The 115,343-nt window shown below is 28.4% G+C and carries 105 protein-coding genes, 1 tRNA gene and 2 pseudogenes (2 of these 108 cut by a window edge); 48 read left to right on the forward strand and 60 right to left on the reverse strand.

Features of this window, described 5'->3' with window-relative positions:
- Positions 1 to 1,207, reverse strand: partial view of an amidohydrolase family protein gene (locus GOY08_RS06970; RefSeq protein WP_158998176.1) — the 5' portion only. The gene continues 236 nt to the left of window position 1, outside the view; 1,207 of the gene's 1,443 nt are visible here — the first part of the coding sequence; it begins with the start codon at positions 1,205 to 1,207; the stop codon falls past the left edge of the window.
- Positions 1,208 to 1,429: 222 nt separating this feature from the next.
- Here GOY08_RS06970 and GOY08_RS06975 point away from each other — a divergent pair, with 222 nt between their 5' ends.
- Complete coding sequence (locus GOY08_RS06975) at positions 1,430 to 1,843, forward strand: GFA family protein (protein ID WP_158998177.1); 414 nt, start codon at positions 1,430 to 1,432, stop codon at positions 1,841 to 1,843.
- 48 nt (positions 1,844 to 1,891) lie between these two features.
- On the opposite strand, the gene GOY08_RS06980 is transcribed toward GOY08_RS06975, so the two are convergent.
- The gene (locus tag GOY08_RS06980; protein WP_158998178.1) at positions 1,892 to 3,358 is read right to left on the reverse strand and encodes an SAM-dependent methyltransferase; all 1,467 of its coding nucleotides are present in this window, start codon (positions 3,356 to 3,358) and stop codon (positions 1,892 to 1,894) included.
- 215 nt (positions 3,359 to 3,573) lie between these two features.
- On the opposite strand from GOY08_RS06980, the gene GOY08_RS06985 reads away from it, so the two are divergent.
- A complete protein-coding gene (locus tag GOY08_RS06985) occupies positions 3,574 to 4,368 on the forward strand; it encodes an SDR family NAD(P)-dependent oxidoreductase (protein ID WP_158998179.1) in 795 nt (264 codons plus the stop codon).
- Between the two features lie 475 nt (positions 4,369 to 4,843).
- On the opposite strand, the gene GOY08_RS06995 is transcribed toward GOY08_RS06985, so the two are convergent.
- Together GOY08_RS06995 and GOY08_RS07000 are read right to left on the reverse strand one after the other, a co-directional pair.
- Positions 4,844 to 5,740: a bestrophin family protein gene (locus tag GOY08_RS06995; protein WP_158998180.1), complete on the reverse strand. Its 897-nt coding sequence runs from the start codon at positions 5,738 to 5,740 to the stop codon at positions 4,844 to 4,846.
- Positions 5,715 to 6,368, reverse strand: a complete 654-nt coding sequence (locus tag GOY08_RS07000) for a carbonic anhydrase (RefSeq protein ID WP_158998181.1) — start codon at positions 6,366 to 6,368, stop codon at positions 5,715 to 5,717. Before GOY08_RS07000 ends, GOY08_RS06995 begins: the two co-directional genes overlap by 26 nt.
- Before the next feature lie 209 nt (positions 6,369 to 6,577).
- Between GOY08_RS07000 and GOY08_RS07005 the strand changes: the two genes are divergently transcribed.
- From GOY08_RS07005 to GOY08_RS07025, 5 genes are read left to right on the forward strand one after another with little or no spacing between them, the layout of a single operon-like run.
- Positions 6,578 to 7,000: a hypothetical protein gene (locus GOY08_RS07005; protein ID WP_158998182.1), complete on the forward strand. Its 423-nt coding sequence runs from the start codon at positions 6,578 to 6,580 to the stop codon at positions 6,998 to 7,000.
- A 40-nt stretch (positions 7,001 to 7,040) separates the two neighbouring features.
- Positions 7,041 to 9,098: a SulP family inorganic anion transporter gene (locus GOY08_RS07010; RefSeq protein WP_158998183.1), complete on the forward strand. Its 2,058-nt coding sequence runs from the start codon at positions 7,041 to 7,043 to the stop codon at positions 9,096 to 9,098.
- 12 nt (positions 9,099 to 9,110) lie between these two features.
- Positions 9,111 to 9,989, forward strand: a complete 879-nt coding sequence (locus tag GOY08_RS07015) for an SPFH domain-containing protein (protein ID WP_158998184.1) — start codon at positions 9,111 to 9,113, stop codon at positions 9,987 to 9,989.
- Positions 9,990 to 9,991: 2 nt separating this feature from the next.
- Positions 9,992 to 10,936 (forward strand): SPFH domain-containing protein, encoded by a 945-nt coding sequence (locus tag GOY08_RS07020; RefSeq protein ID WP_158998185.1) that lies wholly within the window; start codon positions 9,992 to 9,994, stop codon positions 10,934 to 10,936.
- Between the two features lie 43 nt (positions 10,937 to 10,979).
- Entirely contained in the window at positions 10,980 to 11,405 is a 426-nt protein-coding gene (locus GOY08_RS07025; protein ID WP_158998186.1) for a hypothetical protein, read from the forward strand.
- 4 nt (positions 11,406 to 11,409) lie between these two features.
- Here the strand turns inward: GOY08_RS07025 and GOY08_RS07030 are convergent, their stop codons facing one another.
- The 3 genes from GOY08_RS07030 to GOY08_RS07040 all read right to left on the reverse strand — a co-directional run bounded on the left by GOY08_RS07030 (position 11,410) and on the right by GOY08_RS07040 (position 21,033).
- The gene (locus GOY08_RS07030) at positions 11,410 to 12,513 is read right to left on the reverse strand and encodes a hypothetical protein (protein WP_158998187.1); all 1,104 of its coding nucleotides are present in this window, start codon (positions 12,511 to 12,513) and stop codon (positions 11,410 to 11,412) included.
- Positions 12,514 to 12,542: 29 nt separating this feature from the next.
- The gene (locus GOY08_RS07035; protein ID WP_158998188.1) at positions 12,543 to 14,018 is read right to left on the reverse strand and encodes a hypothetical protein; all 1,476 of its coding nucleotides are present in this window, start codon (positions 14,016 to 14,018) and stop codon (positions 12,543 to 12,545) included.
- A gap of 1,117 nt (positions 14,019 to 15,135) precedes the next feature.
- Positions 15,136 to 21,033: a calcium-binding protein gene (locus tag GOY08_RS07040; protein ID WP_158998189.1), complete on the reverse strand. Its 5,898-nt coding sequence runs from the start codon at positions 21,031 to 21,033 to the stop codon at positions 15,136 to 15,138.
- 531 nt (positions 21,034 to 21,564) lie between these two features.
- Between GOY08_RS07040 and GOY08_RS07045 the strand changes: the two genes are divergently transcribed.
- The 4 genes from GOY08_RS07045 (at position 21,565) to GOY08_RS07060 (ending at position 24,328) form a co-directional block, all read left to right on the forward strand.
- The gene (locus GOY08_RS07045; RefSeq protein ID WP_158998190.1) at positions 21,565 to 21,801 is read left to right on the forward strand and encodes a hypothetical protein; all 237 of its coding nucleotides are present in this window, start codon (positions 21,565 to 21,567) and stop codon (positions 21,799 to 21,801) included.
- Positions 21,802 to 22,351: 550 nt separating this feature from the next.
- Positions 22,352 to 22,531, forward strand: coding sequence for a hypothetical protein (locus GOY08_RS07050; protein ID WP_158998191.1), 180 nt, complete (start codon positions 22,352 to 22,354; stop codon positions 22,529 to 22,531).
- 134 nt (positions 22,532 to 22,665) lie between these two features.
- Positions 22,666 to 23,085, forward strand: a complete 420-nt coding sequence (locus tag GOY08_RS07055) for a dTDP-4-dehydrorhamnose 3,5-epimerase family protein (protein WP_268892496.1) — start codon at positions 22,666 to 22,668, stop codon at positions 23,083 to 23,085.
- Between the two features lies 1 nt (position 23,086).
- Positions 23,087 to 24,328: an MFS transporter gene (locus GOY08_RS07060; protein WP_158998193.1), complete on the forward strand. Its 1,242-nt coding sequence runs from the start codon at positions 23,087 to 23,089 to the stop codon at positions 24,326 to 24,328.
- A gap of 8 nt (positions 24,329 to 24,336) precedes the next feature.
- On the opposite strand, the gene GOY08_RS07065 is transcribed toward GOY08_RS07060, so the two are convergent.
- Together GOY08_RS07065 and GOY08_RS07070 are read right to left on the reverse strand one after the other, a co-directional pair.
- Entirely contained in the window at positions 24,337 to 27,909 is a 3,573-nt protein-coding gene (locus GOY08_RS07065; protein WP_158998194.1) for an FAD-binding and (Fe-S)-binding domain-containing protein, read from the reverse strand.
- Positions 27,910 to 27,925: 16 nt separating this feature from the next.
- On the reverse strand, positions 27,926 to 29,209 hold the full coding sequence (locus GOY08_RS07070) for a TIGR04552 family protein (RefSeq protein ID WP_158998195.1): 1,284 nt from the start codon (positions 29,207 to 29,209) through the stop codon (positions 27,926 to 27,928).
- A gap of 102 nt (positions 29,210 to 29,311) precedes the next feature.
- Here GOY08_RS07070 and GOY08_RS07075 point away from each other — a divergent pair, with 102 nt between their 5' ends.
- From GOY08_RS07075 to GOY08_RS07100, 6 genes are all read left to right on the forward strand, one after another.
- Positions 29,312 to 29,923: a hypothetical protein gene (locus GOY08_RS07075; RefSeq protein WP_158998196.1), complete on the forward strand. Its 612-nt coding sequence runs from the start codon at positions 29,312 to 29,314 to the stop codon at positions 29,921 to 29,923.
- Positions 29,924 to 30,039: 116 nt separating this feature from the next.
- A complete protein-coding gene (locus GOY08_RS07080) occupies positions 30,040 to 30,933 on the forward strand; it encodes a M23 family metallopeptidase (protein WP_158998197.1) in 894 nt (297 codons plus the stop codon).
- A gap of 137 nt (positions 30,934 to 31,070) precedes the next feature.
- Positions 31,071 to 32,777, forward strand: coding sequence for an ABC transporter substrate-binding protein (locus tag GOY08_RS07085; protein WP_158998198.1), 1,707 nt, complete (start codon positions 31,071 to 31,073; stop codon positions 32,775 to 32,777).
- A gap of 9 nt (positions 32,778 to 32,786) precedes the next feature.
- Positions 32,787 to 33,821 carry an ABC transporter permease gene (locus GOY08_RS07090; RefSeq protein ID WP_158998199.1) on the forward strand — a complete coding sequence of 345 codons (1,035 nt, stop codon included), beginning with the start codon at positions 32,787 to 32,789 and terminating at the stop codon, positions 33,819 to 33,821.
- A 13-nt stretch (positions 33,822 to 33,834) separates the two neighbouring features.
- Complete coding sequence (locus tag GOY08_RS07095) at positions 33,835 to 34,866, forward strand: ABC transporter permease subunit (RefSeq protein ID WP_158998200.1); 1,032 nt, start codon at positions 33,835 to 33,837, stop codon at positions 34,864 to 34,866.
- Between the two features lie 18 nt (positions 34,867 to 34,884).
- Complete coding sequence (locus GOY08_RS07100; protein ID WP_158998201.1) at positions 34,885 to 35,652, forward strand: MnmC family methyltransferase; 768 nt, start codon at positions 34,885 to 34,887, stop codon at positions 35,650 to 35,652.
- Here GOY08_RS07100 and GOY08_RS07105 read toward each other — a convergent pair whose 3' ends face one another.
- Together GOY08_RS07105 and GOY08_RS07110 are read right to left on the reverse strand one after the other, a co-directional pair.
- Positions 35,653 to 36,396, reverse strand: coding sequence for a substrate-binding periplasmic protein (locus GOY08_RS07105; protein ID WP_158998202.1), 744 nt, complete (start codon positions 36,394 to 36,396; stop codon positions 35,653 to 35,655).
- 67 nt (positions 36,397 to 36,463) lie between these two features.
- Positions 36,464 to 37,102 carry an SOS response-associated peptidase family protein gene (locus tag GOY08_RS07110; protein WP_158998203.1) on the reverse strand — a complete coding sequence of 213 codons (639 nt, stop codon included), beginning with the start codon at positions 37,100 to 37,102 and terminating at the stop codon, positions 36,464 to 36,466.
- Positions 37,103 to 37,181: 79 nt separating this feature from the next.
- Between GOY08_RS07110 and GOY08_RS07115 the strand changes: the two genes are divergently transcribed.
- Together GOY08_RS07115 and GOY08_RS07120 are read left to right on the forward strand one after the other, a co-directional pair.
- A complete protein-coding gene (locus tag GOY08_RS07115) occupies positions 37,182 to 37,724 on the forward strand; it encodes a GNAT family N-acetyltransferase (protein ID WP_158998204.1) in 543 nt (180 codons plus the stop codon).
- A gap of 91 nt (positions 37,725 to 37,815) precedes the next feature.
- The gene (locus tag GOY08_RS07120) at positions 37,816 to 38,559 is read left to right on the forward strand and encodes a Clp protease/crotonase-like domain-containing protein (protein ID WP_158998205.1); all 744 of its coding nucleotides are present in this window, start codon (positions 37,816 to 37,818) and stop codon (positions 38,557 to 38,559) included.
- Between the two features lie 6 nt (positions 38,560 to 38,565).
- Here the strand turns inward: GOY08_RS07120 and GOY08_RS07125 are convergent, their stop codons facing one another.
- The 8 genes from GOY08_RS07125 to GOY08_RS07160 form a co-directional block, all read right to left on the reverse strand.
- A complete protein-coding gene (locus tag GOY08_RS07125) occupies positions 38,566 to 39,993 on the reverse strand; it encodes a FecR family protein (RefSeq protein WP_158998206.1) in 1,428 nt (475 codons plus the stop codon).
- Positions 39,986 to 41,470, reverse strand: coding sequence for a methyl-accepting chemotaxis protein (locus GOY08_RS07130; protein WP_158998207.1), 1,485 nt, complete (start codon positions 41,468 to 41,470; stop codon positions 39,986 to 39,988). The genes GOY08_RS07125 and GOY08_RS07130 overlap by 8 nt, the downstream gene beginning before the upstream one ends.
- 154 nt (positions 41,471 to 41,624) lie before the next feature.
- Positions 41,625 to 43,448 carry a bifunctional 2',3'-cyclic-nucleotide 2'-phosphodiesterase/3'-nucleotidase gene (locus tag GOY08_RS07135; RefSeq protein ID WP_158998208.1) on the reverse strand — a complete coding sequence of 608 codons (1,824 nt, stop codon included), beginning with the start codon at positions 43,446 to 43,448 and terminating at the stop codon, positions 41,625 to 41,627.
- Positions 43,445 to 44,071, reverse strand: a complete 627-nt coding sequence (gene infC / locus GOY08_RS07140; protein ID WP_202914040.1) for a translation initiation factor IF-3 — start codon at positions 44,069 to 44,071, stop codon at positions 43,445 to 43,447. The genes GOY08_RS07135 and infC overlap by 4 nt, the downstream gene beginning before the upstream one ends.
- 137 nt (positions 44,072 to 44,208) lie before the next feature.
- Complete coding sequence (locus GOY08_RS07145; RefSeq protein ID WP_158998209.1) at positions 44,209 to 44,355, reverse strand: hypothetical protein; 147 nt, start codon at positions 44,353 to 44,355, stop codon at positions 44,209 to 44,211.
- A gap of 149 nt (positions 44,356 to 44,504) precedes the next feature.
- Entirely contained in the window at positions 44,505 to 45,464 is a 960-nt protein-coding gene (locus tag GOY08_RS07150; protein WP_158998210.1) for an L-tyrosine/L-tryptophan isonitrile synthase family protein, read from the reverse strand.
- Between the two features lie 92 nt (positions 45,465 to 45,556).
- Positions 45,557 to 46,414: a LysR family transcriptional regulator gene (locus tag GOY08_RS07155; RefSeq protein ID WP_158998211.1), complete on the reverse strand. Its 858-nt coding sequence runs from the start codon at positions 46,412 to 46,414 to the stop codon at positions 45,557 to 45,559.
- Positions 46,415 to 47,162: 748 nt separating this feature from the next.
- A tRNA-Leu gene (locus tag GOY08_RS07160) sits at positions 47,163 to 47,248 on the reverse strand.
- Positions 47,249 to 47,373: 125 nt separating this feature from the next.
- Here GOY08_RS07160 and GOY08_RS07165 point away from each other — a divergent pair.
- From GOY08_RS07165 to GOY08_RS07175, 3 genes are all read left to right on the forward strand, one after another.
- Positions 47,374 to 47,841 (forward strand): STAS domain-containing protein, encoded by a 468-nt coding sequence (locus tag GOY08_RS07165; RefSeq protein WP_158998212.1) that lies wholly within the window; start codon positions 47,374 to 47,376, stop codon positions 47,839 to 47,841.
- Between the two features lie 6 nt (positions 47,842 to 47,847).
- A complete protein-coding gene (locus tag GOY08_RS07170; RefSeq protein ID WP_158998213.1) occupies positions 47,848 to 48,837 on the forward strand; it encodes a sensor domain-containing diguanylate cyclase in 990 nt (329 codons plus the stop codon).
- 170 nt (positions 48,838 to 49,007) lie between these two features.
- Positions 49,008 to 50,522 carry a DUF2079 domain-containing protein gene (locus tag GOY08_RS07175; RefSeq protein WP_158998214.1) on the forward strand — a complete coding sequence of 505 codons (1,515 nt, stop codon included), beginning with the start codon at positions 49,008 to 49,010 and terminating at the stop codon, positions 50,520 to 50,522.
- A 31-nt stretch (positions 50,523 to 50,553) separates the two neighbouring features.
- Here the strand turns inward: GOY08_RS07175 and GOY08_RS07180 are convergent, their stop codons facing one another.
- The 6 genes from GOY08_RS07180 to GOY08_RS07205 all read right to left on the reverse strand — a co-directional run bounded on the left by GOY08_RS07180 (position 50,554) and on the right by GOY08_RS07205 (position 55,015).
- On the reverse strand, positions 50,554 to 51,810 hold the full coding sequence (locus GOY08_RS07180; protein WP_158998215.1) for a tetratricopeptide repeat protein: 1,257 nt from the start codon (positions 51,808 to 51,810) through the stop codon (positions 50,554 to 50,556).
- Positions 51,811 to 51,901: 91 nt separating this feature from the next.
- Positions 51,902 to 52,669: a hypothetical protein gene (locus GOY08_RS07185; protein WP_158998216.1), complete on the reverse strand. Its 768-nt coding sequence runs from the start codon at positions 52,667 to 52,669 to the stop codon at positions 51,902 to 51,904.
- 61 nt (positions 52,670 to 52,730) lie between these two features.
- Positions 52,731 to 53,381 carry an RNA polymerase sigma factor gene (locus GOY08_RS07190; protein WP_158998217.1) on the reverse strand — a complete coding sequence of 217 codons (651 nt, stop codon included), beginning with the start codon at positions 53,379 to 53,381 and terminating at the stop codon, positions 52,731 to 52,733.
- The gene (locus GOY08_RS07195) at positions 53,374 to 54,438 is read right to left on the reverse strand and encodes an AI-2E family transporter (RefSeq protein ID WP_158998218.1); all 1,065 of its coding nucleotides are present in this window, start codon (positions 54,436 to 54,438) and stop codon (positions 53,374 to 53,376) included. Before GOY08_RS07195 ends, GOY08_RS07190 begins: the two co-directional genes overlap by 8 nt.
- Entirely contained in the window at positions 54,438 to 54,752 is a 315-nt protein-coding gene (locus tag GOY08_RS07200) for a hypothetical protein (RefSeq protein ID WP_158998219.1), read from the reverse strand. The genes GOY08_RS07195 and GOY08_RS07200 overlap by 1 nt, the downstream gene beginning before the upstream one ends.
- 8 nt (positions 54,753 to 54,760) lie before the next feature.
- Positions 54,761 to 55,015, reverse strand: coding sequence for a hypothetical protein (locus GOY08_RS07205; RefSeq protein WP_158998220.1), 255 nt, complete (start codon positions 55,013 to 55,015; stop codon positions 54,761 to 54,763).
- Positions 55,016 to 55,213: 198 nt separating this feature from the next.
- On the opposite strand from GOY08_RS07205, the gene GOY08_RS07210 reads away from it, so the two are divergent.
- Positions 55,214 to 56,047, forward strand: a complete 834-nt coding sequence (locus GOY08_RS07210; RefSeq protein WP_158998221.1) for a hypothetical protein — start codon at positions 55,214 to 55,216, stop codon at positions 56,045 to 56,047.
- Between the two features lie 32 nt (positions 56,048 to 56,079).
- On the opposite strand, the gene greA is transcribed toward GOY08_RS07210, so the two are convergent.
- The 13 genes from greA to GOY08_RS07275 form a co-directional block, all read right to left on the reverse strand.
- Entirely contained in the window at positions 56,080 to 56,580 is a 501-nt protein-coding gene (gene greA / locus GOY08_RS07215; RefSeq protein WP_158998222.1) for a transcription elongation factor GreA, read from the reverse strand.
- A 278-nt stretch (positions 56,581 to 56,858) separates the two neighbouring features.
- Positions 56,859 to 57,107: a DUF1844 domain-containing protein gene (locus GOY08_RS07220; protein WP_158998223.1), complete on the reverse strand. Its 249-nt coding sequence runs from the start codon at positions 57,105 to 57,107 to the stop codon at positions 56,859 to 56,861.
- Positions 57,108 to 57,249: 142 nt separating this feature from the next.
- Positions 57,250 to 58,125 carry an N-acetylmuramic acid 6-phosphate etherase gene (locus GOY08_RS07225; protein WP_158998224.1) on the reverse strand — a complete coding sequence of 292 codons (876 nt, stop codon included), beginning with the start codon at positions 58,123 to 58,125 and terminating at the stop codon, positions 57,250 to 57,252.
- Between the two features lie 6 nt (positions 58,126 to 58,131).
- Positions 58,132 to 58,611: a hypothetical protein gene (locus GOY08_RS07230; protein ID WP_158998225.1), complete on the reverse strand. Its 480-nt coding sequence runs from the start codon at positions 58,609 to 58,611 to the stop codon at positions 58,132 to 58,134.
- Positions 58,583 to 58,942 (reverse strand): hypothetical protein, encoded by a 360-nt coding sequence (locus GOY08_RS07235; RefSeq protein WP_158998226.1) that lies wholly within the window; start codon positions 58,940 to 58,942, stop codon positions 58,583 to 58,585. The genes GOY08_RS07230 and GOY08_RS07235 overlap by 29 nt, the downstream gene beginning before the upstream one ends.
- Positions 58,943 to 59,052: 110 nt before the next feature.
- Positions 59,053 to 59,901: a ribonuclease HII gene (locus tag GOY08_RS07240; RefSeq protein ID WP_158998227.1), complete on the reverse strand. Its 849-nt coding sequence runs from the start codon at positions 59,899 to 59,901 to the stop codon at positions 59,053 to 59,055.
- A gap of 47 nt (positions 59,902 to 59,948) precedes the next feature.
- Entirely contained in the window at positions 59,949 to 60,275 is a 327-nt protein-coding gene (trxA, locus tag GOY08_RS07245) for a thioredoxin (protein WP_158998228.1), read from the reverse strand.
- 102 nt (positions 60,276 to 60,377) lie between these two features.
- Positions 60,378 to 61,280 carry an RNase adapter RapZ gene (rapZ, locus tag GOY08_RS07250; protein ID WP_158998229.1) on the reverse strand — a complete coding sequence of 301 codons (903 nt, stop codon included), beginning with the start codon at positions 61,278 to 61,280 and terminating at the stop codon, positions 60,378 to 60,380.
- A complete protein-coding gene (locus GOY08_RS07255) occupies positions 61,277 to 61,744 on the reverse strand; it encodes a PTS sugar transporter subunit IIA (protein WP_158998230.1) in 468 nt (155 codons plus the stop codon). Before GOY08_RS07255 ends, rapZ begins: the two co-directional genes overlap by 4 nt.
- Positions 61,745 to 61,939: 195 nt before the next feature.
- Positions 61,940 to 62,449: an HPF/RaiA family ribosome-associated protein gene (locus GOY08_RS07260; protein WP_158998231.1), complete on the reverse strand. Its 510-nt coding sequence runs from the start codon at positions 62,447 to 62,449 to the stop codon at positions 61,940 to 61,942.
- Positions 62,450 to 62,601: 152 nt separating this feature from the next.
- Positions 62,602 to 64,017 (reverse strand): RNA polymerase factor sigma-54, encoded by a 1,416-nt coding sequence (gene rpoN, locus GOY08_RS07265; RefSeq protein ID WP_158998232.1) that lies wholly within the window; start codon positions 64,015 to 64,017, stop codon positions 62,602 to 62,604.
- A gap of 14 nt (positions 64,018 to 64,031) precedes the next feature.
- Complete coding sequence (locus tag GOY08_RS07270; protein ID WP_158998233.1) at positions 64,032 to 64,913, reverse strand: flagellin N-terminal helical domain-containing protein; 882 nt, start codon at positions 64,911 to 64,913, stop codon at positions 64,032 to 64,034.
- A 19-nt stretch (positions 64,914 to 64,932) separates the two neighbouring features.
- Positions 64,933 to 65,874 (reverse strand): flagellin N-terminal helical domain-containing protein, encoded by a 942-nt coding sequence (locus tag GOY08_RS07275; protein ID WP_202914041.1) that lies wholly within the window; start codon positions 65,872 to 65,874, stop codon positions 64,933 to 64,935.
- A 324-nt stretch (positions 65,875 to 66,198) separates the two neighbouring features.
- Here GOY08_RS07275 and GOY08_RS07280 point away from each other — a divergent pair, with 324 nt between their 5' ends.
- From GOY08_RS07280 to GOY08_RS07295, 4 genes are all read left to right on the forward strand, one after another.
- Positions 66,199 to 67,371 (forward strand): pyridoxal phosphate-dependent aminotransferase, encoded by a 1,173-nt coding sequence (locus GOY08_RS07280; RefSeq protein WP_158998234.1) that lies wholly within the window; start codon positions 66,199 to 66,201, stop codon positions 67,369 to 67,371.
- Positions 67,372 to 67,672: 301 nt separating this feature from the next.
- Positions 67,673 to 69,379, forward strand: a complete 1,707-nt coding sequence (locus tag GOY08_RS07285; protein ID WP_158998235.1) for a hypothetical protein — start codon at positions 67,673 to 67,675, stop codon at positions 69,377 to 69,379.
- A gap of 55 nt (positions 69,380 to 69,434) precedes the next feature.
- Positions 69,435 to 70,394 carry a hypothetical protein gene (locus GOY08_RS07290; protein ID WP_158998236.1) on the forward strand — a complete coding sequence of 320 codons (960 nt, stop codon included), beginning with the start codon at positions 69,435 to 69,437 and terminating at the stop codon, positions 70,392 to 70,394.
- Positions 70,391 to 70,792, forward strand: a complete 402-nt coding sequence (locus tag GOY08_RS07295) for a hypothetical protein (RefSeq protein WP_158998237.1) — start codon at positions 70,391 to 70,393, stop codon at positions 70,790 to 70,792. The genes GOY08_RS07290 and GOY08_RS07295 overlap by 4 nt, the downstream gene beginning before the upstream one ends.
- Positions 70,793 to 70,844: 52 nt before the next feature.
- On the opposite strand, the gene GOY08_RS07300 is transcribed toward GOY08_RS07295, so the two are convergent.
- On the reverse strand, positions 70,845 to 71,042 hold the full coding sequence (locus GOY08_RS07300) for a hypothetical protein (protein ID WP_158998238.1): 198 nt from the start codon (positions 71,040 to 71,042) through the stop codon (positions 70,845 to 70,847).
- 90 nt (positions 71,043 to 71,132) lie between these two features.
- On the reverse strand, positions 71,133 to 71,597 hold the full coding sequence (locus tag GOY08_RS07305) for a hypothetical protein (protein WP_158998239.1): 465 nt from the start codon (positions 71,595 to 71,597) through the stop codon (positions 71,133 to 71,135).
- A gap of 217 nt (positions 71,598 to 71,814) precedes the next feature.
- On the opposite strand from GOY08_RS07305, the gene GOY08_RS07310 reads away from it, so the two are divergent.
- On the forward strand, positions 71,815 to 72,606 hold the full coding sequence (locus tag GOY08_RS07310; protein ID WP_158998240.1) for a nucleoside phosphorylase: 792 nt from the start codon (positions 71,815 to 71,817) through the stop codon (positions 72,604 to 72,606).
- A gap of 26 nt (positions 72,607 to 72,632) precedes the next feature.
- Here the strand turns inward: GOY08_RS07310 and GOY08_RS15740 are convergent.
- A pseudogene (locus GOY08_RS15740) lies at positions 72,633 to 72,758 on the reverse strand (glyoxalase); the annotation flags it as partial.
- Between the two features lie 48 nt (positions 72,759 to 72,806).
- Positions 72,807 to 73,514 carry a hypothetical protein gene (locus GOY08_RS07320; protein WP_158998241.1) on the reverse strand — a complete coding sequence of 236 codons (708 nt, stop codon included), beginning with the start codon at positions 73,512 to 73,514 and terminating at the stop codon, positions 72,807 to 72,809.
- 241 nt (positions 73,515 to 73,755) lie between these two features.
- Here GOY08_RS07320 and GOY08_RS07325 point away from each other — a divergent pair, with 241 nt between their 5' ends.
- A complete protein-coding gene (locus GOY08_RS07325) occupies positions 73,756 to 75,273 on the forward strand; it encodes an alpha/beta fold hydrolase (protein WP_158998242.1) in 1,518 nt (505 codons plus the stop codon).
- Positions 75,274 to 75,762: 489 nt separating this feature from the next.
- Here the strand turns inward: GOY08_RS07325 and GOY08_RS07330 are convergent, their stop codons facing one another.
- Positions 75,763 to 76,023 carry a hypothetical protein gene (locus GOY08_RS07330; RefSeq protein ID WP_158998243.1) on the reverse strand — a complete coding sequence of 87 codons (261 nt, stop codon included), beginning with the start codon at positions 76,021 to 76,023 and terminating at the stop codon, positions 75,763 to 75,765.
- 428 nt (positions 76,024 to 76,451) lie between these two features.
- On the opposite strand from GOY08_RS07330, the gene GOY08_RS07335 reads away from it, so the two are divergent.
- The 3 genes and pseudogenes from GOY08_RS07335 to GOY08_RS07345 all read left to right on the forward strand — a co-directional run.
- The gene (locus GOY08_RS07335; RefSeq protein ID WP_158998244.1) at positions 76,452 to 76,982 is read left to right on the forward strand and encodes a DUF29 family protein; all 531 of its coding nucleotides are present in this window, start codon (positions 76,452 to 76,454) and stop codon (positions 76,980 to 76,982) included.
- A 33-nt stretch (positions 76,983 to 77,015) separates the two neighbouring features.
- Positions 77,016 to 77,309, forward strand: coding sequence for a hypothetical protein (locus GOY08_RS07340; protein ID WP_158998245.1), 294 nt, complete (start codon positions 77,016 to 77,018; stop codon positions 77,307 to 77,309).
- Between the two features lie 18 nt (positions 77,310 to 77,327).
- Positions 77,328 to 77,585 (forward strand): annotated as a pseudogene (locus GOY08_RS07345) (hypothetical protein); the annotation flags it as partial.
- Between the two features lie 405 nt (positions 77,586 to 77,990).
- On the opposite strand, the gene GOY08_RS07350 reads toward GOY08_RS07345, so the two are convergent.
- On the reverse strand, positions 77,991 to 78,140 hold the full coding sequence (locus GOY08_RS07350) for a hypothetical protein (protein WP_158998246.1): 150 nt from the start codon (positions 78,138 to 78,140) through the stop codon (positions 77,991 to 77,993).
- 229 nt (positions 78,141 to 78,369) lie between these two features.
- Between GOY08_RS07350 and GOY08_RS07355 the strand changes: the two genes are divergently transcribed.
- Complete coding sequence (locus tag GOY08_RS07355; RefSeq protein WP_158998247.1) at positions 78,370 to 78,702, forward strand: hypothetical protein; 333 nt, start codon at positions 78,370 to 78,372, stop codon at positions 78,700 to 78,702.
- A 504-nt stretch (positions 78,703 to 79,206) separates the two neighbouring features.
- On the opposite strand, the gene GOY08_RS07360 is transcribed toward GOY08_RS07355, so the two are convergent.
- Together GOY08_RS07360 and GOY08_RS07365 are read right to left on the reverse strand one after the other, a co-directional pair.
- Positions 79,207 to 79,713, reverse strand: a complete 507-nt coding sequence (locus GOY08_RS07360) for a hypothetical protein (RefSeq protein ID WP_158998248.1) — start codon at positions 79,711 to 79,713, stop codon at positions 79,207 to 79,209.
- 391 nt (positions 79,714 to 80,104) lie between these two features.
- A complete protein-coding gene (locus tag GOY08_RS07365) occupies positions 80,105 to 80,455 on the reverse strand; it encodes a hypothetical protein (protein WP_158998249.1) in 351 nt (116 codons plus the stop codon).
- A gap of 281 nt (positions 80,456 to 80,736) precedes the next feature.
- Here GOY08_RS07365 and GOY08_RS07370 point away from each other — a divergent pair, with 281 nt between their 5' ends.
- Together GOY08_RS07370 and GOY08_RS07375 are read left to right on the forward strand one after the other, a co-directional pair.
- Positions 80,737 to 80,958: a hypothetical protein gene (locus GOY08_RS07370; RefSeq protein WP_158998250.1), complete on the forward strand. Its 222-nt coding sequence runs from the start codon at positions 80,737 to 80,739 to the stop codon at positions 80,956 to 80,958.
- A gap of 993 nt (positions 80,959 to 81,951) precedes the next feature.
- A complete protein-coding gene (locus GOY08_RS07375) occupies positions 81,952 to 82,515 on the forward strand; it encodes a helix-turn-helix domain-containing protein (protein ID WP_158998251.1) in 564 nt (187 codons plus the stop codon).
- Positions 82,516 to 82,656: 141 nt separating this feature from the next.
- Here GOY08_RS07375 and GOY08_RS07380 read toward each other — a convergent pair whose 3' ends face one another.
- From GOY08_RS07380 to GOY08_RS07390, 3 genes are all read right to left on the reverse strand, one after another.
- Positions 82,657 to 83,505, reverse strand: coding sequence for an Abi family protein (locus GOY08_RS07380; protein ID WP_158998252.1), 849 nt, complete (start codon positions 83,503 to 83,505; stop codon positions 82,657 to 82,659).
- A gap of 400 nt (positions 83,506 to 83,905) precedes the next feature.
- Entirely contained in the window at positions 83,906 to 84,334 is a 429-nt protein-coding gene (locus GOY08_RS07385; protein WP_158998253.1) for a DUF29 family protein, read from the reverse strand.
- A gap of 70 nt (positions 84,335 to 84,404) precedes the next feature.
- Entirely contained in the window at positions 84,405 to 84,827 is a 423-nt protein-coding gene (locus GOY08_RS07390) for a DUF2513 domain-containing protein (protein WP_158998254.1), read from the reverse strand.
- A 167-nt stretch (positions 84,828 to 84,994) separates the two neighbouring features.
- On the opposite strand from GOY08_RS07390, the gene GOY08_RS07395 reads away from it, so the two are divergent.
- From GOY08_RS07395 to GOY08_RS07420, 6 genes are all read left to right on the forward strand, one after another.
- Complete coding sequence (locus GOY08_RS07395) at positions 84,995 to 85,495, forward strand: hypothetical protein (RefSeq protein ID WP_158998255.1); 501 nt, start codon at positions 84,995 to 84,997, stop codon at positions 85,493 to 85,495.
- Between the two features lie 1,131 nt (positions 85,496 to 86,626).
- Positions 86,627 to 86,944, forward strand: a complete 318-nt coding sequence (locus GOY08_RS07400; RefSeq protein ID WP_158998256.1) for a type II toxin-antitoxin system RelE/ParE family toxin — start codon at positions 86,627 to 86,629, stop codon at positions 86,942 to 86,944.
- Positions 86,945 to 86,957: 13 nt separating this feature from the next.
- Positions 86,958 to 87,266 carry a helix-turn-helix domain-containing protein gene (locus tag GOY08_RS07405; protein WP_158998257.1) on the forward strand — a complete coding sequence of 103 codons (309 nt, stop codon included), beginning with the start codon at positions 86,958 to 86,960 and terminating at the stop codon, positions 87,264 to 87,266.
- Positions 87,267 to 87,549: 283 nt separating this feature from the next.
- Positions 87,550 to 87,963 carry a LexA family protein gene (locus GOY08_RS07410; RefSeq protein ID WP_158998258.1) on the forward strand — a complete coding sequence of 138 codons (414 nt, stop codon included), beginning with the start codon at positions 87,550 to 87,552 and terminating at the stop codon, positions 87,961 to 87,963.
- A 121-nt stretch (positions 87,964 to 88,084) separates the two neighbouring features.
- A complete protein-coding gene (locus GOY08_RS07415; RefSeq protein WP_158998259.1) occupies positions 88,085 to 89,335 on the forward strand; it encodes a Y-family DNA polymerase in 1,251 nt (416 codons plus the stop codon).
- A gap of 261 nt (positions 89,336 to 89,596) precedes the next feature.
- Positions 89,597 to 90,799 (forward strand): hypothetical protein, encoded by a 1,203-nt coding sequence (locus GOY08_RS07420; protein ID WP_158998260.1) that lies wholly within the window; start codon positions 89,597 to 89,599, stop codon positions 90,797 to 90,799.
- 135 nt (positions 90,800 to 90,934) lie between these two features.
- Here GOY08_RS07420 and GOY08_RS07425 read toward each other — a convergent pair whose 3' ends face one another.
- Complete coding sequence (locus tag GOY08_RS07425) at positions 90,935 to 91,387, reverse strand: hypothetical protein (protein ID WP_158998261.1); 453 nt, start codon at positions 91,385 to 91,387, stop codon at positions 90,935 to 90,937.
- Positions 91,388 to 91,909: 522 nt separating this feature from the next.
- Between GOY08_RS07425 and GOY08_RS07430 the strand changes: the two genes are divergently transcribed.
- Positions 91,910 to 92,677, forward strand: coding sequence for a class I SAM-dependent methyltransferase (locus GOY08_RS07430; protein ID WP_158998262.1), 768 nt, complete (start codon positions 91,910 to 91,912; stop codon positions 92,675 to 92,677).
- Between the two features lie 75 nt (positions 92,678 to 92,752).
- Here GOY08_RS07430 and GOY08_RS07435 read toward each other — a convergent pair whose 3' ends face one another.
- A complete protein-coding gene (locus GOY08_RS07435; RefSeq protein WP_158998263.1) occupies positions 92,753 to 98,584 on the reverse strand; it encodes a calcium-binding protein in 5,832 nt (1,943 codons plus the stop codon).
- Positions 98,585 to 99,044: 460 nt separating this feature from the next.
- On the opposite strand from GOY08_RS07435, the gene GOY08_RS07440 reads away from it, so the two are divergent.
- From GOY08_RS07440 to cheB, 5 genes are all read left to right on the forward strand, one after another.
- The gene (locus GOY08_RS07440; protein ID WP_158998264.1) at positions 99,045 to 99,377 is read left to right on the forward strand and encodes a hypothetical protein; all 333 of its coding nucleotides are present in this window, start codon (positions 99,045 to 99,047) and stop codon (positions 99,375 to 99,377) included.
- A gap of 215 nt (positions 99,378 to 99,592) precedes the next feature.
- On the forward strand, positions 99,593 to 101,272 hold the full coding sequence (locus GOY08_RS07445) for a chemotaxis protein CheA (RefSeq protein WP_158998265.1): 1,680 nt from the start codon (positions 99,593 to 99,595) through the stop codon (positions 101,270 to 101,272).
- Positions 101,262 to 101,750, forward strand: a complete 489-nt coding sequence (locus GOY08_RS07450) for a chemotaxis protein CheW (RefSeq protein WP_158998266.1) — start codon at positions 101,262 to 101,264, stop codon at positions 101,748 to 101,750. The genes GOY08_RS07445 and GOY08_RS07450 overlap by 11 nt, the downstream gene beginning before the upstream one ends.
- Before the next feature lie 10 nt (positions 101,751 to 101,760).
- Entirely contained in the window at positions 101,761 to 103,443 is a 1,683-nt protein-coding gene (locus GOY08_RS07455) for a methyl-accepting chemotaxis protein (protein ID WP_158998267.1), read from the forward strand.
- A gap of 6 nt (positions 103,444 to 103,449) precedes the next feature.
- The gene (gene cheB / locus GOY08_RS07460) at positions 103,450 to 105,327 is read left to right on the forward strand and encodes a chemotaxis-specific protein-glutamate methyltransferase CheB (protein ID WP_158998268.1); all 1,878 of its coding nucleotides are present in this window, start codon (positions 103,450 to 103,452) and stop codon (positions 105,325 to 105,327) included.
- 14 nt (positions 105,328 to 105,341) lie between these two features.
- Here cheB and GOY08_RS07465 read toward each other — a convergent pair whose 3' ends face one another.
- The 9 genes from GOY08_RS07465 to GOY08_RS07505 are packed head-to-tail and all read right to left on the reverse strand — an operon-like array spanning position 105,342 to position 113,790.
- Positions 105,342 to 106,340 carry an NAD-dependent epimerase/dehydratase family protein gene (locus tag GOY08_RS07465; RefSeq protein WP_158998269.1) on the reverse strand — a complete coding sequence of 333 codons (999 nt, stop codon included), beginning with the start codon at positions 106,338 to 106,340 and terminating at the stop codon, positions 105,342 to 105,344.
- A gap of 17 nt (positions 106,341 to 106,357) precedes the next feature.
- Complete coding sequence (locus tag GOY08_RS07470) at positions 106,358 to 107,143, reverse strand: class I SAM-dependent methyltransferase (protein WP_158998270.1); 786 nt, start codon at positions 107,141 to 107,143, stop codon at positions 106,358 to 106,360.
- Positions 107,144 to 107,145: 2 nt separating this feature from the next.
- Positions 107,146 to 108,270 carry a hypothetical protein gene (locus GOY08_RS07475; protein WP_158998271.1) on the reverse strand — a complete coding sequence of 375 codons (1,125 nt, stop codon included), beginning with the start codon at positions 108,268 to 108,270 and terminating at the stop codon, positions 107,146 to 107,148.
- A complete protein-coding gene (locus tag GOY08_RS07480) occupies positions 108,270 to 109,586 on the reverse strand; it encodes an aminotransferase class I/II-fold pyridoxal phosphate-dependent enzyme (RefSeq protein WP_158998272.1) in 1,317 nt (438 codons plus the stop codon). Before GOY08_RS07480 ends, GOY08_RS07475 begins: the two co-directional genes overlap by 1 nt.
- Complete coding sequence (locus GOY08_RS07485) at positions 109,579 to 110,382, reverse strand: hypothetical protein (protein WP_158998273.1); 804 nt, start codon at positions 110,380 to 110,382, stop codon at positions 109,579 to 109,581. Before GOY08_RS07485 ends, GOY08_RS07480 begins: the two co-directional genes overlap by 8 nt.
- 11 nt (positions 110,383 to 110,393) lie before the next feature.
- On the reverse strand, positions 110,394 to 111,470 hold the full coding sequence (locus GOY08_RS07490) for an AIR synthase related protein (RefSeq protein ID WP_158998274.1): 1,077 nt from the start codon (positions 111,468 to 111,470) through the stop codon (positions 110,394 to 110,396).
- Positions 111,461 to 112,447 carry a diacylglycerol/lipid kinase family protein gene (locus tag GOY08_RS07495; RefSeq protein ID WP_158998275.1) on the reverse strand — a complete coding sequence of 329 codons (987 nt, stop codon included), beginning with the start codon at positions 112,445 to 112,447 and terminating at the stop codon, positions 111,461 to 111,463. The genes GOY08_RS07490 and GOY08_RS07495 overlap by 10 nt, the downstream gene beginning before the upstream one ends.
- A complete protein-coding gene (locus GOY08_RS07500; RefSeq protein WP_158998276.1) occupies positions 112,448 to 113,059 on the reverse strand; it encodes a nucleoside/nucleotide kinase family protein in 612 nt (203 codons plus the stop codon).
- Positions 113,059 to 113,790 (reverse strand): HAD family hydrolase, encoded by a 732-nt coding sequence (locus GOY08_RS07505; protein ID WP_158998277.1) that lies wholly within the window; start codon positions 113,788 to 113,790, stop codon positions 113,059 to 113,061. Before GOY08_RS07505 ends, GOY08_RS07500 begins: the two co-directional genes overlap by 1 nt.
- A gap of 299 nt (positions 113,791 to 114,089) precedes the next feature.
- Between GOY08_RS07505 and GOY08_RS07510 the strand changes: the two genes are divergently transcribed.
- On the forward strand, positions 114,090 to 115,343 hold the 5' portion of the coding sequence (locus GOY08_RS07510) for a nucleotidyltransferase family protein (RefSeq protein ID WP_158998278.1). The gene runs 93 nt beyond the window's last position; only the first 1,254 of its 1,347 coding nucleotides appear in the window; the start codon lies at positions 114,090 to 114,092; its stop codon lies off the right edge, out of view.

Raw genomic sequence — 115,343 nt, forward strand, 5'->3', positions numbered from 1 at the left:
GCATTTCTAAATATCCATTGTATCCTGGTAAATTTGTATGAATTGCGGCAGATGGAGTATCGCTTCCAAAAAGTAAAAATGCATTACGTTTTGCTAAATAATTTAATGCTTGCTGCCCCTTATTAAAAACTTCAAGAGCCTGTTCTTTAGATATACCTGATTTTATTTCGTTTGCGACAATCTGATTTTTTTCATTTTTTAGCCAGTCCACTAATTTTTTTGGAATTATTTTCCGCACATCTTCTTGTTCTAAAAAATTATGATCATAAAGTGACAATATTCCGTGCATAACTTGTGTAGTTGGTTGATAAGCTATTTTGTAAGTAATAATTTTATTTAGAATATTTTTAACTTCAGGAGGGAGTTCTTTCGGATTGTAATTAAGATGTCCCCATCTCCATAAACCATGAGCATAACCATCATGATTTAATTCTATTGTTTCATGATATGCTTCAAGTGAATTCGCATGAATAATAACTGGAATTTTATTCTTATGAGCTTGATCTATGCTATAAATGAAACTCTTTTCTGAAAGGTTAGGTAACGATTCATTTTTTTCAAAACCTTTTTCATGGTACAGCTTCAAAATAACTCCATTATTATTAATAATATTGTTAATAGCAGTATTTATTTGAGTTTTGTAATTTTTTGCATTGCTGTCAATAGAATGAAATGAATGATCACTTTTTAAAAAGTGTAAAGGATATCCTCCTTTTTCTGCTATAGGCCCACCACTTATTAATAACTGTGGATGCAAAATATTTGAATTAAATTCTTCAATTCCTTTTTTATTTCCAAGTGATAAATCAAGAATTGTGGTATATCCAAAATACAAATAACTTTTTGGAAGTTGAGCATAATAATTTTTTACAATATCTTTATTTAATTTATTTAGTTTTTGTTGAGATGTCATTCCAGGAATACTTTCAGTATGAGTATGTGAATCTATAAACCCAGGAACAATATATTTTTGGTTACAATTTATAATATTAATATTTTGAGTTTCATTTTTATATAGTCCTTGTTGGACATTTTCAATAATGTCATTATTAATTTCAATGTAACCCAGAAAAGGAATAAAATTGTTTTCACTAGTTATTATTAAGGCATTATTTAATATATATCTATTATGTGGAAAGATTGGAAAAATAAAAATTAATGAAATAATTAAGTAACAGAATTTGCTAATAATTTTTGTTGCCTGCATTTGTTTAGTACTCCTATTTGCAAAAAGAAAAAATGATTTATAATTATAGTTGAGTCAAGTGAAAGTATTTTTTTATTTTTTTAAAATATTGAATACAAATATAAATTTTTTAGATATAAAGGAGAAATTCATAAAATATGAAAAATAATTAATTGAAGTCTTATTATTTTTATAGTAACTTACCTTGATTTATTGGTATTTTGTTTTGAAAGGATTACGGAAATGAGTTCAATACATCAAAGGCGCGGACAATGTCATTGTGGAGCAATTTCTTATATTGTTGAGGGCAAAGAAGTTTATCACTCCTTGTGTCACTGCACTGATTGTCGGTGTTGGTCAGGTGCCCCTATGGTGGGATGGATCGCTTTTAAAAATGAACAAATTAAAATTACTGGAAATCCTATTGCGTATGCTTCTTCTAAGAATGCACAACGTTACTTTTGTGGAGCCTGTGGCACAGGGTTATTTTATCGAAATGAAACTATGCTTCCAGGTTTAATTGATATTCACTCTGGAACGTTAGATGATTTAGACGCAAATCCTCCTGATTCTCAAGTTATGGTAAAAGAAAGAGTTTCTTGGCTGGATCACTTTGAAAAATTACCTAAATTTCAAACTTACCCAGGCAAAGATTAATCAGAATCCTACGTGAAGCTTTTCTCTAATTTCAGTGAGTAGAGAGTTTCATGTACAAGCTATAATATATTCTTCTCCGCTGCTGGGAAGAAAATCATCTTTTCGATCTTTAAAATATAAATTTATGATTTCTTTTTTTCCCACGTGCGTTACTTTTTTAAATCCCGCATTTTTAGCATAAATTAACAGTTCATGCGGTGAGAAGAAACTGAGAAAAGGTGTACCTGCTTGTTTAGCACGTAATATTACTTGTTTAAAGTTATTTTTTTCTTTTTCTTCGAGTAGTTCAATTGGCAAAATAAAACTCAAAATAACAATAGATCCTTTAGGAAATTTTGCGAATTGAGCCAGCAATTGTAAATTTGCTTTTTTGGAAAGATATAATGAAACTCCAGCAATTGCTGTTATTGATGGAGATTTTAAATCAAATTTAGAATTTATTAATTTTTCATACCAAGAAATTTTTCCCGATAAATCAACAGAAATATAATTCAAATTTTTAGCTTTATTGTATCCTAATGCCTTAAATCGTGAAATTTTCCATTCTTGAGTTTCTTTTTTATCAATTTCAAAAATTGATACTTTATTTTCCAATTCAGGGTGACGGTGAACAAAAGTATCTATCCCTGCTCCAAAAATGAGATATTGCTTTATTCCAAATTTTATTTTTTCAAGAACAATGTCTTCAATAAAACGGCTTCGAGCAACGATACTTGCTCTAAAACCTTTTGTATTATCTAGATGCATATCAGCTCTTGATTGCCAATCTATCTCAGGATCAATTACTTTTAAAGCAATTTCATCTTTAAAGATATGCGGAGGTAAATCTTTTAAAACATGTAAAGCACGCCATAAAGCCACTCGCACAGCGGTAGGATCTGGAGTTAGATTGTTTTTTTTGTAATTGTCAATTTCTTGCGACTTTATATTTTTTAAATAATTTTCATAAGTTCTTTTTCCTGGCAATAACTTTATTGAATTCCAAGCGGCAATAGCTTCTTTTTTTGATTTATTCTTTTCAAAAGCAAAAAAATCTCGAATAAATGTCATGTATTCAAACTGTGATCCAATTTTGCTTTTATAATTTTTCTGCTTTTTTAATTCTTCACTTTCAATCCAGCCTTTTACTAAATTTCCATAAGTAAGCTCTGTATTATTTTCTAAATTTTTTTTTGCAAATTCTCTTAAATACTCATTAAAATGAAAATTTTTTCCAATTTGTTGGGCGAAAAATTTTCTTGTTTTAGCATCATTTCTAAAATTTTTAACCAAAGTTTTTAATGTGATATTGTTATCACTATCTTTGACTTTTGATTTTTGAGTTGAAATTTTTTTAGGTAATTTTGTGCCAGTTTTTAAAAAATGTTCAATTTGTTTTTGCAATTCTTCTTTTGAACCAGAAGTTGGAAGCTTATATTTTGTACAAAAAGCTCTTAATTCTTCTTTAAGCCAATAATAATTTAAGAAATCTTCCATAGTAATTTTTGTTGTTAATAAAGGTCTCTTAGATATCATAATTTCCTAATTAGCTAATTAATGAGAAAATAGTTAAATTTTATTATTACATTAAAATTTTTATTTTTAAAGTAGTGTATTTCATTTTTATATTCATTAGGACTTTTTATTTTTGAATTGGAATTTAAGAAAATGCTGTTTTTAATTTAGATTTTAAGATATAATCTGTTAATAATAGAGAATGAATATTACATAAATGATAAAGGATTGAGATAATGCAAAATAAATTTTTAACTCAATATGGTCCTTGGGGCGTAATTACAGGTGCTTCCGATGGAATAGGAAAGGCATTAGCATACCAACTAGCACAACAAGGACTAAATTTAATTTTAATAGCACGTCGGGATGAGCTTTTACAGGAAATCTCAGCAGATATTGTTAAACAATATAAAATTGAAGTAAAAATATTATCAATTGATTTAGTAAAACCAAATGCTTTAGAAATCATTAAAATCTTTTGTAAAGAATATAAAATAGGCTTATTTGCTGCGATAGCAGGATTTGGGACATCTGGAGAATTTATTAAAAATGACATAAAAAATGAAATAAATATGTTAGAAGTAAATTGTAAAGCAGTCTTAGAACAAGTACATTATTTTGCAAATATTTTTTTAATGCAAAAAAGGGGTGGAATTTTTTTAATGGGGTCTTTAGTTGGATTTCAAGGAGTCCCTTATAGTGCTAATTATGCTGCATCAAAAGCATATATTCAAAGCTTGGCAGAAGGGTTGTATTTTGAACTTAAGGAATATGGAGTTGATGTTTTATGCTGCGCTCCAGGGCCAGTTCAATCAGGATTTGCTACAAGAGCGAAAATGAAATTAGCTAATACTGCCGATCCAAATGTTATTGCTAAAGGAATGGTTAAAAATTTAGGAAAATCTCTGACTGTAAGGCCAGGATTTATAGCAAAGTTTTTGGGATGGTCTTTAATTACACTGCCAAGATTTTTTCGAATTTTAATAATGAAAAATATTATGCACGATTTTACAAAGCATCAGAGAAATTAAATCAAGTTTATTTTTAATAATGCAATTGTATTCATAAATTTTTTAATAAGGAACTAACTTTTTTGGGTAGTTAAATATTCAAGTACATCATCAGCTGCTTTGGTTGATGGGAATACGGGATAGAAAAATTTAGTAATTATAACGCTTTCAATTATTAGTGTAAGCCTTTTTAACAAAGTCATATTAGCAACATTAAATGTTGGTAAGTGTAAAGCTTTTGTGAACTCTAAAAAAACACAACAACTTTATTTTTTATTGTGCTTAAATTAACTAATTTATTAGATGTTTAAGATAACAATATGTTTGGTAATTTAAAGTTAACTAAATGTGAACAAGCACCATCATCTTGGGGAATTGGTAGATTTTTTGGTATATCAAATAAACTGTCTTTTCGCATATAAAATTCCTACTAACTTTTTTAAATAATTTTATAAAAAAAGTAAGAAATTGAACAATAAGGTATTTTTAGAAAAAGTTAAAAATTATTTTCAGAAATATTTGCATAAATCTTGTCGCAAATGTTTTCTAACGGTAAACAACTTAAACTTTTTAAGGAAAAAGGGTTTTGCAAGTGAACACCAATTTCATCTAGCGATAAAAGAGGATATGATACAAGACCTACGATAATTGCAGAATAGATATTTGTTTTATCATTCATACAAAAGGGTAATAAAATGATAAACATTAAAATAAATCTTCTTATTTTAATTGCTAAGACGAAGGGTATTGGTGTCGATGCAATCCGTTCGCAAGCACCTACTGAATTAAGTAGTAATAAACGTTCATTTTGTAAAAGATGAAACACATATGAATTCATTTCAGGGCAAAGATATTTTTGAAAATATTCATCTAATTTGTAAGCAATATATGATGGTCTGTGTGGATGTTGTGACATTTTTTCTAGATCATCTTGCGATAAAAATTTATTAATTTTTGTTGTACTAGAATCATTTCTTAAACTATTCATGATTACATAAGGCCAAGCTGCAATATATTTTAATATTTTCTTTTTCTCATCTTCATTTTTACAATGAACTTTTACCATTATAGAAAGATTTCTAGATTGATTTACTATATTTCCCCAAAGTTTTCTAGCTTCCCACCAACGATCTAAGCCTGCATTAACCCGTAAGACAAGAAGTATACCTAGTGCAAAGCCTGTATATTGAAAGGGGCTTATAGGAAAAGTCGATATTGGATAAATTTTTTCAATTGAGCTAGTAATATATGCATAGAGCATAAATAATATAACTCTGTGAATAACAACAGGTGTAACTGAACCATTCCAAGTTACTGCTGTTTTAAAAAATGATTTTTTTTCGTGTTGATTTATGAAGTAATATTTTTCATAATTCAAATCGGCTTGGTTCATTGAGAACCTCTTCCTTTACTGCAACAGATTTCACAAAACTCTTTTGCATATGATCATATATCTTTACTTCACCAGTTTCAAATTGATAAACCCAGCCATAAAGTCTAATTTTATTTTGACGTAATGCACATGAAACAGAAGGATGTGTTTTTAAATTATCAGTTTGAGTTAGTATATTTTCTTCAATAACATCCATCAAGTTAAAGTCTTTATTTTTGCTACAAGCTAGAACTCTTTTTTTAGTTGTTTGCGCATGTCTTAACCAGTGCTTAACAGAAGGAAGTGCATCTAAATCAACTTTATCCATAAGCGCAGCCATGGCACCACAATGTGAATGGCCACATATTACAATATTGCTAATTTTCAATCCATCTACTGCAAACTCTATCGAAGCTTCTTCTCCGCCACCAGAAGCTCCATAAGGCGGGATAATATTTCCGGCATTTCGTATAACAAATAGTTCACCTGGCTGTGTTTGTGTTAATAAATTTGGATCAATTCTGGAATCTGAGCATGTAATAAGAAGAGTATGTGGTTTTTGGCCTTGTGATAAAGTTTCAAAAAGATCTTTTTGTTCAGGAAATACGTTTTCAGTAAATTTTCTTAGACCTGGCATTAAATTTTTCATTGTAAGTTCCTTTAAATTTTTGAATATTATTATCTAAAAAAAATAATTTATCAAGAAAATAGATTTTAGAAAATTTAAAGTTACTTTATAAATTTTTGAATAATATTTAAAAATATAAATTAGTTTGCATATAAAAAATGACTTGCAATTTCAGATTTTGAAATTATTATTTCAATAACATATAATATCATAATCAAAAGAGGTAGAAAATGCTTAAAAATATTTTACTCGCTAGTACTCTAGTTTGCTTACAACAAAATTCCTTTTCTTTAAACTCTGTAGCTGACTTATTGGATAATACTGATTGGAGAGGGACAAGTTGCAGTAGCTATGGAGATGGATTATTTCAAGGTACTTATAACTATGTCTTTAAAGAAAACAATCGTGTGGAATCTTATTTAGAATATTATGATGATTATCATTGCACAAAACCTGCAAGTAGAACTGATGCGCAAATAATTGGAAATTATGAAGTCAAATCATTTACAAAAGATTCTCAGGGATATTCAATTAGTTTAGCTGTAAAAATGACTCATTTACGTGAAATTGTAACTTTTAATATAAGATTAAATGATAAAAATATGAAACTTTGTTGGGACAATAGATGGTGTTCAAATTTAATTAAAAGATAAAGAAATTCATTTTTTATATCTTCAAGAAAAAAGGTAGAGAATGAAAGTAACAAATATTTTTGACTTATCTGAAAACAATAAAATAAATTGTTCTAAAAATATTAGTAGCAATAATTTTAAAGAATTCGCTGTTGAGTTAAGTAAAGATTGGCTCAATATTTTGCAAGGAAAATCATTTCTACAAGATTCTCTTTCAGCAATTACAGTAGCATCTGTTGCGTTACCTTTGAATATTGCACTTGCTGTTGCATGTGGGCTGCCTGCAAGCTCCGGCTTATTAGCTGGAGCAATTGGCGGAGGTCTTGCTGCTATTTTTGGTGGAGCGCGATTGCAAGTAACTGGTCCAGCTGCTGCATTAAACGTCATGGTTTTAGCAATTACAAAAGATTATGGGCCAATTGGGGTGTGCTTTGCTTGTTTAGTTATTGGTTGTTTCCAAATCCTGTTAAGTTTTATATCAGCTGGAAAATTTATCAAATATGTCCCAGAAGCTGTCCTTGCTGGTTTTACAACTGGCGTGGGGATTAAATTGTTAGATTCACAAATACCTCAATTATTCGGTTTTGATTATTCTATTTTGCACATTCTTAAAAGTGTAAATGACTATAGATGGCTTCATGAGGTTTCATGGTTTGCAGTTATTTGTGGATTATTTGTTGCTTTTCTTGTTACAGCATGTAAATCCTTTAAAAGGTTACCTGCTTCTTTTATTGCAATAGTTATTGTAACAGCACTTTCAGCGCACTTAAATTGGAATATAGAGAGAGTAGGTGCTATCCCAAATTTTCTTCCTTTTCCAAGTTTTCCTTGGGTAGCTTCAGATAAAATGATTAATTTAATTCTTGTTACAATTCCATTAGCTTTTTTGGCCTCCGTGGAGTCCTTATTATCAGCACAAGCAATAGATAGAATGACTAATTTTAAAAAACCGCACAATTCTAATTTAGAATTGCTAGGACAAGGGATTGGTAATTTAGGCTCTGGTCTTGTTGGTGGCATGCCTGTTTCGGGAGTTATTGTTCGTTCGACTGTGAACGTTCAAAGTGGAGCAAAAACAAGATTATCAGCATTTTTACACTCAATTTTATTAATTTCTTCTATTCTTTATTTTAGTCAAATAATGGAAGCAATTCCGTTGGCCGCATTGTCCGGATTACTTTGCGTTGTAGGGTTTCGACTTGTTGAATTTAAAAGTTTTTATCACCTAATCAAAGAAAATAAATTTCAAGCTTTGTCTTTTTTAGTAACTGCAGTTGGAACAACTAGTGGGCATTTAATGCTTGGATTATTTTTGGGAATATGTATATATTTTTTAAATCGACTTTTTCATAAAAGAAATTTTGATGAAAAGTTATTAGAAAAAAATAGTCATTCAAAGTCAAAAAAAATAAGAGCTTTAATAGATACAATTGATAAGAAAGAAAATCTTTTAAAAAAGAAACATATTAATCTCGAAAAAGAAAAAAATAGTTGGTTCGAACAAATTCGTGACAAAGCTTCTTTTGCTGCTTCATCATTTGTTCATCATAAAGCTTCTATTATTGGTAAAGTAATTTTAGGAGAACAAGTACATATTGCTGCTGAAAGCTCTATTCGAGCAGATGAAGGAACCCCTTTTTATATTGGAAATAATTCTAATATTCAAGATGGTGTAGTAATTCATGCACTAAAAGAAAAATGGGTCACAGTTGGTGAAGATGATTGGGCAGTATACATAGGTGAAAATGTTTCTGTTGCGCATCAAGCGCTTGTGCATGGACCTTGTTACATAGGAAATAATTCATTTATTGGTTTTCAAGCAATTGTGCATGACTCAATAATTGGTTCGCATTGTTACATTGGAATTGGGGCAATCGTTGTTGGAGTTGAAATTCCATCAGGTAAATATGTTCCACATGGAAGTGTTATTGATTCAATAGATAAAGTAGATCTTCTTCCAATAGTAACTGATGCTCATTTACATTTTAATGATGATGTAGTTGAAGTAAATAAAGGTTTAGTTAAAGCTTATAAAAAACATAATAATAATTTATCTGATTCTAAAATAAATCTGTTAAATTTAGGGGCAAAACTAAATTTACAGAGTGATAAATTTTAATTGGAGTAATTAATGATACATCAAATTTTTTTAGGTTTTATTTTTGGATTTACTGTGTATTTAATTTTTACACTAAGGAAGATTTTTTTTCAAGTACAAGAAGGTCAAATAGCTGTTATTATTTCATTTGGAAAAGCAAAATCAATTGATATTTCAAATAATAATTTAAAAATTTATAATTCAGGACTTCATTTGAAGCTTCCGTGGGAAAAGGTAAAGAAAATTTCAATAAAGGAACAAATATTAGACTTAACCATGTCTGAATCTGGTACAATGTTGATGACAACTGATGGTACACTTTTAAAAATAGAAGCTAAGTTAAGATATACACCTATTTTAACTAATATTTATTCACTACTATTTTCAATGGAAAAACCATATGAACATATTAAAAATTTTTTCAATGGTTTAATGCATCAAGAAATTGGTAAATTTAGTAATACAACTGCTTTGTCTTCTGATAAAGATCTACAAATGAGAAAAGGAACATATGCTATATTAAGAACTGAAAGAGGTCATTTAAATTTACAAATTAATGATTTATTTAGTAATAAATTCCGTGAACATTATGGATTTCAATTTGAAGGAATAGATATTATTGATATTATACCACCAGAGGAACTAGCGCAGGCATTAAATGCAGTCATTCATGCCCAAACGGAAGCGGAAAAGAATTTTGCATTAAAAGAAGCTGAATGTGAACAGAAATTACTAGCTGCTAAAAAAGGAATAGAAATAGCAAAATCAAAAGCAAAATCAGTAAAAGCTGAAATTCTTACACAAGCAAAAATTCTTGAAAAATTAAATAATGTTGGAACTCTTCAAGAATATATTCAAAGAAGAGAAACAGAAGTATATTCTGAAGCCAAATTATCTTATATTAAGAGGTAAATATGAATATTAATGCCTTGAATTATGTTATAGGAATCATAGCGGGTTGTTTGCTTATTCCTTTTATTATTTTTATTTTTCGCAATATTTCTCTTCAAGTTGAAAATGAGACGCAAGTTCTATTATGCCGTTTTGGAAAATTTATTAAAGCATTTGATAAACCAGGATTGTATTTTCAATTAGATAAATTATTTCCATGGGTAAAATTTATTACTGTATCTTTAAAAAAAGATTTTAGATGTGTTGAAGAAATACATGTTAATGATCGCAGAGGAACAACAATAATAGTTGATTTATTTTATGAATTTAAAATATTTTCACCTACTATGGCGGCATTTCAAATAGAAAATATCGAAAAATTTATGCACAGTACTGTGATTAGTATGACAACTACAATTTTAGGGACTTTTGAATTCAAATATATTTTGGAGAATAGAGATCTAATTAATAATATGTTGAAAGAAGAAATTAAAAATAGATTAGAAAAATGGGGAATTAATCTTGAAACAGCATTTTTGAGCAGAATAAGTTTACTTTCTGAAGTTTCTCAACAATTATTTGATAAAGTTTCAGCTCAATTAGAAAAAACAAAAGCTGATATTGAAGAAAATGGGAAACTTGCCGTTCAGTTACTTGAAGCTCAAACTGCTGAAAAAATATCTGAATTAGTGGCAGAGGCAAAAGGTCAATATAGCTTGAGTGTAAGCGAGGCCTATCAGAACTTGATTGGAAATAAAGAGATTTTTGAAGGTTATAAAAAATTATATACATTGTCACTGCAAAAGGCGCATAGAAGTATTGTTTTTCAAGGTTTTGACGCTACTGAATTGACTTCTGTAGATTCGGCAATGACAATGGTCACATCGTTTGATGATACTGCATATGTCAATGGTCCCAAAGTTTCTGAACTTACATCCTCAAATTTGCAACATTTATCTAATTGTTAGCTTAGCGAGAGGGTATCTATTCTGAATTTAAAGGAGCTTTTCAATGAAATTCATGTTTACTCTTTCATGTATTGGATTATTAGCTATCCCTTCTATAGCTTTTTCATCAGATTTATCAACGAAATGGAATATTAAAAATAATGCAAAAGAAAGTATTTCATTAAAATGTGGTTTAGCTAATTCTGATGTGCAAGTTTCAATGTCTACTAAAATTATTGCAGCAGGCAAAAGTGAAGTTTTTGATTGGGGTGATAATTATTATAATGATGGATTATGGCTCAATGCAGGTTCATGGAAATGTGAAGCAAAAAATAAAACTAAGCTTCCTGCAGAATTTGAAGCATTTAAAACCGATTGGGGTGAGTCTATAGCTCTTGTTGTTAATGAAATTGATGGAAAATTAAAATTAGAAAAACTTGAAAAATCTGATTCCTCAATTGCTGTTAAAGAAAAAGTGAAACCAAAATAATTTTCTAAATATTTTTTTTGGTTTCATTACTTCCCTCAATACCGAATCTATAATCTGCTTGAATTTTATTACTTAAAATATTTAGTTCTGGAAATATTCCGCAAATTATATTTTGAAGAACAACCGCAACATCACCAAGACGTTCTAAATCTTTGAGCACATAGTATCCACCAGATTTTAAAAGATGAAACGCAATCTCTTTTATTAATTTATCTGAAATATCAATTTCTTTGTGTGTATAAAAATTCTTTCCTTTAATATTAGAATTAATAATTTCTCTTTTAATTGATAAATATGCTTTCATAAAAACTTTTTTCAATTGCAACATGAAAATTTCATCAAACTTAAAATTGCTAAAATAGTTATTTAATTCTTCATAGAATTCATCAAGAAGGAATTTTCCATATTGAATTTCAGTAATATTTTGTTTAGTAAAAGGTTTTGTATTTAGCATAAAATAATTGCTTATCTTAGAAAATTTAGTTGGTAAATCACTACTTAATAATGGAAATTTTAGTCTGCTGTAATTTAAGTAGTATTCGTTAAATGCAACTTGAATATATTCAATTAATTCATTTTCAAAGATATTTTCAATGTAACCCATTGTTTTCAATTTGAATGAAATAATATCAAAATATGAAGTTAAAAATACTGAAATAATTATTTTTTCCTTCAAAAATGAGATCTTTTCAAGATAAGTTCTTATTAAATAAACCTCTTCTTCATCTACTAAATGAGAATCTTTTTCAAGCTTCCTAAATTTATATGAAATGAGTCTAATATTATCTATAAAATTTAAAATTAATTTCATACGATTTTCTATTTCACTATAAATATTAACAGTGTTTTCATTATTTGTCAAACTAGTCAATTTATATTTAGGATCATTATTGAATATAGTCATAAATATTTTATTAAAATCTATGTATTGAGTTAAATCTAAATGTTCTGGAGTTAGTGAAAAATGAAAATAAAAAAGCGGTTTTTCATTCTCAGAAGTATTTTCTATATAAGTGAATAAAAGCTCTCTAAAATCTAAGTTTATTTGTAGTATATGAAAAATATTTTTAAATTTGAATTTAAAATTCATATTTTTTGCATAAATCATTTTTTTTCCTATTTATTTTTTTAAAAGATTTATTTTCCAACAATTTTAAGAAATCCACGAGCACCATCAACAACACCTTTTGTGTCATTTAAATCTTTATTTACTTGATCATAATTTTTACTTAATTTATTCAAATCATTTCCCATTCTTTTTTGTTCATCAGTCACATTATTCAATTTAGCATTTTGATGTTCCTGCTGATCTTTAATTATTGAATTGTCTTTTTCTATCCCCTCTAGCATTTTCGAGAATTTTTCAGAGTCTTGATTTCTTTTTTCTTCGCTATTTTTAATATAATCAAGAATATCCTTTTTATCTTTTCCTGAAATTATTTCATTTATTTTTCTTATACCTTCTCTCACATTTTTACTTAAATACTTTTCGTAATTAATAGGTGATGTGCGAATAAGTGAGACAATTAGATCAATTTGATTGTATGTATTCCATAATTTTAGAGCTTTAGGTAAAATAGTATTTATACTTGCATGAGGAATATAGTTTAGTCTGTAAATATTAGATGTATCATTTTGAATATTAGTCATATATATGCATATATCCCAATTTTTAGATTTTTCATATTTGCTTCCTAGAAGTTGATACAAAGTAAGAATGAAATCGTGACCATAGTCATTCTTTAAGTAATATGTCCTTGAAAAACTTATTATTAAAGCTTTTGAATGTATGAATTCTGTATAAGCTAACATTAAATTTAATATTAGCTTTTTTAAATATTTTAATTTTTCTATATAAAATTCTGAAGATTTTATATTTTCTTTGGCTTCTCTATAATTATCTAGCTTCATTCTTAATTGAAAGTCTAAATCACTTTTTAGTGGTGTTTTATTCATTGAGCCATTCATGTAATATTCTTTGAATGTTTTGTAAATATTATCATCGTTTACTATTAATTCTATTTGATTTATTAATGAAAATAATTTACTATTATCATTTTTAAGATTGAATGTAGTCCCATAAATTACAGTTTCTTCAATAGTATCAATTTGAAAATAATTTAGTATTATAAAATATTTCAGTAATTTATAAAAATCATGGTCTGCACTTGAGGGCATTATTGCCTGTTCAATTTTTCTTACCGCGTGTGATGTATTAGTACAAGTTGAAATCATATTTAGTATTGAAAATAATTCTAATATAAATAAATCAATAAGAATTAAGACTTCAATACTAATTTTGAATTCATTTTTTAGCAATCCATCTTTTATTTTTGAAAAATTTAAATTAGGATTCTTTTTCTTAAATTCAACGAACTTTTTTATATACTTATAAATATAATTTTCAATATGATTATGATAAACTTGAAAAGAAAAAATTATACTATTATTTTCGTAAATTATGAATTTACTTCCATTTGTTGCATCTTTATTGTATTTTATTGTAATTGATCTAATTGTATTACTTGGTGTATATCTAATTGTATCATTAATATTATCTTCTTTTATATTAAGATTTTGCATTTCTAAATCATCATATCTAAAGCTTCGCATTCTTGATTCCTTTACATTTAGTGAAAGATACATCCAGATAAAAAATAGTAATGTAATTAATTCTTCTTTTGAAATTTATTATTTTGGAATTATTATATTTTATTTTCTATTTATAAAAAATAATAGCTGTAATTTGTTATTTAATTTTTTTATAACAAATAATTTTATTTTTTCTAACTTATTTTGTTGTTTAATATATATTTTTTTTGATAATTAAAGTTTTATAATCCAACTTTTTTTAAAAAAAATTATTTAATTATTCAATTATTTATTTTAAGTGTAAGGAATTTTTTATTAAATTCATAACCTATATTTATTCTATCATTTTTTTCTAAAGATATTTGAGGATTATAATTTAATTCAAAAATGCTTAATTTATATGCTAAAATAGATTTTGATGTAACTAGAATTTTTTTAATGTGATTTAAATCAGTTAAAAAAATAATTAAAATTCTGAGTTAGAAGTTATAATAAAGTAACTCGCACTTCAATTTGATACCTATTGAATTAATTTACTAGTTTGCAAGTCACTTAGGCGATTCGGATAGAATGAAAAGTGTGCAACATTTAAGGAACAATTTAATTTGAAGTTTTGGTTATTAATATTTCCCTGCTTACCAGTTTAGCTGGAGAGCTGCTTAAATATGCCTTAGTAAGCAATAATATTAGAGGATATTGTTGAGGAAATTTTAGCTGAAATGTAGCAATTAAGAAAAGATAATATGTATTTTGGCTAGAATGGTCACAGCTTTAACATTGGATAAAGTTTTATCAACTGATATCTATGAAATTATTAAAATCTGCTTATTTTGTTTTAATGCATTTATAAGAAATTTTTTACAATTATAATCACAGCCTCTCATCTGAGACTAGTATTGCTGAGCCTCAAGTAAAGTATCAAAATTTACATTTATCATGTATTAACTAAATTAGGTTTACTGCAATTTACTTTTTTTAATATAAAGAAAATATTCTGATTAATGCAAAAATTTCATATTTTAACGAGAAAATATTGAATAAAATATTAAGTTATATTATAAGGATTTGATTTTATAAATTAAAATTTAAAGTATAATATTTCAACAGTGATAGTATAAAATTCTTTTTATAACTACTATTAATTTGAAATAAAATCAAGTTTCTTAATTGAATTATGATTTAACTTAAGGTTTATATTTTTCTTGTTTAGATAAAAATCCTTAATTAAGACAAATGAATTGTTATTTTCTATATTTAAAAATAAATCATTATTCATTTTAATTTTTTCAAATTTAGAATTACTTAAATCAGAAAAATCAATTTCTTTCTGTTCTATATCCATTCTATTGGAATCAAATACATTGAAAGAATGGTTTAAAATTTTAATAGATTTAAATTCATTATTATAGATATTAAAGACAAAAGAATCTGATAATTTATTTTCATTATCCTCAATATTTGTTCTTATTAAATCTAATAACGTACTATCAATGGTTAAATAATCTCCAACTTGAACTTCTAAATGTCTATATTTAGAAGAGTCAAACCATTTATGAATTAAAACAATAAATTGATTATTTTTATCATCAATAATAGAAATTTTTAAATGATTTTCAATCTTCCTCTGATCTGATTGCTTACTAAACTTAACCGAAGTAATTTTTTTATTGTGATCATTTATGATGATAAAATCATTGTCTTCATTTATATCTTCATTTTCTATTTTTAAAAAATATTTATTTTGTTCAGCATCTTTATCCATATTAATAACATACACGTCGGAATCAGTTCCCCCATTAAGAATGGGATATTTTAAAGAAGTCAGGGTTTCAATTCTTGTATTTAAGTAAACAGATAATAAATCCTTTCCAGAATTTCCATACAAAATATCGTTACCACCATTTCCGGAAATACTATTGTCTTCATGATTACCTATTATTTTTTCTGAAATATTTGAACCTATTATATTATTAAATTTATAATTAATTAACGCTAATTCATTCATATTAATATATTCTTTATTTGTTTTTAAAGTATCAATAGGTACCAAAGAATTTAAATTTACATCATCTGAATAGAGAGAATTTTGATTAGAACTAAAAATATTTCCTTTTAGATCTGAAATATATATATGTTGATAATTTTCACCATTAAAATAGTTTTTAATTATGATTGCTTCAATAAAGGTTTTATTCTCAATATAACCTAAAATTAAATTAGAACCATCTTTTTTTGATTTAATATTTTCTATATCCGTCATTATAGCATCAAAGCTTTCATTGTCAGTTAAACTAAACTTTGAATCGAAATTATCAATAGTTTTAATATTACCATTTTCTATATCATTTTTTAAAATAACATAGATATCTTTTCCTGATCCACCATTTAGATAGTCAAGTCCTTTTCCAGGGTAAATAATATCGTTTTCTTGATGACCATAAATTTTATCATTTCCTGAAATTCCATACAAAATATTTTCATTTTCGTTTCCATGAATAATATCATTTAAAGGTGATCCAATGACATTTTCTATATTTATAAAATTAGGGAAATCTTTTGAAGTATTTTCTTCATTTAAAGATATAGTTAATTCATAATTAGGATCATTTTTAAAGTTAGTAAATGTAATAGTATCTATCCCATCTTTTCCATCTATAAATCCGTTTGTTGTAGAATTAAAACTTTTTCCTTTAACAATATCAAAAAATTCAAAAATATCCTCTTTTTCTCCGCCATATATTTGAAGTAAATATGAAGAAGGATGAATGTTATATAAGTTTATAGAAGATTTATCCCCTATAATAGAACTTATCATATTACCATGTTTTCCTTGATCACCAAAACCAACAAAATATAAGTTTGCTTTGCGTTTTTCTGGAACGTTACTTGAATTTATTTTAGTAAATACTTCTTTCATAGGGAAAAATGTATCAGTTGAAGGACATGGAATTGTGTCATTTCCATATTTTGTAAATATTTCACTTTCTTTTGATTTAATAATCGTATTTTTTAAAGCTAATTTTGAATGATATCTATTTATATTTTCATTATGAATTCGGTTTAAATTCATTTTTTCATTTTCAGAAGCTTCTATTGAAGAATAAATATTATTTGTTAGACATAAATGCATTTGAGATTCCAGTTTTTCACCTGGAGTTATTGTTGGATAATCATAATCATCATCAAAGTATGAAAAGTTACTGGATATTTCGTAATCTGTAAAAGGCAAAAATACTCTAATTTCAGGATAAACAATTTTATTGAAAAAATATAATTCACTTGAAGTTATATTTTTTAAATATTTATTATTATTTTCTTCGAGAATACTAGGAATAATTTTGTTATAAAATGCATACTCCATTTCCCTTACATTATATTTAGGATCAATATCTTTTTTATAGGTACCAAAAAAATCTGATATTGAATTCATTACAACCTCTGCTTCTGTATAACCAAGTTCTCTTAATCTTTGTGAAGTTCGCACAGCATTATATGTTCCTTGTGCAAACATAATTGAAAATGCTATAGATGAACCAATTGGACCAGCCTTCGTTGAAATAGGTAAAAAAATTCCTGTTGCTAGGGAAGTTGCTCCCGTTGCAACTGATAAAGAACCATTTATATATAAATCTTGTTTTATTTTTACATCATCGACTAATTTAGAGTTTTTTATTAGCTCATCTCCTTTATAAATGTCTATTGCTGCAGAAGCAAAGTTTAGGACAGCTTGTAATGAACCTAAATTATGAAACGTTTTAGGATGCTTTGACCAGTAAGATTTCATTCCTATATTTCTTAATAAATCTAAAGCTAAATCTGTCTGATTAAAAATAAAATTTGATGAATCTAGAACAGCATTTTTTACATTCCCGCTCTCGATAGAATCCTTAATTTGATTTAAAGAATTTGGCATTAAAACAAAATTCATAAAAACATTATATTTATTTGCAAAAGAAGAGAATTTTTTAATTCCACTATAAGTATAATTTGAAAATTTAGATAAATTTGATTTCTTCGGATTTAAATTTAAATTATTTAGAGCATTAAATTGATCAACTTGCTCTTTTGCTCCTACCATTAATGGTCTAAAGGATTCTGTTTTAAATATATTTTTTGCAATCCCGTTATAAGCTAAATGAAAAACATCTCTAGTTTCTTTTCCAAAAGCATGTTTGAATTTAACTATTTTATTTAAAAATTGATTATTAATATAGTTTGAAGAGTTAAAGTCAAAAATAAGTCTTGAAAATTCATCAACAATTTTTTTATTAGTGGTATCTAACTCATTATAACTATTTAAATCATTAATAAATTTCTCTCTATCAAATATAAATATTTTTTTTGTTTTTTGAGAGAAAAATAATGGTTTTTTTAACATATCTGACTTTATTAATTTTTTAGGAAAATAATATGATATAAAACCTGGCAATGGATTTGGAATATTCCATGGCTGTTTATTAGTTTTTACTGATATTTCTTTTAAATATCTTTCTGATATTTTCTTTTTAAAATCAATTTCATTCTCACGGGACCAAAAATAACCATTGCGTAATATAATTTTTTTGACTATTCTTCTATCAAATTCTGGAGTTATTTCAAATTGATCAAAAAAGTTGAAAATGTTTCTTAATTTAACTATATCATTTGTATTACTATTTACATCCAACAAAATGGCTTCTGATTTTAAAGAAGAAGGAGTATATTTATTCTTTTGAATTTGCGAATCTATTTCTTTAAAGTGAGTAGAAACAAAAGAAATAAAAGAAAGAGAATCTTTGTTGTTTATTAATAATTGCTTTGATTTATTAATAAATTCTAAATTTCTTGTAAATATCTCTGAATTATTTCTTGGAAATATTTCTTCTAATGAAGGTAAATATATTTCTTTATAATATATTTCTTTAGACTTGTTTATAGATGAATTTTTATTTTTCCAATTATTTTTAAGATTATTGATTATAGTATTAGAATCCATGTTAGGATACTGCAGAATATAATCATATATTTTCTGCCAAACACGAATATGCGTTTTTTTTCTTGAAAGATCAACAAGCTTTTCATATCTATCAATTAATTTTTCTGTATAACTTGCTTCAGAATCATCAAATTCACCATCAGAAATTTTTGCTTCCAACGATTTTTTAGATGGCTCATCAAAGGTGAAATGGTTTTCAATATAATGATCTGCAACTTGCGAAGTTGTTACACCTAAAATTGTTGCACCTGCTCCTAAAATTGCTGTATTTGGTTCATTACCTATTAATGGACTTGAAATAAACATCATTGCTTGACCTGCAGTAATTAAAGTATCTCCAGCAGAGCGGGTTAAAATCCAATTTCTGTTACTTTTATAAAATGTTTCAATTATTTTTTTTGTAGCTAATATTTTTTGTTTTGAAGTTGTATCTAATTTTGAATTTTCTACTTCATTCCAGTATTTGCTATTTTTAAATTCTTCTAACCAAGCATTTAGAGTTTTTACTTCCCTAATATTTTCTTTAAATTGTGAGAGTCCAGCAATAACCATTTGTGCCTGCCCAGAAGCTAGTAGAACATTACCAAATGTTCCTATTGTTCCAGCAAGATCCTTAAACGAGTCTAGCTTAAATATATCGCTACTATAATTCTTAGCTTTCAAAGCAACTAATTCAGTTAATGTTTTTCCTTCTAAAGCAAGCATGCCATAATACATATAAGCCAAACCACTTTTGATATTTGGTAAAATAGTAAATGTTTCAAAGTATTTTGATAGTGAATCATTCAAACTATTTTGTAGTTTATGTAATTCATTAATATTTGTTACAATAAGCTCTCTTTCTGTATTTGGAAGTTTTGAAAGAGAATCTATGGTATTTAATTTTTCAAAAGTTTTTTTAAATTTAGTTAAGCTAAGATTTTTATTATCATTAGCACTCGAAATAGTTGCGTTTTGCTTTTCAATCATTAAAGCCAATTCTTTAATTAAATTATTGACATCACTTGCTTTTAGAATTCTATTTGTCTTGAAAAATTCATTAATTTTATTTAAAAATTTCAATTTAAAATTGGTATTTTCAGAAGATAACTTTGTCAAGTTTTCTATACTAGAATTATTCGATATATCATCTTTAATTGAATCGTTTAAATTTGATTTCATATTTAATTCTAATGAAATGTTTTTAATAATTTCTTTTCTAATCTTTTTTATATCATCTAAACTATCAATATATTCTTGTCTTACATCATGAAATTCTTGATTCGCTCCTTCATATCCTATAAAAACAGCGCCTCCAAATAACATATATATATTTGATTTTAATGTTAATTCTATATATTTTGGCAAACCTGAATTTTCTAAAGCAAAAGCAAGATCATCAGCTCCATCTATCACAAGAGCTCTACTTTTTATATCTGTTTTTAAACTTAAAACATTATTATGTGAATCTTTTCCTCTTATCTTTCTCAGCAAAAATTTTACTGTTTTTGCTTTTTTCATAATAAAAGAATTGCCATTAAAAACAGTTTTTATATCATCAATATTTTTATAGATATCAAATTTTCCAGTGGCATTATCCGTTACTAATATTCTATTACTGCTTCTATAATCAATTTTAATATCAAAATCATTTTCAAGTTGCACAATATCATCTGACTTTTTTGTTATGATCTCTTCATTAAGCCTGCTTTCTAATTCTTCTAAAGATTTTTTTGATAGGTTAATATAGTGAATTTTTTGATCTACATAAATTGTTGCATATAAATCCCAAAAATTGTTTTGTTGATCTTTTTTTAATTCAATATTATATTCATCATATTTAATGTGAAAATCTATTATTTTTTGTTGCTCTAGTTCTGATTGGTCTTGATTTATTAAATTTTCTTCTTCACTTTCAGAGAATATGTCTTCATTAAAACTAATTAAATTTTTTGAAAGTATTGAATTTTTATCTGATACATTCTCTTCTAATATTTGTTTATTTTTATGGCACCCTACATTAAAAAAAATTATAGACAAGAAAGAAACTGAAAAAATATTATTTAACGGAAAAAGTTTCATAATTATTCCTTTTGATATTAGAAATGTCCACCATATTTGCAAAAAATATGATGAGTTCTTCTTTTTAGAAATTTTTAAAAAATTTATATAATTTTGTTTTATTTGATAATGATATTCATTATCAAATATTTTTCTCTACTTAATATTTAAAAAAAAAACAATGAGTATTGTAATTCATAAAAATTTTTTAAAAAAAAACGAATATTATAAAATTTTTAGTAAAAATAGATAACCATTTTATAAAATTTACAAAAATTTGCTAATATTTGCATCTAATTAACCACCCAATAAAATTATTATGATTTTGACAGATACTTTGGGCTATGAACCATTACTTTTCATGTTGCTTTCTTTTAGTAGAAGCTACATCCAATCAAAAAATAGTAATAAATTAATTTTTATTAACTAAATATTTCTGTATTCACAGCTGGATTTTATTCATTTGTTGCTTTTTATGGTTTAATTATTGCTTTTACATTGGTAAATTCTCTATTTGCAAGAATTTTAAGAAAAACTTTAGTAGAAGTTTCTATGCTAGGAAAGATAACTGGCTGTTTACTTGCTATTAATCAAATTTCAGTTCCTTTTTCTGGGCTTTTTATTTCATTTCTGAATGATATAAAAGAAATAAAAAATTTAATGTTTTATAGTACTAATTTGCTTATTTTATTTTTCCTATTAAGTTATTATTTTTCTTTTAAATACAGAAAATTATCTTCAAATGAAAAGGATAAATCTGCAAAAAATAAAATTTCTGTTAGTGCATAATTTATGTTTTTAAGATTTCACTGTCTTCATTATTTCTTGAAAAATTCCTGAAACTTCAAAATTTGTAATTTCATCTTTTTTAGCAGCAAGAATTTCTTTTTGCATTTTCACACCATCTCTGCAACTAGGGCATCCACTAACAACAATTTCAGCAGGTTGTTCTCGTATTTGTTCAAATAATTTTTCAGAAATTTTAGTTCCAATATTAATCGCTTATATAAAAAGCCTCATAATTTTGAGCCCATTGATGGAAGTTTACCGATTGTCTGATAGGCTCTCATGAATGGGTGAATTTCAGTTTCCATTGGACAAGCTAAGTTAATTTTATGCAAATGCAAACCTCTAACATTATAAACTAAAATTGTTTTAGCTGATTTTCTGAGGAGTTAATTATCAATTTTTTTATAATTCATACAGTAATTACATATTTTATAGGATAATAAAAACTAATTGACAAAAAATAAATTAGGGGATAACTTTTCGATGAGATTAATCTTTTTACAGTAGAATATTCTATTTTCATAAGTAATAAAAATATGGAGAAATTACTATGTATGCTGGAATAAAATTGTCAGATTTGTATGAAGGAAATATTGAATCAAATCTTCAATTAGATTTCAGAGTTTTAATTGAAAAATTTGGACCTAAAAGAAATTCTCAAAATGGAAGTACTTTTTTTGCTGGTATAAAAGCTTTATCTACAGAAGTACAGGAAATGAAAGTGGTATAGTTCCTTTATTAGATGAATCACCCTTTTATATAGTTGATCATGGTGAAGTATATTATGCTCATGATTCTTACGGAATTCATTTAGGACAGGAAGATAGATTAACATTTTTAGGGAATAAAGAGCAAACTGTAGAATTGGTTTTAGTTGATTGTAGAGAGGGCTCTCCTACCTTGCATAATAAGGTTGAATTACATTTTAAACCTTCACCAATTAGATATTTAATTATACCACCGGGGGTTGCTCATGCTTTTAAAAATTTGGAAAATATATTTACAGTTAATCGTCCAAGATTACTGTTAAATTCAAAAGGGAATTACATTCCAAAAAATGATGTTATCGATTGGCCTCTTTCTAATTATAATTATCCAATATTAAAACCAAATAAAATATTAGCAGATATTCAATTCTATCAGAAACAAGCTGAAGAGCAGAAAAAATTTATTAATACACTTAAGAGTAGTGATTACTATGCAACACCTATATCAAGACTCTATACAGATCCTGCTTCAGGAAAAAAATATAAAGTAACATTAAACCATAAAAAAGAGGTTTAAGTTGAGAGAAATTAAATTTATATTTAGTATATTTCTAGTTTTTGTAGCTGATCATATTTTGTTATTTGCTTTGCCATTGATTGTGTTTAACACTACAAATAATATTTCTGCAGCAGGGCTGGCCTATTTTATTGAATGGTTGCCGCGTGTTTTGTTTCTTCCTTTTGGTGGATATTTAACCGATAAATTTGGGTCTAAAAAATCATTGATTTTTATTGATTTAGTGAAAATAGTTGCTTGTTTTATTGCTTTTATAATTTTATCCACAACTCATTATAGCATAGCAGTTGTAATCGGTATTTTAGGAGCAATAAGTTCATTGGGAACGTCACAAACAGCAATTGCGGCTGATGTGTTACTTATGAAAAATATTGAATTAAAAAGATATACAAAAGTTGTATCATATTTAAATATGTGTGATCAAGTTTCTATGTTAGTAGGTCCTGCAATAGCAATATTTTTAGTTACATATTTACCAATAAAATATTTTTTATTAATTGTCCCAATTTTTTACTTATACAATTTAATAAATACATTAAATCAGAAATGGCGAGATGACACAGACAGATTAATGATCAATAAAAATCATGAATCGTTCTTAATTAGTTTTAAAAATACGTTACTTATTTTTAAAAAATTTCCAATCCTACTTTTCTTTGCATTGCAAGCAAGTCTTATAAATTTTATTATTAGTATTGTTGAAGCTGCAGGTGCTCCCTTAGTAAAAATTTTATATCTTAAATCTGATGCTGAATTTGGACTGTTAAACATTGTTGCTGGAAGTTTTGGTGCATTATCAATGATAATTACTTCACATTTTATTGATGAAAAAAAAGTATTTTATTTTTCAATAATCGGTGCATTTGGTATAATCTTATCCTCATATATTTGTGTATTCTCAACTGGATTTTTCTCATTTGTAACTTTTTATGGTTTAATTATTGCTTTTACATTGGTAAATTCTCTATTTGCAAGAATTTTAAGAAAAACTTTAGTAGAAGTTTCTATGCTAGGAAAGATAACTGGCTGTTTACTTGCTATTAATCAAATTTCAGTTCCTTTTTCTGGGCTTTTTATTTCATTTCTGAATGATATAAAAGAAATAAAAAATTTAATGTTTTATAGTACTAATTTGCTTATTTTATTTTTCCTATTAAGTTATTATTTTTCTTTTAAATACAGAAAATTATCTTCAAATGAAAAGGATGCATCTGCAAAAAATAAAATTTCTGTTAGTGCATGATATATTTTTTAAGATTTCACTGTCTTCATTATTTCTTGAAAAATTCCTGAAACTTCAAAATTTGCAATTTCATCTTTTTTAGCAGCAAGAATTTCTTTTTGCATTTTCACACCATCTCTGCAGCTAGGGCATCCACTAACAACAATTTCAGCAGGTTGTTCACGTATTTGTTCAAATAATTTTTCAGAAATTTTAGTTCCAATTTTTGGATGCTTTAAGCGTCCTGTACCCGATAATCCGCAGCATCTGTCATAGGCAGCAACACCAGTAAAATATAAGTTAAGCAATTCTAATTGCGCTGCTGTTGCTGATTTGGTGTTATGACATGGTACTTTAAGGCCAACGGTTTTCTTAGCTTTTTTAGCTTCTTGAAATTCTGGTATTTTCTTTATTATTGACATTGCCAATTCAGCAGTGTCCATTGTGTCAAAATCAATTAATCGCATATCAAAATCTTCTGTGATATTTGCTTTTAAACGAACATATTCGGTAGTGGCTTCATTTTTTAATAAATTGCGCATTTCTTTAATGGCTTCGCAACAAGTAGGACAATTAGAAAATAAAATAAATTTTGGAATTTCTTGCATAGCTGAGTGACATTCAAGGACGAGACGAGAAATACATTTGGCAATTTCTATTAGACTCATTATTTGTGCCTGTTTGGCACGTTCATGTAAACCATCTGCTTCAAAAGGAAAACCACAGCACATCTTTTTTTCTAGGTCTACTATTCGAGCATTCAATATATTTTTAAAATATTCATCAACCCCCTCAGTGGCTGCTGGATTGCCAAACGTATCCATACATCCACGATAACGGATGAATACTTTATCAGGTTGATGAGTACTTTGAGCAATAAAATTTTCATTACTTTGATCATTTTTAATGAGAACAAAGTTATCTGTCGGTTGAATTTTAATTCCATGTTCATGGGCATGATAATGCGCTAAAGATAAAGTTGGTGGTACTGTATATGTTTTTATCCAATCCGGAATTATTTTTATTTTTCTTAAAAATGCAAGGAATGGAGCTCCCAATAAAGTAAAAAATGCAATTATACGATATGTAGCTGATTTAAAAATATCTTCACCCATTAAACGTTCATATAAAAAACCCCACAGTTTAGATCCCATCGATGGAAGTTTGCCCATGGTTTGATAGGCTCGCATGAGAGGGTGAATTTCAATATCAACAGGGCAAGCTTTATCGCAGCGCCTGCAGTAAAAACATTTTTTAAGTAACTCTGCACTTTCCTTCATCATTAGTGAAGTTGTTTGAAATATTTTATTGACTAAATGCGGATCGTTACTTTGTTCAGCTGTTCTTCTTATATGAGTTATTTTTTCCATAAACATAAGAATATTACGTTTACTAGGTAAAACAGAATTTTTTGAATTTCTTTTCTTTTCTCTTTCAAGTTCATGCTCGGCATCAATTACTGGACAAACTTTACAACTATTGCAACGAGTACATTTTTGTCCTTCAGCAACAGCAAAATTTTCTGCTATTAATAAGTGTTCTTCAAATTCAAGAGTATCTTTGTTACCTTTTTTTAGTGCATTAGATTTTTCTAATGATTCTTTTATATATTTAGCACTTGTATTTAATAATCTTGCACGAAGAGCTCTGGAATGGCTCGTTCTTAAAAATAATGTATCAGGATTATAAAGACCTTTTGGATCTAATAAATCTTTAACTTTACACATTCTTAAAAAATCGTCTGCTGGGATATAATTTAGCCATAAGAATGGAGCTTTTCCAGCAACACCATGTTCTCCAGTAAAACGTGCACTTCCATTTTTATCACTTTTTGGTGCAAGATTTTGCGCCTTTCCAATCACACTTTCTAAATAATCCCAAGCAATGTCGGCCTGTTCTTCATCATAGAGATCAAATCCACCAATATTCCAGTGAATAATTGCAGTATGATTTGGAGTTAAATGTCCAAATAGAACATCTTGCTTTTTCTCTGACATACTTTTAGGTGAAGTTTTATCAACTATTTTTAATACTTCTCCTAAATATTCTGTTCGAATTTCCATATCAGTTTTACATTTTGTGCGTAGTTTTTTTGGTAATTCCTCTCTAGGTTTTCTTAATATTTCAAATTCTTCAATATTTTTATTTTGATTTAGAATATTAGTTTTTTCTAATTTTATTATTACTTCAGATTTATTGTATTCAAGTTTAGCTAATGTTTGGAATATTGTTTCTTCATTTAAAGAATGTTTTTCTTGGCATTTTCTTTCTGTTTCGCCTTCAACAGCAAGAATGATTACTGCCTCTGTTTCATTAGTAAATACAGAGGGAAAATCTTGAATTAAGTAACGACGAATACTTTGTCCGGAAATAAATTCAAAATATTCGGGTTGATTATCTTTGTTTAATTTTTTGATTTCTCTTGTAGCAGCCATAGCTGCATCAACACTTGTAAAATGCCATCTCGAAGCTTGAAGCCATTCCAAAGGTTTTTCAATTTCAAATGTAACTTCATAGATAAATCCAGTAGTACCTTCAGCCCCAACAAATGCAGATATAGGTAGTGGAGGTAAATCAGCCATAGTATCAACTAATGTTTTATTTTCAGATGCAGCTTGTGCAAGCATATTTGCATTTGCTTTCATCCCTTGTAATGGAACAACAATTCCTTGGGCATTGGGAGTTGGGCAAGCTATTCTTCTTTTCTTTTTTACTTCATCAAGTGTTTTTTCAAATAAAGAAACATCTTCAATACTAAAGAATTTTCTTGCTAATAAAAAAGGCTCATTGTTAATACAATTAGCTTCATATTCACTCGTGGCGAACAACACAGCTAATCCTTCATGTGTAACAGCTCTACCACTTAAAATAACTTCAAATGCTTTTCTCCCGCCATTACTGCCTGTAGCCGCTATTCCACCAGTTGCAGCGCGTGGAGTGTTTGGATCACAGCGCAAAACATAACCGCGTTTCATTAAATATTGCACTAAATCTTTAAATGGCACACCAGCACCAACAGATATTTCATATTTTCCATTATTTTTCCTACTAGGTTTTATCTCAGAAATATGATCAATTCCCCTGACGCTTATCGTAACTGCGGGGGCCATTGGCGTGACTCCCATATTATAGCCACCACCTTCACCATATGGGATCATAGGAATGTCCTGTTTACTAAATAAAGTTACAATTTCTTGTAATGCTTTACTTGAGTAAATATGCACAACTGCTTCTGTCATGAGAGCTCTATGTTCCATACTATCTGCAGAAAAAGCCTCTCTATCTAACCAAAGAGCAGAAAAATTTCCCTCACCTACAATTTCAACTATTCTATTTTTTAACATTTTTAACTTGTTTCTGAGTTCAAATGTTTTTTCAACTCTATTACTTATAAAATCTACCATTTCTTTCGGTAAAGTATAATTTAAGACAGGTAAAACATCTGAATCAAATTCTCTTCTTGTTAATATATTTGGAAGAAATGTATGTGAACTTGATAGATTTATTCCTAATTTATCTTTTAATTTTTTAGCAGCTTCACTTGGTAAAGGAGGCATTAATCCAGCTATATCAAGCCAGTTATCAAGTTCTGCTGAGTTCATGTTCTATCATCCTTTGCTAAATATCCTGTGTCGTTAATTTTTCAGAACTAAAAGTCAATAAGTTACTTAAAACTCTTTCTCTTACAGCTTTTAACTGATTTGCTTTATATTGTTCATGTGAAGCAGGGCCAAATTTTGCCATTTCATAGCTTTCTTGATCCATCATCTGAATTTCAATAGGAAAATAGTGAGCAAAATATTGTGGAATAACACTTTCCATCCAAGGTTCTTGCCGCAAAATTCCAGTATATCTTCTCAGTTGATTTGTCATTGATTCTAGCACAAGATAAGCGGGATTTGGTGTTCTAACAAGGTGTCTTACTGTAAATTGAAGAGAGCGATAATGTTGACTGCTAAACGTATTTGAACGCTTGTTGTTATCATCGTTCGTTTGTGCAGACCAAGACATATTTTTACACATATTTTCAAACTCAAGATCAGTTAAAGTACCACAAGAATTTAAATCTTTTAAAAAACTAAATATTTTTTTAGGATGACGGATATTAAGTAATGAATTACGAGTTCTAATTGAAACTACTTGATGTGGTATAATAATATCAGCTTCAATTAATAACTTTAGTAGCAATGGAATTTCGTTTGAGTTTTGTACGACAAAACGCACTCCTAAATAGTCAAATACATCATCAACGATACTATCTGGCTTGTGTAATAATTTTAAAACTATGCTTGTCCTTGTTTTTGCTTCTTTCCATTCTACTTTATTCAAATGGATTACAGCATTTTTAAATTGGCATATAATTGGTTCAGAGTGCGAAGAGTGATGTGATGGTTGCAGGATGTTCTTGATTCTTTTAAAGATTTGTTCTCGCGCGTCGTCAATAATATGAAGTCTACCGCTAAATTGCAAATTAGAAATGGCATACATTACTTTTAAAATGGAACAACACCAAAGTCTGAGATATCTTTTCCTTGGATCAAATGAACTTGCATTTATTAAAAGTTCACATGGGTTTGTGATATGAATAATTTGTGAGGGTACAACAAATTTTTCACGTTCTTGCTCTGTAAATAAAACGTGTCGGATAAAAAAAATAGATTCCCCAAAAAACTGTTCAAACTGTTTTATATGTAATTGATTTGCCAGATCAAAACCACAATTTTTTAAAAAGACTTCAGCCTGTGCTATGGTTTGAAAATTTAAATTGCGTTGAGAATAGGAATTTTTTATTCCAAGGATCACCTCAAATTCTTGCCAGGGAATGTTCCAAGGAGAATTGATGGAAGATAAATAGTTCTCAGTTAAGCCTTTATTTGCAAGTTGATTTTGGATCTCTTTCAAGCAACATCCTCCAAAACGACAAATTCTAGACGTTACAACTCAATGTCTAGAATGGTTATTCTATATTTGGCAGTATTTTTTGAAAAAAGAAAGGAGGGGGAATTGATTCTTCAAAAAAATTTTAACAATTTATTTCAATATTTTAAATTCATTCTAAAAACATGGTTAATGCAACTGATACTCATTCCACTAAGTATTTTTGCCGCTGATGATAAAAAATCACCGCCTCCTTCAAACAATACTCCTGGAGGTGCTCCGCAAACTCCTGTATATATTCCCCCTCTACCTAGGCATTTGGAATTCCCTACAATTTCTTATGCAAAAGAACCCACTGTTGAAGGAGAATCTGAAGTAAATGTAGCAAAAATGCACTTTTGGTACGTGTTAATACTTGCAACATGGAACCCTAGATCTGCTGAAATTACTGATATTATGAATAAAAATTTTAAAACCTTTTCCCAAAGAAAGGTTGGAGTGATAGGGCTTTTTTCGAATGATTCTGTTGAAGCAGTAAATATTTGGCGAAAAAAATACAATCCTCAATTTTTAAACGAATTTGCTTCCAGAAACTTTCTTGATGCACTAAAAAATCCTAAAATACCAAGTGTTTGGGTTATTGGAAACCAGGGTGAAGTGCTGCAAAGAATAGAAATGCCAACCAAAGAAATGATGCTCGAAAGCGTACAAAAAGTCATGATTTTGACAGGTTATTAATTTTTGCAATTTTAAATACGATAGACTGAATCCTAGTCCCAAATTTTAGGCAGCTTGAAAAAGTGATATATTTAATATACTGTCAAGACCGCTTCTTAAACCTTGGAGAGAGATGAATGTTGAAATTGGAAAGATTAAAGAAAAAATTGTCTTTTGCAGTCTTCATTCCTCTTACTATTGCCTTAACGGGATGTCTTAATTCACGCTCTAATAGTTCCAATCAAAACTTAGTTTTAAAGGGATCTGCTGCTGAATTAAAAGAAACTGTCGTGCTAGATCCTGCTTTCATTCACCGCCAAGAAATGGCTGAACGAAACTTTTTTGGTTTTACCGGAGCACAACAAGAGCATCTTAACAATATAGTAAAGAATGATGAAGATTTTCCAGAGTTGGATGATGAGCATTTAAATGATTCTACGCTCATTTCTATGGATGCTAAGACTGGAAAGTTTGGAGAGCTCATTTGGCCTACTGTAGGAACATTTTCAAGTGCCTTTGGTATGAGAAGTTTAGCTACAAAGGTTAGAAAAGTTCGTAATGCAAAAGTTAAAGCAAAAGTAAAAATAGTAAATCGTACTAGAATGCATTCTGGTATTGATATTAGTGCACCAGTTGGAACTCCAATTCAAGCTTCGGCAGATGGTGTTGTGCTGTTTGCTGGAAGTAAACGTGGGTATGGTGAATCCGTAATAATTGGCCATGATAATGAACATGAAACTCTTTATGCACATATGGTAAAGTATGTTGTTCGTAATGGCCAATTTGTTCGTCGCGAACAAGTTATTGGATATGTAGGGAAATCTGGCTATGTAACTGGTGCTAATTTGCATTATGAAACTAGAGTGGGTGGAGTTGCTTATAATCCTATTACTTATCTTCCACCAAATGCAGATGGTATTAAAAAATTAGGAATGAAAACTCCTGCTCTTACAACACAATTGGCTTATTATCAAAACAAGTCCAATTACGCTCTAAATTCCAATGAGAATAGCAAAGTCAAACGTAACTAAATTCTTATTGATCATTATTTCAAGAGAGACTTAAATTTTAGTTTAAGTCTCTTTTTTTATGTCTAAAATTGAGACAAGATAGTTAAAGAAAATGATTTGAAGATTCATTTTAAGAATTATATTGGGAGGGCTTAGCAATGAGATTTATAACCCTAATTTTATCTTTCCTACTCAATATTTGCTTTTTTTCCTCTGCTCATTCTTCCGCTGAATATTCTTACCAGAAGAAAACAAACTACTATGAAACTATGCCTCCTGCAAAAAAAGGGGGAGTTTTACATTTTCCTATTAGTAGTGATCCAAAGGTAATGAATCCTCTTCTCAGTGATGATACTGCTTCTTCTGCAGTAGAAGGATATCTTTGGCTTTCTTTATTTAGCATTGATCCTGAAACTTTAGAGTTTATTCCTAATCTTGCAAAAGATTTTAAAGTTTCTGCTGATAAGAAAAACTATACTTTTACTCTTTATGAAAGTGCCAAATGGCAAGATGGAAGTTCTGTAACAACTGATGATATTAAATTTTCATTTGATACATTAATGGATACAAAAACTCACGCAGCAGCTTTAAGATCTTTTTTTGAAGGTGTAACTTTAAAAATAATAGATAAACAAAGTTTTGTTTTTTCAATATCAGAACCACGATTCGATACTTTAAATGTTTTAGCTTCCTTTACTCCTATCCAGAAAAAACAATTTGAAAATACAAAAGATTTTAATTTAGATAAAGGAATTATGAATCCAGTTGGCAATGCAGCCTATATATTTGATAAATTTCTCCGTTCGCAAAAAATTATTTTTAAAAGAAATAAAAATTGGTGGGCAAAAGATTTACCGCATTTTAAAAATAGATTTAACCCTGATGAAATTATTTTAGATATTATTCCAGATCCTAATCTTACATATGAAAAATTTTTGAAAGGTGATGTCGATCAAATTTCATTTACTGCAGAGCAATGGCATAATAAAGTTACAAATATCGATAAAAATAAATTTGGAACAAAACAAAATGAAAAACCAATATGGTCTTTGAAAGTAAAAAATAAATTTCCAAAGCCTTATAACTATATTGCTTGGAATTTAAAAAATTCATTATTCAGTGATGTAAAGACTAGAACAGCTCTATCTTATTTAGTCGATTATAACAAAATATTGGAAAAGATTTTTTTTAATCTTTATACACAAAGTACTTCACCATTTGGTTCTTTTACAGAAAATTCTGCTCCCGAACTGAGAAGTAAACAAAATATCATTTCTTTTAATAAAGAGAAAGCAATTTCATTGTTAAAAGAAGCTGGTTGGAAAAATGATGGTTCAGGAATTTTAACAAGAAATATAAATGGAAAAATTGAGAAATTTGAGTTTAATTTAGATATTAATAGTAATAATACAACGCGACAAAAAATTGCAGAAATTGTTAAAGAGAATTTTAAATCAGTAGGAATTAAAGTAAATATCCGATCATATGAGTGGAATACTTTTCTCGATCTTATTAATAAAAGAAAGTTTGAAGCTGTTATTTTAGCTTGGACTGGTTCCTTATTTCCAAATGCAAAACAAATTTGGGATTCTGAGTCCGAATCGAATGAAGGGTCAAATTTTGTAAGTTATAGTAATCCAAAAGTTGACGAATTAATAAAAAAAGCAAATATTGAATTTAATTCTGCAAAAAGACAAAAAATAATGCAAGAAATTAATAGAATTATTTATCATGATCAGCCTTATACTTTTATCGCAGAAGTAAATTATGTCTTAGAAGGTTTAAATAGTAAAATATATTCATCACGCTGGATTGCAAATTATGAATCAGGTGCGGCAAGTGATTTATTTTACTTAGTAAAGTAAAAGGTAGTTATGCGGAAATATTTTATAAGACGTTTTTTAGCTGTCATTCCAATGTTTTTTTTAATGACATTTACATATTTTTGTATTCAAAACTATTTACCAGGTGGTCCGGTTCAAGAGGCATTAGCACGAATAAGAGGTCTTGGTGGAGAAGGTGGTGGTACAAAATCTGGAAATCTGGGACCTGAAGAAATTAAAAAACTTACAAAAGAATTAGAAATACAATACGGGTTAGATAAACCCGTTTTAACGAGGTATGCAATTTGGATAAAAAATATTTTAACTTTAAATTTTGGAGATTCAATTACGACTAGAGAGCCGGCAATGCAACAAATCATTGAACGCTTACCTATTTCTCTTTCTTTTGGAATACCAGGATTTTTTTTAACTTATTTTATAGCCATTCCATTAGGTGTGTTAATGGCGTTAAAAGATGGCAGTAAATTTGATTCTATTTCAACTATTATGTTGTTTATTTCTTATAGTATTCCTACTTTAGTATTTGCTGTAATATTTTTACTTATTTTTTGTACCGATAGATTTTTACCTTTTGGCGCTATTTTTCCATTAGGTGGTTGGCATTCTGATAACTATGATGAATTAAATTTTGTAGGAAAGTTTTTTGATCTAAGTAAACATATGTTTCTTCCTGTATTAGCTTCAGTAATTGGGAATTTTACTATCTTTGCAATATTACAAAAAAATAGCATGTTAGAAGTGATACGTTCAGATTACATTAGAACTGCAAGAGCAAAAGGATTAAGTGAAAATATTGTAATTTTCAAACATGCTCTTCGAAATGCTCTGTTACCTTTACTAGTTGGATTTGGTGCTATTTTAGGGAGTTTTTTGGGAGGTTCCATTATTATCGAACCTATTTTTGGCATCCCTGGTCTTGGTACTTTAAGTCTTCAATCGCTAGCATCCCGCGATTTTAATGTTGTAATGGCTATAGTTGTATTACAGTCTCTTGCAATTTTATTTGGACAAATACTGAATGATGTTGTTTATTTTTTAATTGATCCTAGAATAGAATATTCTTGAAATTAAAGGTGTTATGGAAAAAAATACAAGCCGAAAAATTAAACATTTTCTTTCTCAAAAAAAAGCAAAGTTTGGATTGGTTTTATTTGCTTTTATATTTTTTTCAGCTATTTCGGCAAATTTTATTGCAAATGATCAACCCATATTTTTACTCAGAAAGTTAAATAGTACAAATGAATTAAAGTTTTATTTTCCAGCTTTAATAAATTACACTCCTAGCGATTATACCTTAACTGATGCATTTATTGTTGATTATCAAAAACTTGAAGAAGATGATAGGATAAATAAAAACTTGCATTGGAGCATTAAACCAATCATAAAGTGGCACCCTGAGACACAAACTGATTTAATCTTAGCAAAACCTTCGAAAGAACATTTGCTTGGAACAGATAATTTAGGCAGAGATATTTTTTCAAGGCTTCTTTATGGAAGTAGACTGTCTTTAAGTTTTGGAATAAGTCTATGGCTAATATCATATATTATAGGAGCCTTTATTGGCTCAATGCAAGGGTATTTTTTGGGGATTTTTGATTTTATTTTAGAAAGATTAAAAGAATTATCTTCAATTATACCAATGCTTACCATGGTGATATTAGTAACTGCAGTAACAAAAAGTCAATCATTTTGGATTATTTTATTTCTTGTATTAATTTTTGGTTGGATGGGAATTGCTAGTCAAATTAGAGCTGCAGTTCTAACTATAAAAACAAGGGAATTTTGTGAGGCAGCAAAAGCTTTAGGGGCTTCGAATTTAAAAATACTTGTGAAACATATTTTACCAAATTCATTAACTCCGTTAATAACTTTAAGTCCTTTTGCAATTGAAGGTGGCGTTTCTTTACTTGCAGCACTTGATTATTTAGGCTTCGGTTTACCTCCGCCTACTCCAAGTTTGGGAGAATTAATGGCACAAGGAAAAGATAATATTCAAAATGCTCCTTGGCTTTTAATCTCTCCAGTGCTAACAATTTTATGTATTTTAGTTTCAATTAGTTTAATTGGACAAGCTTTAAGGGAAGCATTTGACCCTAAAATGAATTCATAATAAAAAGTAATATAAGCCATGTCACTATTTGCTCATTTTTCTAATTCAGTAGAGTTTTCTGTAAATTTCTTCAAAACTATAGATCATTCAATAAGTATTTCTTTACAGGAAGCAGAAAATATATCTGAGTTAATGCATAGCTTACAAGGTGCATTTTCTGAAACTCTCTATGTTTATTCTCCTGTAGTATCCTTTCTCCTTGATAAACAGGAAAAAATTTCATTATTATCAATTGGATTAGGTTTGGGTTATATTGAAATTATGGTAGTATCTCAGCTTTTAGCTAGGAAAAAGTCAATTCTTGACAATGAAGATTTTTGCATACAATCTTTTGAGAGTAATAAAAATTTAATTTGTTTTTTTAAAGATTTTTTTCTAGGGAAAGCAGTTCCTGTATTATTTGAAGATACTTATAAGGATATTGTTTCTAAAATGGCAGTTTATTATAATCTGGCTGCAATTGATATAATGAATTATATGAAGAAACTAATTTTTAATAATAAAATTATTTTAAACAGCAAATTTACAAACGAAACTAAATTGGTAAGACCTGTGAGCGGAGTTTTTTTTGATGCATTTAGTATAAAAAGCACGCCAGATTTATGGCAAATAAATGTTATAAAAAATGTTTTACAAGAAAAAAATTTACTAAATTATTGTTGTTTTGCTACATATGCAAGTCGTTCAATATTAAAAAAAGAATTAAAAGAATGCAATTTCAAAATAATTCCAAAAGTAGGTTTTTCGGGAAAAAGAGAATGCATTTTTGCAATAAAAGAGATATAGTTAATTATTTTTTAAATATTTTTCGATTTTTTTATTTACTAAATAATTTAAATCTACTTTTTTAATACCTCTTTCATAAAGAGGAAAAAATTTATTATTTTTTGTAAAGCCAACATGAGTTTCTTTGGTTAATTTAAAATCAAGAATTTTAACTTTGTTTTCTAAATTTAATTTTTTTATGATAATAGGATATATTTGTGCATCGATAATACCGACATCTACTCTCATTGAAGAAACCATATTTAATATTTTCTCATATACAAAATCTGAAGATGTCACACTAATTTTATTAAAATTTGAGGCTTCATCAAACTCTTTAGAAATAGAATATCCAGTTCCAAATAGAACTGATAATTTATCCATATCTTTAAAGCTATTAATTTTTTTTGTAAAATTTTTTGAAGCTACTAGAAAATTACCCCGAGTTCTAATTGATGAACCTAATGAATATTTTTCATCTCTTTCTTTACTATATACCATTGGAATTACAGCATCTACTCTTTGCATATCTAAATCATATATGCAACTGTTCCAAGGTTTCATAACATAATTTACTTCAATATTTTGTGTTTGCATAATCTCAGTTAATATTTCAACATCAATTCCAGCTGGTTTATCATTTATAAAATAAGCAGAAGGTTTAAAATCTTCAAAGCAAACTTTCATAGATTCTGCCTGGATAGGTGTAGCAGCTTTATTGATTATTAAAGATATTAAAAAATATATAATTTTTTTTCTCTTCACAAAAACTCCTTAAATTAGTATTTACTCAGTTCAAATAAATTCATACTAATGCCAATCTAAAATTATTTTAACCTTTTTTCTTTAATTTTCTATCAATACTTATCATCATTGGGGGCTCGACATGCGAATTAAGGAGTTTGATAAAATATTTATTATCACGATTATCAATAGATAACCAATTAGTAAAATACTCAATCTTTTGCGGAAGAAAAATTGGAGAACGATCATGGCCTATTTCTTCAATAAATGAACCTGGAGTGGTGGTTAAAATAGAAAAAGATTCAATCACTTCACCTGTTGTTGGATCAAGCCATTCGTCATATATTGCAGGAACAAAAATACATTCAGAGAAGCTAAATTTTATCATGTTTCCAGCATATTTTCCTTCATAAATTGGTTCAATAAAGTCTGTTATCGGCACAAGGCAGTGATTTAATAAAAATGGTTTTTTCCATGTTGGTTTAGTTAAAACTGTTTCAATCCTAGCATTATGAGTAGAAAATTTTGGTTTTTTTACTTTGGACCAAGAAGGAATGAGGGAAAAATTAAAAAGTTCCAGCGTAAATCTTTTATTCTTACTTATAATGACAGGTGATTTTAAATGTGGTAGTATTCTCTCTCTCCAATGTATGTTACCAAGTTCTAATGAAAATATCGCTAAAGATTTTCTAAACTTTATTTGTTCAACCTGAAATTGAGCGCACATTTTTGGCCTTTATAAACTTAAAATGTTTTATTTATAGACTACTTAAAATTTTAAGCAATGTAAATTGAAAGGATAAATCATGGAACAACCCATAGTATTGTTTCCAATAAAATTAAGTAATGCAGAAATAAGAATTGCTAAAACTGAGGAACTTCCTCAAGTATTTGAAATGGGATTTGATGAATGGGGTGAAGGAAAAACTCTACCAGAACATATTCAAGCCTGTTATGAATCAAAAAAATATCGTAAAGGAATTCGTTACGTTTTGGTAAATCAAAATAAACAAATAGTATCCTCACTCATGTGCTATGAATATCAATTAAATTCAGGCCAAAAAATTATAGGTATTGGAACTGTTTGCACAAAGATGAATGAAAGAAAAAAAGGATATGCCGGTTTATTATTAAATGGGGTTACAGAAACTTATATTGAGTTAAATAATTATTCTTCATTTGTATTATTTTCTGATATAAATCCAGCTTATTATGAAAAATTTGGTTTTCATCCATTACCAATGGAATTACAAAAATATTCTAAATCGGTTTTTATGATAAAATGTACGGCAGAATTTTATAGCAAAATAGTAGAAGATTTATTGCAAACAGAAATTGCTTATTTTTAGGATTAACAATATTTTAAAAAAAATGAAAATAATAATTGTTTCTTTTTAAAATTATATAAAAATATTTAATTTGCTATGGAAGGCATTACAAATGAAGACTAATTTTATATTAGGAGTTTTAGGGTTTTTGGCAAGTATTCCTAGTTTTGCTCTAGCAGGTGAGTGGACAAGGGTAGATAGTCGTTCTATTAAGTTTTCAGGCGAAATAACTTCAGGTGATAAAGTAAATTTACTGCGTGTGTTAAAAAGAACAGATAAAAGACTTTATCTAAATTCAGAAGGAGGTGATGCTGAAGAAGCTTTAAAGATTGCTAAAATCTTGTTATCCTATCGCCTGCACATAATTGTAGATGGTTACTGTGCCTCGTCCTGTGCAAATTATTTATTTACGGCTGGAAATATAAAAGAAATTCGTAATGGTTGGGTTGGATTTCACGGGAATATGGTATCCCTTTATAAGGAAACAAATAATAAAATTAAAACAATGAATGATTTTACTTCTATAAGGTATCCAGATGGTATAGGAAATATGTCAAACCAAGATCTCACGGATTCATATACAATATTTTCAAATTCTCTTTTTAATGCAATGGTTTCAGATCATAATTATTTTAATACTCTTGGTATAAAACAAGAATTTTTTGATTTAAGTTTTCAAAATGATAAAGGATTGAATGATGGAAATTTTTATGAATTCTTATTACCTTCTCCTCAAACATTTGCAAAATACGGCTTTAAAAATGTTAAAGGGCAACAAAAATTTAAACAAGAGTCTGTTTCTTACAGTGATGACTCTAATAATGAAGTTAATGGATTAAGATTTATCTACAAGTAAATTTTTTTAAAAAAGCCAACCGATTTTAATAATATTCCAAAATGGCAAAGTTTTACTTCTAAAATAATCACCTATGTTATCTCTTACTTGCCGTTGAAAATCATAAAAAGCATATGAATTATAAACCGCATTGATTTGATTTTGGTCTGTAGCGAGAACCTGCGCATTAAAGTCTTCAGATCCTGATTGTACTGGAATTTGTACGCCAAGTTCGGTACCTATGCTTAACCCACTTTTACTTACGAATAACCAACCAAACTGTGGCGTAACATAAGTAGTATTAATTTTTAAATAGGCTCTTAAAGGTATACAAGTTCCGCCAAAATTTGAAATGTATTCACATGCATCTATCCTTGCATCAACTTTTCTGTTTCCATATGCTGCACCAATAAAAAATGAACCAAAAAAAGGATAAATAACAGCTCTAACTTCAAAATGGGAAATATCTGCTTGTGTACTTTGAATTGGAGTATTATTGTTATTATTATCTATTCTATCTGAAAGTTGAGGATAATTTTTTAAATTAAAATTTTGTATCCCACCTATGTTTGCGCTTAAACCAAGAAAATGGAATAACCTTGATTCAAGTCCAAATGAAAAGAAATTGAACATACCGGCACTGAAAGTGGGGCCTATTCTAAAATACTCTGTATCATCATCTGCGTCATCATTTTTATTCTTAGCTGCAGCTTCTTTCACTGGTGGCACCACTGGTGGTGGAACGATATTACCTTGTTGTTTACTTTTTTCATCTTTTTGTTCTTGCTGATTCTCATCTTCTAAAGGAGGAGGATTTTCAAATCCTTCTGGAATTTCTACTTTTAATGATTGTATGAGTTCTGGAGTTACAGGTTCTGGTGGAGGTGGAGGTTCATTTCCAACTATTTTTCCCCATTGATTTTCACTTACTTCCTGAATAATATCAGGTTGTGCTGGGTTACTGAGTTCAACTTTCCCAGTAGTAACTACTAATTGTGTTTCTCCCGTTTCTGGCGCAACAATAAACCCACCCGTACCACGCACTCCCATTACTGCATTATTTGTTTTGTATTTTACATCATTTTGGACAGTTTTGTCAGGTTTGACAAAGAAACGTATTTTTCCTTTAATATCTTCAAAAACACCTTTTAAACTTTTTTTCTCACTTTCTAAATTAACAGTATATTCTTTTATTTTTAATTCAGATTTTTCATAGAGAATTATATCTGCACCATCATAAAAAAGAATTTTAACAATCGTATTTTCTCCAGTTTTTATCACATCTGTTGGATGTATAAGATCGCCTCTTTTAACAGGCACCATTTCTTTGCCAACTATAAATTCAGCTTTTCCTACAATATTTTCAATTTTTCCAACTTCATCATCAGTAGCAAAAGCTGCTTTCGGAAAAAGAAAAATACAAAAAAATAAAGTTAAGAATTTTACTTTAAGCAATTTTTTCTCCAAATACGATATTTTTAGTCTTTTTAGTGATATCTTTTAAATCTTCACTTAAGATAAGAATGCTTTTAGAAGCCTCAATAGATTTATCAGCGCTTTCTTGGTTTTTAATTGCGGATTGATCAATTTTAGACATGGCTTCAGAAATATGTTTCACACCAATTTCTTGTTCCTTTGTGGCTTCAGTGATTTGTGTCATTTGAGTCTGAATTTCATTTACATCATGAATTATTTTGTTAAAAATGCTTGATACTACTTGTGTTCTATTTTGCCCTTCTGCAACACGGCTTACAGTTAATTCAAGAATATTTTTTACATTAACTCTGCTTTTGTCTAGGAGTTCCCTTATTTCATTTGATGACTTGCCACTTGTTTTTGCTAAGTTCCCTACTTCTTCAGCAACAACGGCAAAACCTTTTCCGTATTCACCAGCTCTTGCTGATTCTATAGAAGCATTGAGCGATAAAAGTTCAGTTTTTGAAACAATATCATTAATAACCATTGCTTTATTTTCAATTTGAATAATGATCTCTTCAATTTCTGAAAGTTTTTGACTTGCCTCTTGAATGGCGGCCATAGAAGAAACCATATCATTTACAGCTTGGTTGCCTTCTTCTGTTTGTTGACTAATGGTTTTAGATAATTCTTCTGAATTATGTGTAAGTGTTGAAGTTCTAGCAATCATACTTGTTACCTCTTCTATAGCTGCAGCGGTTTCTTGGATAGAATTTGCTTGTGCTTTTGAAGATTTTCCAACATTTTCACTCATTAAAGTTAAATATTGTGATTTTTGTTCCATGTCATTAGACGATTGATTTAACATACTTGTGAGTTTAGTGAGTGGAATAGAGATAAAATTTGCTAAAATTAGTCCTCCCCCTGTTAAAAGAACGGCTAATATAATGCAGATAGATCCTTCAACAATGAAATTCTTTCTTTTTTGCCTATCTACATCGTCTATATATATGCCAGTACCAACATACCAGTTCCATTCAGGTATTGTACGCAAGTAAGTTAATTTAGGAAAATCACCCTCTGAACCAGGTTTAGTTGTAAAGTAACTTAAGAATTCCCCCTGTTTTTTGCTTTGGAGAATTTCAACAAACATTTTATATTGTGTAGAGTTTTGAACGACTCCATCATCTTTGGGACGTTTAGGGTTTATGATTTGTCTTCTTTCTTCGTCTCCAACAAAAAAATAGTTATCTCCATCATATCTTGCAGCATTTAATGCAATTTTTATTGCATTTACAGCTTCTTCTTTCGATATTTTACCTTCTTTTGTTAGGTCTACATATTTGTAAATAAGGTTTGCTGCAGAATCTGTTAGATTTCTAATTTGAGTCCTTTTTTCTTCCATCATTCTTTCTATTGATTCATTGCCTAAATAAACCAGAGTGATGGTAAAAATAATTACAATTAAGATATTCCAAAACACCATTTTTTGCTTAATGCTCAATTTTTTCAGCATAGTAAGATATTCTTTCAGATTTGATATTTGTATTTCACAATCTAATATTAATATCTATACAAAACTTTGGGTATTCAAATTTTTGTCATATGCATAGACAAAAGAACAATTCAATTTTTAAAATAGCTTAGAAGTAAGAGGAAATAATTTTCATTCAAATTTTTGTCATATCGACAAGATATTTCACTCTTTTATTAGTTAAATCTTTAGTATATGGGGTAAGATATTTTGGGTGAAATGGGATAGAGTCTAACGAACTTTCAAATATAATCTTTTGTTTTAAATTAGTGTTTAATTGCTTAATCTTCCAGTTTTTTTCTAACTGAAAATTGATTTCTTTTATATCTTTTACTTTTTTTATTATTATGTCACGGTATAATTCAGTAGTATCATAAATTATTTTGAGTTTTGTAACATTTGGAAAATTACCACCACCAGCCGCACGATAGTTATTTGTTACTATAGCAAACTTTTGTAATTTTTTAATTTCTTTATCTTGATATTTTAAATTTACAATCCTATTTCCAATAGGCTGGGATACATCTATTTCATAAGTTAATCCATAAATGCAATCAAAATTAAAACTTGGAAATAAAGGATTTATAATATTTATTTCATCTGCATCATTATTTTTGATTTGTTGAAAAGATTGACAACTAAATTCTAACCAGTCTTTTAATTGACTTTTATTAATTAATAAAACTTTAACTTCGTTATCATAAGGGTATAAATTGCAGATATCTTTTATAGCTAAATCGCCTTTTGAAATATTAATATAAGCTGAACCATGTGAGCCTGTATTTAAAGGTGCAAAAGAACAAATAACAGGAAGATCCTTCCATTTTGTTTCTGCTAATTTATTTTTTACGTATTCTTGTGCAATTTTTTGAATAAATTGAGATGCATAAGAAGATTCAAGAGTAGAAAACCAGGAATGAAAATGTAGTTGAGTTTTTCCAACTTTAGCACGAATATAATCTAATACTTTTACATGATGATTTGCCACTAAAGAAACAATTTTTGAGTCTTCCTCGACACTTCTTACACTTGGAAGTTCAGTAAAAGTTTCTTTAATTTTCCATCCTTTTTTAAACTTTTCAAGTTTAAAGATGATAACACCTAAATGACTTCCTAAAGCACCAGGCATGACAACAGGTTTGTTATTAATTTTTCCTGTTAGATTATCAATTTTAAATTTTTCTTTTTGATCATAAACCTTTCCTCCAGGAAAAATGTTATGGGCATGTCCAGAAAAAATAGCATCAATTTCTTTAATTTTACTTAATTTATAAACAGCATTTTCAGAATTTTTAATATACTTAACAGGTAATATACCACTATGTGCTAAAGCAATAACAATATCTGCACCGGCTTTTTTTAATTCTTTAGCTGTTTTAGTGGCTGCATCTACTATATCATCTATAACAATTTTATTTTCTAAAATATGCTTATCCCAAATTAATATTTGTGGAGGTGCTGTTCCTAAAAAACCAATATTAATTTTGTCATTTACATTAAAATTTTTTTCAATAATTAAAGATTTTGGATAAAGGGGATCTCCTTTTAAATCTTTATTTTTAGAGTTTTTTAAAAATATATTTGAATTAATATAAGGAAATTTAGCTTGATTTGTTACTTTTTTTAAAAATTCAATTCCATAATTAAAATCATGATTTCCTAAAGTTGCAATGTCATACTCTAGAAAATTCATAACCTCTATGATGGGATGAATTGTTTTTTCATTTATTATCTTAAACTGCTTTAAATAATCTGATAAGGCATTCCCTTGGATGAGATCACCGTTATCAACAAGCAATGAATGCGGGAAAAGTTTACGGTATTTTTTTATCAGGCTTGCAGTTTTAGCAAGACCAAAAAAATCAGACTTTTTGTCACTATAATAATCATATGGAAGAATACTACAGTGTAAGTCTGATGTCTCTAAAATGGCCAATTGATAACAATTGGATGAGGTCATACCTTTTCGCTTTTTGGTAGAAGTGTTACAACAAGTCTACGGCCTTCCAAACGTGGTGCTGATTCCTGTACAACAATATCTTCTAAACCGGCCATAAGTTCTTGAAGAGCTTTATAACCTAGATCTACGTGAGACATTTCACGCCCTCTAAATTTTACCCCAACACGGACACGAGCTTTTTCGGCAATCCATCTCTTAATGTGATTTTGCTTTGTTTCTATATCATGTCTTTCTGTATTAGGAGTCAAATTTATTTCTTTAACTTCTATAACTACTTGTTTTTTCTTTGCTTCTTGAGCTTTCTTGCTCTGCTGATATTTAAACTTACCATAGTCAATTAAGCGGCACACAGGTGGTTTTGCGTCAGGTGAAACTTCAACTAAGTCTAGCCCTAACTCTTCCGCTCTTGAAAGAGCTTCACGGATGGGTAATACGCCTACTTGCTCTCCAGTATCGGAAATAAGGCGAACTTCTGGTGCTTTAATTCTGTCATTGATTCTAGGGCCATCTTGGGTGGGGGTACGAGATTGTTGGTTTCCCATTGGACGCATATAGTGTGCATTCTCCTTAATGAAGGTTGTTTTATTGATTGAAGACAACTGTTCTTGGGTTATAACATCCAAAATCTATCATGTCTGCAAAAAAAAATAAAAAAGAGAAGGTGGTTCTCATTACAAGCATGCAAAATTTCATAACTTATGCATGATAGTAGGATGAAAATTCTTCTCTATGAATGAAAATTGTTTTCCAAAATGAAAGATTACTTAAGCTCATTTGGTGTTGGCTTATTGAGCGCGAACAACTTAGGAGTTGTTCCCGTTCTACGTAATTTATTTTTAGCTTGTTTGCCCATTTTTACTTTTTTAGCTTCGCGGCAACGATTTGTTTTGTCGGTTGGTGAAGTCATAATAACCTCTTGTAATTAATGAATAAATTAAAAAGATAAGGCTCTCTTTTTCTAGATCGTCCTTAGAAACTGCAACCATGCCTCATTTTTTTTCGTTTGACAAGGACTTTTATAATTCTAAGGCTCGGCTTTTAAGATAGTAGAACTCATCACAACTTATAATAAGGGTACTTTTCTTCAGCTTTTTCCAAATGGGCACCAAGAGCCAGAGCATGCTCTTTTGAAGTCAGAAAAAATTGATTATCTTTCCAGCAGCATACAGAGTGCCAAGGCGTCCTCCAAAGATCGTCTGCATCAACTAGGTTGACCCCAATTTTTTTTGCAATTGCAGACTGAGGGTGGATAGAAAGCCTTAAAGCCTGTGGAAAGTTTTTTTCAATTAACTTACTCCAAGTGTTACTTCTTTGAATGATTTGAAAGGTTAAATTTTTTGCCTCATTTCTAATCCAAGGTTTAGACTTATCTTGATAAATATAAACTAAATCCTCATATATAAATTTATTTAATCCACTAAACATTACAAAAAAATCTGGTGAATAAAATCTTTTCCTTTTGAGTGACTCAACATTATCAGGAAATTCTTTGACAAAATTACTTTTCATTTTTGCATAATCAATATGTGAAAATAAATTATCCAATTTAAAAATTGATAAATTATTTAAGTTTTCAGTTTGAATAATTTTAATTATTTCAGATGAATAATTAGAAATATTATCTTCAATAAAGGGAATAATATCGCAAAAAACTCTTGCATCAGAACAAATTGTAATTATTGCACCAGGTGGATATATTTCCTTGATGCTATTGCATAGATGTTGAAGTTTTTTTAAGGCTAGAACTTCAGCATAATCTGGAAAACAAGATATTGTTTTATTAGGGTTTGGAGATTTTACTGGAAATGCTGGTATAATCATTTCTATTGGTAAAGATTTTTGCACAAATTTTTTTATTTTATCTAAATGAAAATCCATGCATTTTTTTAAAAGTAGTTTGTTTTCATATGTATTAGTTAATTTATAAGGTATTTTTCTAATGGAGTAAATCTTTTCTAAAATATTTTCACAAATAAAACAGTCAATTGAAAAATACTTATCATCCTCATTTTTCATATGTCTCTCCAAAATTTTTATTTTAAATGAATGATAAAAAATAAAACCTGTTACGTAAAATAAAATAATTTTATTGGAAAGATAAATGAAATTTATGGATTAGAAATTGCTATATTTTTGCATATTTCAGCTATTAATTTAGCTGAGTTAGATGTTAAAGTTTCTCTCCTATATGCAAGGAAAATTTGGTCTTTATATTGCGGCAAACTTGTGTTAACAAGCGTCAAATTACTACTATTTTGTGATTTGACAACTAACGAAGGTAATATACCGTAACCAGCGCCACTTATAACCATTTTATGAATGATAAATAAATCAGGTGTGGATACAAAATGCTTATATTTAAAATTACTTCTTTTTAATTGTTTAATTATCCAATGTGTTTGTAGTAAGTCTAAGTTTCCAAATAAAATATCACTATATCTGCTATTTTTAGCTTCAAATATACAAACGCTATCATCACAAATTTTTTTTAAAATTAAATTTGGATGCTTAATAGGATTTACAACAAAACCAAAATCAATTTTAAAATTTAAGATCTCTTCAATAATATTTCGTGAACAATCATGGATTAGGTCAATTTCAATATTTGGAGCTTTTGAAAATATTTCTTTGAAAAAAATTGGAAGAGTATAATAACCGACTGCAGGATGAACACCTATTGTATATTTACCATGCAATTCATATAAATCATGCTGAACTTCTCGACGCATTGAATTCCAATATTCATAAATGAAAGCTACTTGATTAGACATTTTTTGCCCAATTTTTGTTAAATGTACTCCTGTTCTAGTTCTGATTAGAAGCTGTGCTCCCAACAAAGACTCCAATTTATGGATAGATTGCGTGATTGTTGGTTGAGCAACACCCATTCGCTCACTTGCTTTTGAAATATTTAAAGTTTTTGTTACTTCAAGAAAGTATTCAAGATCATTAGAATTAGGAAGCATTTTGCACCTTTACTTCTTACTACAAAAAACTTAGGCATTAGGAAAACTAAAATACTTTTAAGCTAATAGAAATTTTTGCAGATTTAAAGGAGTACATAGAAAATTAAGAGATTTATAAAAATTTAAGCGATATTATGCAAAGTGGATTTGATAATTTAGAAAGATCAAGCAAAAAAAATATTAAGGATCTTTTCTTATTTTATCTAATTTCCAAATTTTTCGGATGTGCTGTAAATTAAGCAAAAAATTATAGCTAGTCTAGAAAATTATTTGCAAAATTAGCAAATTTACCTTTAGAATAAAATGCAGAAAATAGATGTAAAATAAGGATTTTTTAAAAATTTCCTAGTAAAATTAAAACTGATATTTTAAATATATGTGTATTTATTTCTAAATTACTCATATTTAGGGGTTAATGAATAATAAAATATTAAATTTTAGGTTTGAATAAACTTGAATATTTCACTTATCTATAACATTAAAATTTTTTTTAAAATTAAGCGCTAATAAAATAATGATTATTTGTTTATAATTTCTGTTCTAAAAAGTTTTAATATTTTATCAATTTCTAATTTATAAAAATATTTTAATTTGATAATATCAATAGCCTGATTTTCTAAACGTAAAGGGTAATTTTTAAATATAACAATATCAGGAATAAGCTTCAAAAATCTCATATAAAATTTAGAAACACCAAAGTAATTACTTAATTTAATATGTAAGTTTTAAAAAAAGAAGAATCTTAGAATGGTGCTCCCGGGGAGAATCGAACTCCCACTTCCGATGGAAACGCGATTTTGAGTCGCGCGCGTCTACCAGTTCCGCCACAAGAGCCTAGTCTCCTTTCCTTAGTAATCGTTGCCTAGAATGTCAAGAAAATCTCTTTAAAATCTTCTGAGCTTAAAAAATTGATAAGATCATACGAGAACTTACTAGCGAACTAAAGCGGAGGAAGAGCTGTGGAATACTCCATCGTACAGAATGATGATGGAAAAAGCGTAAGCCTTGTTGGAGTTATTAATGAAGACTCTGAAATAGCTTTTAAAAATTTAGTTTCCGAATTAAAAGAGGCTAAAAACATCATTTTTAACTTTGCACAGGTAAAAAGTATTAACTCTCTTGGGGTTAGGGCTTGGGTAAGTTTTTTGCGTACCTTAGAAGAGGGAAGAAAAATATCATTTACTGAATGTACTACAGACATCATTATGCAAATTAACATGATTCCTAGTTTTCTTGGGAAAGCTACAGTTTCTAGCTTTTATGTCAATTATATCTGTGAAATATGCAACAAAGAGGACAAAAAACTTTTTGAAACAGCCTCATTGCCGCCAAAAACTTATCCACCAGCTCCAAAGTGTGACAATGATGACTGCGCCATGCAGACTGAAGAATTAGAAGATGAATATTTTGTATTTTTAATGCGTTGAGGTGGCATGGTGGAAAATCAAAGCGTTCTCGACTCAAGATTGATTGAAAAGTTTGAAGCGCATAGAGATTTTACTAGAGTCTTTCTAGATGCTTTTGTTCTTATCAACAAAGAACAAAAAGTATTGAAATTCAATGCTGCGTTTTGTCAAATAATAGAATTGCGGTCGATAGATATTCGTAGAATTGATAATTTAAAAGAAATGCTTTCTACTACTATTCCAGGAAGTGAAAAAAGTGCTATTGAACAAATTTTAGAATCAAATGCCCCAACAAGAATAGATGAAGTTCCAGCAATTAATTTATCAAAAAGAAAAAACTTAACTCTTATTATAAGCAGTTATCCATACTATGAAAATGATGGAAAAATGCTTGGTGCATGTCTCTTGTTACGTGATGTTACTGCTGAAACAAATTTACAATCCAAATATAAAGATAAAACAATTCAATCTATTACAGATCCTTTGACTGGTCTGTATACCAGACGATATTTTGAAGAACAAATTGATAAAGAAATAGAACGCTGCAAAAGCAATAATATTATACCAAAATTAAGCGTTATTATGTTTGACTTAGATAAATTTAAATCCGTCAATGATACCTATGGCCATCAAGCCGGTGATTTTGTTTTGGCTGAAACAGCAAGAATATTAAAGACACAAAGTCGGCGTTCAGATGTTTTGGGACGGTATGGTGGCGAGGAATTACTTGTTTTGATTTTTGATACATCCGAACGCGGAGCTGCGGTGGCAGCGGAAAAATTTAGACAGGCCATTCAAAATAATGAATATGTTTTTAATGGTACAAGAATTCCTGTTACAACAAGCGTTGGTGTGACTCTAATTAAAGGTGTTGACGATACAAAAGAAAATGCTGTTAAACGAGCAGATGAATGCTTGTATCAGGCAAAAGAGAGTGGAAGAAATGTTGTGATAGTAGATTTTGGTCAAGGTCGTATTCCTGCGCAGACATTTTTAGGAACCAATCCTGAAGTTTAAAAATAAATTATAAATATTTCCATTTAAAATTAGAAACTCCTTAAAAATAAAATTAGTTATTTAGGAATATGAAAAAATAGTTTTTTTAATATGGTTTGAATAAATTTTTATTATAGTTTAATGTTTTTTTCGTCTTTTATCCTTATAGAAGAACTTAAAGGGCTTTATTCATGAATGTTTCAAAATTTAATTTCCCCAAATATATTCTGATATTTTTTTTCTGTTTTTTTACTGTAAAATCAATTATTGTTCCTTGGACTTTTTTTGTAAATACAAGCTTTAGAATGGATTTTTATGATCTTGGATTAATTTCTGATTTTCTTGCAAATACAGGAAAAGGAAAAACGTTTTTTATAGATACTTATGGTATTAGTCATTTGTCATTGCATTGGACACCAACTTTATTTCTACTAGTTCCTTTTTATAAGTTTTTTGAATCCCAATTTTTAACAGTTATTTTAGGAAATATATTAGGCTGTTTTTCAATTATCTACTTTTTAACATTCATTTATAGAAAAATATTAAGTAAATTTACTAATAAACTATTTCTAATAAGTTCAACTATTTTTCTATCCCTCTTGTTTTTTTCTAATAAATTTATCAATGCCAATTTTGTTGCTGGGCATTTTGAAATCATATATTTTTCATTTTCTTTGTTAACTTTAACCATGTTACTTGAAAATAGATCTTTTTTAACAATTTCTATCCCTCTTATTCTTGCACTTGGAGTGCGAGAAGATATGGGTTTATTTCTTTCTTTTCAATTACTTTCTCTTTTGTTTATTCCAAAAAATATCATACCGTTAGAAAAAAAGACTAAATTTAATATACTTTATATGATTATTCTTTGTACAGTTGTAGTAATTTTAAATTTAACTGTTTTTATGCCACTCATGAGAGCAGATAAAGCTTATTGGATTAATAGATTTTGGTCGCATTGGGGAAATTCTGGTACTGAAGTTGTATTTAATGTTTTAACTCATCCGTTAGAAGTTCTTATAGCTTTAAAAAGTTCTGGTATAACTGGATTTAATGAAGCATTTTATTATTTAGGAGTATTTAATCCCCTACAATGGATTTGCGTGCATATTCCTGGGATGATCTTATTTCTTTCCAATGCAACTGATAAAAGTCATCTTTTTTGGTATAACTCAGCCATGATGCTTCCAGGATTTTATATCGCATCCCTTGCTGGAATGCTTGTTTTTTATAATTTTATTAGGAATAAAATACCAAAATATGAATATATTTTTTCAGGTTTATTAATATTATTGTCTATTATATTATTAATTAGAATAAATAGAGCATCAAACTCGGAAGATTACAAACTAAAATATAGTAATAAACTAGAACATTTTGATAAAGTTTTAAATAATATAAAGAAGTTTTGCAAAAAAGAACCGCAAATTTTTGCCACAGATCATAAAACTTTTTCTTTTCTGCCAAATTCTAAAACTAAGTATCTTTTGGATAAATCTGAAAAAGCAGAAGTAGTAATCATTGCAACCCCTGAAAATTTTAAATTTGCAAGTGATAGATGTGATAACAATATCGAAAATGTAAATTGTCTTATTAATTATAATAATTCTCTTGAGAAGATAACACAAAATAGTAATTTTAAATCTATATATCAAGATAAATATTATCAAGTATTTTATGATAGTAGTAAGATTGAATGTAAATAAAGGGATTTCTAATATTTAATCAAAGTATAAATTAACCAACTTTTTTTAATTTATATTTTGCTATAAAGTTTACTGCGCCTTCTTCTTTAAAAGCTTTAAGTAACACTTTCTGAGAAATTTGTTGATCATCTAACGTTTTAATAGCATCTTCAAAAAACTCTGCAGCGGCCTCAATATTATGATTGCGATAATAGGCCATACCTAAATTAAAACTTATTAAACCTCTATGTTTTTTAAAGAAATATAAAGCGTTTTTGTAAAATGCCACTGCTTCATTAAAGTTATTTTTCTTAATTAAAAGCACTCCTCGATTATTAAAGTAACTAGCCAATGATTTACTTTCAAACTCTCCTTCGATTTGATCAAAAAAAGATCTTGCAATATCATATTTTCCAGCAATTGAATTTGATTTAACCATACCTGTTAAAGCCTGTTTATCTTTTGGTGATTTTTCAAGTATTTCATGAAATTTAGCTTCAGCTTTGTAAGTTTCTTCTAATCCTAGCAAAGCTTCACCTACCATAATTTTATGGTTTAAGTTTCTAGGGCTTTTGGCTTCTAATTTTTCATATATCATTAATGCTTCATTATTTTTTCCAGCAAGACAGTAAGCTTTACCTAATGCACTCATTGTGCGTAATGTTTCTATTTGATTAATTTTACTTCTATCTTTTAAAATATCCTCAAAAAATTTTATGGCTTCAGTGTATTTTTTTTGTAATATTAATACTTCACCATGTAGGTATAAATATTTGTGATTGTGGAGAATTTTGTGTTGAATTTTTGGATCTTGAATAATTTCTTCACATTTTTCTAAATCTTCAATATGAATACAATGTTTTAATTCATTAATTTTGCGAAGTACAGGATGAAAAAAATGGTAATCGTTTCTTATTTCTTCTAGTTTTTTAAGTAACTGTGCACCATTTACAATTTTAGGAATTGTGTAGTGAATTTCTAGTTCAGAAAAAAGAAATGCATCTTCTTCATTTAAGTTTTGGGCAAAAGCTATTAATTCAATGTGATCGTAGTTAAAATTTCTCCGTATATTTTGAATAAAAACACTTATGGGAATAGATGAAGACTGCCAATTAAATAAAATAAAATGATAATTTTCAAAATCATTACTTAAAATTTGTAAAGCATCCGTATGATTTGCTGCAGATTGTACATCAAAGTACGCACTTTTTTTAATGGCTCCAGAATAAAAAGATCTCAGTTCAATTGAGCTTTCAACAACAAGAATTTTTAACTTTTTTTCTAATTCTTTTGAATGATCTATCTTCATGAAAAGCCCTCATCTTACTGTAGTGGCTTTTCGGTGTTTCTATTCAAAATTTTATTTATGCAGAAGTTTTTTAAGAGTTAAGCTCAAAAATTTAATTTAAAGGATTCCATTCATCATTAACTAGTATGTTGTCTTCAAGAGTATTTTCATTTGCGGCAATAGGCTGAACCATAACGTAACCGTAAGCTCCTTCTCGCCAAGCATAAACTTTTTTAATTTTGGTTGCAGAAGCCTGAATTTTTTTCAACACATTTTTTTTGGGGAAATTTTCATTCTTTTTTGATAATTTAACAATATACAATGTGGCAGGTTTTTTCCGAATCACTTTTTTATTCAACAGGTTTGGTTCCATTTTTATGCTAACACCCTGGAGTCCTTTAAAAAGAAAAAATCTTCCTTCAGCCGCAAAATATGACTGTGCCAATTGTTGTGGAATAACTGGTTCAAAAGATTGATTAGGCAAGGAGTCCATTGAAAGCTGTGGCAAAGCGGATGAATCTCCTACAAGGTCAAAATCTGGAGGCAAAGCATTTGCGTCTTGTAAGGCAGAAACCATTTCCGAGATGAAGTCATGATTAGAATTTTCAAACACATTAAGGAAAAAGAATGTTGTTGAGGCAGCGACAAGAGCTGTGACAACATGCGAAAGATATATTTTTTTACTTGGAAGATAGACTTTTTTTAACTTCTGAGTTAAATTGTTGAAAAATTTAATATTTTTCTGTTTTCCTGAATTTAGAAGTAGCTCTTCGAGATGCCGCTTTCTTTGGGAAGAAACAGAATGCTTTTGGAAATGGTTTTTAACCTGTTCCTTCCAAGATTCATTTTCATTTTGAATATTTGGATTTTTTGGTAACATTTTAAAAACACCTCAAGTTAAGTTCAGTCATTCAATTTTATAAACGTTTGTGGGAGTGTTTTTATTCCCTACCTGTAGGAGTATTTTTTAGTTTATTTAATGCTCTTGACAATGTGCTCATGACTGTTCCTATAGGAATTCCTAAGATTGATGATATTTCTTTATATGAGTAGTCTTCGGCAGCCAGATAGATGACACTTCTTTGCCTGTCATTTAATTCAGAAAAACGTTTTTTCCAATTGTCATCTAAAGCTAATCTATAAAACTCCTTTTCATTTTTTTGCAGATCATCGTTTTTATTTGCACTCAAATCACTGAGTTCTAGGCTCTCTGTGCTAAGGCTTTGAAGTGTTTCTTCAGAGTAATCAAATTTCCATTTTTTATGTAATTGCTGTTCGTCAATATATGTGTTTTTAACAATTCTATAGAGCCAATTTTTAAAGTGGTATTGAATTTCTGCTGATAAGAAAAGAACGGAGATATCTTCTTTAGATATGATAGGATTTTTATAATTTAATAAAAACTTTGGGAAAGCCTTTAATGCTTTCAATAAAGAGGTTTGATGAATGTCTTCTGAAAGTAGCTTGCTGTTACATAAGCTAAAACAAAATCTGTACATCCCATCCCAATGTTTTTTGGAATAAAGAACAAATTCTTCATTCCAATTCAGCTCAACTTCTATGATTGATTCAATGCAATTTATATTATCCATTGCTACCATTTTTATAAAATTGAGATTCCTTATATGATTTAATCATCATTGCAAAGGATACTTTTCCAACGGCTGCAAGAGGCACTGCCAATAAAACACCGTAAAAACCAAACCAGTCTCCAAAGCAAAGAACAGCAAGAATAACAAGAGAAGGATGTAATCCTGAGAATCGTCCCATGATTCTTGGTGTGATGAATAATCCATCTAAGCATTGTACAACTAAAAAAGCTAGAGAGACAGTAAAAATAAGATGAGTTGAAGCTGAATTTGTCACTAAGACAAAAAAACAAAGAAAACTTCCGACTAAGATATCCATGTATGGTACCAGCCTTGCTAATCCTGTTAATATTCCCACTGCAATTGCTGTAGGTAATCCCGCAATAAGCAAAGCGCTTGGATATAACACGCATAATGTTAAGATAACTATGGATTGTCCACGCAAAACAGAACGTAATTTTGCATTTACTTCCTCTTTGAATTCTATAAATGTAGGTTTTAAGTCAATTGGAATAAGATCAAAAATAATATTATGCATTTTTGTAAAATCACGCATAAAGAAATAAGAAAAGAATGGAGTGAAAATAACTAATAATAAAACTGATACTAAAAATCTTGTGCTGTCACCAATTTTTACAAGTAAAGTTTGACTAACCTTGTCAACATTAATAGGGAATAAGTCATAAAGATAAATAACTTTATAAGGCTTTTGTCCAGTAAATTCGGAAATAATTGTTTGTATTTTAGGTAACAAGTTTTCTTCAAGATAAATTTTAAAACCTGGTAATAATTTAATCAAACCTCTTAGCTGCTCAAAAAGAATTGGAAATAATATCCACACAGCAAGTAAAGATAATAATGCAAATACTACTAATGTTGCAAAAGAAATATATGCTCTATTTATACCTTTTTTTTCTAAAAATTCAAAAAAAGGATTTAATAAATATGCTATTAAAAAAGCAAAAATAATTGGCCCAATTACAATATTTAGAAATAAAAATATCCCTAGGGATGCTAAAAAAAAGCAAAGAAAAAATATTTTACCTCTATATGATTTCATTATGTTTCCTTGCTTTCGCCTCTTAGTTTCATTAATTCTTTATCTGTTTCTTTAAGATCTTCAATAATTTCATAAAGCTCAGTTTGTTTTAAAAAATTTTCTACTTCTTCAGGTAAACCATCAACATAAGCTTCATAAAGATTTCGTCCCAGCTCGGCAAATAATTCTTTTCTTTTTTGCACTATTTGCACTTTTCCAATTTGACGTTTTGCTTCGTCCACGCCACGCTTTAGTTCTCTAGAACTAATTTTAGCGGCATCGGACAATGTTTCCTGAATTTTTTTCCAATCTAATGAAAAATTATGATTGCCCATTTTTTCTCCTATTCCTTTTTGGCAATGGCAAGTTCATCTACAATAAGACTTCCAATTGCCATAGCAAATAGGAAAAGCATAAAGTAAGCAAGTGGTAAGCCTGTTAATGGAAGAAGGCTTGCAATACACCAACTTAATAATGAGGTTATTGTAAATATTAATGTTTTTTTTAAGCTTAAAGAAAATTGTCTTTTCGGTTTTATGATTCCTAAATCCGATAATAGACTAAAACGAGAGCCTTTTTCAGCCTGTTGTTTTGCCATTAAAATGTTCTCTCTTAACAAAATTGTTAAAAGTGCAAGAATACAAGTTTCAGCTAATGGAAAGATAAGGATAAATGCAAAGGATAGATAGTGAAATAAAAAGAAATTTAAACGTTCAAAATTATATTTTTGGATAAAAATGAGAAATATGAAGAGAAAAAATGCTGTCAAACTGCCATATAGGGATATTGCTAACGCATGACTAGAAAATTTGATCAACAAAACACCCAAAATAAAAATAAAAAAAGATGCTATGTTTTTTTGAAAAGACAAAGACATAATTTGATGATTCCCTATAAAAAATTAAACATCCTTCTTTCGATAGTAACACATTCTCTTTTTTTTATGAATGAACTTTTTGCTCAAGATGAAGTTGTCGATTCCTTTGATTATATTCCTGTTTTTCGTTCAGGGCATAACCTATCTTTTCTTTTATCAGGCGAGTATTCCACTTGGAATTTTAATCAAATGTCAGCATCCTCAAACCAAAACAAGATTTCAAATTTTTCCAATACAGGAGCAAATGCTGCTTTTTATCTAAGATACGCTTATCATATAAATATAATATCTTTTTTCGGTTTTTTTATTGGAACAACAGCAGGTATTCTTTCTGAAGTGGAACCCTACGGCAAATTAAAGCAAAGCTACGGAGTTTTATTCCCTACTTTGCTTGGAGGATTGGTTGTGAATATGGGACAACATTTTCGAGTGCTTTCAGGATTTGAATATGGAGCAACTTGGTACCCAGAAATGAAAATCACTACAAATTCGGGCAACGAAAAAATGATTTCACCAGTTCCTGATATGTTTTCAGCTTTTGCTGGTTTTGATTATTTTGTAACAAGAAATAAAGCTATCACATTTCAAGGAGGTTGGCGAAAACAAGCTTTGATTACTTTAAATAATGGTTCTTCAAACACTTATTTAAATACAATAGGACTTGAAAATGAAAGCTACTTTGTAGCATTGGGGTTAACACTTCAAATTGGAGATTTCAATCAAGCTATAAATTCAGTTTTACCGAAAAGATAAGTAATAGCAGGGGAGGATAGATTTAAATAATATTATTCAGTAAATTGAATGTCTTTCACTTCGTAATATTTTTCTCCCCTTGGAAGATTTACGGTCACTATGTCACCAATTGTTTTGTTAATGAGTGATTTTGCAAGTGGACTTGAAATCGATATTGCGTTGTTCTTAATATCAGCTTCTAAATCCCCTACTATTCGATAGCACTTTTCTTCTCCTTTGGAGTCATCGCTTACATCAACTAAGGAAACTAAAGCGCCAAATACAACTCTATCCGTTTTTCCTTTGCCAATTTGAATAACTTGAACACGACCCAATTTATCTTCGAGTTCCATAATACGACCTTCAATAAAGCCCTGTTTTTCTCTTGCAGCATGATATTCAGCATTTTCTGAAAGATCTCCCAAAGCTCTGGCCTCAGCTATTTCTGAAATTACTTTTGGACGATCTACAGTTTTTAATCTTTTCAATTCTTCTTTCAGCTTTTCGTGCCCGATTGAGGTAATTGGAATGGGAGAGTTTGTTTCAACAGACATAATAGTTACCTTTTTAATTTGGATAAAAAAAGAAACAAACCGATCTTTCCACCAATTTTATTGAGTATAAAGGTCGATTCGCTAAAATCTACGGGCAAAATGCCCTCTCACTAGTTTTAGTTCACATGCAAAGTGAACTCTTCCTTCTTTTGAAAGGAAGAATAAGTTTCATAAACTAACCAGCGGGCTGAATGGCAAGGAAGTCGTTCAGCCCGCATGATATGCTTATAATAAGCGTATCATTTTTTTTTCAATGACACCGTTGTAGGATAGCATGCTTACTTCTTAGCTTCAACATACTTTAATCGTAGGTCATAAAGTAAGCTTGCTAGCATTTCATCTTCTGCTTGTGAAAGGTTACCCTTTGTTTTTTTTTGTAAAGTTTCAAGCAGTTCAATGTTGTATTTAGCGGATTCAAGATCTTTCTTATTTGTGTTTGTCCCTGGTTCTGGGACGATGCCCAGGCCTACAAGTGCTGCATTTCCTAATGATAAAACAAGAAGATCGAATAAAGAATGTTCTCGCATATGTTCTTCTCCCAAAAAGAGTCGCCACTAGGCTTATCATAATCATTTAAAAGTTGAATTCAAATATTCTAATTTGTGGTAAAATTCTTTCATTTTTATGTTTCAGACCGGAGAGAAAGGCGGAAAGTCTTTGGTTTGATTTTTATTCTAAACATTTCCGAAGGTTACCTTCGTGTTCGAGAAGGACTTCTTCGGCTGTTTTTAAGTTTTTATATTTTAGATAAACACAGGCCAATTTAACTTTTCCTTTACATATGGTTAGTGCTTCTTTTGCAGTTTCAGTTGTAACCGAGCAAATTCCTGCAACAATTTTAACCGCTCTGTTATTTAGTTTTTCATTCGTTGCAACTAAATCAATCATAAATGAATCATAGGTTCTATTTAAACGAATCATAATAGCAGTTGTAAGCATATTTAAAATCACTTTTTGTGCCGTTCCAGCTTTCATTCGTGTAGAGCCAGCGATAACTTCTGCCCCAGTCTTGGCATTTAATTTAATTTTAGCTTCATTTAAAAGTGGAGATTGAGCTACAGAAGAGATGCCTATTGTTAATGATCCTGAAAGGTTAGCTGTCCGCATGACTCCTAACGTATATGGTGTACGTCCGCTTGCTGCACAACAAATAAAAATATCTTTTGCAGTAGGTTTTAGTTTGGTAGCATCATGTTCTCCTTGTGTAATGTCATCTTCAGCGTTTTCTATTGCTTCAGAAAAAGCTTTTTGTCCACCTGCAAGAAGGAAATGTGCTTTATTTTTTGGCCATGAAAATGTGGGATAGAGTTCTGCGCATTCCTGTGCGGCAATTCGTCCCGATGTGCCAGCACCAGCAAAAATAAGTCTTCCGCCTGACTCTAATAAAGGAACGGCTTTTGTTACGGTTTGTTCTAATTCATCTGAAATAAGTTTAATTGAAGCTATGGCATTAAGTTGGGATTCGAGAATGGTATCTAAAATTGTTTTAGTATCCCATAAATCCAATTTATTATATTTTTCACTCTTATTTTCAGTATCAGTCATACTTTTTTACTTTACAATTTTAAATTTATTTTTGTTTTTTGCTTTTTGCTGTTTTTTTTCTTCTATACTCTGTTCATTATCTGAAGGAATTAAACTTCTAATTTTTTCAGCTAATTCATCCATAAAATTTTGCGTTTGGAGAATTGATTTTTGCACAGCATCTTTCCCTAAAACTTCTGAGATTTGGCGGATGAATTCATCTGCATAAGCAGCTTGCAGTAATAATACATCAGCTATTTCTTTTAGGAAAACTTTTTCATTAATTTTAAATGCTTTTAAAACTTGTTGCAGATGAAGGACTGATAATGTTTGTTTTGAAGCTTCTTCATTCATAGCAAACCACAGACTCCAATTCCTTTTATCTGGTTTTTTATTGAATAAAATACAAACTTGTATGTCCTCTTCATTTGGAAAGCTAAAATAAACTTTATCATCAAGAGACATACGCTCAAATACTTCAAGAATTGTATTTATTTCTGGAAGCATCAAGAGCCTTCTTTTCTGCTATTGTTAATCCATTTTGAAGTGATTCTCTAATAGTTTGACGGATAAATTCCTTTGTTACCTCAATAGCGTTTTGAATAATAACCAAATCTTCTTGAGTATATGAATTGCATTCTTCTTGTGAATTTATACACCGAAAGCATTGTTCTTGAATGTTATATAAATATGTTAATTTGCTTGTATAAAGCTCATAGCGGAGATCTATTGTTAAATCAAAATCATCCAATGGAGCACAAATTTCTCCTGCAAGCTCCCTATAGAGCTCATAAGAGACATCTACTGGATTAGATTGAGCAGGGTTTTTTGACACCATTTGTTACCTCAAAGCTTCAGCTTTTTTCCTTTTATCCTTCGTACTAGGCACTTCGGACTTAGCAGAAAATTCTTTAGTTTTTTTAAGAGGTATTATAAAAAATGAAACAGCTATGGAGTTAAATTAAGGTGGTTCGTTAAAAAACTTTTACGATGAATTTCGCAAACCCCATGGGATTGAATTAAACTTAGGTGACTAGCAGTACCATAACCCTTGTGCTTAGCAAAACCAAATATTGGAAATTTTTTATCTTGTTGTATCATTTGTGTATCGCGAAAAACTTTTGCAATTATACTGGAAAATCCAACGCTTGTAAATAATCCATCTGCTTTTGTCACTGTTACTTGTAAATTTTGGGAAAATTCTGTTGGAACTTTTAAAAAATGTTTTCCATCCATTAATATAATAGCATTAGATAATTGATCTTCTAAAAAAGGAAAATTTATTTTAACGTGTTTTTGCAACTCTATCAGTGCTCTAGCTACTGATAACTGCACAGCATTCCAAATATTTATGGAATCAATTTCTGCAGGACCTGCTTGACCAATTACAAATTGTAAACATTCTAAGTTATTCTTGGAATTAAGAATGTTTCCAGAGGAAAATTCTTCTGCTTTAAAATGCAATTTATTTTTTGAATCTGTTAACATATTAAATGATTTTATATTATCTTTTTCAGCACAGATAATATCTTGTAAAGTTATTTCATAGTCTTGCAAAATAATATCAAAACATTCTTGGCGTTTTTTTTCTGTTAACTTTTTACTGTCATTAATAAGTTCTAACCATAATTTTTTATATTTTTTTTCACAAGGTAATTTAAAATAGGTAGTGTCTATCCATAAACTTACACAGCTCACAACCGCACCAGCCACGCAACCTCTTCCAACTTCATCAATAGAAATAATTAAAGGAACTGATACGAATTTAAATATCTGTTCCTTCAATAAATTATTCAATAAAAAGAATTCATTGTGAAAAAAATTCAATTTTGAAATGCGCATTTTTATTGTAGAGCATTAATTTGGTTCATGATAACTTGCTTAGGTTGGTTGCCTACAAGTTCAGCCACTTTTTGCCCATCTTTTACAAAAGCTAGAAATGGAATATTACGAATATTAAAGCTTGCTGCTAATTGAGGATTATCTTCCACATTTACTTTACAGATTTTAATTTTTCCTTTTTGTTCTTGTGCAATTTGCTCCAAAACAGGTTCCAATGATTTGCAAGGCCCACACCAATCAGCCCAGAAGTCCACAAGCACTGGTATTTTGCTTTCCAAGACTTCGGTTTGGAAGTTATGTTCTGTTATTTTATATACTAAGTCTGACATTTGCTTATCCTTTCAACATTTATAATTTCTGCAGTTTTAAAAACTGCACTCCTAAACGATAAGTTGTAACAGAAAACGCTTTGGTCAAGAGGAAGATAGCGACTAATCTTTATCTATATTGCGATGTTCGATAGTTACAAGTGGAATTTGTTTGCGAAAAATACTGGCAAGTTCTTCTGCAATTGCAACACTTCTGTGTTTTCCACCTGTACATCCAATTCCCAATGAAAAATAATGTTTTCCTTCATCTAAGTATAATGGATAAAAAAAGTTAATCAAATTAGTAACTTTGTTTATAAAAAGGTCAACATTGGGGTCACTAAACACATAGTCCTTAATTTCTTTTGTTAACCCTGTCAAATGCTTGATTTCTGGCTCATAATGCGGATTTTTAAAACAACGTACATCAAAATAAGTGTCCAGATCTGAGGGTGTACCATGTTTAAATCCAAATGATACAATATTTAGAAGCAAATGTCCTTGTTTTCCAGTTATTGAAAACTGATTATAAATAAACTTTTTTAAATTTTGCGATGATAAGTGAGTGGAATCAATGGTTCTATTTGCCAAGTGGAAAATAGGTTCCAAAGTTTTTTCATCAAGAGCTATAATATCATGTAAATTTAAAAGAGGATTTGCTTTACTTAATGGATGTTGTCTTCTTGTTTCTCTAAATCTCCGCATGATAACATCACTAGTTGCTTTGAAAAATAAAACAGTTAAATTACAAGAATTTAACAGTAATGGATATATTTTCTCAAAAGTTACAGGATTGTCAGTGTCTCGTGAATCTAAGGCTAGAGCGATATGTGAAGCTTTTAAAGTATTTTCTACAATGGAATCAGCAAAAGATTGCAAAAGTACTGCCGGCAAATTGTCAATACAATAATAGCCCAAGTCTTCAAGTGCGTGTATAGCAATTGTTTTCCCAGAACCTGCAAGTCCAGAAATTATTATTACATTTTTTTTAGGCGAAGTTTGTATTGCATTAGAATCATTTGTCATTGAGGCTCCAAGCACAGCAAAATTTCTTCTAAGTTGTTTGCTGAAAGTATCCTATTTCTAATTACTTCACTTTTCATAATTCTGCAAATATTTGCGATAATATTGAGGTTAGAGATTTTTGGAACTTTGGGATATTTTGGAGATAAAATAACAAAAAATATTTTAGTCGGGAGTTGATCAAATGCTTCAAATGGGATTCCATCTTTTGATATAAAAAGAAACAATTCTGTTTCGTTTACTTTTGTAGAATAGGCATGAGGGAAAGCGACACCAAACTCAGCGCCAGTACTAGCTTTTGCTTCACGTTCACGCAACGAAGTGTATATTTCCATTTTATCAATATTTTTTTTTGCAAGAGAAATCATTTCAGAGATTTCTTTCAGAGAATCATCTTTTGACTTAGAATGAAGAAATAAATTTCCTGATTGTTCTTGTATAAGATTGCGGATGCTTGAAAGTGTCATTTTAATTTTCCGCTGTAAAATGAACGTTTGAAACAATTATGGTTACTTTTACCCTATTTGAGTTTCATAGGAAAAAATAAATCCCCTGTCAATTTCTATATTAGCTTATAATTTATAGGAAGCAAAAAAAGAGGTGGAAACCCTTAAAAAAGATTCCACCTCTATAAATCAATCTGACAATTCAAGCAGAATGCATTAGCTTGCTTTCCGGATACGTCCTTTGTGTGAAGTTGGTGATTTTTTCTTTGATTTATTTTTTACAATTTTTTCTTTCCTAACTTGGTCTTCAAAATTAGAGACATAATGCGTTTCAAACTTATCAAATATGTTTTCTTGTATTCCAGCATAACGCTTATACTTTCGCAAATTTATAACGTTATAATCTGAAGAGGAATCGACAGAAGAAAATTCTATTCTTTTGTGAATTTTTCGCTTAGAAATTTTTCTAAGCGCAGATTCTAATTTGTCTAGTGCTTTATCAACGCTATGTGCAATATCGTTAGCAAAGGCATTCACACAAATGTTATTTTTGCCAGCATTTAAAGCAAGTTTAACATGATGCACTATACCATCGACACTAAAATAAGCATGAACATTATTTGTGTTTGCGGAAAATTTTGTAACACAATCCTGAATACGTTGTGCTACAAGCTCTTTAACATGTTGTGACTTAGGAAAATTAACAAAATGAACTTCTACTTGCATGGAGCCTCCTTTAAGAGTGAAAGCTGAAGCAGAAATAAAGTGATTTTAAGAAAAAATCACCTAAATATTGCAAATAAATAAAAAAAATAATGCAATATTTATTTTATATTACTTTGTTTTAAAAGCACAAGCAAGCTATAAATTATAAGAGGTTAAAAGCGTTGAATTCTTTTTGATGAGGACATAATACCTAATGATTCTCTATATTTAGAAACTGTTCTACGTGCTATTTTTATACCCTTATGTTCCTGTATTTTCTCAGAAATTTCTTGGTCAGACAAAGGATTTTTTTTATCTTCATTTTTAATAAGTTCTGCTACCATTTGTTTTATAGCTTCATTTGCCATCTCTTGCCCAGAGTTATTTTCTATAGCAGCATTAAAAAAGTAACGGAGTTCAAAAATTCCCCTAGGCGAATATAAATATTTATCAGAGGTGGCTCTTGATATGGTACTTTCATGCAAATCTAAATCGCTCGCAACTGTTTTAAGAGTCATCGGTGCTAAATGTTCAGGACCATGTTCAAAAAAATCTTCTTGATATTTTATGATACTTTCAACAACTTTAATTATTGTTTTATCTCTTTCTTTTAAAGATTTTACAAGCCATTTTGCTGATTTTACATTCTCATTAATGTACTTAAAAGTATCTTTGTATTCGCCTTCGTTCATTTCATTTTTTAATGCTTTAATTAAATTTGAATATTTTTTAGATAATTTTATTCTAGGGAGACCATTATCATTTGTGCTACATATCCATTTTCCATCTCTTTTAAAGACATAAACATCTGGGATAATAATTTGACTAGACTGTTGACCAAATTGTCTTGCAGGTCTGGGATCAAAGTTATTTTTTATAAAACGAAATGCTTCCTTTATTTCTTCTGAAGTTGCTTTTTCAGATTTTGCAATTTTTAAAAAATTTTGTTTTTGAAACTCATTCCAATATTTTGTAAGAATATTTTCCACATGTTTTGGTTTTTTATTTAATTTTTTAAATTGCAATAAAAGACACTCTTGTAAATTTTGTGCTCCTATCCCAGTAGGTTCACATTTTTGTACAGTTTCTAAAGCAAATGAAATATCATCGATATGTATGTCATGATTCACTGCGATGGTCTTTAAATCAGTATTTAAAAAACCATTATCATCGATATATTGAAGAATTGTAAATATACAATCTTTTTCATATTCGCTAAGCCGCATAATAGAAACTTGATTTTCAATAAATAAGTGTAAAGATTGTGATTGTGAAGAATCAGCAAATTCTTTTCGCATTTCATTAGGAGATATTTCTTCAGTAATTTTAATGTCATTATATCTTTCAGTATAATCGTTTTGATTATATGAATTTTGTAACGCTCTTTTTAATTCATCATAGTGATGGCTATATTCTTTTTCTTCTTTTGCTGAAATACCGATAAGGCAAGGATTTTTTTCTAATTCATCAGTAATTAATTTTTCTAATTCAAAACGCCCCAGTGTTAAAATAGTGATGGAATGTTTTAACTCTGCCGAAAGAGATAGTTTTTGTGTTGTTTTTAGTCCTTGCTTTATTTCTAAAGCCATCAATTTATCTCCACTTATCTAAGTAAATGTAATACTGAATCAGGAATTTGATTTGCTTGTGCTAGAACTGAAGTACCTGCAGAAACTAAAATTTTGCTTTGCGCATATTTCGCAGACTCTAAACCATAATCAGCATCTCTAATTCTTGACTGGGCTGCGCTCAAATTTTCACTCCCAATATCAATGGAAGTGATAGTAGAGTTTAGTCTGCTTTGCAATGCTCCAAGTGTTGCTCTTGTTCTTGTTACTTTAAGCATGGAATCATCAAGGGCAGAAAAAATATCTTCAGTATTGCCACCGCCTAGTTCTCTTCCATTTTCTCCTTCAATACTCAGTTCTGTTAAATTTGCCAAAGATTCACTAAGATCAGTTAAGTCATCAAATTTCAAAGTAATAACTTCATTTTCTTCATTTGTTTCACCGGCAACATTTCTAAAATTCACACCAACTTGCACATTAATGTCTCGCTGATCTTCGGGTGATAAAAGTTTTCTTCCATTAAATTCAGTTTGATCTTTAATTCTATTCACTTCTTTACCTAATTCCTGAAATTCTTTATTTAAAAAACCTCTTTCAGTTTCTCCAATAGTATCACTAGCAGCTTGAGTAGTCAGTTCCCGCATTCTAATAATAATATTATTTAACTCACTTAATCCACCTTCGCCAGTCTGCAAAAAAGAAATTCCATCAGATGCGTTCCGTTTTGCTTGGCCAAAACTTCTAATTTTTGCACGCATTGTTTCAGAAATTGCCAATCCAGCTGCGTCATCAGAGGATTTATTAATCCGTAATCCAGAAGATAATTTTTCTAAGCTATTGCTTAGTTCGTCTTGATTCTCACTTAATTGTCTTTGTGCCATCATACTATCTATATTGGATTTAATTCTAAGTCCCATGTTTTTATCCCTTTAAATTTTAACGTAACAAAGAAAGAGCCATTTCTGGTCTTTGGTTTGCTTGTGCTAAAATGGCCAATCCACCTTGGGATAAAATTCTGCTTTGTGATAATCTTGCTGTTTCTTCTGCAAAATCAGTGTCGCGAATGCGGCTATTTGCAGCCAACATGTTTTCAGTATTTATTGAAATGTTACTTATTGCTGAATTTAATCTTGATTGAGTCGCTCCAAGAGTTGCTCTTGTTGAAGCTACTAAATTTAAACTAGAATCAATTGTATTTAAATTTGCAGCAATTGATTCACGATCTTCACCTGCTAAGGAAGTATCTTTTAATCCTAATGTTTCAGAGTTAATGCCAGTAGACTCTTCACCAAATTGTAAAGTTAATATATCATTAGCTGTTCCGTTGTATCCAACTTGTAAAGTTATTGGTTCTTCAGAAGCTTGTGGAGATAATAATTTTCTACCATTAAATTCTGTTGTTTCTGAAATTCTATCTATTTCTTCAGTCAATTGTTGGTATTCTTTGTTAATATATTCTCGTTCTTGTGGACCAACTGTATCACTTGCAGATTGCATAGTGAGTTCACGCATGCGGATTAAAATATTTGTTGTTTCGTTTAATCCACCTTCTGCAACTTGGACTAATGAAACACCATCATTTGCATTTCTTTTTGCTTGCATTAAACTTCTTGTTTTAGCTCTTAACCCTTCAGAAATAGCAAGTCCTGCAGCATCATCTGCTGATTTATTTATTCTTAAACCAGAAGATAATTTCTCCATACTTGAAGTCATATCTGAATTATTATTGGATAGAAATCGTTGTGCTGTAAGTGATTCTACGTTGGTTTTTATACGTAAACCCATGATTATTCCTCCTTGATAGCCAGAAACCGCATTTGTTGATTGCGGGGCGTTTTGCTGTATCAACCTTTGATACTTTGCAAACAAATAGGCCATTTACCCGTTTTCCTTGGTAGTTCCGTGACCTATGCAGCACTTATCGAAGAAAGAAATTGGTAAATTAGAAAAATTTGATTTATAAATAATAAATTTAAAAATAAATAATAATTATAATATTTTATAAAGAATTGTGTTTTTCCTTAAATTATGAATTATTTAGACTAGTTTTCAAAAAGAAATGGGTTTCTCTTTCGCCTAGAAAGATGTATTTTTTTTAGTAAGTTACAAATATTTCACGATTTTTCTTGACTTTACAGACTCCTTCTGGTTGTCTTTCAAGGGTTCTATTATGTTTTTTTTGAAAAAATGAAGAGGTTAATAATGAATCGTCTTGACTCCATAAGCTTCGGCAAAATTGTTCAAATCAGGGAACAACTTCTAAAATTACAAGCAACAGGAAAAAAAGTTTATAGATTAGAGTCAGGAGATCCTAGTTTTTCAATTGCACCAAATATAACAGAAGCTATTGAAAAAGCACTGCGTGATGGAAAAACACATTACATTCCTAATAATGGTATTCCAGAGCTTCTTAAAGCTTTAGCAAATAAACTGCATGTTCAAAATAAAATTAACGTAACAGAAAAAGATATTTTTGTTACTAATGGTGCAATGCACGCCCTTTATGTTGTTTTCCAATGCATGCTTGAGCAAGGCGATGAGGTTATCGTACCTGAACCATTATGGACTGAAATTGGGGAAAATATTCGTTTAGCTGGTGGTGTTACTGTTTCTGTTCCTTTAAACAGACAAAATAATTATCAATACAGTTATAATGATATAGTCAGCAAAATTACTTCAAGAACGAAAGCAATTTTTATCAATTCACCACAAAACCCTTCAGGTGCTATTGTGCCAAAAGAAGAATTGCAAAAAATTGCAAACTTGGCAGCTGAAAGAGGCCTTTGGTTAGTTTGTGATGAAGCATATGAAGATCTTGTGTATGAAGGAGAACACTATTCAGCTGCCAGCGGACTAAACGGCTATGAAAAAGCGGTTTCTATTTACTCATTCTCTAAATCACATGCAATGAGCGGATTGCGCGTAGGCTATATTGTTTCTACAAATAAATTACTAGCTGAAAGAATTCCAAAATTGTTACGTTGTACCGTTAATGGAATTAATAGTATTGCACAATGGGGCGCTTTAGCTGCTGTGATTGGTCCGCGCGATCATTTAAATTTTATGCTTACTGAATATAGAAAACGTAGAGAAATAATGTTCAATACCATTAGTGAAATCCCAGGGTTGTTACCTTTTAAACCACAAGGAGCATTTTACTTATGGTGTGAAGTGGAAACTTCATTATTACAAAAACTTCAAATTCGTTCTGTAGCACAATTATCTGATTATCTTGCTGAACGTGGTATAGGAAGTGCACCTGGCGATAGTTTTGGTGTGAGTTGTGCAAATGCAATACGCTTTGCTTTTAGCTGTAGTACAGAACAAGTAACTGATGGTTCAAAAGCTTTAAAAGAAATTTTAACTCAAGTTTAATTCTTATTGAAAAATTTGTTTTAATTTAAAGCAGCCAATTTTTATTGGTTGCTTTTTTTATTTTTTCATAAATTTAAAATTAAAATTTTAATCTATTTTTAGTGATTACTAAATTTAATAAAAAATAAAAATATTGTACACCATTTTATTTTAGAATAAAAATAATTCTCAAAAAAAAAATTCTTAACATATTGAAATAAATAACTATTTATGCTATCTAGAAATAAACTTTAAACCATAAATTTATATTTAAAAGCTGTTTCCTAGTCCGTAAATAACAATTAATTTATATGGAGTAATTATGTATTGCAAATCTTTGTTAAGTGTGATTGCAGGGATGATTCCTTTTGCAACTTTTGCGTTACCAAAAACTGACTCAACTATTCTACCTCTACCTACACAACAAACTATGCAACAAGGTGACAAATCCGCTATTGATTTTGTCGTCAGTATTCCTGTCTATCAAGATAGCTCAGACAACTCTCAATACTATTATGTTCCAAAATTTAAAGCATCGGTAAATGCTGAAGGTATTGGTGCTACTTTTATAAAGAATGAAGTTGCAATTTCTAGTGCTTCACAAATTTCTGATACAAGTATCAAACTTTCTAACATGACAACGGAAGAATATTTTAACGTAAGAAAAGTTGTTACTGACTTACAAAATATTATTGATAATACTATAAAGACTAATCCTAGAGATCCTAATCTTCCAATTTATCAAGAATATCTTAGAAAAGCACAAGAGAGACAAAAGACAGCAGAAAATAATGCTGCTGCTTTTGAAAAATCAATTCCATCTGGTGTTTTAAATGCTATTTATTCAAATATATCTACATTTTTTGCAAGTGCAGGAATTCAATTTCCATTATTTCACAATGAAAGTATAATCGATAGACAAAATAGATTAAGTCAAAAATTAGTTGAATTGAGTTCTTCAAATGGTGGATTAATTACCGGAAATATATATGCAGGATTTACTGCGGATGAATTAACAAAAATTAAGACATATAAAGCAAATTATGCTCCATTTGTAAAAATTTCTGTGGTTCCAGTAACAAGTCTTGTTTTTGAATCATTAACTGAACTGCAATATGACGCAAATGGTGTGAAGAGCCAACGTGCTGGTATCCCTATTTTTGCTTCTTTAAAAGGGGGCGGAACTTTAACAGGTGCAACGTTTAACTTTGATTTAACAACAAACGGAGCTGTTGCGTTTGCGCGTAATTTACCTCCATTTATTCCACCAATTGCAATTAAAGGGGTTGTTTCACAACAAATTCCAGTTTCAAAAGGAAATGTGACTTGTAACTTTGGTGCAGGAATGGTTGTAAAAGACAGAAATGTTATTAACCAACAAGTAGCAGTTTTCAATGATAACACTCTTTCAAACCTATTTGTACAACAAGGGCAACAACAAAGTCCGTGCCAAGTTACAGTGCAAGCTGGGGATAAAGGCTATATCCAACATGCAGCACAACAAGAAGTCGAACAATATTTAGGTGGTTTACAATTCCAAAAATCGTACCTTTCACCAAAAGACAAGGGGCAATACTGGCAACAAGTACAACAAACTCAAGTGTTTGACAGAACTACTCCATCTAATGGTTATCAAAATGTATTCCAAGCATACCAACAATCTGGTTGGGGAACGACAGCTACTCAAGCTTTAGTAAAACGTCCTAATTATTACTGGCAATCACAAGTACAAGATGTATCTGGAATTAGCGGTGTTAAATTCCAAAAAGATATTGTTTCCAATGCAGCAAGTAAACTTGAATTATCCATACCAACTAGCATTTGTTTTGTTTGGAATGTGAAGTCACAAGCATATAGAGCTTGTAGTGAAGGCGAATTTGCAACAGCAAAACCATTAACTGACGCAACTCAGTCTGCTAAGCAATCTCAATCTTGCATAACTACACAAGATGCAGTTCAATGCGGAATTAATAGAAATACAAGTGCTCCAACTTCTCAAGACGGAAATATCTTACCAGAAGATCTTTAACTCATAAGAAAAGGACTTCAATTGAAGTCCTTTTCAAAAAAATAGGTAAATATTTATGTTTAAGAAAATCCTTTTTCTCCAATTTTTAATTTCATTTTCCTGTTACGCTCAGAGTTCTATTGTAACCTTAGTTCAAGGCGGATTTAGAACAACAAATTCTTTAAATAGAGTTGTTTTTGTTAATTCTTTAAACAGAAATTTTACTGAACAAGAGTTTTTATACATAGATAATTGGTTAACTAAACGATTACAAAATTCTGGCTTTGTCTATAACAATTTATCAGTTTACTTTAATGTCAGTAATGATCTTAGTAAAAATGTGAAAGGGTGTTTTAATAGTTGGTTTAAAACATTGTTACCAGCTGATCGTATTACCCTAACTGAACACTTTAAGCCAAACGGAATGTATACCCTTAGCTCCGATGAAATTGAAAGATTATCTAACAGTATTTTAAAGTATACCAATGATAATTTGTTAACTTGTAAAAATGATAATTTCCTAGGTGATATCACAACAGCGTTTATTACTATTGGACTAGATCAATATTTATCAGATAGAATGAATAATCTCACACCTGATATAAAGTATCATTCTGTGTTATCAAAAGTTTATGATCAACAGTTTAAAAAAATAGGTTGGGAGCATGTAGGTAAATTAACTTCTTGGCTCGACGAAACTCAACCAAATTACCCACTACTTAGTGTCGAGGCATTAGAAAAATATTTAACTTTAATTCAACAACAAAATAATAAAAAAATATCTGAAACTGAAGCAGCATTTATTCTTCTAGAATCATTAAATACAAATCCTGAACTTGTGAAAGAAATTTTATTAGATCACAACAAGCTGTTACCTTATATTCAGACAGCTACTCTTTTATATTCCAAGTGCTTTTCTAATGGAGACTTTATTGCTGAAAAATGTGATGTTAAAAATATTGGAAATAACTTAGTAATTGTAAAATTAAATCGAAAATCAAAGTCATTTAGTCATATTTTATGGGTGGGATCATGAGTCGCAAACAAGCTATTATTATTTTTTCTATTATCTCTTTGTTAGCTTTTCTTTCTTTTTATATTACTCGCAAAAGAGATGACGGACATTTTGCCCGTGAACCATTAAAAGCAAATGATATTCTTGCATTAGAAGAGAAAAATAAAAGTACAGAGAAACAAGTTGAAGAAAAAAAACTAATCACCAATGATTCATCTGAAAACATAAAAAAAGATGAAAATAAAAAAATTGATACAAAAGATCTTTCACCAAAAGAATATGTAGCTTGGTTAAAAGATACTCAAGATAGGGTTTTATTAGAAGTAAAACCCGATGGAACAAAAATTTATCGCAAAGGTAATGTAACAATCACTGTGATGCGCAATGGTGAAGAACTTTACTTGCCGGATGAAATGTAATTGGTGAGAGTGCAGTAACTGGTTTGAATGATTAACTTCTAAAATATACTTCTCAAGGTCTGCGGACAATCCAACTGATATTAAATAATTCACCATTCGGTAAATGCCAGTTCCCTTTTTTGTCGCGCATGACTTTATAACGTTCCCAAATTTCTGCTTCTTTATTGTATTTTTCTATTATATCGCCTTCATTAACAGGGCGATTGATAATCCATTGCTGAAGAGTGTCATCGTAAATTAAAGTATTCATTCTAATACCTCTGCAAATCTAACGCAATTTCTTAATATTTTTGTTTTTCGGTGTTGCAGAGGAATTATTTATACTCTTTTTAGCCTCAAACTATTTTTCTGTGGCATTATGCGAAGAAATTGCTTTAAAAGTACCAGTGCCAGTATAAGAAAGATTAGTGTCTGGGATAGGAGCACCTACTGGCGAAATTTGAGTAGCGGGTGCTATTACTTGAAATTCAACATCGTAACTGCTTGACCCAATGTAGAGGATTTTTTTGTCGCCTGCTTTTGCAATTTTAGAAATATGGCTGCTGTGCAGCTCTTTTACTTTGCAGAGAGCCATTCCAGGGGTTCCAGGAGCATTGGGCGGGGTTGGCACCAGAATATAGGGTACGGGCACAAAAAGAATATTTTTTTCATCCCCTTCTACACAAATAGTTCTTCCAGTGTCATCGCTTTTTGAACTTCCTTTTAGTAATCCATTGCATGGAACAGAAAGAAAAGCCTTTCCATTACTCATATTTGGACTAATAACAGCTAAGTCGCCCGACAATAAAAAAGATTTTGCTCCCATAATGAACCTCGCATTCAAAGTAGTGAATGGAATTTTTAGGTTAGCTTTATCTGTCAAATTTGTAAATCATTTATTTAGTAGAGTTTATTATAAATGGCTTAAATATATATTAAAATTCAATGGAATATATTCAATGCAAGAAAATTAGACTTTTTTAAAAGAAGCTATTAAAGCTAAAGTTGGCTAAAGTGAAACATTTTAAGTTGGACTATAAATTATGAATTTAAATCATTTAAACTTTGAAAAAGACTATTTAAAAGATAGATACATAACCATTTGTCTGCTATCTGGAGACCCAGCAAGGACAGAAATAATTGCGCAAACATATCTCAAAAATTCTGTAAAAATTAATAATAATAGAGGCTTATATTGCTTTACAGGTGAGACTAGTTTAGGCATGCCTATTCTTGCCGCTACTTCTGGTATGGGAGCGCCTTCCACGAGTATTGTGGTTAACGAACTAGCACAGGCAGGGGTTAAAGTGTTTATACGAATAGGCACAACAGGTTCTATTCAACCTTATATTGGGGTAGGCAGTATTATTGTTAACTTTGCTTCGCTCTGTAAACAAGGGGCAGCAAATGATATTGCTCCTAGAGACTATCCTGCTGCTGCTTCGGCTTTATTGTCTACCGATGTTTATTATGAAGCAAAAAAATTACACAAAGATGTTTATTTTGGCTTAAATGCCTCAGTTGATACTTTTTATGAAGGCCAAGAACGTTACGATAGCGTTAATCCAAATTTATTGAAAAGTCATGTTGGTATGTTAAAGGAATATCAAAATTTAAATATTTTAAATTTTGAAATGGAGTCTGGTACTTTATTTAAGATGGCCAATGTTTATGGGTTACATGCAACAAGTATTTGCGCTGTTGCTGCAGCAAGATGCAAAGACGAAGCTCTATTACATGATAGTGTTCAGTCATCTGTAGATATTTCTATTAAAGCAGCTATTCATACTGCAGAAAATATTCAAAAAAATCAATTGCAGTTATTTCGGACTTAAATCTTAATATTAAATTTAATATTTTCTTAACTATAAGCACCAGAAGAATAAACAAGTTCATAGCTATGTGAGTATATTTCAATAATATTTCCAAAAGGATCTTCACAGTAAATAATTTTTTCTGCGAGTTCTTCAACATTAGGATCAGCTATAATTAAGTTACCAAAATAATTTAATTAATAAACTCTTATTGACCATTTCTATTTTGCATTTTCACTTCCACAGATCCAAAATCCATATCCATTAAATATACTTGGAGTGCTGGTTGGTTGAGCTTTAAAGCTATATTTTATTTTAGAATTATAGATATTTCTAGTATCTGACCATGCAGTATTTTGATTCCATGAGTATTGAAAAGCTTCCATTTTATTTGTATTTTTAAATACATTTGCACCAATATCTTGTTGAAAAGAATACATTCTTATTGGAGTTGGTTGAGTGATAACAACTGAATTGCTTAAATTAATTTTATAATTTGTTACAAATCTTTCTCCGGTTTCTAATGAAATAGAGGCAAAGTTGACAGTATTAATATAAAATGGAGTTCCATCTTTTTTCTGTAAAGTTATTTTGATATATTGCGCATCTGTAGCTGGGTTTTGGCTTTGAATTATTAGGTATTTATCTGAAAAATCAACAGCCTGTGCAAAATTTGCAACTTCTAGCGGTAATCGAACAAAAGTATTTTTTAAATAGATAGGATCCTGTTTCATTTTAGAATTTATAATATGGTTACTTCCATATAAATTGCCAAAAATAACTAATGGTTCTCCACCTCCTGTGCATGGATAGTAGACAGTTTCTCCATTTCCTTCAAAGTAACTGCCTTGAACATGTGTAAGGCTTGCATAGGAAATGTCATTAATTAAAATTAATGACAACCCAAGTTTCCATGTTGTTTTTAGCATTCAAGAATCCTTTATTTTATTTTTTATAAATAAGATTTTCTATTTGCATTTCATAAAATTGAAATAGAAAAATAAATAAGAGCTTTATATTTTGTACCAAAATTTTTCTTAATACTTTTTTTAAATAAATACTAGTGCATTATTATTTTTTATATTGGTAATCTTTAATAAATTTAAAATTTTAATTTGTTATTTTATTAATTTTATTTTAATTAAATAAATCTTACTAAGGAGTTTTACTATGCTAAAATTTATTTTTCCTTCCATAGCAATTTTTTTTCTTCTATCTTGCGGTAAAAAAAATAATTCTAAACCAATTGAGCAAATAAAGAATGAAAGTTTTTGGAGCAAATCAATTGTTTGGACTAAGTGTCCTCGTGTAAATAAAGAACAGAAGAAGCAAAAGGAATTAAGTAACACGGAGTCTGATATAAACCTAATTTCAAGTATTCAATTTGAGTGTGGTACTTTTCCTGTTCCTATAGATTGGAATAATCCAAATGGTGAAACGATAAATTTAGCATTAAAAAAAGCAATTTCTCCAAATCAAAGTGCTAAAATAGGCTACTTGATTTTTAACCCAGGTGGCCCAGGTGGTTCTGGTGTTGCAATTTTGGAGAGTGTTTTAAAATTAAATCCTAAACTTATTCAAAATTTTGATATTATTGGGTTTGATCCTAGGGGTATTCATGCTTCTGCTGGAATTAAATGCAAAGACTCTTTGGATAGTAATCTTTTTTCATTTTTTGATTCTGAACAAAATTTTAGTCGCATGCAAACGAAGATAAGAAATCTTCGAGAATCATGTTTTGAGCATAGTGGAAAACTAATTGATTTTGTTAATACTGAAAATGTTGTTAAAGATTTAGAAGCAATGAGAGTTGCATTAGGAAATCAAAAGTTAAATTATTTGGGAATTTCTTATGGAACTTCTATTGGTGCAACTTATGCTTATCATTACCCAAATAATACTAGAGTAATGGTGCTAGATGGTGTTCTTGATTTATCTAAGCCATTTCTAGAAACTGTAAAAGCGGAAACCATTGCTGTAAAAAATACGTTTCAGCACTTTGCTGAATTTTGTTTTAATTCAGCAAAGTGTGGTTTCAACTTTAAACAAATCTCTTCAATTTTTCAAAACTTAAAAGATGAATATGAAGTACGTAGTGATTCTAAAATAATTAAAGTATCAAAAGCATTTTTGCAAACTTATTTATCGAATGCAGTAACAAATGCTGAAAATTGGGAATTAATGGCTAATGCATTCCGGCAATTAGAAAATCCAGTACAAAAAGAAATTGAATTACCAATTTCGAGAGATTTTTCAGGATTTATTCAAACTTTTGCCGTTCACTGTCTTGACTATCCTGTAAATAATTTGACCTGGAATGAATATGTAAAATTAAAAGAAGCTTCAAAAAAAATATTTCCTGAACTTAATGGACATATAATTACTTTAAATATTCATGGTATTTGTTCTGCTTGGAATGGTAAAAGACACGATCCGTTAATAGCAAATCATAGTTTAAATATTTCTCAACCTATTTTATTTGTTTCTTCACCATTCGATGCAATAACCCCACATAGTAGTGCAATATTAAAACATCAACAAATTAAAGGAAGTAAATTATTAGAAGCATTAGTATTTAAACATGGAGTATCTCTTCTCCCAAATGCAACTTGTGTGCAAGATAATGTAAATCAATTTTTAACTACTGTTTCTTTACCTACAGATTATTTGTTTTGTACTGGGAAATAGGTATTTTATATAAAGAATTATTTTGAAGTGCATTTTATGTTTCATTATCATTCAAAATGAATAATAGGTTTTTTGCTGCAGTCTGTTCAATATTTGCAAGAGTAAGAATTGTCTCTATTTTTTTAATTCTAGAAAATTTTGATGAACTAATATTGTTTTTTTGAAGCATTTAATTAAATACTATATAGCCTAATTTATATTCGATTTATCACAACAAAATCCCAAGGAATGAAGATTGGGAAAAATATGTTGAATTTTTTAAATCAAATTGCTCTTCTGAAAATTTAAGAAATGTAGCACAAGAATATTTCTCAAAAAAGCATGATGGAACAAATGACTTATCTGAAAAAATCATATTTATAAAAACTTTACTCAGAAACTAAAAAGTTTTCGGTAGAGGCAATACCTGTTTTAGAATTTCATGCTAGTGAAGAAGATTTAATATGAATTTAAAGAAAAAAAACTCAAAAGAAAAGAACTTACTGAACATCAAATTTTATCGATGAGTAGTGAAGAATGGCGTGCATATAAAAAAAGGCAATATCGAGCTAATAGAACTCCAGAACAAAGAGAGAAAGAACTTGCTAAACTTAGAGTTAATAGACCTAAATTAAAAACAGGTAAAAAGGCTCCAGTTTTGTTTATAGATTTATTAAAGCTTCCTAATGGAAAATATTTGGCTAAATAAATTGCTAATAAATTAGGAATTTCAGATATAAATTTAAAAATAATTTTACGCAAAAGAGGCATTGAGCCAGCAGGAATCGAATTAATTCTTGGCTATTATTGTGCTTATTATATAACGTCACAGTTTAAAAGTTTACCAAAAGAAGAAATTGAAGACGCTAAAGATAAATTAAAATAAATATTTGACGGTTTATTGTAAATATTTATTATTCATTTTATTCTTTTAATTGTTGAATATATGGAGGTATATCATGAACTTTGTACAATTAGATTTATTTGGTTTAAGTGCAGTAGTAAAAAAATTAATAGATAAAGTTTGCTACGAGTCCAGATATTTATTGAAAAAGTAGGTGATATTTACTGCTGATATATTCAAAAAAGAAAAGGTAAAGGACGCTGGTCTAAAAAAACTTTGATTGATAAGTCAAAGAAATGTTTTTATATTGAATATGCTAGTAATGATTTGGGTTTAAAACTGATATAGGTGCTTTATGGAAAATTTAATTAATGAAAATGACTTAATTTATTTATGTGAACATAATTCTAAAGTTCTTAGAAATGAAAAAAATTCTCTTATTAGTCCTGATAAAATTGCATCAATATTAGATACAATTGTTCAAAATAAAAAGATAAAAGTTAAAGCTAAAATTATCAAATTAATGAGAGCTTTGCTACGGTATCAACATAATCCCAAAAATGTTAAACTCTTTTCAAATTACTGGGATCCGACAAATATACATCGAGCAGAGTCCCTTAAAGAGAATAGAGTATTTATTGAGAATATTAGAACACAATTAGATCTTGAATTTAGAAATAGTAAGACACTTTATTTGTATATTTTAGATAATCTTGAAGATATTTACAACTTATGCGTAATTTTAGAATCAGAAGATAATAAAATTAGTCCTGATTGCTACGAAAAGAAATTACCATTCAGTTTAGAAAATATACTTAAAAAAGAATATTATCCTGAGTATAAAGATTTTCAAGATAGTCTTTATGATGAGGTATTAATAAAATAGAGAATTAAATTTTTGGATTTAATTGGAGAAATTATGGATACATCTGCTATTGGAGAAATAATAGATAAAGTTATTACAATAGAGAAAAATATGAAAAAAGCTACTTTACGAATTTTTGAATGTGAAGTTGAAAAAATTTATATCCAACTTTGGTTCAGAGGTATTTCTAATTGTAATTACGAATTAATTCCTAATATTTACAGAAAAATAAATGGTTTTTCATATAATAAAAATATTGAAAAAGAAATGTTTAATATATTTGAAACATATATACCTATGTTTTTAAAAAAGGGAAATTTTCTAGACTTTAAGCAAGACTTTGAATAACACTTTACAGCACAGCACTATGGATTAAAAACAAGACTTTTGGACTGGACAAGAAGTCTCATTAGCTCAATATATTCTGCAATTCAAGATTATAATGAGGAACATGATGTTAATCCAGCAATTTGGATTTTAAATCCAAGTTTGATGAATTATCTTTTTCATTCTCTTGATTATCCTATTATTCCCTCTAAAGATAATATTTCTATTAATTGGTTCTCAAATGATCTACTACCTGAATTCCCTTTAGCAATTTATCCAATAGCAAATAATGAATGAATTTTAGCTCAGCAAGGTGTATTTACTATTTTCGGGGAAAATAATAATAATTTAGATGATATTGTCAAAGAATATCTTAAAAATAATCCCACTAAATTCAAAATAGAAGTTTCAAAAGAAAATATTATATTTAAATTAATATTAAATAAAGAAAAAATAACTAGAATACGAAATGAATTGAAGATTTTAGGTATAAATTATATTACAGAACTTCCTGAATTACAATCAATTAGTAAATATATTAATGAAGATTTTTTCAACAGATGAAATAAAGATAAATCTCAATACAATTTTATGAAAAAATTCCTAAACAAAATAATGAAAATAATTTTGAACAAATTCATTATATGTTTGAAAGAATTTATTTTATAAAAGATGATTTTTTTTACAGAATGTTGAAACTGGTTAATAATTATGGCGAGGAAAATAAGGAGGCGGATCTTTTGGGGGGTCGTAAATAGAGCATCTTTTTGGATTTACCCAATGACAAGGAAACCTATATTGTAAGACTAATAATCCTATTAATGATACAAGTACAAAAAGATATTTCTTCATTTGAACCTCTATTTTATTTTAGGAATTTATTTTTTATAAGTGTAGACAAATATTCATTACTTTATTATGAATAGAATGTCAATAAGTATTTATTATCTTTATTTTTTTAATCTATCATTTTATAAATTTTATTATGATATAATAGTAATAATATATCCAATAATTTTATATATTTATATTTCTTTAATTTTATTAAATTATTCCTATAATAATGTAGTTGGAGTATAATATGAAGTATTTTATTATTGTGCTTTTATTTATTTTATCAAATACAGCTAAAACAATCACATTTGGTGAAGTTTTGGATATGTGGGTTGAAGGTATTCCAAAAAATCAAAGAACTAAAATAACTTATTCTTATAATATGTTAATAGAAGGAGCTCCAAATCCAAAATTATGTTCTGATACATTAAATGCAGTTCTTCAAGAAATTATTTCACAAAGTAATATATTATCTGAGAATAATCAATGTTCACCTGAAAAATATGAAATTATGTCCAAAAAAATTATTAACGAGAATCTTGCTATTATTAAATTATCATGTTGGCCTCAAAAAAAATAAGTGCTTTATAATTGAGTAAATTTATAAAAAATGTTAACCACTATTTTTAATTTCGTTTACTTAATATTTAAAATTAGTATTTTTTAATTTTCCATCTCAAATAATTTAATTCTTTTACTGTCTTATTTCTGCTTTTTACATCCATTTTATTTCTTAATTAATTACTTTAAATTCAATACTATCAAAAATATAAAGCTATTCTTTCACTTAATGCCTATTACCTTCATCAAAATTTGCTCCGCAACTTTTTTCAATTGCTTAATGTAAATTAATTATTATCTTTTGAAAGTTCAACTTTGCTAGAAAAAATATCCTCTTCCAATGCAAATTTTTTAAAGAATTCATCTCTTGTAAACCAGTTATTAATTTTTTGTATCTCAATTTTAGATAAAAATAGTTTTTCTTTAAGCTCTTTAATTCGCTCATTAAAATAATTCTTTTTAGAATCATCATTTAATCTTTTTTTGAAATTATTACACAGATGAAAAATACAATAACAGTTCTTTAAATTTTCAAATTTGTATTTTTAGATTTATACCAATTGATTAAATGTTGCTCTGATTTTGCAGAAAGAGTTTCATTTGTTTTTAAATCACGATAAATATTATCAACCGCATAGTAAGTAACACCTTTAAAATCTGCTAACCTAGAATAGAAAAAAATAATATACTCTTTTGCTTTTTTTAAAATATCTGAACTATCATTGCTAGAACCAATAAAATTATTTTGACCACTTATTCCATTTTTAGTTGCCTTAGTAGAAGATGTTACTTCAGTCATTTCTTCATCATTTTCAGATATAAAACATTCAGTAGTATAGTCAGGTATATTTTTGCGGCTATTTTTAAATTTAGAACTATTTTTTGTGGCGCACGATGGTCCTGAAAAGAAGAATTTATTATTTACTAAATCTTTGCAATATATTCCTTTCCAGCTATTAAGAGTTTTTGTACAAAAATTGCATTTTGTAGGGATATCAACATAGTCATAACATATGTACTCAAATTTCATAATATCTCCAGACATTTATACAGTCCTTTAAAAACCCAATAATTTAATTTAGGGGGTTGTTATAAAAAATCGAACTAAAAAAATAAAAGCCTAAAAGGATCTGGTCGAAAAAAACTATTTCAAGAAAAGTATTACGAAGAAAACAGTAAGACTATGAAAAAATGACGAGGAGTTTCTTTTTTTGCGGATTAGATAGGTCTTTCAAAAAAAATCATCTATAACTGAATTAATTAAAATCAAAACTGTAAAGAATCATTTGAAATTGCAAAAACATCTTGCCAAGCAATTTTGGAGAATTTAGCATTTAAATAAGCCTCTAAGTGCAAAAGAAAATGTAAATAAATTTAAGTAAGAATGTTAGGAAAATGGGGTTTGTTGCAAGAATCCCCGATTACGTGTTTGCAATCTGCTTAATGATTTTTAAATAATTGCCTCTAATATTTTTTTTATAATTTCTTTCATTTAAATCTACAATAATAAATTTATTACTAATTACATTATCTATAAAAATTTTTTCTGGAGTTAAAACATCATTTTCTTTTAATTGAAAACTAGGATTTATTAGTAAATTAATTTTATCATTCAAATTTATTTCATAAGAATTGAATTCATAATCAAAATGTAATTCTTTACCTATTATGAAGTAATTATAATAGCATTTGTTATTTTTTACTTCAACTTGTACATTAAATTCTAAGATTTTAATAAATTCTTTCACAAAAAAATCATATTTATTTATCACTAAAATTTCCTTTCTTTGTAGATTAAGAGTCTTAAAAAAGATTAACTGTTTTGAGATTATTTTGTAAGAAATATTTTTTACTTTAAGAAAAAATATTTCTTGACTTTTTGTCGCTTGGTCTACTTACCCGTTTTTGGAATTTTAAAACCACTTGATACTTAAGCTAATGCGTTTTTTACACGAATTTGGGTCGTGGCTTAAAATTTAGTATTGACGGCTGCCATTTGGATTCGTTTAATGAAGTTATGAAATCTTTAACCCTCACGATAAAGGAAAAAAGTATGCTAGATCTTAGCGATTTTAGTTGCATTACTGCAACTGCAACAACGGGTATTGGAATGGATAAATGGATTTGTCAAATTGATTTTCCTGATGGTACTTCGCGTAGAGATGAATTTTCAGACGAAAAAGCCTGCAAAGCATGGGCTCGAGCTGAAATTAAAAAATACATAGGTAGTAATCCAGCACTTCCTTTAATGATAACGGGCAATCTCCCTCTATAAACTTCTTAACAGTCAATTGACTGGTGAGCGGTCGGCTTGCCGTTTCTCGTTTGGCATTTTAAATTTGACTAGGGCTTGTAAAATGGCAAACTGAGTGTGTGGATCTAGGGGGGGGGGTGCAAAATTGGTACCCCCCTCTTATGAAAACGACGGGGTGCCCCTGTATGGATACCAAGCTTGTCTTATCAATTTGCCTCATAAAATAGCAAAAATATTGGCAAAAATCACACAACATAATCATAGTTATCATAACTCAACTTATTTGACGCATATTATTGCATTTTTCTACCCCCCTAGACCTGTTACCTTAATCAAAATTTTTTACTTGCTCTTCCTACAGTCTATCGACTGTAGGATGTAGGAATTAGCGCACGCATGACAAATGACGTGCGGTTGCAGCGTGCGGCTCTGTCAGTACCCAAAGACAATTGGACTATTCCCACAGTCATTGAGACTGTCATTTCTCAAAGATCTTGGCATCAGTCTCTAGGTGTATAGAGCTTTTAGGATACAGTCCTTATGTCTTTGGAGCAAATTTAGTCTCGATCACTTTGGGAATGTGTTTGATATGATTGATCTGTGAGTCTCAAGGTCTTTGGGATCTGACAGGCTCAACGCTTTGAGAAGCTGGACACCTCTAAAAAGTGTAATACAAACGTATAACAAAAATCGAAGAGTATGCTTTATGAATAAAGGATTTAGTAATTTTATGTATAACACTTTTATACCCAGATGTTTTTTATCATATTTAAATTAATAGATTATTTCCTTTTTGCGTATCACATTTAGTGCGTAGGGTATGTATTAAATAAAACAGAAGGTGGGGTCTGAGGGGAGACGGAAAGTCTCCCCTGCTTTGTTGCTTCCATAGGATCTAACTAAATAATCAAATTACATGAAATTATAGTTTTTATTCTTAAAATCATTTAATATTCAAATGTTTCCAATGCTTCATAAAGTCATTTTAATATTAAATAGAAAGAAAGGTATGATATGCAATTGAAAGAATTGGTAAAACAAATGAGGTTAGATGCAGGTCTTACAGAACGAAAAGCGGCTGATATAATAAGAAAGAAAGCTGAGATATGGAAAAGTTGGGAAATTGGGAAAAGAAGGCCAAGTTTAGAAGATTTGAGAATATTTTGTGAAGAAACACACCAAGATTTTAACGAAGTAAAAAGAAAATACGCCGACACATTTGTTGAAAATAAATTAAAACATCATATATCAAGTAATAACGAAAAAGATTCTGAAGATGTTTTCTTTATTGCTGATAAGATTACAAATGACATTTTATTTGAAAAAAATGAAACTCGTTTCTCTTCCAAATTTTGTAAACTAGAGCACATAGATGGGAGTATTCTAATTACAAGATGGGGAAGTAATTTTAAATTTCCTAACACAAAATATGATGCCAATATTCAATTAGTTAATCTATTTAAGCATAAACTCTTGAATGGAATTGAAATTAAAAAACAAATTATTATATTTTTGTATAAATGCAAGGAATTAGGACTTGAATTAAATTATGGAATTTTTAAAGTAAATTCTAATTGAATACGTTTATTTAAAGGGGTTCTGGTCTTTGGAGGCAGATTTATTATTGTTTTCTGACTTTTAATTTGGATTTTCGTAAACATCTTAAATATTATTTGACCAAAATCATTATTTATGGTAAGTAAAACTTGCAAGTTTTACTTATATTTTATTAAATTCATATATATTAATACCCATCATTTTCAAATCTGAATTTAATATTAAATTCGTCTTTAATGAATCGTTTAAAAATTTCTTTATTTCATCTATCCATTTAGAGTTAGAATCTATTATTTTTGAGAAATGATTTAGAATTATAATTGTATTATATATTTTAGCACTGTTATCCCCATCTTTTTCCCATAAATTACTTAAGTTTTCTGGTTTTTTTGGGATTTTCATCCTACATGACGTTAGTTTTCTATTCCAGAGGCGCCCATGGTGAGCACAAATATTTCGTACAATATTGATATTTCGTAAACATGATTCAAAGACCTCGTCATCTAGTTGATATTCTTTGCTTATTTCTTTTTTTAAGTTTATTTTTAAATTTAAATATAAACTTACTAATGTTCCGAAAGAAAAATTTTCACAAATTGACCAAATAGGAGGAAAAATAGGATTACCGTATTTTGTCTTGTAATGAACAAGATACTCTTCTTTACTATTTGAATAGTTTTTCATAATGTCAGACAAATCGCTAATATGTCTGTCTTTTTTTTCATAGATATTATGATCTATGTAAGCATGGGAATCATTTTGTTTTATAGAAAGACAATATGCCCAAATAGTTCTAAATGATATTTCAAATGTTTCAATGGCCTCTAAAATAAGAAGTCTAAATTTTTTATCGAAATAATATAAATTAACGATGCGTTCTATACTAGTATTGCTGTGATATCTATGATTTTCCTCTAATTTTTCTTCAAAGATTTTCCAATATCCACTTAACCTATAGTAATTAATGTGTTTAAGTATGTTTTCTGCAAAAGTTTCATTAGTAATTATCATGCCCCTAGATTTGAGAAGGGTTACTTTTTCCTTAATACTAAGAGGTTTTTTTTCATATTTTTCTATGTTTATTATCCAATATTAGTGTAAGATTTTAGATGCTTACAAAAAAAAGACTCCCCGCTTTGAGCATCGTTGAGAGGCTTGGGAAGTATTGATAACAACATGATATATGTCGTCATAGTTTCTGTCAAGTTTATTGGATTGGTTCAAATCCAGCAAAATATTGCTATTTGTATTATTTGGGGTACCGACCTGCTGCAAGAGAAAAGATGTCTTTTTTTCAACAACAAGTGGGATTTTGTGTATAAACTCGAGGATTCTTGCAACAAACCCCTAACTTCTAGTTTTGAGGCTCTCGGAAAATTCTGCGGTTTGCGCTTAGAACCCCAAATAAGCCTTATGTATAGTTATAAGATTTTGTATCTAAAATATATTCAAATGAAAAAGGGCACTCTGTAGGCACATTATTTTCGAAATATTTTTTAAAATGAAATGAACTTATAGTACCATCAGAATATTCTAAAATTTCTTTTCTGGTATCCTTATATATTTCATTAAGCTTTCCTTTCAAATATATCTCAATGTAATCATTTTCTCGAATTTTATCTTCTAAATCTGATCTCGCTAGAACAGCATATTTTTTTTCAACTTCTAAATCCCAAAGTAGTTCATATTCCGTATAGTCATCATTATTAACACTTGGAAAATATGATTTTAAATTATAATTATTTAATATAAGAAAGCTTATAGCTGAAGATAAATCATTTTCATAAAGTTTATGATAAAGTTCTACTTCTTTTTTAAGTATCAAATTTTTGTTAATCATAATGTATATTTTCTTATCAAATATTTATAAATATCGCTTAAATAAACAGTGAGAAGCGAATTAAAAAAGTTTATTTAAGAGAAGCGGATAGAATGGCACCTATAGCCAAAGCGGGTACTTTTTCTATTGTTCCCAATGTGATAGATTTAATAGATTTTTTAATTTTTTCTAGTAAATTATCATTTTCAGTAGCTTCCAAGAACTGATGGCCTTGCAAGGTCAACCCTTGAATTTTAAAAGGAGGGTATGAATCAATTGAACCACCAATGTGCCCATATAAAAATTTATTATCAATCAAAATTTTCAAGTGATAATGAAATTTATTAAGTTCACTTATTTCTTCTTCTGTTTTTCCATAACTTTTATGACCAAAATTAATAGTTACATTATCAATTCCATTATTTGGAACTTTTATTTCTTTGTTTTTAATGATAATTTTGCCATTTTTTAAATTTACAAGAATTATTTTTATATATTCAACGTCAAGTTCCATAATAATCCTTTCTTAGTAATGCCCAGATTCAACCTACTCAAACTAAAATTTTTTCAAAATAGACGCAAGTGAAGTTTGACTCCCTTCACGGCACAACTTCAAGGCATAATTTAACTTAGCTTCACAACTTAAGCCATTGTGAAGTTAAGTTAAATAAGGAGGTGAACTTGAATAGTGAAGATTTAACGGAATTCATGACAATTACGGAAGCTTCAAAAATCTTTCAAAGAACAAGGCAAGCAATCGACTTGCTAATAAAGCAGGGCAAAGTTGAGTCTAAACGAGTCGGTGCACGGGCAACTATTATGGTTCATAGACCAACTCTTCAAAATATCTACGCTAAAATTGAAATGAAGCGCAATGATGCATGTTTAATAAGTACGATGAAAGAACACAGTAAAGTTGAGTCTGAAGTTAACAGTGAAGTTTTACAAGTTCAGATTAAAGGGCTGAATAAAATCATTGAACTTCACGAGGCTTCAATTGTTAACTTAAAAGATGAAAAATTGATGCTTGAACGTAAAATTCAATGCCTTGAAGAGAAAAATGAAACGCTTCAACAGGAATTAGTAAAAATATCAAAAGAAATGCATGCTTTTATAAATAATGAATCAGGTATGTTTAATTTTGGAAAATTAAAAGATGCTTTTTTCACAAAAAAGAAATAAAAACTTTATGACTCAAACATCATCTAACTAAAAAAACAAGCTAAAAACCCCTTTAAAATAGTTTTTCAAAGTTCCCTTTTATTTTCAAGGATAAGTTTAATTTTTAAAGCTGATTTTGTGAAATAATTAAATTAATTTGCTCTAATTCTGAGCTTAATTTTCTAATTTTAAGTTGACTGACTTCAATCAACTTGGAATAAAATTCATGGTATTTTGCAAACCCAGATTTGTGTAAAAAACGCACTAGTCTATTTAATAAGCATTTTTTTATTACTTATATTTTAATTACTCCATTATATTTTCTAATAATTTCTTAAAAGTAGTTTACGTTTATCATATTTACAAAAGATTCTTTAATCTCACTTTTTTCCCAAAGATTTTTCCACTCATTAAATTAGTCTGAAGTAATCTTATTACTATCATTTAAAAATTTTGTTGTTTTAAAAAACTCGGTTTAATTACTAGAACAACAATCTATGTATTTAGTTTCAAGATATACTACTGCAAAATCCTTTGCATTAAATTAACTTGAGTATTAAGTGTTTTAATATTTTTCCTCATCTTTTTTAGAAAAAATAGTTTTAATTAAGGCTTTTTGCTCCTCAGTTGGTGCTTCTCCATTCAAAAAAATTTGAACAGGTATAAATAGTTATAATTCATTGTTGAATTTCCAAAAAGACATAATATTTATATTGTAAATTAGATATTTTATTTCCAAAATTGCATAACTCATTTTTCTAAATATTTACTCTTATTTTTAATAAATTAGATATGTTTGAAGATTTTATCATTTTTGTAATAAGCTTAATAAATAGTCTTTTTTGCATGAATTTGTGTCGCATACTTTGATGTCTTACCTTTAAGGAAAATTGTGAGCATTTAACAAATCGACTTTTTTTCCAATATACATCATACTAGTATATTATATCATTGAATCAATTTTTTACCTAAATGTACTATATACGTTGAGCAAAAAAAATTATTTATTTTCAGTTAGTTATGAATAGTTTAAGGACGTAAAAAATATTATGAGATTCCTTCTGTTATAGTAATAGCAATAGCCAGTAATAAAGAATCTCCTTTACTACTTTTAAAAGTAGTGATACCTTTAAAAGTAGTAAAGGAGTGCCGATGACTGATCACTGGACGATTGAGTACTACAATGATGAGCTGTTTGAAAAATGGTTTCGAAAGCTAAGTAAACAAGGTAAGTTTGAAGCTCTTTATGAAGAAATCAAGCTCTTATCCAAAGCAGGGAATATTCTCACAATGCCTCATAGTAAGAATCTTGGTGAAAAATTATATGAATTAAGAGAGAGAAGTTATGGAATCCGAGTTTATTATACTTTTAGAAAAGGAAAAATAATTCTTCTATTAAATGGTGGGGATAAATCTTCCCAAGCAGAAGACATTAAAAAAGCTCGTAAATTGATAAAAAATTTGGAATAAAGGGAAACTAACAATGACTAAAAAAACAAAAAGCTTTGATGCCCTTGCAAAAGAGCTCTTAACAAAAGAGCAAATAGAGAGAGCAAATTTTAATGCGCAAATTCGTTATCAAATGATGACTGAAGTGGCAAATAAAATAAAAAAAGAAATGGAAGAAAATAAAATCGGCTTTAATGATCTTGTAAAATATATGGGGACAAGTCCTACTCAAGTTAATAAAATATTAAATGGAAATGCTAATATTACAATTGAAAGTCTTGCTAAAATTTGTAGTGTTTTTGATCTTGAACCGCATATCATTTTTAGAAAACCACGTCAATAAAAAAAAGTAGAGAAGAAAGAAAAAAAATTTAAATTTGACGAAGTTTTTTCAATTACTAAAAATATCTTTCACAACTTTTTTTAATATCTGCGGATTAAGCCCTTCTCTATTTGCTAACTTTGAACAAGAATTTCCAAAGTACGTTGTAACTGCATTAAAAAATGCATTAAATTCTTAATTTTTATAATAAATTAGCAGATAAAAAAGAAAAATTTTTCAAATTTTTGCTTTAATAATTGACAAATTTAAAAATACCATACAAATATATGGCTGGAGGAGGTTCATGTATTATAAAGCTTCATTCAGTAAAAAATGCTATATACCGTTAGTTTTAAGTCCTGTTTGCGCGGGGTTTCCTTCGCCAGCTACAGACTATATTGATAAAAAGATTGATTTAAATGAGTATATTGTAAAGCATCCTGAAGCCACATTTTATGTGAAATGCCAAGGGGATTCCATGCTTGGCGCAGGCATTCATCCAGGTGATATTTTAGTAGTTGATAGATCGCTTACAGCAGCAAATGGAAATATTGTGGTTGCTGTTGTAAATGGCGAGTTTACCGTAAAAAAACTAGTGATGCGGGAAAAAAACATTTTTTTAGTAGCAGAAAATCAAAATTATTTGGATCTTCGCATTACGGAAGGTATGGAATTTGAAATATGGGGTGTTGTTACAACAGTCATTCATTCTGTTTAGTTTTTCTTTTTTTTCATGGGGAAAAATAAAAAATATTATCTTTTTCTTTTGTATCTCAGGAACTCCTTTCCTCATAAATTAGACGTAAGGAGGTTTATAAGGGAGGGAAGATGTCTATCTAATGATTGCTTTAGTTGATGGAAATAATTTTTATGTTTCTTGCGAACGTGTTTTTAATCCAAAGTTAAACAATAAACCCGTTGTAGTTCTTTCTAATAATGATGGGGCAATTGTGAGTAGAAGTGCTGAGGCAAAGGCGCTTGGTATTCGGATGGGACAACCTTTTTTTGAAATTAAAGATCTCATAAAGAAACATGATATTCATTATCTGTCGTCAAATTATGAATTGTATGGAGATATGTCTGCCCGATTGATGAAACTCCTAGAATATTTTTCACCTGAGGTTGAAATTTATTCTATTGATGAGGCTTTTTTTTGCTTGTCCCATATTCCACACGATAAGTTAACAGAGTTTGGTTGGAAAATAAAAAATACTATCTATCAAAATATTGGGATTCCATGTGGAATAGGGATATCTTCTACAAAAAGTTTAGCAAAAGTAGCAAATAAAATTGCTAAAAAGTCGCAAAAAGCAAAAGGAGTTTTAGCTTTATATCAAGAAAAACATGTTGCTGAAGCCTTGCGGCACTTTAAAGTAGATGATCTTTGGGGAATTGGTTGGCAGTATAGTAAAAAGTTACAGCAAATGGGTGTTTTTACAGCGCAGCAATTTCTGCAATTGGATGAAGTTTTTTTACGAAAGCACTTCACAATCCAAGGAGTGTATCTTGCAAGAGAATTGCAAGGAATTTCCTGTTTAAATTTACAACTAATGTCAGAACCGCGGAAAAGTATTGTTGTCTCCCGCAGTTTTGGTAAATCTATTTCTAATTTTCAAGACATTTTTTCTGCACTGGCAAATCATATTGAAATTGCATGTCGGAAATTGCGTGAACAGCAGTTAGAAGCACAATATTTTTCTGTCTATCTCAGTACAAGTTACCACAAAGAAGATTTTTATAGCCAAGCATTAAATGTTCGTTTGCCTTATTATTCAAATTTTACGCCGCATTTTTTGCAATTAGCACAAATTGCTTTACAGAAAATTTTTAAGCCACACAAAGAATATAAAAAATGTGGCATTGTTTTATTTGACCTGCAAAAGCAATCCTTATGTCCTTCTAATTTATTTGATTATCGGGATAGAGAAAGAGAAAGTCGTATTTTAGAAGTTATGGATACAATTAATCTTATAAATGGTAGAAGTAAAATACACTTTGCAGATGCATATGATAAAAAACAATGGCTTGCAAAAAGAAATTTTGTTTCTAAAAGATACACAACTCAAATAAGTGAATTACTAGAAATATAAAAAATCTAATAAAAAGATATTTAAATAGAATAAAAAATCTTCTTATTGAAAGATTAATTCATAAAATAGTTAAGAAATTATTTTACTGCATAGAAAATGATGGTACTGGGAAAAAATTAAATTAAAATAATGAAATTAAAAAATAAAAATAAATAAATTTTTAAATTTATTAATAAAAAATAATTATAAAAAATATATTTGCAACTTTTTAAAATTTATTTCATTCCACTGCTTTGAACTTGTTTTTTATAGGAGAAAAAAGTGCAAAAGAAAAAAATATTATTAACTGCTTTTATGTTAAAATGCAGTATATCAGCTTATGCAGTAATACCGCTCATACCAATTTTTATTGGTATAATTATAGTGGGAGGCTCAACCTCAATAGGAATTGGAGCATATTGTAGTTCAGGCGGATGCAAAAAGAGTAAAGAAAGTGAAAGAGTTTACACAACAACAGCAAATCCTCAAGTAACAACGTCAAATTCCCAAGCAACAACTACAACGTTAAATCCTCAAACAACAACAAATGTTGAAAACATAACTATTACTAGTACAAATGTTCCTGCTCCAAATCCTCTAGTTATTCAAGAGTGCAATCAAGTTAGTAGACCGCATGAACCAAGAATTGAAATAGCATCAGCAGCTGTGACTGAATTTGAAAACCGAGTGAACAATTTTAATCAAACAATTGTTGGGGAGAGAGAAAATCAAGCGAGGCAACTTTCCTCTCAGTTAAGAATTAATGCTTGTTATGTATATACGTTACTGCAAAGGACATATCCTGAAACTCTTTTGAGTAGTCTCTATCCTAATGAGCATGTAAATACTTTGATGCGAATATCAAATTTAACAAATAGAATTCAAAATATTTCAAATTTTTTAAAAACTCAGACATTAAATAATGGCTATTCTTTAGCAATACTAAATGAATTACAGACGGTGAATGATTTTATAGGAAGTAATCGCAATTTAATAAGTGAATTTTTAAATCAACAATTGCCTGTACAAACCGCCGAACATAGAAACGCAAATAATACAGTAGAAATTCAGCATCCGGTAGTTGTAAATTTCCGTAGTGATGTTTTGTATAATTATAGAGAAAATTTAATTGAATATTTCACATATGAATCGTTGAGAGTTGCTAGGAATAGATTTCAAGAAGGCTTAAATAATGGAACAATACAATCGGATGTAGTAACTGGAAGATTTACCGCACGAATAAATCAAATTTTTCAGCAAAATGAAGAAAATATAAGGTCACAAGTTTCTCAATATATTAGAGCATTACTAAATAGACAAGAAAATTCATTAGACAGAAATATAGATTGGAATGTCGCATTAAATCAAGGAATAGAATTTGTACTAAGACAATATGATCACTACTTTTCTGTCATTACATGTGTAGATTGGAATAAAACAGAGGCTTATCAAAATACATGCCGTCAATATGAAAGAAGGGAATAAGTAATCACTATAAAAATATTTAAAATTAAATATTTTTATATTTGGATAGTTTTTGAAAAAATAATACTAATAAAGTACAATTCTTGGATTGATGAGTTTTAATTTTAGTAAAGTCATAATTTACTTTACTTTACTTTACTTTACTTTATTTTTATTTACTAAAACAGGATTTCTTGCTCTTGTGACATCAATAGTCGTACCCAAAGTAATACTAACAGATTTAATAATACCATCTAGATAATTAATATGATTGTTTAAACTGGAATCACTTAACACACCTGAAAGTCCGAAATATATTGGAAAAAAAGTATCTAAAGTATGATCATCGAACACATTGTCCCACTTAAAATCCCCATGACTAATTCCTAAATAGTGTGTACCTGTTAATGTTGATGCAAGATAACCATTATTTATAGCAAATAACATTTTGGGACGTAAATCTCTGTACTTAACATCATAAGCAATTTTATTGATTGCCACTCTAGGTACTTTAAGCATAAAGATATAAAATTTGTCTGCCGTTTTTTGAAATACGGCCGAACCAATCCCGTAGTAAAGACAGTTTATTTTTGCTTCAATACGATACATTTTTTCTATTTCATGTAAGTTACCATATTGATTTTGTAGTCTTTGTTTATTAATACTTTAACAACTTGATTTGGGCGAAAATTATAAACAGCTGCACCATTTGTTTATATAAAATTCTTTGTTAAATTTAGGAGCTAAAGGGTTGACTAATTTTTTTTAAAAAGACTCATAAAAAGCAATGAATTTGCTATTTACAAAATCAAATAGATGTTAGTTTAAGTAAAATAAATTTATAAATATTTAAAATTTTATAAAACTAATTTATTGTATTAAATTTTTAAGAAAAAATATGCAAATTTTAAGTAAATAAGATTTAATCAAAAAATTTAATTACTCTGAAGTTTTGAATAACAGTTTGTAATTTTTGATTTCTTTACTTTATTGTGAAATAATATGTATGATTTTAATGTTAATTTTAGTCAAAACAAGCAACTATTTTACCTGACAAGATGGAAGAACTATTGAAAAATTTAATATTTTCAACAAAATGAAATAAATTATAAATATTAGCAGGGAGAGGATATGCCTCAATTTATTGATTACAAAGAAATATTTGAGACAAGAGGTATGGAATATAATTTAGCTATGCTCCGAAGTCCTGATGCAAGAAAAGAAGAATTTTTAAACTTAATTCAATTTATTGATAATACTAAGCCATTAAAAATAATTGATATTCCATCAGGAGGAGGATATTTGAGAAAATATCTTGCAGAAAAACATTACTTGCTCTGCGCAGAAGAAGCTGATTTTTTTTATCATAACTGTGCAGTTAAGCATAATCAAAACAAAGTCATGTATCAAAAAAATATTCCTCTAGAAGTAGATGACAGGAGTTTTGATGTTACAGTAAGTCTTGCAGGATTGCATCACTTTCAAAGTAAAAATTGGATAATTTCTGAATTTGTAAGAGTATTAAAAGATTATGGGCAATTAATAATAGCCGATGTATACAAAACTTCGAAAGTTGACAAATTTTTAAATGAGTTTGTAGATAAAAACAATTCTATAGGTCATTTGGGATATTTTTTAGATGAAGAATTCAATATGATTTTGGATAAAAATAATATTAAAATTAGTTTTAATGAAAATATAAAGTTTTTTTGGATATTTTCTTCATTAGATGAAATGGCAAATTTTTGCAAAAATCTATTTGGACTAGATAAATGTAATAATAGTGAAATAATAAATGGAATTGATGAATATTTAGGTTTTATAATTGAAAATAATGAAGTCAAAATGAATTGGGAGTTAAAATATATCTACGGGTCTAAAATTATTGCTGATTTATAAAAAGCAACAATTTAAAATTTTAAACAACGAATTAATTTACCATATCATATCAATATTATATGGCATAAATTAGTTTTATAATTCAATTTTAACTGGTTTGCTTCGTCCAATTTCAATTTGAATTGTATTTAATTTCTTTTTATCTGGTAAAGATAAATAGAATAATATTTCATTCTTACTATTTAAGAGAGTAATTGAGTTTCCATTTCTTTTCCATCCTTTATATTCTAAATGATTGTAGTTTCCAGTCACTTTAACTAAAAGATGATCGTTTGTTCCTTTATCCTCTTCAATTATTTTTATAAAAGGAATACTATTTTTATCATAACTATTAAATTCAACCACATTGACAACAAAAATATCATCACCTGAACCGCCATCCATTCGGACAAATTTTTCTCGCTTACTATGATCTAGATTTGCCATTAATACATCATTTCCTTCTAAACCTTGAATGAATGCATTTCCATATGAAGCATTTATATAGTTATCTTGCTTGTTACCAATAATAATTTCATTATCTAGTGTGCCATTGATATATGTATAATTTTCAAAGGCAGAATCTTTATCTAAGCGAATACCTTTTAATCCCTTGTATGCACCAGGTAGATTTGTCAAATCCTTAGTATCAATTTTAGATTGCGAAGTTGTTGAAATTGTATTTAACCAAGATACAGTATTAGTGGCTTCTAAAGGATTATAAACAATAATATTACCATCTTTAGTTGTTAGTAAAGGAATATCTCTAGCTATTTTTCCATTTTCTTTGTAATTTTCTAGCTTAAATAATTTAACAAATTCTTTACTTTTATCATTTTGTTTAGAAAGTATTTCTTTATTGTTTGTTACAAACCAGAGGTCATTATTTTCAGAATATATTCCAATTTCATAAACATCTGTAATTATCAAATCCCGATCATTCTCGTTATTTGTGAAAAAATATGGAAAATTGTATTTATTGCTTGTTTTATTGGCAAAATAGATTATGTCATAATTTTCCTTGGAGTTTAAGAAATCAGTCTTGTTAATTAAGTAAGTATCTTTGCCAGCTCCACCAATTAATAAATCGATATCTTCTCCACCAGATAAAACATCATCGCCTAATGCACCAATTAATACATCATTGCCATTGTTCCCAAGTAAGACTTCATTAGTGCTATTTCCTAAATATATATCTCTAAATTTTGACCCCATAAAGTGTGAAATATTTTCAACTTCAGGGAACTGCTTTAAAAGCTCCTTTTTGGTTGTATTTGCAGAATTTAATGCATATTGTAAATAAAATCTTTTTACGTCAAGTTCTGAATAATTTGTATTTTGCAGAGTATTCTTCTTCTTAAATTCTACTAAATCATTCTTAATTTGAGTAATAGATGGAGTAACAAAGGTTATTTTATCTTGTAAATTGAAATATTGCCCAAATTCAAAATTTTGGAAACTTAAAAGATTAAATCCTTCCTTACCATTAATGTAACTAGTATCTTTAGCAGGGGCTTTTATTTCAAAATAATCGTCTTTATTTGCCCCATTAAGTTCATATTTATATTGACCAGCTTCCACAATGAAAAAGTTTTTAATGTTTTGATTACCATTGATTAAACTCACACCGTATCCATGTCTATATTGATCGCCTAATCCAACATAAAAAAGAATTGTTTTTTTCTCTTCTGGAACAGTTGTAAGAATTTTTTGATCTAAATGGTACTCATCCATTTTTACATAGTTTTTAACGTCTTCTAATTTACAATATCTTGTAAAATCATAAACACTATAACTTACAAAGAATTTTTCATACCAAGCTCTATTATCAATTCTAAATTTTTCGTTGAGATAATGTTGTCTATGTTCTGTTTCATATGGTTTTAACTGTAAATTATTTATAATTTCTGCACGAATTTTTTCATTTTGTGCATTATAAATATTACTTGTTTGGCACAAATGAATTCCTTGTTTTAAAACATAACCACCTGTACTCGAAGTAGAACATCCTGCCATATTGCAATTAGAAATTGAACTAGTAGTTGGAGTAACCGGAAAGTAATAAAATGGTTTTGGCGTTACTAATTTAGTAAACACAACATTTGTTGTTTTTGCATCTTTATTCAGTTCTGTAAGATGTTGTTCAAGTTCTTGTTTCTTAACATAATCGCGTTGATATGGTTCAAACTGTAAACTTTTTGAAATGTCACACATTGGACATAGTAATTTTACTGCACCTAATTTTCCAGCATCATTTGGTGGCATTCCAAATTTTCCAACCAATTCTTCATGCGTACGTATGGTAGTATAAATATTTTGCCCCATCATAATACTAAAACCAATCGCAGTCCCTATTGGACCAGCCATAGAAGTTAAAGGTATTGCTGCTAAGGTTCCAATGGAAGTAACTGCAGAAAGAGTTGAGGCTGTTCCATAAACAATATAATCCTGTTTTTGTTTCCCTGTAGAATTTCCTACTTGTTTAAATAAGTCATAAGCATTCCAAATCTCAAATCCTGCAGTTGCAAAGTTAAGAGCTGCTTGGGCTCTTCCTAAATGTTTGTAAGCTTGAACATGTTTTTGTAGGAATGAAGAACCCCTGATTAAATCGACGCCTAAATCTAAATTGTCTAAACTCATTTCTAATGAATTACGAAATGCAGAAAAATGTTCTCCATTTACAGACTGCTGATGAATATTCATAATACGATTTGGCATATGATAAAAGTTAACGAAAATATTTGCTTGGTTCATTCCATAAACCATTTTACTGGCAACTTTTTTTGCGAAATTAAGTTTAGGACTTGGAGAATCATTTGTAAGCCCCATTACAGACTTCATCATGTCGTATAATTCAAGTTGAGGAAGTGTATATTTTAAGACAGGTCTTAGAGTCTCTTGACGGCTAATTTTATTATAAACGCCATCCATTATTTTTTTAATTGGGGTGCGTTTATCATTCCCAAATTTAGCTTTTAGTTTTGTTTCATCAGGAGTATTAATAAATAAATTACGTAAAAGTTCACTCAGTATTGATTTTTTATCTTCACTTAAAGTAGAGAAATTTTCTAAATCTAATAAGAATTTTTCTTTGTCAAAAAAGTAAATAATTTTTTCTTTACTTTTATTTTCACTTGTAAAGAATATTTTGCTTAATTTATTTTTTATAGGTGTTAAATCTAGGAACGGAAAGTAGTAATTTTTATAGTAACTACTAACAGATGTTGCACCTACAAGAAGACTAACTTTTTCTTGTGCTGAAATAACTCTAGTTTTATCTATTGTTATGTAATCTTGAGCAAGGGTAAGTAAATTTTTATCACCAAATAATGCTCCTTCTCCTTTTATAATTCTGCTAACAACTTTTTGTTCAAATTCTGAATCAATACCTAAAGCAGATAAATAATCAAATACAAGCTTTACTTCTTGCGCAACTTCAGACATTGGCATATGTGTAAAATCTTTATTCACATTAATGTTATCTGCGGAAGTAATATTATTTTCTCTGCTATTATGTTCGATACTTCTTTTTAATTCAGCCAAATGTTGTACTGTAAATCTATGGAATAAAAGCATAGAATTTTTTTGTGTTTTTGCAGCAGCAACAAATTCAGAAGCCTTTTTCAAATAGTTTAAATTTTTCTCTAGAGCAGCCTTTTTTTCATCAGTAATAGGATCAGGGAATAATTCCTCTAGAGCATTTAAATAGTATTGATTATATTTTGCTCCAGCAAGGAAGTTTCTTCTTAAACTAGGAAGTACTTTTTCCTGTAAATAATTTGGGTTATTTAATATTTTAGTGTTTAAATTGGATCTTTTTTGCACTTCTAAGTAAAGTTTTTGCCAAACTCTTAATTTTGAACGTTCCATTGTTAACTTATTAAGCATTTCAATCCGTTTAGCGAGTTTTTCTAGAGGAGGATCTTCTGGTGAATCAAGTTCACCAGCTATAATTTTTGCTTCCTTAGAATTATCAGGTGCGTCATCAAATTCATAATAAAGCTCAATAATTTTTTCAAATGTTTGTTTGGTAGCTACTCCTAATATAGTTGCACTTGCTCCAGCAACAGTAGCGGGGAGTTTTTCAAATACAAGTGGTCCACCCATCAGCATTGCAAATTGTCCAGCAGTGAGAGCAATATCTCCAGTTGTTTTAAATATTACTAGTATTGATTGTTTTTTATAAAAATCAGCTAAAATTCCACGCAATTGTTTTGTTTCGTTATTAGTATTTTTCCACAATTCTGAGTTTTCTACTATTGATATCCATTCCCGTAAAGTTCTTACTTCATTAATATCATTTGCAATATTTATCAAACCTCCTAAAAACATTTGGGCTTGACCTAAGGCAAGAAATCCATCGCCTAATTTAGTAAGTATACCTAATGCCCCAGCAAAAAGAGGTTCGCTGCTGCTTCCTAAAAAACCATCTTTAAATTTACTAAAATCATTTAAAAATGAAGACTCTTTTATTAATGATTGAATTTCTTCTTTTGTTTTTCCTTTTAGTTGTTCTTTAAATAATTCTAAATGCGCATATCCAATAACAGCACGTATTTCAAAAGCTGCCATTCCTGAAAACATAGCCATAAGACCACCTTCAGTCAAAGCACCGGGAATTTTTTGCTCAATATATGTTTTAATAATATCTTCTTGAGTATTTTTAAATTCATTTAATTGAATTATTAAATCCATACTTTTTGAATTTTTGGGATCAAATTCAGGTAAGTTTTGCAATTGGATAAGTATATTTCTTATGTCATTTGGTAATTCTGCAATGGGTTTATCAAATACTCTATCGACATTAATAGGTTTTTGTAATTCACTTTCTAAAAATTGGATTGTTTTTGTCAACTTATCTGATTCATTGTCTTTAGTAACGTTATTTAACATTTGTAGAAGATTTACTTTAAATGTAATTTGATCAAAATAAATTTTTTGTATTTCAGCAGCATTAGCTACAGGATCGTTTTGTATTAAGGACTGCAATGTTTGTTTTAATTTAAGTTCTTGTTCATAATTTTGAAGTAAAAGTTCCTTTACCTCCTGCCTTAAATCTTGGTGTTGTGCTGTGGCTCCTTCTGTTCCAGAATAAACCAAGTAGAGGAAAGCAGGATAAAAACCAATACCTTGAATTATGTAGATTAATTTTTGAGAAAGACCAGAACTTTCCATAGCTGTTGCTAAGTCGTCAGCGCCATCAATGACAAAAGCTTTTTGTGCATTGAAAGGTGATAAAGTTGAAACATTTTTAAAACTTTTATTTCTGATAATTCTAAATAGTTTTGTAATATTATCGACTTTTTGAATATGATAACCATTTTTTACAGCTGCTTCTAATGATCCAAGATCTTTAAAAAACATTTTTTCATGTAACCAATCAGCTGTTAATTCAAAAGTGTAGTTTTGAGATCCAAGTAAAGGTTTAATATTGACTTGATATTCTTTTTCAAAATTTTGAATACGTTCACTTTTTAAATGATTGTAAATATCTAATTGAACTTTTTTTTGTAAGTGGTCAATTGTATCAAAATCAATAGGTGCAGGATAAAGTGTAGACGTAATGCGATATTTTGGTTGAAGTTCTTCTTCCTTTTTCTCTTCTTTTTTTTCATTGATCTTTTGAATTTTTACATTAAATTTTGTTAAGGACGCTTCAATGTAATTCATTTTATCATCAATTTCATTAAGTTCTTCATAAGGTATTTCAAATAATTGTATTTTTGCATATGCTTCATCGATTTTTGCTTTTAATTGTAATTTATTTGTCTGAACATTTTTACCTAATGATGTGCTTAAATAGCCACTACTTACAGAAGAATATTTAGATTTTTCTGAAGCTGTTTCATTTGATGTATTTTTTGTACAGCCCAAATTAAAGGCAAGTGCGCCTAAAGTGCAAAGCGCACTAAATTTTATTCTTTGCATTATTTTACCTTTTTTATTATTTTTAAGCGTTTACAATGATATTGATAATTATTATCAATAATAATTTTCAAATAGTTTATATATTTTAAAAAAGCAAGACTGCTTATAAAAATAATTATGTATTCATACAAAAAATTTATTTCCATAGAAATATTAAGACATTGACTGGTCAGTTACATATGGATGTTCTATCCTATATTTTCTTACAGACTAGACAATAAGTTTTCATATTTTAGAATTTTACATAAGTATTTTAATTGTATAGATTAGTTTTGCGGGAAAAAAATTTAAAAAATATTAAAATTCAATTAAGGTAACAATCTGATTTTCTTGATATTCTAGAAAAAATAAAAATGTAACATAATAATATAAATAGAGAATAAAAAATAATCACACAATTCTGACAGGATAAATTTTAATAGATAGATAAAATTTGTCTGCGTGATTATGGGGATGTAGAATGGATAATATAGAAAATATAGAAAAAATTAATCATATTATTAGTTTAATCTTAAAAGATATTTTTGATGAAAAAGAAAAAAATAAAATTGATTATAATGAAGAAATACATCCTCTTTATTTAATAGAACAAATTAGTGAAAACTTATTTGAAATTCTAAATGAGTTGAATAATGAAAAAGAAATTAATTACAATATTGTGACAGAAAGTATTAAGAATTCGTTATTAAAATTTTTAACTATCTTGCATTGGGTTTATAAAGAGATAGAAGAAGATTTAAATGAGAAAAAAAAAGAAAAAGACGATGAAAATAAAATAATATCGATAGTTTAAAAATCATTTAATTAACTTAAAAAATTTTTTATACGTATATTATATTAATATTAAAAAATTATACATATCTATTTTTTCAAAATTGCAAAATATTTGTTTTTATAAAATTTAATTCATGAAATAGGCAAATATTAATGGTTTTAAAATTGACATCTGAATTATTCTTAATGAAAAATTAATATATATAATCTATTTTAAAGAAAAAAGGAAAATAAGTGAGCAATTGTATTGAACCTCAATTTATCATAACATTTTTAGAAGAGGCAAATGAAAGCATTTCCTTATGGGAAACGACATGTTTAAATTTTAAGGATACCAATGAGAAAGAATCTATTAATCAACTTTTTAGAATTGCCCATAATTTAAAAGGCTCCTCTGCTTCAGTTGGACTCAATCAATTTTCTGAATTTGTACATAAAGTAGAAGAAGTATTAACCAGTGTAAAAAATGGTGAAATTAAATTTGAAAAAGACATACTTAATAATTTTTTTGAAATACATACAATTATTAGTAATTGGATAATCTCAATTCAGAACGATGTTAGTTATGTTAATCAAAACTTTCAAAAAAATATAGAATATATTTTTTCAATAATGGAGAAAAAAAATAATAATGGATTAATTGGATTTGAAATTTTCAATCAAACGAATTCTTCTAAACATGAAACTAAAGAAGATGTTATCCTAAAGTTAAACAATAAAATTGAAAATAAAAAATTGACTTCAGAAGAATATTTAAAAGTAAATGTCACTAAGTTAGATAATTTAATTAATTATCTAGGAGAAGTTATTATTGACCAAAATATTTTAAGACAAATGTCTTCTATAAATTCAATTCCAAAAGAAGTAAAAAATGTTATTTCTCAAATGAGTAAAAATATACAATATCTCCAGGATACTGCAATTTCATTAAGAATGACTTCACTTGATCAACAATTTCAAAAAATGAATCGAGTAGTTAGAGATCTTGCAGTAAAACAAAAGAAAATAATAAAGTTTGAATCATTTGGTTCTGAAGTAGAATTAGATAAAATTATAGTTGATAAATTAACGGATCCTTTAACTCATTTAATAAGAAACGCGATAGATCATGGGATTGAAACTTTAGAAGAGAGAGAAAAAAAGAATAAATCTAAAGAAAGTAAAATTGAGTTAAGAGCTATTCAAGATGAAGGTAATGTAAAAATTTATTTAAGAGATGATGGAAGAGGTTTGGACGATAAAAAGATACTTAAAAAAGCAATTGAAAAAGGATTGATTAAGGAGAAAAATAATTTATCAAAGGATGAAATACATAGAGTAATATTTATGCCAGGTTTTTCTACAAAAGAAGAGATAACCGATATTTCTGGAAGGGGTGTTGGTTTAGATGTTGTAAGTAATGTTATAGCAGACTTAAAGGGAAATATAGATATTGAAACTGAGATTGATAAAGGAACTACATTTATTATTTCTTTACCTTCAACACTTTCTATAATTAAAGGATTAATATTCAAGTCTAATAAACAACTTTTTGTCATTCCTGAATCCCAAGTATTAGAAATTATAGATCATAAAAAGATAAAAATAGAAAATAGAGTTAATAGTAGTCAGATTTTTTCATTAAGAAATGAAATTATACCAATCATAAAGCTAAGAAATATTTTTAATAAAAATATTTCTGAAAGTCAGGATTTAAATGAAAAATTCGGATTGCTAGTTTTGCATTTGGGAAAAAAATTTTCATTTGAAGTAGAAGAAATAATTTCAACTCAATCCATTGTGCTAAAAAAATTGTCAGAAGAACTAAAGGGAATACCAGGGATATTGGCAACAACGGTATTAGGAAATGGTGAACCAGCTTTGGTCTTAAATTTAGCTCAATTAGTAAATATTTGGAGTTATGATGGAGCATAATGAAGAAGAAAATAAATTTCTAATATTTAAAGTAATTAATGAAGAATACGCATGTAATATATTACAAATTAAAGAAGTAATTAAGTGCAAAAATATAAAGCCAATACCATTTATGGTTCCATATTTTAAAGGAATTTTAAATTTAAGGGGAAAGATTATTAGTATTATAGACTTTAGGATTAAATTATTGCCTAATTCAAATAATACTGAGAATGAGGGAATTATATTAGTTGTTGAAAATGAATTAATAACAATTGGTGTGATTGTTGATGACTTAATTTCTGTTACTTCTATCATTGAAAATGAAATTCAAAAAAATAAAGATATGAAGTATTCAATTGATACAAAATTTATTCTTGGTAATTACATTTACAAAGATAAATTAGTTACGGTATTAGATTTAATTTCTTCAATTAATGAAGAAGATTTAAAGATAATAAAAGAAAATGACAATTTAAAATTATCTATGAATATGTGAGGTTTTAATTATGCGAAATATCAATTGGACAATAAGAAAGAGGCTTTTACTTCTTTCGTCAATTATGATTTTATTAATTTTTATAATAGGGATAATTCCCTTTCAGTTAAATAATTTTTATAATGATAAAATAAACAAATTTTCATCAGAAATTATACCAGCTATGAAAAATCTAACTCTTGCTGATATGATGCATGATGGAATTAGATCAAATATTTACGGAATAATAATGGCAGCAGAATCCAAAAAAATTGATAGAATTAAAGAGCTTGAAGAAGAGCAAAAGGAATTTAAAGAAAAATTTTTAAATTACTTAAATAATTTAAATGGTCTAGCTTTAAATAAAAAAATACATGATGATTTAAATACAATATTAATAGACGCAAAAAAGTATACAGAATTGTCAGATAGAATAGCAAAAAATGTTGTCGATTTAAAACATAAAGATTCTTCTGTATTACTAAATCAATTTAATGATGTATTTAAAAAGCTTGAAAAATCAATATCTGATTTGACTCAAGAAGTAAATAATTTTACTGATTTAAGTATTCAAAATACTAATGAATATGGTAAAAAAGCGCTATTCTTTTTATTAGGAATTTTATCTATTTTTTTAATATTTGCTATTTCTCTTTCAAATATTTCAATTAAAAAATTAAATAGCATTTTAAATAATTTGATTTTAGCGCTCAATAATCAAGCGAATACAATTCTACAAAAAGCAAATAATTCGCAAAAAAGTTCAAAAGAGCTTTCTGATATGACAATGAAACAAGCTGCTGCAATTCAAGAAACAGCTGCGAGTATGGAAGAAATGAGTTCTATGCTAACGCAGACAAGTAAACATTCAAATCATAATTTACAAATATCTGAAGAAGGACAATTAATAGCTCAGAAAGGACGTGAATCTATCTCACAAATGCTTTCTGCAATGGATAGTATCCAAGCATCAAATATTAAGTTGGAAGAGATTTCCAATCTTATTGTCAAAATTGCAAATAAAACCAAAATTATTAATGAAATTGTTTCTGAAACACGTTTGCTATCTTTTAATGCTTCTATTGAAGCTGCACGTGCTGGAGTGCATGGCAAAGGTTTTGCTGTTGTTGCAGAGGAAGTAGGTAAACTAGCTTCTATGAGCGGATCTGCAGCTAATGAAATAAGAGAATTACTTGAATCATCTACTATTGAAGTTGCTAATGTTGTTTCTGATATTCGAGATAGGATTGCAACAGGAAAAAATATTTTTAAGATTTGCGAAGCTTCTTTTGATAGTATGACTGAAATTTTATTTAAAATAAATGAAGGTACAAAAATTATAGTTTCTTCAACAACCGAGCAAGAAACAGGTATGAAGCAAACAACTATTGCTATGAGGCAAATAGATGAAGTGACACAAAGAAACAATGCAATAGGAATAGCGCAAGCTTCAAATAGTCAATATCTAGCAATAGGTATCAGAAATATTAATGAAATTATTTCAAAATTAAGAAATTTAATAGTAGAAAGTAAAGTGATTAATAAAAATTTAGTTTCTATTTCTCACATTGAAATGGAGAATAAAAATAGTCAAAATATTGATGGTAATTATTACCAAGTAAATATCCAAAATGAATTTGATAGTGTGCCAGACAACGAAATAATAATGAATGATAACTTGCCTAGTAGAAACGATTCTAGATGGAAAGTATAAACAAAAATGAATAACAATCATGAGTTTTATTTAAAAATTATAGAAGATATTAAAAACATAATCCATGTTGAGTTAAATGAAGAAAAAATTAATTTAGGTATTGAAAAAATAAAATTAAGAATAAATATATTAAACTTTAAAAATACAGAAGAGTATTATGAATATTATTTAAATAATATTGAATCTGAAAGAAAAAATTTAATTTCTATACTTACAAATCATACAACAGAATTTTTTAGAGAACCTGAACATTTTGATTATTTGGCTGATGAGTTTTTTCCTCGATATATAAAAAATAAAAAGTCTTTACGTATATGGTCTGCAGCGGCGTCAGTTGGAAAAGAGGTTTATTCTATAGCTATTTGCTATTTAGAAGTGTGTTTTTCTTTAGGGCTTAAATACGACTCAATTCCTCAAATTGAAATATTAGGTACAGATATAGATGAATTATCCATACAAAAATGTCAGAATGGTATTTATTTAGCGACAGATATTGAGAAGGAAATGGGTAAAGTATTGATAAAAAAATATTTTGACTATGGTGAAAATGAATTAAAAAATTATGTAAGAATAAAGGATTCTGTATTTAAACTTTGTAAATTTAAAGTACACAATTTATTAGATAGTTCAAATGAAATTGGAAAGTTTGATGTTATATTCATAAGAAATATTATTATTTATTATAAAAGAAAAGAAGTTAAAGATATAATTATGCGTTTAAAAAATAATTTAGAAAGTAATGGTATTTTGGTATTAGGGCACTCTGAATCATTAAGCAATCTTGATCTTCCTTTTATCCACATAAAAAATTCAATTTACACATTGAATCTAAAACCAAATGATGATTTGACAAGAGTTTTTGTCATTGATGATACCCTAACAATGCGTGATTTTTTAAGAAAAATTTTGACTAAAGAAGAAAATTTTTTAATTATTGGTGAAGCTGAAAATCCAATTGAAGCTATGGAAAAGTTAGAAAAATTAGAATTACAACCTCATGTTATTGTATTAGATTTGAATATGCCAAAAATGAATGGTATTGAATATTTAGAACTCTTAAAAAATAAACCCCACCCGCCAATTGTAATAATGAGTTCTATGAGTTTTGATGAAGCAGATAATGGTATTAAATGCTTGGAGCTAGGAGCATTTGATTATATTGAAAAACCAAGTGGTGTTCATTCGCCTAAGGAAATTTCAAATATAAGAAATGTAATTACTCAAGCAAGAAAATCAATTAAAAGCTTTGAATTAAAAAATAAACAATTATCTAAACAAAGATTATTAAGCTTGAATCCGCTGCCAAAGAAGTTTATCAAACCTGACTTAATTGCAATAGGTTCTTCGACTGGAGGTGTAGAGGCTTTGCAAACTATTCTTTTGCAACTCAAAACCAATTTTCCTCCAATAGTTATTGTGCAACATATACCTGAATATTTTTCTCAAGCATTAGCTAATAGATTGAGTGAATTATGTAAATTCAAAGTTTTTGAAGGAAAAAATCGCCAAATATTGGAACCAAATTGCGTTTATTTAGCTCCTGGTGGAAAACAAATGCGAATTATTGAAGAAAAAAGCAAATTACTTTTAGAGATTAATGATTCTGAAAAAATTAATATGCATAAACCTTCAATTGATTACTTGTTTTATTCCTTAGTAAATTTAAAAAATGAAATTAATATATGTGCCATTATACTAACAGGTATGGGGAGTGATGGTGCTAATGGATTAAAAGAATTATATAATAAAAATGCTTTCACAATTGCGCAAGATGAAGAAAGCTGCGTTGTATTTGGTATGCCTAAAGAAGCTATAGCTTTAGGTGGCGTTCATCAAGTTGCTCCATTACATGAAATTCCTAATATTTTGAAAAAAATTCTTTAAAATATAAATAGAAATTATAATTCATAAAACCAATTTAATGTATCAGAGAGTGTTTTATCTGAAGGTATAGGATTCCAATTTAATTCTTGTTTCGCTTTTCTAACAGATACATGTTGATACTTGCCAAAAAAATTACTAATTATTTGTCTTGAAAGAAGTCTTTCTTTTTTCATTACTTTATGATTTAACCAATCAAAGGTATTCATTAGATAAAATGTCCATACAGGTGGCAAATAGTTTGGTACTTTTGCATCTACTTGCAATTTTTTTATTCTATTAAGTAATTCTTTAAAATCAAAATATTCTCCAGCAACAATATATCTTCCTTCAGTGTGCTGACGCTTTAAGGCATTAATATGAGCTTTTGCTACATCTCTTACATCAACAATGTGACATCCACCATTAGGAATAGTAAAAAATTGCTTTTGAAATATTTTATAATAAATACTGAGCGATGGCGTAATTCTAAAAAAATTTGGTCCAATAATTGTGGGTGGAAGAATAGAAACTAATTTAATATTTTTATTCTTACAAAGGTTAAAAGCCAATTTTTCAGCATCAATTTTTGCTTTTAATAATGGAAAGTTGCTTGAGTGATTCCAGTTATTTTCAGTCAATGGATTATTTTGGGTAGATGACATTCCACAGGCCGAACAGCTTGATGTAAAAATTATTTTTTTGATATTTTTTTCATTAGCACATTCTAGAACATTTTGTGTTCCAAAAATAATAGGTTCTTCTATTTCTTTTTTAACATTATTGCTCCATAGAAGGACTGGAGAAGCAGAATGGATAACTTCATCAATATTATTCATTGCATTTCTAAGAGATTCCTTATTCAGTAACTCTGCTTCTACTATTTCAACATTAGAAAAATTTTTTAAGTGCTCTGTTTTTTTGTTGTCTTTAATATTACGAACTGTGGCTTTGACGTGAAAACCATCAGCAGATAGTTGCTTTACAAGATTGTAGCCTAAATGACCATTACCACCAGTCACTAAAATTCTTTTCAAATTCTTCTCCTTTAATATTATGCAGCATATTTTTTATGTTTTAATTCGAATAGTAATACATATCCTACTTGCTCTAATCTATTCACGTAAAGATCTGCATTATCGACCCAAGAAAAGAACTTATCTTTATTTATTTCTTCTGTTTGATATCCTTTTTTTATCCAACTTCGTATTAAATTTTTTTTCCAAGATGTTTCAGGTGTCAACAAAATTGAACCCCGAATAATTCCATTTTTAGATAAACATCTTGAAAGTTCTTTCATCGCTAAGGCTCCAGAAGGAAACGAATTAAATCCACCAAAGCAAGAAATAGCATGAATACTGGAATTCGAGAAAGGCAGTTGATTAACGTCTCCTCGAATAAAAGTAACTGGTTTTTTTGATAATTTTATTTGTGCTTTTTCAAGCATATCTTTTGATATATCTAAAACTAATAATTTTCTGGCAAAAAATTTTTTAGATCCAAAAAGTGCGGCTGAAGTTAATGAACCATCACCAGTAGCAATATCTAAGATATTATCTTCATGTTTTAATATTTCTCTAAAAAACTTAATATGTTTAAATATATTTCCATGCCAGATAATAATATAAACTAGCAAAGCAAAAGGAGCATAAAATTTTGAATATATTTTATACGCAGTTTCTGTTACTATATTTATACTATTGTTAGTTAAACATAAGTCTAAATAAGAATTATTTTTTTTATATCTTAATTTACAATTAGTGCATAATATATAATTTATATCAAAGCTATATTCTAAAAAATTATGGCATTTAGGACAAAATAAATTTATAATTGTCATAATTAGTTTTCTCCTTTAGCAATAGATATTCTATGTAAAACAGGAGATAACGTTTTATTAATATCTTTTTTCCACATGTACCCATCAATAATGTAATGAGATAATGCCATAAAGTATATTAAAGTCATACCTACATGTTTTGGAGTAATCAAATAAAAAATAATCATCATTATTGAGTAAGTAAGCGCAATAGAAAAGTATTTAATCCAAGCATTTTTACTTACGAGTTTCTGATAAAAGGTTATAGAAATATTTGCTTCATTCATTTCTTTTGTCCTGTACTTTTCAAAAAGCCAAACAAATCCAAAATATTGAACGTTATGAAAAATTGTCCCTATGGCTACAGCCAAAGGCATTGCTGTTACTGGTATAAAGAAATAGGGGACAATATATGTTAAGATAGCTATTAGCATCAAAGAAAGTTGTGGCCATGGTATATGTCTACCTTGTTTATTTCTGTCATAAATAGCTTTTTTTAAACCAATTATTCCAATTACAGCTGTAACTGCACAATATGTATAAAAAATATTTTTAGGAATTACTGGATAAATTAAATTATATTTTTCATCTAAAGATAGAAAATATTGCACATTTTCATGCGTAAATACCCATAATAAAATGCTATATAATGCTAAAGGGAAAAATAAGTTTAAATAAAATCTGTCAGCATAAATAGTTTTATCATTAAATCGTTTTGATTGTATAGTATCATAAATTTTGCAAATACCATGATGTTGTCTATATGCATGCCATAAAGAAATATAAGAAATTAATGATAAAATCCAATCATTTAGAGTTGTTCCTTCTGTAAAAGGCAATAATAAGACTATAATGAAACAAACTATTGCTCCTGCATATATAGGTTTCATATTAAATGTTTTACGAGCTTGTTCTGGTAAAAGAGTTGCCCAAGTTAAATAATTATGAGGAATACCAAAAAAAATTAAATAAAAATTGTATATTGGAAATATAACTGCATCACCTTTCCATAAATAGAATGTAAGAAGAAGTAATGCAAAAATTCCTGATAAATGGAAGAAAATTAAGTCAAAATTTTTATCTTTCAACCATAATGAACTATTTATTAATAAATTGGTATTTTTATCAAAGTTAATTGATTTAAGCATTAGAAAAATTCCTTTTTTAATTTTGTAAATATTTTAATCACTTTTTTTAATTCTTCTTCTGTATGGGTTGCCATAACGCTTAATCTTAATCTTTGTTTATTTTTAGCTACAGCAGGATACTCAATTGAATTAATAAATAAATTATGATTGTTTAAAAATTTATTTACTTCTCTAATATCAAACTTAGCAGGAATAAGTATTGGTATAATTGCTGAATCTGTTGTAACTCCATAGTCTAGCTCATTTAAGTTTTTTACAAGATAGTTTACATTTGAAAATAGATTTTTACGCAATTGTCTTTCATTTTGAATGACTTCAATACTTGCTAAAATGGCTGCTACTATTGGAGGTGGCAAATGCGCAGAAAACATATAAGATCTGGCAAAATAGCGCATGTATTGAATCACTTCTTTTTTAGCGAGAAGAAATCCTCCTGTAACTGCAAAGACTTTGCTAAATGTTCCCATGGTTATTGGAACTGCATCATTAATTTTCCAATGTTCAGCCGATCCTCTTCCGTTTTCGCCCAGTATTCCTGTCCCATGAGCATCATCAATAACTAAAGTTGCTTTATATTTTATACATAATTCCGAAATTTCTTTTAATTTAGATAAGTTTCCATCCATAGAAAAAACACCTTCAGTCGTAACAAAAATGTGCCCTTTACAAATAGATGAATAGCGTTCAAGTAATATTTTTAAATGAGCTATATTATTATGCTTAAATCTTAAAGTTTTTACTTTATTAAAAGGATCATTATTTAAATATGTTACTGCATCATATAGACTCGCATGACTTAACTCATCGTAAATAAGAATGTCATTTCCAGAAATTAATGCTTTTACCCATCCCAAATTTGCTTGATATCCGCTCGCAAATAACATTGCATCATAGTCATCAGCATTTTCACCATATTTGAACTCACAAAGTTTTCTTTCTAATTTTTTATGTAAAGTAGACATGCCATTTAGCAGCGGCGGTCCTCCAACTCCTATTCCATAGTTTTCAACAGCATGGATTAACGCTTCTTTTACTTTAGGATGTGTAGAAAGTCCTAAATAATTATTAGAACCAAACATAAGCATTTTTTTAGGTGTCTTTGTAATTTGATCAAATATAAGGCTTGAATGCTCGCAAGGTCCCATTAATTCTCGGCAATAAAGGGCTTTTCCTTGTGCTAAAATATTGGATAAAAATTCATTAAATGGAGTTACTTTTTCAATAAGTGATTTTCCTGAAGGCTTTATGAATTCAGCTAAAGAAAAATTTTCAGCATTATTTGCAGAAAGAAGTTTATTTTTTTCAAAGTCAAACATAAATATTCCTTTCAATTTTTTTTGAATTTTGCAAATTTTTTAAAATTAACTTTGCCGTCTTTTTTGCAAAATTAGTTAATTCATTAGGATTCATTCCCAATGCTAATATATTTTTTCTTACCGCTTTGTTATGAAAAGCATTTTTATTCATATTAATATCAAAAACACAAATAGATATAATGAATTTAATTAAAATTATATCGAAAAAAGATAAACTATTTTTCTTTAGTTCATCACTAATTATAATACTTATTCCAGAAATATGCCTTTCTTCATCTTCTGAAATTAGATTAATTAATTTTTCAAATTCAAATAAATTAAATTTTTTAGCTGTATTAGAAAGTTTTTTATAGAATTGAACACCATAAATTTCAAAAAACTGTAGCAATATTAGTCCATAAATTGGTTTTCTAGGGAATAATTTAGCAAACATTTTTAGAAAAAAGTCATAGATAATTTTATCAGCAATACTTTTCTGTTCCTTTTTGTACTTAAATGTTTGTAAATTATAATTAATTAATTTATTAGTATGAATGCTTTCGTCTAATTTCTGTGACTTAAGGAAATTAAATTTCTTTTCATTATCTATAAATGCTAACATAATATTTGATATTATTAAATCTTCAATTCCTTCTGTAGTTGCAATCGAAGCAATTAGTTTTTTCCAACAATCAACTAGGTTATGATCTAAGTGCTCTATATTATCGATATTTTCAAGTATTTCATAACTCTTTATAGTCTTTAATTGCTGGTAAGATAATCTATTTAATTTAGTAATAGTAAATTCTTGAAACATAATAAGTCCTTTTAAGGAAATTGGTTAATTTTTAAATATGAAATAACTGAATTCATTTTTTCTACTATTTTTTCTAATGAACTATTTTTTTCTTCAGCTAAAAATTGCGTTTTATTAAGATCAATTTTTAAATTTTTTTGTTTGCAATTAGAGTTGAAAAAAAATTCATGTTCAATTTGATTCTTCTTAAATTGTCCTATTACATGTAAATTTGGGATTTTTTTCTTTGCTTGCAGAATTTTTTTTGCTGGAATTGCTGAAATTAACTCAAAATCACCATGTTCTGCAATCCATAAAAGAAATTTAGGTAAATTTAGCTTATTACAAAATTCAATAGCAGATTCATCAATGCAATCTTCATTCCAAAAAAGTTTAACACCAATATTATTTATTTCACAAAGCTGTTTTACTGCTGAAAGAATTCCATCACTTGTATCAATTACTGCATGCGCAAATTTTTGAAGTTGAACTCCCTCTGTTATTCTTGCTATAGGTCGAAATAAATTTTCGGAAAATAATCTGTTACATTGACTTTTTTGATTCAAAAGAAAATCAATACATAAAGCAGGACCTCTGCCTGACTTTCCAGTTATGCATAGAAAATCATCATCTTGAATACCATCTCGCATTTTTGAAACTTTTGTAGAATATCCTAGCCCAACACTTGTAATAACTGTGCTTGTTGAACTTCCATTATCACCACCAAGTAAAAAACATTTTTGTGAATTTAATGCTGATTTAAATGAATCAGCGAGTTTTATCTGAAATGACAACGGAGTTCCAACTTCCCAGATAGTAGAAAACAAAATTCCTATTGGAATACATCCACATGCGGCTAAATCTGAGAGAGAAGCTTGTGCAGCAATCCAGCCTATTGTTTCTGGTTCTTTATAAAGTTTATTTGAAATTTCTTCTGCAACACTATCGACAGTGGAATATAAGTAAAATTTTTCTCTTAACTTAACAACTTCACAGTCAGAGTGATTGATCTCATTTATTTGCTTTTTACTTTTTTCATTTTTTCCTAGCCATGAGAATAAAGATTGTAATTCTTTATTCTCAAGTTGTGAAAAATAATTTACGGACATAATAGTAAACTTTCTTTGATAATATTGAAATTTGAATGAGTAAATTTTTTTACTTCACCATCAATTTCAAGTAGAGTTTCATTTTTTGTTTTTATTTCAATTTTATCTGTATTTACTTCTTTTAGTGAAGGATTATTTAAAATATTATTTTGTAAAAAGTCCTTCATTATTTGCAAAATATGAAGCTTATTTTTATAGATATTTTTACTTTTGCAATTAAAGTAAAATATTTTAAAGATACCATTATTGACTTTAATTTGTTTTGGATAAACAAAACTTCCTGAAAAATGTGGAATTTTAAGTATTCCTAAATTAATTATTTCATTACTAATATATTTTATACCATTATAAGTTAAGATTGTTTGTATGGGTTTATAAGAAAATAAATTTTTTAAAATTGCACAAAAAATTGCTAAATTAGTGTTATTTTTCTTTATAAAATTATTAATTCTACTATTTTTATTAAAAAAGTAATTTGCATTTGCTGTGAAACCGATACTAGCATTTACTATGAAATATTCTTTTAATAAGAAATTTTTTTTATCCTTGAATTCGACAAGTCCTACATCATGATAAAAAGCATTATCGAAGTTTAATCTTACTGGTATTGATCCTATTTTGTCTTTATTTGGCTTATGAAAATCATTTGAAGAACCAACACCTATTGCACCTATTAAGGGTTTCATTGCTCTAAATTCAAATAAAATATTCACTACAGAATGGACGGTCCCATCACCTCCTACCGCAATAAATTTATAGAATCCATCTTTAATGAAATTTATTAGCATATTTTTTAATGCTTGACTTTCTATCTTACATATATCTATTTGGGTCTTTATTATGATTTTATATTTTTCTTGTAAAATGTTTGATTTAAGAATGTAATCCCATATTTTAAGTCCTTTACCACCTTTTGCTTTGGAATTAAATAAAACAATTGTTTCATGAAAATTTTCATTGACTATAATATTTTGCATTTATGCAACCTTTTTTAGATAAATAGAAAACATGTGATCAATTATTAAGTCAGAATCTTGATTGGCTTGAATTGATGACCAAGGACCAAATTTTACTGCAACTTCCTTCCAAATCGGCTGCAATTTTTTTTGAAAAGTAAGGAATTGTTCTTCACTATTATTTCCAATAGATCTTCCCTTTTCATAATTTGAAATTTCTTTTTTTCTTTTCATTGCTATATCAGGGGAAATATCAAGATAAATTGTTAAATCAGGAACAGGAAATAATTTAGCTAAATGGTAAAGTGATTCTTTTTTCGAACCTAATCCTATTTCGCTAACAACATACTTATACCAGTAAGAATCCATGATAATTATTCTATTTTTCTTTTCATTTGCAATTTCTAAAGCCCTTTGGACGGCATGAAATATAAATATTGAACGAGAAAAGCCTTTTAAATTTTTTAAATATTCTTGAGCATGATTTTGCGAAATAAATAAATCTTCATACTGATCCCAGACCGAAGCAATAGTAATTGAACGTTCATTCAATTTTTTAGCTAAAAAAAATTGCAGCTTTTTACATACTGTTGTTTTGCCTGAGCCATCAGGCCCTGTTACTACTATAAACATTAAGAATTCCTTTCTAAATAGTTAACTAAGTCATAATAATTCCCAAAATTGACAGTTCCAAAGTTATAATTTTCTAAATTTTTTTCTTTATGAGAATTATTTTTTTTGTTTTGTAGATTTAAAATAAATACATTCATACCTATTTTTCTAGCATTTCCATCGAGAGCTAATTTATTTCCTATCATTAAGCATTCTTCTGATTTTAAGTTATTTTGTGAAAGAAAATCTTGAAAATATAATTTAGAGTGTTTGGAATAATACATATTTTTTGAATGGGAAATAAATTTAAAAGTATTTACGTCAATACCTGCCCATTGTAATCTTAAATTTACAAATTCTGGTGGCCAAAATGGATTAGTTGCTAAATATAGTTTATATCTATTTTTTGCCCAATTTATAAAAGAATTTGCTACAGGAATTATAGAAAAATATTTTCTTAATAAAGGGAAAATATATTCAATAAAATTGATTAGTATTTTTTCACTGTCATTTATTGAAATATTCATTGTTTGAGAAAATGTTTTTATAGCTTTATTATATATTAAATTTTTGTCACTATTATTTATAATATTGCTTTTAAATAAACTTAACGAATATAGAAGTTTTAAAGGCGAAACTCTAAACTCATTCCATGTCATTGCCTTTACTATAAAGTAAATTTTAGCTTGTAGTTCGTTAAAGCTAATTAAAGTTCCATCTAGGTCTATAAGTAAATTTCTAATACTATTCATTTTTGTGTTCTTTTTAAATTAGTTTTCTAAGAAATTAATGGATTCTATTGTAATTTTATTACTTTGTTAAATAAACGTAAATAAAAATTTATTTTTTGTCAAATTTTGTTCTATAAAATATTTTTTAATGTAACAGAAAAATTCTATTGTAATTTTATGAATAAATAAAAGTACTTTTTGTTTGACATATTATTTACATCTGTGTATTTAGTGTTAATTTCATTATATTAATTACATTTTCTGCTTTATTTATAAATAATTTAAGAAATAATGTTTGCAAAAAATTATAGGTAACCTTTATGAAAGAAAATAATGACTATTCAAAAATTAGCTTTGTTTTAGAAAAATTAAGTTATGCTGAATTTGATTTTAATGATTTTAATAGAATTGAAGATTCAATGCAAAAAATAAAAAATATGAAATTATTTATTGAAATTATTGAAAGAAATTCGATACAAGTTTTAGTCTATGATAGAATCAAAAATTATTTTCCAAAAATATTTAATAGTATAATAAAAATTTGTAATTGGAACTATCAGTTTGCAAAATATGAAAGTCGATTTTTAATACAGAATACTTTCATTTTTAATATTGCAAAAGAATCGAGTAAACTAGGCATAAAAATAGTATTTCTCAAGGGTTTTTGTTTTAGTCAATGTCTATATCGAGAAAAATTTTATAAAAAAATGAATGATATTGATCTCCTTATTGAAGAAAGAGACATTCATGAGTTTGAAAATATTTTAAAAAACAACAAATTTTCTTGTTTATTTAACAATTTATTCTCAAAAAAATCAAATACTTCTAAAACCCATCATCTACCTCCATATATATCAGAAGATAAATCTTGTGTAATTACTGTGCATTGGCAATTGTCACGAAATTTTCAAAAAAATAATGTAATAAATTTTATTTGGGATGATATAGTACCAATACCGAATTTTCAAAATTGTTATAGAATGTCTTGGGAATGTAATGTACTTCACTTATGTATACACTTGTCTTTATATAAAGCTGGTTTCAAAGAATTGGCAGATATCTTTAATATTATTAAATTTTGTAGTCCGCTAGATACTAAAAAATTTAAAAAATTAATAATTGAAATTTCTGCTTATGAAAAAATTTATAGAGCATTTGTATTAACAAGTAAATTTTTTCCTGAGCTTAATCAAATTCAATTTTTTTTAGAAATAACTAATTTTTGTTATAACTTCATACCAAAAAAATTAATTTTGCAATTAGAAAAAAGGACTAGATCTTTAAAATTTTTATTAATTAGCAGAACTACTTATATTACAAAATTAGAAAAAAGTTTTTTACTTTTCAAACTTTCAAAAAGTTATAATAATAAATTTAAAATTTGGTTAAAAATGTGGAAAATTTTATTTATGATTCCAGATTCAGAACAAAAATGTATTTCAGGTTACATAGGTAATAATATTTTTGTAAAATATTACTATAAATTTGTGACGCCGATTAAAATCATAAGAGCGCTCTGTTCTGAGCATGGAATTAAAAATATTTTTTTCTTTACAATATCCAATGCTTTCATA

Origin of the sequence: Pigmentibacter ruber, assembly GCF_009792895.1 — a bacterium.
GTDB lineage: Bacteria > Bdellovibrionota_B > Oligoflexia > Silvanigrellales > Silvanigrellaceae > Silvanigrella > Silvanigrella rubra.

Coding starts and splice junctions, on each gene's coding strand:
- GOY08_RS06975 (WP_158998177.1), top strand. CDS start 1,430: ATGAGTTCAATACATCAAAGGCGCGGACAATGTCATTGTGGAGCAATT.
- GOY08_RS06980 (WP_158998178.1), bottom strand. CDS start 3,358: ATGATATCTAAGAGACCTTTATTAACAACAAAAATTACTATGGAAGAT.
- GOY08_RS06985 (WP_158998179.1), top strand. CDS start 3,574: ATGCAAAATAAATTTTTAACTCAATATGGTCCTTGGGGCGTAATTACA.
- GOY08_RS06995 (WP_158998180.1), bottom strand. CDS start 5,740: ATGAACCAAGCCGATTTGAATTATGAAAAATATTACTTCATAAATCAA.
- GOY08_RS07000 (WP_158998181.1), bottom strand. CDS start 6,368: ATGAAAAATTTAATGCCAGGTCTAAGAAAATTTACTGAAAACGTATTT.
- GOY08_RS07005 (WP_158998182.1), top strand. CDS start 6,578: ATGCTTAAAAATATTTTACTCGCTAGTACTCTAGTTTGCTTACAACAA.
- GOY08_RS07010 (WP_158998183.1), top strand. CDS start 7,041: ATGAAAGTAACAAATATTTTTGACTTATCTGAAAACAATAAAATAAAT.
- GOY08_RS07015 (WP_158998184.1), top strand. CDS start 9,111: ATGATACATCAAATTTTTTTAGGTTTTATTTTTGGATTTACTGTGTAT.
- GOY08_RS07020 (WP_158998185.1), top strand. CDS start 9,992: ATGAATATTAATGCCTTGAATTATGTTATAGGAATCATAGCGGGTTGT.
- GOY08_RS07025 (WP_158998186.1), top strand. CDS start 10,980: ATGAAATTCATGTTTACTCTTTCATGTATTGGATTATTAGCTATCCCT.
- GOY08_RS07030 (WP_158998187.1), bottom strand. CDS start 12,513: ATGATTTATGCAAAAAATATGAATTTTAAATTCAAATTTAAAAATATT.
- GOY08_RS07035 (WP_158998188.1), bottom strand. CDS start 14,018: ATGCGAAGCTTTAGATATGATGATTTAGAAATGCAAAATCTTAATATA.
- GOY08_RS07040 (WP_158998189.1), bottom strand. CDS start 21,033: ATGAAACTTTTTCCGTTAAATAATATTTTTTCAGTTTCTTTCTTGTCT.
- GOY08_RS07045 (WP_158998190.1), top strand. CDS start 21,565: ATGCTAGGAAAGATAACTGGCTGTTTACTTGCTATTAATCAAATTTCA.
- GOY08_RS07050 (WP_158998191.1), top strand. CDS start 22,352: ATGTATGCTGGAATAAAATTGTCAGATTTGTATGAAGGAAATATTGAA.
- GOY08_RS07065 (WP_158998194.1), bottom strand. CDS start 27,909: ATGAACTCAGCAGAACTTGATAACTGGCTTGATATAGCTGGATTAATG.
- GOY08_RS07080 (WP_158998197.1), top strand. CDS start 30,040: ATGTTGAAATTGGAAAGATTAAAGAAAAAATTGTCTTTTGCAGTCTTC.
- GOY08_RS07085 (WP_158998198.1), top strand. CDS start 31,071: ATGAGATTTATAACCCTAATTTTATCTTTCCTACTCAATATTTGCTTT.
- GOY08_RS07090 (WP_158998199.1), top strand. CDS start 32,787: ATGCGGAAATATTTTATAAGACGTTTTTTAGCTGTCATTCCAATGTTT.
- GOY08_RS07095 (WP_158998200.1), top strand. CDS start 33,835: ATGGAAAAAAATACAAGCCGAAAAATTAAACATTTTCTTTCTCAAAAA.
- GOY08_RS07100 (WP_158998201.1), top strand. CDS start 34,885: ATGTCACTATTTGCTCATTTTTCTAATTCAGTAGAGTTTTCTGTAAAT.
- GOY08_RS07110 (WP_158998203.1), bottom strand. CDS start 37,102: ATGTGCGCTCAATTTCAGGTTGAACAAATAAAGTTTAGAAAATCTTTA.
- GOY08_RS07115 (WP_158998204.1), top strand. CDS start 37,182: ATGGAACAACCCATAGTATTGTTTCCAATAAAATTAAGTAATGCAGAA.
- GOY08_RS07120 (WP_158998205.1), top strand. CDS start 37,816: ATGAAGACTAATTTTATATTAGGAGTTTTAGGGTTTTTGGCAAGTATT.
- GOY08_RS07130 (WP_158998207.1), bottom strand. CDS start 41,470: ATGCTGAAAAAATTGAGCATTAAGCAAAAAATGGTGTTTTGGAATATC.
- GOY08_RS07135 (WP_158998208.1), bottom strand. CDS start 43,448: ATGACCTCATCCAATTGTTATCAATTGGCCATTTTAGAGACATCAGAC.
- GOY08_RS07145 (WP_158998209.1), bottom strand. CDS start 44,355: ATGACTTCACCAACCGACAAAACAAATCGTTGCCGCGAAGCTAAAAAA.
- GOY08_RS07150 (WP_158998210.1), bottom strand. CDS start 45,464: ATGAAAAATGAGGATGATAAGTATTTTTCAATTGACTGTTTTATTTGT.
- GOY08_RS07155 (WP_158998211.1), bottom strand. CDS start 46,414: ATGCTTCCTAATTCTAATGATCTTGAATACTTTCTTGAAGTAACAAAA.
- GOY08_RS07170 (WP_158998213.1), top strand. CDS start 47,848: ATGGTGGAAAATCAAAGCGTTCTCGACTCAAGATTGATTGAAAAGTTT.
- GOY08_RS07175 (WP_158998214.1), top strand. CDS start 49,008: ATGAATGTTTCAAAATTTAATTTCCCCAAATATATTCTGATATTTTTT.
- GOY08_RS07180 (WP_158998215.1), bottom strand. CDS start 51,810: ATGAAGATAGATCATTCAAAAGAATTAGAAAAAAAGTTAAAAATTCTT.
- GOY08_RS07185 (WP_158998216.1), bottom strand. CDS start 52,669: ATGTTACCAAAAAATCCAAATATTCAAAATGAAAATGAATCTTGGAAG.
- GOY08_RS07190 (WP_158998217.1), bottom strand. CDS start 53,381: ATGGATAATATAAATTGCATTGAATCAATCATAGAAGTTGAGCTGAAT.
- GOY08_RS07195 (WP_158998218.1), bottom strand. CDS start 54,438: ATGAAATCATATAGAGGTAAAATATTTTTTCTTTGCTTTTTTTTAGCA.
- GOY08_RS07200 (WP_158998219.1), bottom strand. CDS start 54,752: ATGGGCAATCATAATTTTTCATTAGATTGGAAAAAAATTCAGGAAACA.
- GOY08_RS07205 (WP_158998220.1), bottom strand. CDS start 55,015: ATGGCAAAACAACAGGCTGAAAAAGGCTCTCGTTTTAGTCTATTATCG.
- GOY08_RS07210 (WP_158998221.1), top strand. CDS start 55,214: ATGACTAGAAAATTTGATCAACAAAACACCCAAAATAAAAATAAAAAA.
- greA (WP_158998222.1), bottom strand. CDS start 56,580: ATGTCTGTTGAAACAAACTCTCCCATTCCAATTACCTCAATCGGGCAC.
- GOY08_RS07220 (WP_158998223.1), bottom strand. CDS start 57,107: ATGCGAGAACATTCTTTATTCGATCTTCTTGTTTTATCATTAGGAAAT.
- GOY08_RS07225 (WP_158998224.1), bottom strand. CDS start 58,125: ATGACTGATACTGAAAATAAGAGTGAAAAATATAATAAATTGGATTTA.
- GOY08_RS07230 (WP_158998225.1), bottom strand. CDS start 58,611: ATGCTTCCAGAAATAAATACAATTCTTGAAGTATTTGAGCGTATGTCT.
- GOY08_RS07235 (WP_158998226.1), bottom strand. CDS start 58,942: ATGGTGTCAAAAAACCCTGCTCAATCTAATCCAGTAGATGTCTCTTAT.
- trxA (WP_158998228.1), bottom strand. CDS start 60,275: ATGTCAGACTTAGTATATAAAATAACAGAACATAACTTCCAAACCGAA.
- rapZ (WP_158998229.1), bottom strand. CDS start 61,280: ATGACAAATGATTCTAATGCAATACAAACTTCGCCTAAAAAAAATGTA.
- GOY08_RS07255 (WP_158998230.1), bottom strand. CDS start 61,744: ATGACACTTTCAAGCATCCGCAATCTTATACAAGAACAATCAGGAAAT.
- GOY08_RS07260 (WP_158998231.1), bottom strand. CDS start 62,449: ATGCAAGTAGAAGTTCATTTTGTTAATTTTCCTAAGTCACAACATGTT.
- rpoN (WP_158998232.1), bottom strand. CDS start 64,017: ATGGCTTTAGAAATAAAGCAAGGACTAAAAACAACACAAAAACTATCT.
- GOY08_RS07270 (WP_158998233.1), bottom strand. CDS start 64,913: ATGGGACTTAGAATTAAATCCAATATAGATAGTATGATGGCACAAAGA.
- GOY08_RS07275 (WP_202914041.1), bottom strand. CDS start 65,874: ATGGCCTATTTGTTTGCAAAGTATCAAAGGTTGATACAGCAAAACGCC.
- GOY08_RS07280 (WP_158998234.1), top strand. CDS start 66,199: ATGAATCGTCTTGACTCCATAAGCTTCGGCAAAATTGTTCAAATCAGG.
- GOY08_RS07285 (WP_158998235.1), top strand. CDS start 67,673: ATGTATTGCAAATCTTTGTTAAGTGTGATTGCAGGGATGATTCCTTTT.
- GOY08_RS07290 (WP_158998236.1), top strand. CDS start 69,435: ATGTTTAAGAAAATCCTTTTTCTCCAATTTTTAATTTCATTTTCCTGT.
- GOY08_RS07295 (WP_158998237.1), top strand. CDS start 70,391: ATGAGTCGCAAACAAGCTATTATTATTTTTTCTATTATCTCTTTGTTA.
- GOY08_RS07300 (WP_158998238.1), bottom strand. CDS start 71,042: ATGAATACTTTAATTTACGATGACACTCTTCAGCAATGGATTATCAAT.
- GOY08_RS07305 (WP_158998239.1), bottom strand. CDS start 71,597: ATGGGAGCAAAATCTTTTTTATTGTCGGGCGACTTAGCTGTTATTAGT.
- GOY08_RS07310 (WP_158998240.1), top strand. CDS start 71,815: ATGAATTTAAATCATTTAAACTTTGAAAAAGACTATTTAAAAGATAGA.
- GOY08_RS07320 (WP_158998241.1), bottom strand. CDS start 73,514: ATGCTAAAAACAACATGGAAACTTGGGTTGTCATTAATTTTAATTAAT.
- GOY08_RS07325 (WP_158998242.1), top strand. CDS start 73,756: ATGCTAAAATTTATTTTTCCTTCCATAGCAATTTTTTTTCTTCTATCT.
- GOY08_RS07330 (WP_158998243.1), bottom strand. CDS start 76,023: ATGCCTCTTTTGCGTAAAATTATTTTTAAATTTATATCTGAAATTCCT.
- GOY08_RS07335 (WP_158998244.1), top strand. CDS start 76,452: ATGGAAAATTTAATTAATGAAAATGACTTAATTTATTTATGTGAACAT.
- GOY08_RS07340 (WP_158998245.1), top strand. CDS start 77,016: ATGGATACATCTGCTATTGGAGAAATAATAGATAAAGTTATTACAATA.
- GOY08_RS07350 (WP_158998246.1), bottom strand. CDS start 78,140: ATGAAGAAATATCTTTTTGTACTTGTATCATTAATAGGATTATTAGTC.
- GOY08_RS07355 (WP_158998247.1), top strand. CDS start 78,370: ATGAAGTATTTTATTATTGTGCTTTTATTTATTTTATCAAATACAGCT.
- GOY08_RS07360 (WP_158998248.1), bottom strand. CDS start 79,713: ATGAAATTTGAGTACATATGTTATGACTATGTTGATATCCCTACAAAA.
- GOY08_RS07370 (WP_158998250.1), top strand. CDS start 80,737: ATGCTAGATCTTAGCGATTTTAGTTGCATTACTGCAACTGCAACAACG.
- GOY08_RS07375 (WP_158998251.1), top strand. CDS start 81,952: ATGCAATTGAAAGAATTGGTAAAACAAATGAGGTTAGATGCAGGTCTT.
- GOY08_RS07380 (WP_158998252.1), bottom strand. CDS start 83,505: ATGATAATTACTAATGAAACTTTTGCAGAAAACATACTTAAACACATT.
- GOY08_RS07385 (WP_158998253.1), bottom strand. CDS start 84,334: ATGATTAACAAAAATTTGATACTTAAAAAAGAAGTAGAACTTTATCAT.
- GOY08_RS07390 (WP_158998254.1), bottom strand. CDS start 84,827: ATGGAACTTGACGTTGAATATATAAAAATAATTCTTGTAAATTTAAAA.
- GOY08_RS07400 (WP_158998256.1), top strand. CDS start 86,627: ATGACTGATCACTGGACGATTGAGTACTACAATGATGAGCTGTTTGAA.
- GOY08_RS07405 (WP_158998257.1), top strand. CDS start 86,958: ATGACTAAAAAAACAAAAAGCTTTGATGCCCTTGCAAAAGAGCTCTTA.
- GOY08_RS07410 (WP_158998258.1), top strand. CDS start 87,550: ATGTATTATAAAGCTTCATTCAGTAAAAAATGCTATATACCGTTAGTT.
- GOY08_RS07415 (WP_158998259.1), top strand. CDS start 88,085: ATGATTGCTTTAGTTGATGGAAATAATTTTTATGTTTCTTGCGAACGT.
- GOY08_RS07425 (WP_158998261.1), bottom strand. CDS start 91,387: ATGTATCGTATTGAAGCAAAAATAAACTGTCTTTACTACGGGATTGGT.
- GOY08_RS07430 (WP_158998262.1), top strand. CDS start 91,910: ATGCCTCAATTTATTGATTACAAAGAAATATTTGAGACAAGAGGTATG.
- GOY08_RS07435 (WP_158998263.1), bottom strand. CDS start 98,584: ATGCAAAGAATAAAATTTAGTGCGCTTTGCACTTTAGGCGCACTTGCC.
- GOY08_RS07440 (WP_158998264.1), top strand. CDS start 99,045: ATGGATAATATAGAAAATATAGAAAAAATTAATCATATTATTAGTTTA.
- GOY08_RS07450 (WP_158998266.1), top strand. CDS start 101,262: ATGGAGCATAATGAAGAAGAAAATAAATTTCTAATATTTAAAGTAATT.
- GOY08_RS07455 (WP_158998267.1), top strand. CDS start 101,761: ATGCGAAATATCAATTGGACAATAAGAAAGAGGCTTTTACTTCTTTCG.
- cheB (WP_158998268.1), top strand. CDS start 103,450: ATGAATAACAATCATGAGTTTTATTTAAAAATTATAGAAGATATTAAA.
- GOY08_RS07470 (WP_158998270.1), bottom strand. CDS start 107,143: ATGACAATTATAAATTTATTTTGTCCTAAATGCCATAATTTTTTAGAA.
- GOY08_RS07475 (WP_158998271.1), bottom strand. CDS start 108,270: ATGCTTAAATCAATTAACTTTGATAAAAATACCAATTTATTAATAAAT.
- GOY08_RS07480 (WP_158998272.1), bottom strand. CDS start 109,586: ATGTTTGACTTTGAAAAAAATAAACTTCTTTCTGCAAATAATGCTGAA.
- GOY08_RS07485 (WP_158998273.1), bottom strand. CDS start 110,382: ATGTTTCAAGAATTTACTATTACTAAATTAAATAGATTATCTTACCAG.
- GOY08_RS07490 (WP_158998274.1), bottom strand. CDS start 111,470: ATGTCCGTAAATTATTTTTCACAACTTGAGAATAAAGAATTACAATCT.
- GOY08_RS07495 (WP_158998275.1), bottom strand. CDS start 112,447: ATGCAAAATATTATAGTCAATGAAAATTTTCATGAAACAATTGTTTTA.
- GOY08_RS07500 (WP_158998276.1), bottom strand. CDS start 113,059: ATGTTTATAGTAGTAACAGGGCCTGATGGCTCAGGCAAAACAACAGTA.
- GOY08_RS07505 (WP_158998277.1), bottom strand. CDS start 113,790: ATGAATAGTATTAGAAATTTACTTATAGACCTAGATGGAACTTTAATT.